General features: G+C 47.3%; 105 protein-coding genes, 1 pseudogene and 2 riboswitches (2 of these 108 only partly in view). Of the genes and pseudogenes, 37 read left to right on the top strand and 69 right to left on the bottom strand.

The features are described from left to right. Positions 1-553, bottom strand: the 5' portion of a protein-coding gene (locus tag BW944_RS04650) for an ABC1 kinase family protein (protein ID WP_076557211.1). The gene continues 1,088 nt to the left of window position 1, outside the view; 553 of the gene's 1,641 nt are visible here — the first part of the coding sequence; the start codon lies at positions 551-553; its stop codon lies off the left edge, out of view. Between the two features lie 304 nt (positions 554-857). Between BW944_RS04650 and BW944_RS04645 the strand changes: the two genes are divergently transcribed. From BW944_RS04645 to BW944_RS04635, 3 genes and pseudogenes are all read left to right on the top strand, one after another. Further along, positions 858-2,969: a M6 family metallopeptidase gene (locus BW944_RS04645; protein WP_076557209.1), complete on the top strand. Its 2,112-nt coding sequence runs from the start codon at positions 858-860 to the stop codon at positions 2,967-2,969. 211 nt (positions 2,970-3,180) lie between these two features. Next, positions 3,181-4,071: a GNAT family N-acetyltransferase gene (locus BW944_RS04640; protein ID WP_076557207.1), complete on the top strand. Its 891-nt coding sequence runs from the start codon at positions 3,181-3,183 to the stop codon at positions 4,069-4,071. 16 nt (positions 4,072-4,087) lie between these two features. Next, a pseudogene (locus BW944_RS04635) lies at positions 4,088-4,964 on the top strand (fructosamine kinase family protein). On the opposite strand, the gene BW944_RS04630 reads toward BW944_RS04635, so the two are convergent. Further along, entirely contained in the window at positions 4,943-5,566 is a 624-nt protein-coding gene (locus tag BW944_RS04630) for a YbgA family protein (protein ID WP_076557205.1), read from the bottom strand. The pseudogene BW944_RS04635 and the gene BW944_RS04630 sit on opposite strands and share 22 nt — an antisense overlap. Before the next feature lie 161 nt (positions 5,567-5,727). Here BW944_RS04630 and BW944_RS04625 point away from each other — a divergent pair, with 161 nt between their 5' ends. From BW944_RS04625 to BW944_RS04615, 4 genes are all read left to right on the top strand, one after another. Beyond that, the gene (locus BW944_RS04625; RefSeq protein WP_076557427.1) at positions 5,728-7,077 is read left to right on the top strand and encodes a YjiH family protein; all 1,350 of its coding nucleotides are present in this window, start codon (positions 5,728-5,730) and stop codon (positions 7,075-7,077) included. Between the two features lie 25 nt (positions 7,078-7,102). After that, the gene (locus tag BW944_RS14750) at positions 7,103-7,711 is read left to right on the top strand and encodes a LysM peptidoglycan-binding domain-containing protein (protein WP_084193622.1); all 609 of its coding nucleotides are present in this window, start codon (positions 7,103-7,105) and stop codon (positions 7,709-7,711) included. Between the two features lie 109 nt (positions 7,712-7,820). Then, entirely contained in the window at positions 7,821-8,261 is a 441-nt protein-coding gene (locus tag BW944_RS14745; RefSeq protein ID WP_234983111.1) for a C40 family peptidase, read from the top strand. Positions 8,262-8,696: 435 nt separating this feature from the next. Then, the gene (locus BW944_RS04615; RefSeq protein ID WP_076557425.1) at positions 8,697-9,686 is read left to right on the top strand and encodes an acyltransferase family protein; all 990 of its coding nucleotides are present in this window, start codon (positions 8,697-8,699) and stop codon (positions 9,684-9,686) included. Between the two features lie 56 nt (positions 9,687-9,742). On the opposite strand, the gene BW944_RS04610 is transcribed toward BW944_RS04615, so the two are convergent. From BW944_RS04610 to ribD, 12 genes are all read right to left on the bottom strand, one after another. Next, entirely contained in the window at positions 9,743-10,987 is a 1,245-nt protein-coding gene (locus tag BW944_RS04610) for an aminopeptidase (protein WP_076557203.1), read from the bottom strand. Between the two features lie 10 nt (positions 10,988-10,997). After that, positions 10,998-11,549, bottom strand: coding sequence for a YpjP family protein (locus tag BW944_RS04605; RefSeq protein ID WP_076557201.1), 552 nt, complete (start codon positions 11,547-11,549; stop codon positions 10,998-11,000). Between the two features lie 351 nt (positions 11,550-11,900). Beyond that, a complete protein-coding gene (locus BW944_RS04600; protein WP_234983119.1) occupies positions 11,901-12,161 on the bottom strand; it encodes a hypothetical protein in 261 nt (86 codons plus the stop codon). Between the two features lie 157 nt (positions 12,162-12,318). After that, positions 12,319-13,047 (bottom strand): GntR family transcriptional regulator, encoded by a 729-nt coding sequence (locus BW944_RS04595; protein WP_076557196.1) that lies wholly within the window; start codon positions 13,045-13,047, stop codon positions 12,319-12,321. Further along, a complete protein-coding gene (nagB, locus tag BW944_RS04590; RefSeq protein ID WP_076557193.1) occupies positions 13,037-13,774 on the bottom strand; it encodes a glucosamine-6-phosphate deaminase in 738 nt (245 codons plus the stop codon). Before nagB ends, BW944_RS04595 begins: the two co-directional genes overlap by 11 nt. Positions 13,775-13,777: 3 nt before the next feature. After that, a complete protein-coding gene (nagA, locus tag BW944_RS04585; protein ID WP_084193621.1) occupies positions 13,778-14,935 on the bottom strand; it encodes an N-acetylglucosamine-6-phosphate deacetylase in 1,158 nt (385 codons plus the stop codon). A gap of 13 nt (positions 14,936-14,948) precedes the next feature. After that, complete coding sequence (nagE, locus tag BW944_RS04580; RefSeq protein WP_076557189.1) at positions 14,949-16,337, bottom strand: N-acetylglucosamine-specific PTS transporter subunit IIBC; 1,389 nt, start codon at positions 16,335-16,337, stop codon at positions 14,949-14,951. 300 nt (positions 16,338-16,637) lie between these two features. Continuing rightward, a complete protein-coding gene (locus BW944_RS04575) occupies positions 16,638-18,056 on the bottom strand; it encodes a cryptochrome/photolyase family protein (protein WP_076557186.1) in 1,419 nt (472 codons plus the stop codon). Between the two features lie 2 nt (positions 18,057-18,058). Next, a complete protein-coding gene (gene ribH, locus BW944_RS04570; RefSeq protein ID WP_076557183.1) occupies positions 18,059-18,523 on the bottom strand; it encodes a 6,7-dimethyl-8-ribityllumazine synthase in 465 nt (154 codons plus the stop codon). A gap of 18 nt (positions 18,524-18,541) precedes the next feature. Next, positions 18,542-19,735: a bifunctional 3,4-dihydroxy-2-butanone-4-phosphate synthase/GTP cyclohydrolase II gene (locus BW944_RS04565; RefSeq protein ID WP_076557181.1), complete on the bottom strand. Its 1,194-nt coding sequence runs from the start codon at positions 19,733-19,735 to the stop codon at positions 18,542-18,544. A gap of 201 nt (positions 19,736-19,936) precedes the next feature. Beyond that, positions 19,937-20,578 (bottom strand): riboflavin synthase, encoded by a 642-nt coding sequence (gene ribE / locus BW944_RS04560; protein ID WP_076557179.1) that lies wholly within the window; start codon positions 20,576-20,578, stop codon positions 19,937-19,939. Between the two features lies 1 nt (position 20,579). Beyond that, complete coding sequence (gene ribD, locus BW944_RS04555) at positions 20,580-21,674, bottom strand: bifunctional diaminohydroxyphosphoribosylaminopyrimidine deaminase/5-amino-6-(5-phosphoribosylamino)uracil reductase RibD (protein WP_076557177.1); 1,095 nt, start codon at positions 21,672-21,674, stop codon at positions 20,580-20,582. A 107-nt stretch (positions 21,675-21,781) separates the two neighbouring features. Next, positions 21,782-21,922, bottom strand: a riboswitch (FMN riboswitch). Positions 21,923-22,141: 219 nt separating this feature from the next. Between ribD and BW944_RS04550 the strand changes: the two genes are divergently transcribed. Continuing rightward, positions 22,142-23,803 carry a glycoside hydrolase family 13 protein gene (locus BW944_RS04550; protein ID WP_076557175.1) on the top strand — a complete coding sequence of 554 codons (1,662 nt, stop codon included), beginning with the start codon at positions 22,142-22,144 and terminating at the stop codon, positions 23,801-23,803. A gap of 226 nt (positions 23,804-24,029) precedes the next feature. On the opposite strand, the gene BW944_RS04545 is transcribed toward BW944_RS04550, so the two are convergent. The 3 genes from BW944_RS04545 to BW944_RS04535 are packed head-to-tail and all read right to left on the bottom strand — an operon-like array spanning position 24,030 to position 25,465. Then, positions 24,030-24,479 carry an OsmC family protein gene (locus BW944_RS04545; RefSeq protein WP_076557173.1) on the bottom strand — a complete coding sequence of 150 codons (450 nt, stop codon included), beginning with the start codon at positions 24,477-24,479 and terminating at the stop codon, positions 24,030-24,032. Continuing rightward, positions 24,479-24,670: an SE1561 family protein gene (locus BW944_RS04540; RefSeq protein WP_076557170.1), complete on the bottom strand. Its 192-nt coding sequence runs from the start codon at positions 24,668-24,670 to the stop codon at positions 24,479-24,481. The genes BW944_RS04545 and BW944_RS04540 overlap by 1 nt, the downstream gene beginning before the upstream one ends. A 15-nt stretch (positions 24,671-24,685) precedes the next feature. Continuing rightward, positions 24,686-25,465 carry a TerC family protein gene (locus tag BW944_RS04535; RefSeq protein ID WP_076557168.1) on the bottom strand — a complete coding sequence of 260 codons (780 nt, stop codon included), beginning with the start codon at positions 25,463-25,465 and terminating at the stop codon, positions 24,686-24,688. Between the two features lie 440 nt (positions 25,466-25,905). Between BW944_RS04535 and BW944_RS04530 the strand changes: the two genes are divergently transcribed. Further along, a complete protein-coding gene (locus BW944_RS04530; RefSeq protein WP_076557166.1) occupies positions 25,906-26,988 on the top strand; it encodes an AI-2E family transporter in 1,083 nt (360 codons plus the stop codon). Between the two features lie 369 nt (positions 26,989-27,357). On the opposite strand, the gene BW944_RS04525 is transcribed toward BW944_RS04530, so the two are convergent. The 3 genes from BW944_RS04525 to BW944_RS04515 all read right to left on the bottom strand — a co-directional run bounded on the left by BW944_RS04525 (position 27,358) and on the right by BW944_RS04515 (position 30,391). Then, entirely contained in the window at positions 27,358-28,461 is a 1,104-nt protein-coding gene (locus tag BW944_RS04525; RefSeq protein WP_076557164.1) for a DctP family TRAP transporter solute-binding subunit, read from the bottom strand. A 76-nt stretch (positions 28,462-28,537) separates the two neighbouring features. After that, positions 28,538-29,803: a TRAP transporter large permease gene (locus BW944_RS04520; protein ID WP_076557162.1), complete on the bottom strand. Its 1,266-nt coding sequence runs from the start codon at positions 29,801-29,803 to the stop codon at positions 28,538-28,540. Between the two features lie 30 nt (positions 29,804-29,833). Further along, complete coding sequence (locus BW944_RS04515; RefSeq protein ID WP_076557160.1) at positions 29,834-30,391, bottom strand: TRAP transporter small permease; 558 nt, start codon at positions 30,389-30,391, stop codon at positions 29,834-29,836. A 317-nt stretch (positions 30,392-30,708) separates the two neighbouring features. Between BW944_RS04515 and BW944_RS15125 the strand changes: the two genes are divergently transcribed. Next, positions 30,709-30,885: an SE1832 family protein gene (locus tag BW944_RS15125; RefSeq protein WP_200806493.1), complete on the top strand. Its 177-nt coding sequence runs from the start codon at positions 30,709-30,711 to the stop codon at positions 30,883-30,885. A gap of 14 nt (positions 30,886-30,899) precedes the next feature. Here BW944_RS15125 and BW944_RS04510 read toward each other — a convergent pair whose 3' ends face one another. Continuing rightward, a complete protein-coding gene (locus BW944_RS04510; protein WP_076557158.1) occupies positions 30,900-32,753 on the bottom strand; it encodes a cation:proton antiporter in 1,854 nt (617 codons plus the stop codon). 374 nt (positions 32,754-33,127) lie between these two features. On the opposite strand from BW944_RS04510, the gene brnQ reads away from it, so the two are divergent. Further along, on the top strand, positions 33,128-34,459 hold the full coding sequence (gene brnQ, locus BW944_RS04505) for a branched-chain amino acid transport system II carrier protein (protein WP_076557156.1): 1,332 nt from the start codon (positions 33,128-33,130) through the stop codon (positions 34,457-34,459). Between the two features lie 241 nt (positions 34,460-34,700). On the opposite strand, the gene BW944_RS15120 is transcribed toward brnQ, so the two are convergent. The 4 genes from BW944_RS15120 to BW944_RS04490 form a co-directional block, all read right to left on the bottom strand. Continuing rightward, complete coding sequence (locus BW944_RS15120; protein WP_200806492.1) at positions 34,701-34,874, bottom strand: hypothetical protein; 174 nt, start codon at positions 34,872-34,874, stop codon at positions 34,701-34,703. A gap of 57 nt (positions 34,875-34,931) precedes the next feature. Continuing rightward, on the bottom strand, positions 34,932-36,173 hold the full coding sequence (locus tag BW944_RS04500; RefSeq protein ID WP_084193620.1) for an aminopeptidase: 1,242 nt from the start codon (positions 36,171-36,173) through the stop codon (positions 34,932-34,934). A 77-nt stretch (positions 36,174-36,250) separates the two neighbouring features. Further along, positions 36,251-38,134: a ribosomal protection-like ABC-F family protein gene (abc-f, locus tag BW944_RS04495; protein ID WP_084193619.1), complete on the bottom strand. Its 1,884-nt coding sequence runs from the start codon at positions 38,132-38,134 to the stop codon at positions 36,251-36,253. A 512-nt stretch (positions 38,135-38,646) separates the two neighbouring features. After that, positions 38,647-40,098 carry an alanine/glycine:cation symporter family protein gene (locus tag BW944_RS04490; protein WP_076557154.1) on the bottom strand — a complete coding sequence of 484 codons (1,452 nt, stop codon included), beginning with the start codon at positions 40,096-40,098 and terminating at the stop codon, positions 38,647-38,649. A 156-nt stretch (positions 40,099-40,254) separates the two neighbouring features. On the opposite strand from BW944_RS04490, the gene BW944_RS15315 reads away from it, so the two are divergent. The 4 genes from BW944_RS15315 (at position 40,255) to BW944_RS04475 (ending at position 44,264) form a co-directional block, all read left to right on the top strand. Further along, complete coding sequence (locus BW944_RS15315; protein ID WP_268794082.1) at positions 40,255-40,386, top strand: hypothetical protein; 132 nt, start codon at positions 40,255-40,257, stop codon at positions 40,384-40,386. Positions 40,387-40,778: 392 nt separating this feature from the next. Continuing rightward, positions 40,779-41,855, top strand: a complete 1,077-nt coding sequence (locus BW944_RS04485) for a Fe(3+) ABC transporter substrate-binding protein (RefSeq protein ID WP_076557152.1) — start codon at positions 40,779-40,781, stop codon at positions 41,853-41,855. A gap of 113 nt (positions 41,856-41,968) precedes the next feature. After that, positions 41,969-43,552, top strand: coding sequence for an ABC transporter permease (locus BW944_RS04480; protein ID WP_234983109.1), 1,584 nt, complete (start codon positions 41,969-41,971; stop codon positions 43,550-43,552). 1 nt (position 43,553) lies between these two features. Further along, positions 43,554-44,264 carry an ABC transporter ATP-binding protein gene (locus BW944_RS04475; protein ID WP_076557150.1) on the top strand — a complete coding sequence of 237 codons (711 nt, stop codon included), beginning with the start codon at positions 43,554-43,556 and terminating at the stop codon, positions 44,262-44,264. 657 nt (positions 44,265-44,921) lie between these two features. On the opposite strand, the gene BW944_RS04470 is transcribed toward BW944_RS04475, so the two are convergent. The 3 genes from BW944_RS04470 to BW944_RS04460 form a co-directional block, all read right to left on the bottom strand. Next, on the bottom strand, positions 44,922-45,431 hold the full coding sequence (locus tag BW944_RS04470; RefSeq protein WP_076557149.1) for an acyl-CoA thioesterase: 510 nt from the start codon (positions 45,429-45,431) through the stop codon (positions 44,922-44,924). A gap of 61 nt (positions 45,432-45,492) precedes the next feature. Then, on the bottom strand, positions 45,493-46,815 hold the full coding sequence (locus tag BW944_RS04465) for a sensor histidine kinase (RefSeq protein WP_076557148.1): 1,323 nt from the start codon (positions 46,813-46,815) through the stop codon (positions 45,493-45,495). Further along, positions 46,812-47,501, bottom strand: a complete 690-nt coding sequence (locus BW944_RS04460; RefSeq protein ID WP_076557147.1) for a response regulator transcription factor — start codon at positions 47,499-47,501, stop codon at positions 46,812-46,814. Before BW944_RS04460 ends, BW944_RS04465 begins: the two co-directional genes overlap by 4 nt. Before the next feature lie 136 nt (positions 47,502-47,637). Between BW944_RS04460 and BW944_RS04455 the strand changes: the two genes are divergently transcribed. Both BW944_RS04455 and BW944_RS04450 read left to right on the top strand, forming a co-directional pair. Then, positions 47,638-48,789 carry a S1C family serine protease gene (locus tag BW944_RS04455; protein WP_076557146.1) on the top strand — a complete coding sequence of 384 codons (1,152 nt, stop codon included), beginning with the start codon at positions 47,638-47,640 and terminating at the stop codon, positions 48,787-48,789. A gap of 534 nt (positions 48,790-49,323) precedes the next feature. Further along, complete coding sequence (locus BW944_RS04450) at positions 49,324-49,557, top strand: TM2 domain-containing protein (protein WP_076557145.1); 234 nt, start codon at positions 49,324-49,326, stop codon at positions 49,555-49,557. Between the two features lie 54 nt (positions 49,558-49,611). Here the strand turns inward: BW944_RS04450 and cls are convergent, their stop codons facing one another. The 5 genes from cls to BW944_RS04425 all read right to left on the bottom strand — a co-directional run bounded on the left by cls (position 49,612) and on the right by BW944_RS04425 (position 55,165). Then, complete coding sequence (gene cls, locus BW944_RS04445; protein WP_076557144.1) at positions 49,612-51,060, bottom strand: cardiolipin synthase; 1,449 nt, start codon at positions 51,058-51,060, stop codon at positions 49,612-49,614. Between the two features lie 160 nt (positions 51,061-51,220). Then, positions 51,221-51,757: a transcription repressor NadR gene (locus tag BW944_RS04440; RefSeq protein WP_076557143.1), complete on the bottom strand. Its 537-nt coding sequence runs from the start codon at positions 51,755-51,757 to the stop codon at positions 51,221-51,223. Positions 51,758-51,848: 91 nt separating this feature from the next. After that, positions 51,849-53,297 (bottom strand): glycoside hydrolase family 32 protein, encoded by a 1,449-nt coding sequence (locus BW944_RS04435; RefSeq protein ID WP_076557142.1) that lies wholly within the window; start codon positions 53,295-53,297, stop codon positions 51,849-51,851. A 121-nt stretch (positions 53,298-53,418) separates the two neighbouring features. Continuing rightward, the gene (locus BW944_RS04430; protein WP_076557421.1) at positions 53,419-53,913 is read right to left on the bottom strand and encodes a PTS sugar transporter subunit IIA; all 495 of its coding nucleotides are present in this window, start codon (positions 53,911-53,913) and stop codon (positions 53,419-53,421) included. A 58-nt stretch (positions 53,914-53,971) separates the two neighbouring features. Further along, positions 53,972-55,165: an MFS transporter gene (locus tag BW944_RS04425; protein ID WP_076557141.1), complete on the bottom strand. Its 1,194-nt coding sequence runs from the start codon at positions 55,163-55,165 to the stop codon at positions 53,972-53,974. A 202-nt stretch (positions 55,166-55,367) separates the two neighbouring features. Here BW944_RS04425 and rarD point away from each other — a divergent pair, with 202 nt between their 5' ends. The 3 genes from rarD to BW944_RS14740 all read left to right on the top strand — a co-directional run bounded on the left by rarD (position 55,368) and on the right by BW944_RS14740 (position 58,686). Then, positions 55,368-56,258 (top strand): EamA family transporter RarD, encoded by an 891-nt coding sequence (gene rarD / locus BW944_RS04420; RefSeq protein ID WP_076557140.1) that lies wholly within the window; start codon positions 55,368-55,370, stop codon positions 56,256-56,258. A 438-nt stretch (positions 56,259-56,696) separates the two neighbouring features. Further along, a complete protein-coding gene (locus BW944_RS04415; protein ID WP_076557139.1) occupies positions 56,697-57,551 on the top strand; it encodes a TetR/AcrR family transcriptional regulator in 855 nt (284 codons plus the stop codon). Further along, a complete protein-coding gene (locus tag BW944_RS14740) occupies positions 57,514-58,686 on the top strand; it encodes an S-layer homology domain-containing protein (RefSeq protein ID WP_084193618.1) in 1,173 nt (390 codons plus the stop codon). Before BW944_RS04415 ends, BW944_RS14740 begins: the two co-directional genes overlap by 38 nt. A gap of 109 nt (positions 58,687-58,795) precedes the next feature. On the opposite strand, the gene BW944_RS04390 is transcribed toward BW944_RS14740, so the two are convergent. From BW944_RS04390 to BW944_RS04340, 11 genes are all read right to left on the bottom strand, one after another. Continuing rightward, positions 58,796-59,965 (bottom strand): NAD(P)/FAD-dependent oxidoreductase, encoded by a 1,170-nt coding sequence (locus tag BW944_RS04390; RefSeq protein WP_076557138.1) that lies wholly within the window; start codon positions 59,963-59,965, stop codon positions 58,796-58,798. Positions 59,966-60,075: 110 nt separating this feature from the next. Next, a complete protein-coding gene (locus tag BW944_RS04385; RefSeq protein ID WP_076557137.1) occupies positions 60,076-60,762 on the bottom strand; it encodes a YesL family protein in 687 nt (228 codons plus the stop codon). A gap of 178 nt (positions 60,763-60,940) precedes the next feature. After that, a complete protein-coding gene (locus BW944_RS04380) occupies positions 60,941-61,909 on the bottom strand; it encodes a sugar phosphate isomerase/epimerase family protein (RefSeq protein WP_076557136.1) in 969 nt (322 codons plus the stop codon). Then, on the bottom strand, positions 61,909-62,970 hold the full coding sequence (locus tag BW944_RS04375) for a Gfo/Idh/MocA family protein (protein ID WP_076557135.1): 1,062 nt from the start codon (positions 62,968-62,970) through the stop codon (positions 61,909-61,911). Before BW944_RS04375 ends, BW944_RS04380 begins: the two co-directional genes overlap by 1 nt. A 7-nt stretch (positions 62,971-62,977) precedes the next feature. Then, on the bottom strand, positions 62,978-64,006 hold the full coding sequence (locus BW944_RS04370) for a Gfo/Idh/MocA family protein (RefSeq protein WP_143525656.1): 1,029 nt from the start codon (positions 64,004-64,006) through the stop codon (positions 62,978-62,980). Positions 64,007-64,029: 23 nt separating this feature from the next. Next, positions 64,030-64,749: a ThuA domain-containing protein gene (locus BW944_RS04365; protein WP_076557133.1), complete on the bottom strand. Its 720-nt coding sequence runs from the start codon at positions 64,747-64,749 to the stop codon at positions 64,030-64,032. A 50-nt stretch (positions 64,750-64,799) separates the two neighbouring features. After that, on the bottom strand, positions 64,800-65,828 hold the full coding sequence (locus BW944_RS04360) for a LacI family DNA-binding transcriptional regulator (RefSeq protein WP_076557132.1): 1,029 nt from the start codon (positions 65,826-65,828) through the stop codon (positions 64,800-64,802). A gap of 15 nt (positions 65,829-65,843) precedes the next feature. After that, positions 65,844-66,668, bottom strand: a complete 825-nt coding sequence (locus BW944_RS04355; protein WP_076557131.1) for a carbohydrate ABC transporter permease — start codon at positions 66,666-66,668, stop codon at positions 65,844-65,846. Then, complete coding sequence (locus BW944_RS04350) at positions 66,668-67,528, bottom strand: carbohydrate ABC transporter permease (RefSeq protein ID WP_076557130.1); 861 nt, start codon at positions 67,526-67,528, stop codon at positions 66,668-66,670. The genes BW944_RS04355 and BW944_RS04350 overlap by 1 nt, the downstream gene beginning before the upstream one ends. Before the next feature lie 534 nt (positions 67,529-68,062). Next, positions 68,063-69,379 carry an ABC transporter substrate-binding protein gene (locus BW944_RS04345; protein ID WP_076557129.1) on the bottom strand — a complete coding sequence of 439 codons (1,317 nt, stop codon included), beginning with the start codon at positions 69,377-69,379 and terminating at the stop codon, positions 68,063-68,065. 310 nt (positions 69,380-69,689) lie between these two features. Further along, on the bottom strand, positions 69,690-69,890 hold the full coding sequence (locus BW944_RS04340) for a DUF2188 domain-containing protein (RefSeq protein WP_076557128.1): 201 nt from the start codon (positions 69,888-69,890) through the stop codon (positions 69,690-69,692). 154 nt (positions 69,891-70,044) lie between these two features. Further along, positions 70,045-70,156: riboswitch (SAM riboswitch) on the top strand. A gap of 222 nt (positions 70,157-70,378) precedes the next feature. Here BW944_RS04340 and metX point away from each other — a divergent pair. Further along, positions 70,379-71,431, top strand: a complete 1,053-nt coding sequence (gene metX, locus BW944_RS04335; RefSeq protein WP_076557127.1) for a homoserine O-acetyltransferase MetX — start codon at positions 70,379-70,381, stop codon at positions 71,429-71,431. A 211-nt stretch (positions 71,432-71,642) separates the two neighbouring features. Here metX and BW944_RS04330 read toward each other — a convergent pair whose 3' ends face one another. The 8 genes from BW944_RS04330 to BW944_RS04295 form a co-directional block, all read right to left on the bottom strand. Next, positions 71,643-72,869: a polysaccharide deacetylase family protein gene (locus BW944_RS04330; protein ID WP_084193617.1), complete on the bottom strand. Its 1,227-nt coding sequence runs from the start codon at positions 72,867-72,869 to the stop codon at positions 71,643-71,645. A gap of 75 nt (positions 72,870-72,944) precedes the next feature. After that, complete coding sequence (gene rpiA, locus BW944_RS04325) at positions 72,945-73,646, bottom strand: ribose 5-phosphate isomerase A (RefSeq protein ID WP_076557125.1); 702 nt, start codon at positions 73,644-73,646, stop codon at positions 72,945-72,947. 53 nt (positions 73,647-73,699) lie between these two features. Further along, positions 73,700-74,323, bottom strand: coding sequence for a response regulator transcription factor (locus BW944_RS04320; RefSeq protein ID WP_076557124.1), 624 nt, complete (start codon positions 74,321-74,323; stop codon positions 73,700-73,702). Further along, positions 74,320-75,330, bottom strand: coding sequence for a sensor histidine kinase (locus BW944_RS04315; protein WP_076557123.1), 1,011 nt, complete (start codon positions 75,328-75,330; stop codon positions 74,320-74,322). Before BW944_RS04315 ends, BW944_RS04320 begins: the two co-directional genes overlap by 4 nt. Further along, complete coding sequence (gene liaF, locus BW944_RS04310; RefSeq protein WP_076557122.1) at positions 75,327-76,031, bottom strand: cell wall-active antibiotics response protein LiaF; 705 nt, start codon at positions 76,029-76,031, stop codon at positions 75,327-75,329. Before liaF ends, BW944_RS04315 begins: the two co-directional genes overlap by 4 nt. Before the next feature lie 66 nt (positions 76,032-76,097). Then, complete coding sequence (locus BW944_RS04305; RefSeq protein ID WP_076557121.1) at positions 76,098-76,715, bottom strand: PspA/IM30 family protein; 618 nt, start codon at positions 76,713-76,715, stop codon at positions 76,098-76,100. Between the two features lie 13 nt (positions 76,716-76,728). Then, positions 76,729-77,061: a lmo0954 family membrane protein gene (locus tag BW944_RS04300; RefSeq protein ID WP_076557120.1), complete on the bottom strand. Its 333-nt coding sequence runs from the start codon at positions 77,059-77,061 to the stop codon at positions 76,729-76,731. A gap of 943 nt (positions 77,062-78,004) precedes the next feature. Next, complete coding sequence (locus BW944_RS04295) at positions 78,005-79,090, bottom strand: M24 family metallopeptidase (protein WP_076557119.1); 1,086 nt, start codon at positions 79,088-79,090, stop codon at positions 78,005-78,007. Between the two features lie 136 nt (positions 79,091-79,226). Here BW944_RS04295 and BW944_RS04290 point away from each other — a divergent pair, with 136 nt between their 5' ends. After that, positions 79,227-79,625, top strand: a complete 399-nt coding sequence (locus BW944_RS04290; RefSeq protein ID WP_076557118.1) for a hypothetical protein — start codon at positions 79,227-79,229, stop codon at positions 79,623-79,625. A gap of 60 nt (positions 79,626-79,685) precedes the next feature. On the opposite strand, the gene BW944_RS04285 is transcribed toward BW944_RS04290, so the two are convergent. Continuing rightward, positions 79,686-81,893, bottom strand: a complete 2,208-nt coding sequence (locus tag BW944_RS04285) for an MMPL family transporter (RefSeq protein ID WP_076557117.1) — start codon at positions 81,891-81,893, stop codon at positions 79,686-79,688. Positions 81,894-82,142: 249 nt separating this feature from the next. Here BW944_RS04285 and BW944_RS04280 point away from each other — a divergent pair, with 249 nt between their 5' ends. Next, complete coding sequence (locus BW944_RS04280; protein ID WP_076557116.1) at positions 82,143-82,766, top strand: TetR/AcrR family transcriptional regulator; 624 nt, start codon at positions 82,143-82,145, stop codon at positions 82,764-82,766. Positions 82,767-82,817: 51 nt separating this feature from the next. On the opposite strand, the gene BW944_RS04275 is transcribed toward BW944_RS04280, so the two are convergent. Together BW944_RS04275 and BW944_RS04270 are read right to left on the bottom strand one after the other, a co-directional pair. Next, the gene (locus BW944_RS04275) at positions 82,818-83,411 is read right to left on the bottom strand and encodes a biotin transporter BioY (RefSeq protein WP_076557115.1); all 594 of its coding nucleotides are present in this window, start codon (positions 83,409-83,411) and stop codon (positions 82,818-82,820) included. Positions 83,412-83,490: 79 nt separating this feature from the next. Continuing rightward, entirely contained in the window at positions 83,491-85,734 is a 2,244-nt protein-coding gene (locus tag BW944_RS04270; RefSeq protein WP_084193616.1) for an ATP-dependent DNA helicase, read from the bottom strand. Positions 85,735-86,141: 407 nt separating this feature from the next. Between BW944_RS04270 and BW944_RS04265 the strand changes: the two genes are divergently transcribed. The 3 genes from BW944_RS04265 to cysK are packed head-to-tail and all read left to right on the top strand — an operon-like array spanning position 86,142 to position 88,676. After that, positions 86,142-87,050, top strand: a complete 909-nt coding sequence (locus tag BW944_RS04265) for an SGNH/GDSL hydrolase family protein (RefSeq protein WP_234983108.1) — start codon at positions 86,142-86,144, stop codon at positions 87,048-87,050. 17 nt (positions 87,051-87,067) lie between these two features. Then, positions 87,068-87,733 carry a YpmS family protein gene (locus BW944_RS04260; RefSeq protein ID WP_084193615.1) on the top strand — a complete coding sequence of 222 codons (666 nt, stop codon included), beginning with the start codon at positions 87,068-87,070 and terminating at the stop codon, positions 87,731-87,733. Between the two features lie 13 nt (positions 87,734-87,746). Then, positions 87,747-88,676, top strand: a complete 930-nt coding sequence (cysK, locus tag BW944_RS04255) for a cysteine synthase A (RefSeq protein ID WP_076557112.1) — start codon at positions 87,747-87,749, stop codon at positions 88,674-88,676. 268 nt (positions 88,677-88,944) lie between these two features. On the opposite strand, the gene BW944_RS04250 is transcribed toward cysK, so the two are convergent. Then, positions 88,945-89,556: a trimeric intracellular cation channel family protein gene (locus BW944_RS04250; protein WP_076557111.1), complete on the bottom strand. Its 612-nt coding sequence runs from the start codon at positions 89,554-89,556 to the stop codon at positions 88,945-88,947. 128 nt (positions 89,557-89,684) lie between these two features. Between BW944_RS04250 and BW944_RS04245 the strand changes: the two genes are divergently transcribed. The 3 genes from BW944_RS04245 to BW944_RS04235 all read left to right on the top strand — a co-directional run bounded on the left by BW944_RS04245 (position 89,685) and on the right by BW944_RS04235 (position 92,333). Further along, on the top strand, positions 89,685-90,641 hold the full coding sequence (locus tag BW944_RS04245) for a ring-cleaving dioxygenase (RefSeq protein WP_076557110.1): 957 nt from the start codon (positions 89,685-89,687) through the stop codon (positions 90,639-90,641). A 67-nt stretch (positions 90,642-90,708) separates the two neighbouring features. Continuing rightward, entirely contained in the window at positions 90,709-91,434 is a 726-nt protein-coding gene (locus BW944_RS04240) for a tryptophan-rich sensory protein (protein WP_084193614.1), read from the top strand. A 50-nt stretch (positions 91,435-91,484) separates the two neighbouring features. After that, complete coding sequence (locus tag BW944_RS04235; RefSeq protein WP_076557109.1) at positions 91,485-92,333, top strand: GAF domain-containing protein; 849 nt, start codon at positions 91,485-91,487, stop codon at positions 92,331-92,333. Between the two features lie 93 nt (positions 92,334-92,426). Here BW944_RS04235 and BW944_RS04230 read toward each other — a convergent pair whose 3' ends face one another. The 5 genes from BW944_RS04230 to treP form a co-directional block, all read right to left on the bottom strand. Further along, on the bottom strand, positions 92,427-94,376 hold the full coding sequence (locus BW944_RS04230; RefSeq protein WP_076557108.1) for an aconitate hydratase: 1,950 nt from the start codon (positions 94,374-94,376) through the stop codon (positions 92,427-92,429). Positions 94,377-94,719: 343 nt separating this feature from the next. After that, positions 94,720-95,232 carry a DUF6933 domain-containing protein gene (locus BW944_RS04225; protein WP_076557107.1) on the bottom strand — a complete coding sequence of 171 codons (513 nt, stop codon included), beginning with the start codon at positions 95,230-95,232 and terminating at the stop codon, positions 94,720-94,722. 68 nt (positions 95,233-95,300) lie between these two features. Next, positions 95,301-96,014, bottom strand: a complete 714-nt coding sequence (gene treR, locus BW944_RS04220; RefSeq protein ID WP_076557106.1) for a trehalose operon repressor — start codon at positions 96,012-96,014, stop codon at positions 95,301-95,303. Positions 96,015-96,037: 23 nt separating this feature from the next. Continuing rightward, the gene (gene treC / locus BW944_RS04215) at positions 96,038-97,705 is read right to left on the bottom strand and encodes an alpha,alpha-phosphotrehalase (protein WP_076557105.1); all 1,668 of its coding nucleotides are present in this window, start codon (positions 97,703-97,705) and stop codon (positions 96,038-96,040) included. A 68-nt stretch (positions 97,706-97,773) separates the two neighbouring features. Beyond that, complete coding sequence (gene treP / locus BW944_RS04210) at positions 97,774-99,183, bottom strand: PTS system trehalose-specific EIIBC component (protein ID WP_076557104.1); 1,410 nt, start codon at positions 99,181-99,183, stop codon at positions 97,774-97,776. A gap of 191 nt (positions 99,184-99,374) precedes the next feature. Here treP and BW944_RS04205 point away from each other — a divergent pair, with 191 nt between their 5' ends. Next, entirely contained in the window at positions 99,375-99,926 is a 552-nt protein-coding gene (locus BW944_RS04205) for a cysteine hydrolase family protein (RefSeq protein ID WP_076557103.1), read from the top strand. 117 nt (positions 99,927-100,043) lie between these two features. After that, a complete protein-coding gene (gene trhO, locus BW944_RS04200) occupies positions 100,044-101,003 on the top strand; it encodes an oxygen-dependent tRNA uridine(34) hydroxylase TrhO (protein ID WP_076557102.1) in 960 nt (319 codons plus the stop codon). 514 nt (positions 101,004-101,517) lie between these two features. Here trhO and thiD read toward each other — a convergent pair. After that, positions 101,518-102,321: a bifunctional hydroxymethylpyrimidine kinase/phosphomethylpyrimidine kinase gene (gene thiD / locus BW944_RS04185; RefSeq protein ID WP_084193613.1), complete on the bottom strand. Its 804-nt coding sequence runs from the start codon at positions 102,319-102,321 to the stop codon at positions 101,518-101,520. Between the two features lie 55 nt (positions 102,322-102,376). Here thiD and BW944_RS04180 point away from each other — a divergent pair, with 55 nt between their 5' ends. Both BW944_RS04180 and BW944_RS04175 read left to right on the top strand, forming a co-directional pair. Next, complete coding sequence (locus tag BW944_RS04180) at positions 102,377-103,309, top strand: PD-(D/E)XK nuclease family protein (protein WP_076557098.1); 933 nt, start codon at positions 102,377-102,379, stop codon at positions 103,307-103,309. A gap of 64 nt (positions 103,310-103,373) precedes the next feature. After that, a complete protein-coding gene (locus BW944_RS04175) occupies positions 103,374-104,009 on the top strand; it encodes an SDR family oxidoreductase (RefSeq protein ID WP_076557097.1) in 636 nt (211 codons plus the stop codon). Between the two features lie 457 nt (positions 104,010-104,466). Here the strand turns inward: BW944_RS04175 and BW944_RS04170 are convergent, their stop codons facing one another. Next, complete coding sequence (locus BW944_RS04170) at positions 104,467-105,330, bottom strand: 5'-3' exonuclease (protein WP_076557096.1); 864 nt, start codon at positions 105,328-105,330, stop codon at positions 104,467-104,469. A gap of 140 nt (positions 105,331-105,470) precedes the next feature. On the opposite strand from BW944_RS04170, the gene exaC reads away from it, so the two are divergent. Further along, the gene (exaC, locus tag BW944_RS04165; RefSeq protein ID WP_076557095.1) at positions 105,471-106,991 is read left to right on the top strand and encodes an acetaldehyde dehydrogenase ExaC; all 1,521 of its coding nucleotides are present in this window, start codon (positions 105,471-105,473) and stop codon (positions 106,989-106,991) included. Between the two features lie 231 nt (positions 106,992-107,222). Then, complete coding sequence (locus BW944_RS04160) at positions 107,223-107,588, top strand: DUF779 domain-containing protein (RefSeq protein WP_076557094.1); 366 nt, start codon at positions 107,223-107,225, stop codon at positions 107,586-107,588. A 206-nt stretch (positions 107,589-107,794) separates the two neighbouring features. Here the strand turns inward: BW944_RS04160 and pabB are convergent, their stop codons facing one another. Beyond that, positions 107,795-109,495 carry an aminodeoxychorismate synthase component I gene (pabB, locus tag BW944_RS04155; RefSeq protein WP_076557093.1) on the bottom strand — a complete coding sequence of 567 codons (1,701 nt, stop codon included), beginning with the start codon at positions 109,493-109,495 and terminating at the stop codon, positions 107,795-107,797. Beyond that, positions 109,473-110,084 (bottom strand): anthranilate synthase component II, encoded by a 612-nt coding sequence (locus BW944_RS04150; protein ID WP_076557092.1) that lies wholly within the window; start codon positions 110,082-110,084, stop codon positions 109,473-109,475. The genes pabB and BW944_RS04150 overlap by 23 nt, the downstream gene beginning before the upstream one ends. Positions 110,085-110,268: 184 nt before the next feature. On the opposite strand from BW944_RS04150, the gene BW944_RS04145 reads away from it, so the two are divergent. Together BW944_RS04145 and BW944_RS04140 are read left to right on the top strand one after the other, a co-directional pair. Continuing rightward, entirely contained in the window at positions 110,269-111,600 is a 1,332-nt protein-coding gene (locus BW944_RS04145) for a sensor histidine kinase (protein WP_076557091.1), read from the top strand. Then, on the top strand, positions 111,581-112,201 hold the full coding sequence (locus BW944_RS04140) for a response regulator (RefSeq protein WP_076557090.1): 621 nt from the start codon (positions 111,581-111,583) through the stop codon (positions 112,199-112,201). The genes BW944_RS04145 and BW944_RS04140 overlap by 20 nt, the downstream gene beginning before the upstream one ends. A gap of 40 nt (positions 112,202-112,241) precedes the next feature. On the opposite strand, the gene BW944_RS04135 is transcribed toward BW944_RS04140, so the two are convergent. From BW944_RS04135 to BW944_RS04120, 4 genes are all read right to left on the bottom strand, one after another. After that, positions 112,242-113,336 (bottom strand): DUF1648 domain-containing protein, encoded by a 1,095-nt coding sequence (locus BW944_RS04135; protein ID WP_076557089.1) that lies wholly within the window; start codon positions 113,334-113,336, stop codon positions 112,242-112,244. After that, entirely contained in the window at positions 113,317-113,727 is a 411-nt protein-coding gene (locus tag BW944_RS04130) for a GntR family transcriptional regulator (protein WP_076557088.1), read from the bottom strand. Before BW944_RS04130 ends, BW944_RS04135 begins: the two co-directional genes overlap by 20 nt. Positions 113,728-113,817: 90 nt before the next feature. Beyond that, a complete protein-coding gene (locus BW944_RS04125; protein ID WP_076557087.1) occupies positions 113,818-115,215 on the bottom strand; it encodes an amidase in 1,398 nt (465 codons plus the stop codon). Between the two features lie 104 nt (positions 115,216-115,319). Beyond that, positions 115,320-115,343: the final stretch of a CAP domain-containing protein gene (locus BW944_RS04120; protein ID WP_076557086.1), read on the bottom strand. The gene runs 732 nt beyond the window's last position; 24 of the gene's 756 nt are visible here — the last part of the coding sequence; its start codon lies beyond the right edge, outside the window; it ends in the stop codon at positions 115,320-115,322.

Raw genomic sequence — 115,343 nt, 5'->3', positions numbered from 1 at the left:
AATCTGCCTTTTTCCCGAAGATGGTGAAACGGTTCAGCATCCAGAAAACGACCCTCATCGCCTTGAAGTCCGTCTGGAATATTTCCCTCACCCGGTACCGCTGCACCTTTACAGCGACCGGTGTTCCGTCATGAAGGTAGGCTTTGTAAACTTCTCCGATGGACGCGGAAGCGACAGGATCTTCATCGATCGAAGCGATTCGCTTTTCAAGCGACTCCTGCCAGTCCTCTTCGATGATTTCCTTCGAAAAGGAGAAGGGGACGGGTTGTACACGATCGACGAGCCCTTCCAGCTCACGTATAAAAGAAGCAGGAAGAAGGTCCCCTCGTGAGCTCAGGAACTGCCCGAACTTAATAAGCAGTCCCCCCAGATAAACAGCGCGCTGCCTATATTCCGTCGCCATTTTTTTAAGGAGTTCTTCCCACTTTCTTTCCGTGTCCTGATCCCAGATACGATTCAATTTCTGGAACCAGAAGATCTTCCATAAAAACTTTATAGACATCCAGATGATGATGTACATCCGGTATATTCCTATGTATTTCTTCGAATTCAACGCCTTCCCCCCTCATCTCTCATCTATATGTATTTTAACTTCTACCCTATTTCCTGTACGTTCAACCCAAAAAAAAGTTCAAATTGATACATTTAGATCAGTTATTACTTTTTTTTTACTTTTGGTGATTATAATGAACTATATGTAAATAACTCCCATATATATCCTTAGAAGGATTCTGTTCACTTATTGAATAGCTGTTCACTCAGCTGTTACTTTTTAACTATTTGAACAATTTTGAAAATTTTAAGAATTTTCTTCATAATGGGCGTTGTACTAAAAATCGTAACAGGGGGTTAAAGAAATGAGGAAACTATCCACCTGGCTGACCGCCGGGGCACTATCACTGGTACTCGCTGCTCCGACAGCAAGTGCCGAAACATCATCAACCGAAGATTACGCCGACTGGAACAAAGAACGTTACAGCGACAAGATCGACATCGACGGAATGCTTCAGAAAAAATCGGAACAGGAAGGTTTTCGACAGAAAGCGATCGAAACGATCAAAGAAAATGCGAAGAATACCAATTTCAATGAAGAAGAGAGCAGCGGGGACAGCGAAGGAGATTCTCACTTTACATACGACGGGGGCTCCAAACAATTTCTCGACCGTGACCTCAGCTTCAAGGAATTCACCCTGCGCAGTGTAGGAGAACATGCAGAAGTATGGGTTGCAAACGATTTGTCTTTCCCGGAAGGAGATGAGCGTGAAGCACACACGATCACTCAGGCGCAGGTCGATAAACTCGCGGAAGAATTCGACACGAACATTTACCCGAAAGCGACCGACTTCTTCGGCAAGCAGGATTCACTCGATGGTACAAATGCGCTGCTTGAGGATATCGGTGCTGTACCGGAAGGATATTACGAAACTGAAGACGACGAAAAGATCACCATCCTGATCAACAATATCAAAGACGACAACTACAACGACCCGGACTACCCGTTCTTCGTCGCCGGATTCTTCTGGCAGACGATTGAACAGTATACGGACCGTAACATTATCACGATCGACTCCCGGGACTGGGACGAGCGGCTGGAGGAAACGTTCTTCTCTACGACGATCCATGAACTCCAGCACCTGATCCATGCCGATTATGACAGCGATGAAACATCCTGGGTCAACGAAGGGATGTCCACTTTCTCCGAGTATCTGGGAGGATACGGCATGAGTACAGGTTCCATCAACTTCCTTCTCGATCATCCCGAAAACTCCCTGACAGCCTGGGATGAGCACGTGAATGCCGAGACAGGACCGGAGACGATCGCCGACTACGGACTCGTCCAGTTATTCACTCTGTATAACTATGAGCAATTCGGCCAGGAACTGATCCGCTCCGTAGCGACAAGCGAACTCAACAGCATCGAAAGCTTCGAACAGGCTTATGACGAATTCGGTATCGATAAATCCTTCGACGAAGTGTACAGAGACTTCACGTCCGCACTCGTCATGGATGACAACAAATTCAAAGGAGGTAAATATGGGTTCGAAAACATCGACCTCCGAGATATCGAGACCGAAGACGGGACCCGAGGAAAAACGGTGAACTTCGAATCCGCTAAAGACTTCGAAAAAGAAGGCGTTCCTGCCTGGGGTACAGATTTCAAAGAGTTCGATTTCGAGCCGGGTGAAAATGTGGAATCCTTCGACTTTAATGGTGTGGACTTCCTGCCGTTCCAGTGGAAATCGACGGAGGATCCTTTAAATGAGAACAACAATGTATTCTACAGTACCAAAGGCGATGAGATGGACAACGCCATGATTTTCGAGGCGGACCTCACTGGTCTTGACGAGGCGACTCTGTCTTTCGATCATTACCTTCAGATTGAAGAGAACTGGGATTTCGGAGTCGTACAGGTATCTACGGATGGCGGCGACACGTGGACCTCCCTTTCCAATGAAAATACGACAGACAGTGTCGTGGAAAACGGCTATCCGAAAATCAAAGACAACGTGCCCGGTTTTACGGGGATGACGGATTCCTTCCGTAACGAAACGTTCGATCTATCCGAATATGCAGGGGAAGAAGTTCTCGTCTCCTTCCGTTACCTTACCGACTGGGGACACATGGAAGAAGGCTGGTATCTCGATAACATCGAAATTCCGGAAGCCGGTGTTTCCTACAGCGGGGAAAGTACGGAAGACTTCACCTCTCAGGCAGAACTGGATGAGAACTACGTGAACTACGGCGTGTCCTTCTTCAAAGAGAAGAAGAATGGTAAATACCAGGTCGTGCACGTCGACCCTTTCAATATCACAGATGAAGATGCATTAGAACTGCAGAAGGTGTTCCGTCCAGGTAAAACGTACATGACGACTCATTACGCTGCACCTCAGGACAGCACGGAATACGTGGACTTCGAATACGAAATCGAATACAAAGAAAACAGGAAAAACAAAGGAAAACGGAACTGATAAAAAAAGCCAGCCCTCTGCGGTTGGCTTTTTTTCGTTTCCAGGGGGGTTCATCACCAATTTCTTCCTTCCCTACTTCCCTATTGAACGTAGGAGTCGGTTCAAGGCGACGTTCCAGAACTTCCAATATAGGTCCCCTCCGCTTTTCATTTCTCTTCATTTTTGACATGATAGAGGTATACTTGTACATAGAGAGGACGGGATTCCCTTGATGATAAAAGAACTGGAAGTAAAAGATTTACGCCCGGTATCGGAATGGCTGCACCGGATGAACGATGATGATAAGCATTTCGTCGCCTGGCTCGCTTCCGATCCGAAAGAAATATTCGAACAGATTTGGGGGCTCACTCAGCTCAATGACCCCTTCGCCTTCGTCGCCTGGGATGATGATGAAATCGTCGGGTTCCTAGGGATCCTTCCGTTTTTTGAACAGAAGGTCTGCCGGCTCCTCGGGCCGTTTGCGACGAAGCAGGAAACGTTGATTTTCGAAAGACTTTGGCAAAAAGCCTCCCTGACGCTTGAGATGTATTTCGATGCGGCGAAACTCGCCTGTTTTGATGTCAATATAGAACTGCTGGCATTCGCCGAGAACTATGAATTCGAATTATATAATATCGAAAAGACGCTTCGTCTTGATAAATCCTCCTTCACACCGTCCTTTTCAGATGAACCGATCCGGCCACTCGATGATGATCGAAAAGCCGAACTCGATTCTCTCCATCCGGACGGGGCTTACTACACGACAGCGCAAATGATGGAACTTTCCCGTGAGGATGGCCATCACCTGCTCGGCTACTTTGATGAAGGCGTCCTTACCGGATATATTTATATGGAGACCATTCTACCGGGAGAAGAAGGGGAAATCTGCTTTGTGAACGTCGCGTCCGGGGATCAGGGAGAAGGTGTCGGAAGCGCTCTGCTTGATTATGCTTTATCGACAGGTTTCCGGGACGAAAGCTTTTCCTATATCACCATTTCCGTACGGGAGGCCAACAGAGCGGCGGAAAGCCTGTATAAGCGCATCGGCTTTTATGAATGGCATACCATCTTCGCTTACAATAAAACGATCGAAACGCAGCCGCCTCCGAGACTGATCCATTAAGAAGGAGAGGATAACCATGAGCTCTTTAGAAGATATCCTTCCCCGGCTCGGGGACCACACACCGATATCAGAACAAAAATCCGTAAGTGGCGGGGACATCAATGAAGCCTATTACGTCAAAACCGAAGAGCAGGAATATTTCGCTAAAAGAAACAGGGACGCCCCCCCCCTATTTCTTTCAGGCGGAAGCCAGAGGCCTTGAGCTCATCAGGGAGACGGAGACCATCCACGTCCCCGCCGTTTACCATTATGATGAAAACGAACAGGGGGACGCCTGGCTTATCCTGGAACATATTCCAGCCGGAACCCCCTCCTCTCTTACGACGAGCCGTCTCGGGGAAAGACTCGCCCGTATGCACTCCCAGGGAGGAGAGAGCTATGGGTTCGATCAGCCTACATTCGTCGGGGAGATCCTCCAGAAAAACAGCATGGGACCATCCTGGGTGGACTATTACCGGGACGAGCGTCTCCTCCCGCAGCTGCGAAGAGCCGAAGCGGACGGAAAGCTTCAGGGGGACAGGAGGAAACGCGCCTTCCACCTTCTGGATAATCTGGATAAATGGATCCCTGAAAATCGCGGGAGCTCGCTTTTACACGGAGACCTGTGGGGCGGGAACTGGATCGCCGGACCGGGTGACACACCTTATCTGATAGACCCATCCGTCTTTTACGGAGACAGGCTAATGGATCTGTCGTTTACGGAACTTTTCGGTGGCTATCCCCGGAATTTCTATGAAGCGTATCAGGAGCATTTCCCTCTGCCTGACTACTATGAAGAAGTGAAGCCTTTGTATCAGTTATTCTATCTGCTCGTTCACCTGAATATTTTCGGTGAATCCTACGGAAGCGCCGTCGATCGTGTCCTCCGTCCTTACACTTCGACGAAAGGGTGAGGCTTCAGATAAGCCTGGGACTGAATATAACTGTCTTCATACTTATCGGCCCATTCTTTCAACGTCCGCCTTACGACGTGCAGGGAAATCTCCCCGCTCCCATACTGTTCCAGCCGATTCTCGAGCAACGTTTTCTCTTCCTGGGATAACTGACGTTTCACATGGCCCGCGATATGCTGACAGGCATTGATGTGACGTTCTCTCGTCGGGGGAGTTTCCAACGCTTTCGTAAGAAGCTGACTGTACTCTTCCTTCAGTTCATAAAAAGGAACTTCCCTCCCACGGGCGAGCAGCCGTCCCAACTGTTTTTGAATGGAGGGGGAATAGGCCATCAGCAGGTATTTATGATCGGATTGAAAATCGAACAACTCCCGTTTCGAGCCCTTTCCCATCACCTCGCGCATCCGGCGCAGGGTGAATACTTTCGTCCAGAAGTGATCCCATTCTTCTTCCCCCGCATATTCAAGGAAAGAAGCGGATAACCTTTCTTCGGCGTAAATATTACCGGTGATTTCCACTTCTTCTTTCAATCGATTCACTCGTTCATCACTTATATCTATGTCTTTGTCTATATAAACAGCTGGTCTTTCTACGTACTTCACGAATCTTCCTCCTTTTTACGAAAAATCTGATTTTGTAGAAGGATTCCCTATCTTCTTCATCGAATAACATAAGGGAGGACGATAATGCTTGGTAATCGAACTTGCATGTATTAAAATTTATCTTGATGTATAATTATACTCGGAAATGAGGGATGATCAACATGAACAACCAGAACCATCCACTATCTGCGCATTTACGTTTCATCATACCATCCATACTCGGTATTCTATTATTCATGATCCCGATTCCATCCGGAGATTCGATGACCATCCTCGTCGCTATCTTTGCCGGCTGGCTCGAAGAAGCACTCAAACCCTATCTGTCACTTATCATGACGTTCATCATCACGCTGACAGCTGTACTCACCTTATGGGTGAAAGCCGGAGGACGAAGGATTGTGAGTTCGTCTCCTTTTTTCACTTCTCTTCTGGATGTAACCCCATTCTGGACGATTATTCGCGTCCTCGGAATGATTTTCGCTCTTATGATTTATTTCCAGATCGGCCCGGAGGCCATCACCTCTGATGTGACCGGTGGATTACTGCTGGATTCCCTATTGCACGTTCTGTTCACAGTCTTTCTGTTTGCAGGTCTTTTCCTGCCGTTACTTTTGAACTATGGTCTTTTGGAACTCTTTGGGATAGTATTAATGAAAATCATGCGTCCGCTTTTCACCCTTCCCGGACGTTCGTCGATCGATTCCCTCGCTTCCTGGCTCGGGGATGGAACCATCGGTGTTCTATTAACGAGTAAGCAGTATGAAGAAGGGTACTATACGAAACGTGAAGCCGCCGTCATCGGGACGACGTTTTCTGTCGTGTCGATCACGTTCACCATAGTCGTCATCGAGGAACTCGGTCTCGGCCATATGTTCGTGCCATTGTACGGGACCATCGTCCTTGCCGGGGTCATCGCTGCTCTTATCATGCCCCGGATTCCTCCGCTTTCGAAAAAGTCGGATACCTTCGTAACAGAAGAGGTGCGGGATAATGGTGACCAGGTACCGGAAGGGGAGACCGTCTTCACCCACGGTTACAAACAGGCCGTTAAACAGGGGAGCAAGTCTCCCGGTCTTACAGGATTTTTCAAAAACGGAGCTCAAAACGTTCTCGATATGTGGATGGGGGTCGCTCCGATCGTCATCGCTCTCGGTACGATAGCCCTGGTGCTGGCGGAGTTCACGCCGCTATTCACGTGGCTCGGTGCTCCATTCATTCCGATTCTTGAGCTGTTGCAGATTCCATCGGCTCAGGCTGCTTCCGAAACGATTCTGATCGGCTTTGCGGATATGTTCCTGCCGGCGATCATCGGAGCTTCCATCGAAAGTGAAATGACCCGTTTCGTCATCGCTGCCCTGTCCGTTACACAGCTGATTTATATGTCGGAAGTCGGTGGAGTCCTGCTCGGGTCGAAAGTCCCTGTAGGTATCACAGATCTATTCATCATCTTCCTGCAACGTACCATCATCAGCTTGCCTATCATTGCTTTAGTTGCTCATTTGATCTTTTAAAACCAATTGAAGAGAGGTCTCTTGTATGAAAAAGAAAATAGTTTCTGCCTTTGTAATGATGGGGATAACCGGTTTCGGCGCTACTGTCGTAGAAGCCGACACTGTAGAAGTCGAGTCAGGAGACTCCCTTTGGAAGATCGCTTCTTCGAACGGAGTCTCTGTGGATCGTCTCATGGCTCTGAATGAACTTTCCACCACGACCATCCATCCGGGACAGAAACTTCGGATAGCGGAAGAAGTGAAGCCACCTTCTTCCCCTCCTCCCTCTTCATCTGTTTATGAAGTACAAGCGGGCGATTATTTGTCGAAAATTGCACGGAACCAAGGCACTACCGTTCAAAAGTTGAAAACGTGGAACAACCTTACCTCCGACACGATTCACATCGGACAGAAACTGAAGCTGGCCGGAACCGGAAGCGTGGCACAGGAAAAGCCGCCCGTCGCTTCTCCCTCCCCCGGCCCTTCTCATACATATATTGTGCGTCGCGGAGATAATCTTTCGAAAATCGCCTCTTCCCTTGGAATGCGGGTGACAAGCTTGAAAGAATGGAACGATCTCGAATCGGACATCATTTATGTCGGTCAGTCCCTCCAGGTGACAAAAAGTAACGAAAACCCCCCCCTCTTCTCCTGAAGAAAAGAAGGTCACTGTCACCTCCTACTTGGTTCAACCCGGGGAGAGTCTTTGGACCATCAGTCAGAAATTCAAAGTACCGGTTCCTAAACTCCGGGAAATGAATAATATGAAAGATACGATCATACGAGCCGGCGAAACGCTTCTTCTCGAGAAAGTTAAGGAAAACCATAAAGAAGCAGAAAGTTCCTTCCCGGCCCGTGCTATCATTTCAACTGCAAAATTGTACATGGGAACCCCTTACGTATGGGGCGGGAACACTCCAGGTCAAGGGTTCGACTGCAGTGGTTTCCTGAAATACGCTTTCGCTAAGCACGGGGTTTCCATCCCGAGAACAGTCGCTTCGATACATAAGGTAGGTACGCCCGTGTCTTCTCCTTCGGTCGGAGATCTTGTATTTTTCGAAACGTACAAAAAAGGCCCTTCTCACGCCGGGATTTACCTTGGCGATGGTATGTTCCTTCATGCCGGCTCCTCTTCCGGGGTTACGGTCAGCTCCATGGATATGAATTACTGGAAACAGAGATACCTTGGTGCTAAAAGTTATTGAACAGCTTACGGAGACGACTCCTTCAGTCGTCTCCGCTTTTTTATTTTTGGATGAAGTTAGTGAGGTGCTCAGAATGCGGTTGTCGCTTAAGGATCTCATTTTTTCTATTGCGGGATTCAAGGAGGCATCAGTAGAAACGGAGGGTGGTAAGTTATAAGGGGTTCAGTGCTGAATCTTAGGCGTGAGCACCTCATTTCTTTTCCTATTCCGTCGTTCAGAATACCTCTTCAAGGCGCGAGCACCCCATAACAGGATAGTATACCGTGCTCAAGACGTCTTCCCCTCACCCGAGCACCTCATAAAAGCGCCTAAGGCCTGTTACATTTTATTTACGTTCCGCTAACATTATTTTGAATATCTACAATAAAGGGTATAAAGGTAGTACAATGTATGAATAGATAAGATTTCATGGAGAAAGAAGGCGAGGGTAAACGAATGAAGCGTGATGCTTTTTTTGATAATGCGAAATTATTTCTGATTGTACTCGTCGTCTTCGGTCATGCGATGCAGCCGATGACGGAAGACTCTGCCTTTATGTACAGTCTCTATACCTTCATTTACACCTTTCATATGCCTGCGTTCATTTTGTTGGCAGGATTTTTTGCGAAGGGTTCAAAAGATAAGAACTATATTATGCAAATGGTCAAAAAGCTGCTGCTTCCCTACCTCCTGTTCCAGGCTGTATACAGCGGCTATTACTATGCGCTCGGAGACAGTGGCTGGTTCAACGGGTTCTTTCACCCTCACTGGTCCCTGTGGTTTCTCGTAAGCCTGTTCTGCTGGCACATCCTGTTGATCGGTTTCAAAAGAATACCGCCGGTTCTCGGGATACTCATTTCTCTCGAGCTCGGACTGATCATCGGTTATTTCAGTGAAATCGGCCATACGTATAGCCTTTCCCGGACGTTCGTCTTCTTCCCTTTCTTCCTCGCAGGCTACTGGCTGACGAAAGAACAGGTGAAAAAATGGCAAAAACCATCCGTCCGCCTGGCCTCTCTAGGAATTATGGGAATTGTGGCCACCTGTATCGCCCTGTTTCCGGAATTCAGTTCGGGGTGGCTGCTCGGGTCCAAGTCTTATGCTACGCTAGGTATTCCGGAGGCCGGGGGTTGGTTGCGCCTCGGTGTATATATACTCGCTGCTGTTATGACGGTTGCAGTATTATCCTGGGTCCCGAGCCGGCATTTTTCCTTTACAAAGCTCGGTCAGCGCACTCTTTACGTTTACTTGTTGCACGGTTTCTTCATCCAGTTTTTCCGTAAAATCGATCTGTTCACCTACACACACTGGCTGGATATAGTAGGAGTCTTCGCTATTGCGGTCGGTATCGTCTATATACTTTCCTCGAAGTTCATAATGACGATCGCCGGCCCACTTATAGAAACCAAACTGCCCCGAAAACGGAAAACGGAACCAAGCGCTTAGTCTACCAATGAAAAAAACCTGCAGGGAGTGTCATCAACTCCCTGCAGGTTTTTCAATTATTTCTTGAAATCTCCGGCCCATGTCCCTTTACGGAACACAGGGTCAAACGTACCATCCTGTCTTTCTCCATCAATATCCAGTTCAGCAGAACCGATCATGAAATCCTCATGCACGAGACTGTCGTTGACGCCGTGCTTGTCGCGTTCCTCTTCACTCATCGAAGAACCATCTTTCACGTTTGTCGGATAAGCTTTACCAAGCGCAATATGGCAGGAAGCGTTCTCGTCGAAAAGGGTATTATAGAAAACGTGTCCCGACTGGGAAATCGGGGATTCGATCGGCACGAGTGCTACTTCCCCGAGGCGTTTCGCTCCTTCATCCGTTTCAAGCAGATACCTCAATGATTCCTCCCCGGATTCCGCCTGATAGTCGACGACTTTTCCTTCTTCGAAAGTAAGGGAGAAGTTTTCGATCAGATTCCCGTCATAGTTGAGCGGCATGGTACTTTGCACCTTGCCATTCACTCCATACTTGTGAGGCATCGTGAATACTTCTTCTGTAGGCATATTCGGGTTGAACGTCACACCATCCGTCGATTCAGCCGAACCGCCGGCCCAAATATGGTTATCTACAAGTTCAATCGTCAAATCCGTGCCCGGTGCTTTATAGTGAAGTTTCTTGAATTGTTTTTCATTGAGAAGTTCCCGGGCCTGGCGCAACCTTTCATTGTGCTCATCCCAAGCTTTGAGCGGGTCTTCCCTGTCGATACGGGTAATGTGGAAAATCTGTTCCCACAGTTTGTCCTGAGCCAATTCCACCGGATCTCCCGGGAACAATTTCTTCGCCCAGTCCGGATGAGGGAAGGCGACGATCGTCCAGGTGATCTTGTCTTCCATAATGTAATCCCGATACGTCGTAAGCGCTTCGGCGCTCGCTTTGTTGGCTTTCGCCACACGCTCCGAATCCACATCTTTCAAGAGATCCGGGTCCGGGCCATATACGTTGACGACAGAATATCCATCCTTCGCCATTTCCTCGAGACCTTGAGCCCGCCAGCGTGGGAAGTTTTCCAAAACCTCGTCCGCAGCATGTTTCATCTTCATGTAAGTGAGGACATTGTCTCCCCACTGGACATACACGTCTTTCGCCCCACGACCATATGCTTTTGCTGTAAGTACGTGAACAAAATCGGAAGCTTCAATCGGGGCATTGATGATGACCCCCTGTCCTTCCTGTATGTTGATTCCTTTTTGCAGCGCTACGTCCGCATAGCGTTCCAGCTGTTCCTGAAATGTATTCATTATTTTCCTCCTAAGACATCCACTTCGGTGGTGTGTTTTTATCCCAGAAAATTTCACCTAACGGGTAATGAGTCTCATACCCGTCTTCTTTCACGTGATAGTGAAAGTTAAACCAATATCCTTCTCCGGGCCTCAAATCACGGCGCACGTGAAAACGTGCCAGCTCTTCTCCTGTATGGCTATGAATCAGATTGAAAATCCGCTCTCCGTATCCTGCAGAAGGATCTTCGGTGATTTCATACATAGGTACGTCCTTGTCTTCCACGAACGACTCGATGACCGCTTCCATTTCAGGGAAGATCTCTTCGATGACCTCTTCTTCCACTTTGGCGCCGATCCTCGGACCGAGCTTATTCATTGTCTGTTCTTTCGCCCTTTCCGTAAGATGCTCCAGCGTCACGGGTGGAAGGAACGGTTCATTCTCTTCCCTTACCGTTTCCATCTCTCCGGAAATCTGTTCCTTCTCCGAAGCTTCCGGGTTGATCTGTGTCGGAGGAACATAAAGACCGAGAGTCATAATCGCCACGAGAGAGACGAACAGTTTCCGCATCCATATTTTCATAGCTACCGCATCCTTTACATTCTTTTCTCATATGTTTTGTCCGTTCCGGTTAGCGCTTACATAAAAAAGCGCTTATAGCTTATAATAAGGGGTTCCGATCAGAGTGGTGCCACTTTTCTTAGGCTAGTTCCAACACCCGGAAACCGGGGCTATTTCGGGAAAACACTCCGAAATGAAGCACAGGCTTCTTATACCCTGAGTTTCCAAGCGGGGTGTTTCCACTTTTCTATACTATCAGAAATTTGGTTTTCGGGCATCTGTCAGGATTCCTCTATCTTTTGACCTATACCCCTCGGTTCCGTCTCTTCTGAAAACACCTCCACGCTTAGCATGGAGGTGTCGGGTCGCTTCTTATTCAGTGAGTACGAACGTTTCGATTTTAATGGTTACATCGACTTTTTTCATTCGTCCCTGCACGATGAAATCATTCGTTTCATGCCGGAAGAATTGTCGAGCCCCGTTGTACGTAGTGAACCATTTGTTTTCGATTATAGAGAATTCGCGCTTTTCTTTATCCGTGATTTCAATAGGGTGGTACGTATTACCGAGGGTCCCGTCCTCCCTCTCCATAATCCCGACACGATGTTTGTCATCCATCCATACCTGAGTCATAATCCTCAACGGAATCACTCCTTCTGCACCTGATTATCTAAAAGAGAATTCATATTTTTCGACACGCAAATTGTATAACAATTTGTGGATTGAAATAATTATCGCAACATTTCGACAAAATTTCAACACTTTACTGATAAAAAGCGCAAAAGGATTATTAGTGCTGTCTGTACATATCGCTGATGAATTTATACCGGTCGCTGCGATAGATGGATATGTTGCGTTCAAACGGGGAGCCTGTGCTCAAGTAACCGACACGCTCAATCTGAAGAATCGCATCCCCTTCCTGGATAGCAAGCGGTTCCGCTTCTTCCGTTCCGGCTATCCCCGCTTCGATCGTCTGTCTGGCCCTTCCGATCGACTGCTCTGTTTCTGTTTCGATATATTCATAGAAGGATAGTTCTTCGAGTCTCCGCGCATCAAGTTCCGGAAACAATCGTACGGGAATGAAGGTTTCTTCGATAGCCATCGGTTCATCATCAGCATAGCGGATCCGCTTCAGGTGATATACCTCTTCCTCATTCAGATCCAAAAGCTCTCTCGTCGTCTCATCGGGCATCCTTGTTTCGAAAGTGAGGAGTTCATTGTGGGAGGAGAGCCCTCGCCGTTTCATATCTTCACTGAAACTGGTCACTCCCTGTAGAGGCTGCTCGAATTTCTGTTCAGCTACGAATGTTCCACGCCCCTTCTCCCGGTAGAGAAGACGATTCCGCACCATATTCGAAACCGCTTGGCGTACCGTCATCCGACTTACGCCGTAAGTTTCGGATAATTCCCGTTCAGAGGGGATCGGCGCCCCGCGCATAAAAATTCCTTGATCTATTTTTCGTCTGATATCTTCTTCGATCTGGTAATACATCGGCATGGGGGATTCTTTATTCAGCAATGTCCTCTACACCCTTCCCGTAAGCTTCTTCGTCCACTATCAGTGTAACATTCTCGTGGTGATAAAGAGCAGAGGCCGGGAAGGATTCATCCATTTCTCCCTTAAGAAGACGTCGGATCGCCTCGTTTTTCCGCAATCCGGAAGCGAGCAGCAAGATTTTTCTGCTTTTCAAAATGGAACCGATTCCCATAGTGATCGCTTCTTTCGGTACGTCCTCCGGAGAAGGGAAAAATCTGGCGTTGGCCTTGCGGGTCGTTTCAGCCAATGTCTCTACGTGCGTCTCCCCCTCGAATGATGCCCCCGGTTCATTGAAACCGATATGACCGTTGCTGCCGATACCAAGCAGCTGAATATCCGGAGGTCCTTCCTTTTCAATAAGTCTTTCGTAAGCGATGCATTCCTCCTCAAGATCGGCTGCTTCTCCATTAGGAATATAGGTTCTCCCAAACGGCACCAAAGAAAAAAGATGTTTTTGCATAAAGGAATGATAACTGTGCTCATGATTTTTCGGAAGGCCGACATATTCATCCAGATTGAACGTCGTCACCCGGGAATAGTCCATCTTCCGCTCTCTATGACCCTGTGCAAGAAAACGGTACGTACCGAGTGGTGTGCCACCGGTAGCGAGTCCGAGCGTCAGTTGCGGGTTCTCCCTTACATTTTTTTCAATGAATAACGCAGCTTCCCGGCTCATTTCTTCGTAATCTTTCACAACCTTGATTTTCATTTTCTATTCCTTCCCTTCGTAAGCGACTACTCCCCGGCACCAAGTCGCTTGGACGTTGAAATCATCATCGACCAGCACGAAGTCGGCATCCTTACCCTTTTCGATGCTTCCTTTCCGGTCATCCACCCCGAGCTCACGCGCAGCATTCAAAGAAGTGATGGATAGAAGTTCCTGGTCGGTCAAAGCAAGATTCTGTTTCATAAGCCGGGCCGCTTTTGCCAAAGTGAGAATACTTCCAGCAAGCGTTCCATCTTCGAGTACGGCTTGCTGGTCCTTCACCGTAACGTCCTGGCCACCGAGGTCGTAGGTCCCTTCCGGCAGACACTTGGCACGCATTGCATCAGTGATGAGCAGCGTCCGTTTATCGGTCAGCTGACGGTATGCTACCTGCACAGCTTCTTTTTTCGAATGGACATAATCGACGATCATCTCCACCATGAGACGTGAATCCGTAAAAGCCGCACCTGTAACACCCGGGTCTCTGTGATGAAACCCGCTCATCTGATTGTACAGATGGGTCACGTGACGCACGCCTTCCTCTACAGCCTTTTCCGCCTGCTCAAACGTTGCACTGGTGTGCCCCATCGAAGCGATGATGCCGTGACTGTTCAAATGGTGGATCAATTCATCTGCGCCTTCCTCCTCAGGTGCGAGCGTGACGAGACGTATCTTATCGCGACTCTTGTTCCGGAAAGATTCGAAGCGGCTGATGGAAGGCTCCCTGATGTAATCGAGTGGTTGCGCTCCCGCTTTTTTTCTGGAAATGAAGGGGCCCTCCAGATGGATCCCCAGTAATTCAGCACCTGTGGCACCTCTCTGATCGAATGTGCCAACGTTGCTCACTGCATTTTCAATAGCTTCAGAGGACTGGGTCATCGTGGTCGCAAGAAAAGAAGTCGTCCCTTCTTCAGGAAGGATGTCCGCTATCCCCTGGAGTGCTTCCGGCGTCGCATCCATCACGTCGTGGCCGTTCGCTCCGTGGATGTGTACGTCTATAAAGCCCGGAAAAAGCGTAAGTCCATGACCGTCTATGATCGTGCCCCCCTGATGAAAAGGGGCATCTGCCACATCTATTATTTTCCCTTCATCGAAAAGAATACTCCCCCGTTCGATGGTGCGGTCTTCCTGAACAATCCGGACGTTCTGATACTCGATGCTCATCCCCATTCCTCCTTTATTTATTTTTCATCTGTTTCTTCATCGCTTCAGCCAGAAATTCAACGCTGGTGCCTACCACCACGTGCAGGTTGCTTGTGCCGATGTTGATGACACCTTTGGAGCCTTCTCGTTTCAGTCTTTTTCCATCCACTTTTTCCCGGTCTTCCATCGTCAGTCTAAGTCTTGTCGTACAATAATCCAGGGTATGGATATTATCCTCTCCGCCTAGAGCTTCAATGTAAGCAGACGCTTTTTCATCGTAGTCCGAGGTCCCTGCGTACGATGTTCCCTCTTCTTCTTCGTCATCATCCTCACGCCCAGGTGTTTTCAGGTCCAGTTTTGTAATCAACAGGTAGAAGATAACGAAATAGAGAGTCGCCATCACCAGACCGAGCACCAGAAGCATGAGCGGATTCTCGGCAATATTGAAGTTCAGCAGATAATCGATCAGTCCCGCCGAGAAGCCGAAACCATGACGCACATCAAGCATATATGCTAATACCATCGACATCCCGGTAAGCGCTGCGTGTACGACGTACAGTACCGGAGCCAGGAACATGAAAGAAAATTCGATCGGTTCCGTCACTCCTGTAAGGAAGGAAGTGAGAGCGATACTTCCTAGCATCCCGCCGACGGCAGCTTTTTTCTCTTTCTTTGCAGCCGCATACATCGCGAGGCACGCAGCCGGTAAACCGAACATCATGATCGGGAAGAATCCGGCAAGGAAATAACCGGCGTCCGGGTCTCCCTGAAGGAAGCGGTTGATTTCTCCGTTTACGGTTTCTCCGGCAGCTGTCGTAAAGCTTCCGAAATCGAACCATATAAGGGTATTCATCACATGGTGCAGTCCGACCGGAATCAAGAGGCGGTTCAGAAATCCATAAGCACCGACTCCGAGTTCTCCGGAAGAGAGAATCCACTGTGCAGTTGCATCAAGCGCATATTGAGGATATACCCACAGATAGCCCATGACGAAAGAAAGTACGACCATGGCAGCGGAAGTAATGATCGGTACGAATCGTTTCCCTCCGAAGAAAGATAAATACTCCGGAAGTTTGATATCATAAAACCGGTTATAAAGCATACCGGCAGAGATACCGGCGATGATTCCGGCGAATACTCCCATCTGTATGTCTTCGTTGATGGCCTCCACCCCGGCTTGTAAGACGAGGACACCTATGGCCCCTGATAAAGCGGCGCCGCCGCCTCCGTCTTTGGCGAAGCCCATCGCAATTCCTATACCGAAAATGAGTGGCAGGTTTTCCAGAATACTTGCCCCCGCTGCTTCAATAAATGCGATATCAAGCATATCATCCATACCGAGGCGCAGAAGAAGCGCAGCAGCAGGAAGGGTCGCAATCGGAAACATGAGTGATTTTCCGATCCGTTGCAAAAATGCTAACACAATAAAAACTCCTTTCTTTTTTGAAAACGCTTTATATGGATTGTACCATCAAGGTATATAGTTGTCTATACCAATTTTCAAAATTGATAAAAGGTCATTCAAAAGTACTGAGGCTTATTTTTATCCCGGGTTCATTGTCCCTTTCTGCGCCTGAACACCTTATAAAAAAAGTTATGAGGCGCTCGCGATGTTTCGTTCCCCCGAGCACCTCATAACTTCTGGGATTACCGTGCTCGTCGGAGGCCAAGTCTTCTGAACCCCTCAAAACGACCACAAACAAAAAAGACCGACCCCGGAAGGTCAGTCTTTCCTCTGTTTATACACTTCTATCGCACGTTCGCGCATCCGTTTATGATCCACCATCGGTTCAGGGTAGTCTTCGCCGATGATACAGCCCGCTTTCTTCTGTTCTTCCCCGGGCATCTTATGCGGCTCATGGATGTATGTCTTCGGCACGTCCGCCAGGGCCGGAATCCATGCTTTAATGTACTCCCCATGCGGGTCGAATCGCTCCGACTGCCGGACGGGATTGAAGACCCGGAAATAAGGGACGGCGTCCGTACCTGTCGAAGCGGCCCACTGCCACCCCCCGATATTCGAAGCCGCTTCGTAATCGGCGAGTTTCTGATGGAAGTACCGCTCCCCTTTTCTCCAGTCGATCAGCAGATCTTTCGTCAGGAACGAAGCGACCGCCATCCTGGCCCGGTTGTGCATCCATCCGGTTTCATTCAGCTGTTTCATTGCGGCATCGATGAACGGAAAGCCCGTCTCACCACGCTTCCACCTTTCAAAAATCTCTTCATCTTCATTCCACGGGATCCCCCGGAATTTCTCCGTCAGTTCCTGGTCTCCAGCTTCCGGATGATTGTAGTAAACCATATGATAAAAATCGCGGAAAGCAAGCTCACGGATAAAGCTTTCCACTCCGTCCTGCCGTTTCCGTCCGTCCGTATCCTGCATGACTCTGTGATAGACGGTGCGCGGAGAAATCGCTCCCGTCCGTAAATACCGGCTCATCAGACTCGTCCCGTCCTTTGATGGAATATCCCGGTCTTCATCATAATAGTAGACAGGTTCATCGAGAAAAGCGGCGAGTCTCTGCAGTGCCGCCTCTTCCCCGACTTCCTGCCAGTCGCGGAGCGGTTTTTTGGTCAGCTGGTTGTACTTTTCGCCTCCCGAAGAAAATTCCTCTGTCCGATCGGTGAGATGACGGGAAAGCTTATCCCGGTCCACCTGCTGCATACCGGGCTTCGGAAGCTTCTGCCACTGTTTGAAATACGGAGAGAAGACCTGGTAAAGACCTCCATCTTTCTTCGTCACTTCTTCCGCTCCGTGCAGAGGGTGGTCTATGTACGTATGAACGCGGATCCCTTTGTCCTCAAGCAAAGCGAGGACACGCTCATCACGTTTTTTACCGAATCCGGTTTCCGCCTTGTTGAAATAAATATCACCGGCATCCGTCACAACTTCAAACAGCGAATGGAACGCTTCCTCTTCTTCCCCGTAAATGAAGTGAAGCGGACCGGATGTTTCGTTGAAAACCTTCACCGTCTGAAAAAAATAATCCTGCTGCAGATCAAAATCGCGGACCAGCTCCGGGTGGATGTGGAAAAGAAGAAGCAACTCATCCTCCTCGCGAAGATGATTCACTGCTTCTTTCAGGGCAATATTATCCCCGAGACGCAAATCGTTACGGATCCATACGATGGAAGTAGTCATCCTTACACCTGCTTCATCAGGTTCGCCATTTCAACAGCAGCAACAGCGGCTTCTGCGCCTTTGTTACCGGCCTTTGTCCCGGCACGCTCAATCGCCTGTTCAATCGTATCAGTGGTTATCACTCCGAAAATGACCGGCAGGCTGTTCTTCACAGATGCCTGGGACACGCCTTTAGCCGCTTCTCCGCAAACGTAATCGAAATGGGGGGTCGAACCGCGTATGACTGCACCAAGAGTGACGACCGCATCGTACTTGCCGGAAGCCGCCATACGATCCGCAGCCAGTGGTATTTCGAAAGCCCCCGGGACCCACGCTGCATCGATATTCGCTTCATCGACGCCGTGCTGTTTCAAAGCGCCCACCGCTCCTTCATAAAGTCGTTCCGTAATGAATTCATTGAATCGCCCGGTCACGATTCCGATTTTAAGATCTGTTCCTACGAGGTTGCCTTCAAGTCTATTTACCATAAGTTTTTAAGCTCTCCTTTATAAGTGAAATAAGTGACCCATTTTGGATCGTTTCGTTTCCATGTAACGCGCGTTCTCTTCCCGGGACGGCATTTCAATCGCCACCCGGTCCGTAACTTCCAGCCCATATCCGCCAAGGCCGGAGATTTTTTTCGGGTTGTTCGTCAACAGCTTCAGTTTCGTAATGCCGAGGTCCTTCAAAATCTGAGCACCTACGCCGTAATCACGCAGATCCGGCGCGAACCCTAGTTTTTCATTGGCTTCGACGGTATCATAGCCTTCTTCCTGAAGTTTATAGGCGTAAAGCTTATTCATCAGACCGATGCCCCGGCCTTCCTGTCGCATATACACCAATACCCCGCTGCCGTTTTCGTCAATCTGACGGAGGGCATTGTGGAGCTGAGGACCACAGTCACAGCGCCACGACCCGAACACATCCCCTGTGAGACATTCCGAATGGACGCGAACCAGTGTCGGTTCATCCGGGTCGATATCACCTTTCACCAGAGCGATATGGTCCTTATAGTCGATGTCGTTCGTGAAGCCGATTGCCCGGAAATCTCCGTATTCCGTCGGAAGATTGATTTCCACTTCGCGCTTCACATGGGCTTCATGATTGTAACGGTACTGAATCAAATCGGCGATCGTGATCATCGGAATATCGAATTCCTCCGACATTTTCTTAAGATCCGGCACACGGGCCATCGTACCGTCATCTTTGATGATTTCACAGATGACCCCGGCCGGTTTCGCCCCCGCAAGCTCGGCAAGGTCGATGGATGCTTCCGTATGACCGGCCCGGCGCAGTACGCCACCTTTTTTTCCGATAAGCGGAAAGATGTGCCCCGGACGGTTGAAATCAGAAGCCGTCGCTTTTTCATTCAGCATTTCACGGATCGTGAGCGCCCGTTCATCTGCAGATATCCCTGTCGTCGTATCCCGGTGGTCGATACTCACAGTGAACGCTGTTTTGTTCGGATCCGTGTTCTCTCCGACCATCGGCATCAATTCAAGGTTCTCCGCCACTTCATCCGTGACCGGCGCACAGACAAGTCCACGTCCGTGTGTAATCATGAAATTGATCATTTCCGTCGTCGCATATTCGGCGACCCCCACTAGATCCCCTTCATTTTCCCTATCCTCATCGTCACAGACGATCACCATTTCTCCTTTTTTCAACCGTTCAATCGCTCGTTCTATCGAATCGAACATAATATCCCCCCTAATTCTTTGGCTCTGTTATCGTTTGTTGTTGATATTCGTCTCTTCAGGTGGAAGCTTGCCGCGGGCATGGTGGAAACTTCCCGAAGCTCCCTCTGGTCGTTCCGGGTGATTTTCATTCCATGCTCATTCCGCAGGCGTCTCCACCTTCCGTTCCTATCATCAACAATAGGCTTTAACAGAGCTAATTCTTTAGACGTACCCGTTCTCTTTCAGAAAACTGGCACTGATTCCTTCCTCAGTCTCCCGGTTCTTCATGAAATGGGCGATATACTTCCCGATCATGTCACATTCGATATTCACATCGTCCCCAGCTTCCTTATTTCCAAGCACGGTATGCTCCATCGTATGAGGAATGAGGGAGATGAGGACGGTATTCCCTTTCACCCCGAACACGGTAAGACTCGTACCGTCGACTGCAATCGAACCTTTGTGAATAAAATACTGCGTCAGCTCCTCCGGGAGTTCAATCTCGTAATAGACCGCATTCGCTTCCGGCGTTTTGCTCACGATTCGTCCGACACCGTCGATATGGCCGGAGACGATATGACCTCCAAAACGACCGCCCGCAGCCAGTGCCCTTTCCAGATTCACTCTGCTTCCTTCTGTAAGGTCCTTGAAGTTCGTAGCACGGAACGTTTCCGGCATGACGTCAAAAGAAGCGGTATTCTCTGTGAACGTCGTCACCGTGAGACAAACGCCATTGATGGAGATACTGTCCCCTTCCTGAACGTCGCTTAAAATGACCGAAGCTTCGATCGTCACATCCATCGTTTCTTCTTTCTTTTCTATCGACTTGATCGTTCCTATTTCCTCAATGATCCCTGTAAACATCTCACTCGCCTTCTTTCCTTGAAACGATTTTGATATCTTCCCCTACGTTGCTTTGATGCACGACAGCAAAGGTCATCGCATCATGCAGATGTTCAATCCCGGTGCCGGAGACCGGGGTAAGTGCTTTCCTTCCTCCGATCAGTTTCGGAGCTATATACGTGATCACTTCATCAACGTTTCTCGAACGGACAAAGCTGTCTGCCACCGTACCTCCTCCTTCAACGAGAAGAGAGGCTATATTTCTTTCCGCGATTGTCAAAAGCAGTGTGTCGATGTCCACTGTTTCCTTTTCCTGTCGTAAAATCTCCACGTGTGGAGGTACCTCGAAATCATGGAGTTGTTTATCCGTAACGGTACTTCCTACTATAATCCACACTGGTGAAGTGTCATCATGAAGAAGTTTAGCTTCATTCGGCATACGCAGGTGATTGTCAAGGACGATACGTACCGGATGACTCCCACCTTCTTCGAGACGCGCCGTCAGCATCGGATCATCCGTCAAGACAGTGTTGATACCGACGAGAATCGCTCCCGAACGGTGGCGATACCAGTGACCGTCTTTCCTCGCATATTCTCCTGTGATCCACTGGCTTTCGCCGGTGGATGTAGCTATTTTTCCGTCCAGACTCATCGCCGATTTCAAACGGACGTACGGCTTCTTTTTCGAAATGAAATGGAAAAAAGACCGGTTGATGGCGTCGGCTTCTTCTCTGCACACGTCGGTCACCACTTCGACCCCGGCCTCCCTCATTCTTTTCGTTCCTTTACCGGCGACTTTCGGGTTCGGATCAAACGAGGCGATCACTGCACGTTTGATACCTGCTTCCGCAATCGCATCCGCACAAGGAGGCGTTCGGCCATGGTGACTGCACGGCTCTAAGGTCACGTAGATTTCCGCACCTTCGCTATGACTACCCGCCATGTTCAGCGCATGCACTTCCGCATGAGGCTCTCCCGCTTTTACATGGAGTCCGGTTCCGACTATCTGATTATTTTTCACTACTACAGCGGCTACGGCCGGGTTCGGTTCCGTCTGACCCATCGTTTTCTGTGCCATTTCCACTGCCAGTTCCATATAATACTGATCTCTGTTCATCATTGTTCCTCCACGTCTGTCTTTATACAAATATAAAAGCCCTGAAGAACAGTTGTCCTTCAGGGCATAAAGATACTTAAAAAAAGGTACACGTGTACCAGGATTAAATCATCTTTCTCCCATCCAGACTTTAACTGTCGGCTTTGGAATTTCACCAAATCAGGGGGAATACGCACTTCCCCGTCGCGGGCTGAGGACTCATGTCCAATACCGCCGGCTAGGAATTTCACCTGACCCCGAAAGATACTATATTGAATTACCTATTACTATATAGGAAAGCACCAGAATCTGCAATCCTTTTGCTTTCCCTTCTGCTTTCAAGGAAAACGGTTGCAATATCCCGCTGTTTTCTGTATGCTAATCGTAGCTTGCGAAAACGATTGCATAAATGATTTCATAATAAATGATTCAATTACTTTGGGATGGAAAGAAAACGGGAGCATAGAATGCAGGGAGGATTGATGGTTATGGAACGTACATGGTGGAAAGAAGCCGTGGGATATCAGGTATATCCTCGCAGCTTTCAGGATTCGAACGGAGACGGCATCGGAGATCTCGAGGGAATGATCAGCCGACTCGATTATTTGAAAGAACTCGGGATCGATTTCATCTGGATCTGCCCGATGTACAAATCCCCACTTGATGACAACGGCTACGATATTTCGGATTACAAAGATATTCTGGAAGACTTCGGTACTATGGCTGACTTCGACAGGTTGCTCGATGAAGTCCACAGACGTGACATGAAACTGATCATCGACCTCGTACTCAATCATACGAGTGACGAACACCCCTGGTTTCTGGAATCGAAATCCTCGAGAGATAACCCGAAACGGGACTGGTATATATGGCGTGACGGAAAAAACGGCGGAGAACCGAACAATTGGGAAAGTATTTTCGACGGCCCCGCCTGGAAATATGATGAAACGACCGGACAATACTATCTTCATATCTTCTCCGAACGTCAACCTGATCTGAATTGGGAAAATGAAGAGGTACGCCGGGAGCTATACGATACCGTCAACTGGTGGCTCGACAAAGGAATCGACGGTTTCCGAATCGATGCTATAAGCCATATCAAGAAACGCCCGGATCTTCCGGATATGCCGAACCCGGAAAATGAACGGTACGTAGCAAGTTTCGATATGCACATGAACCAGGAAGGTATCCACGATTTCCTCCAGGAGTTCAAGGATGAAACGTACGGGAAATATGAGGCGCTCTCTGTCGGAGAAGCGAATGGTGTCAGCGCGGATGAGGCTCATCTCTGGGTGGGAGAAGAAGGTAAGATGGACATGATCTTTCAATTTGAACATCTCGATCTATGGGACCAGGGAGCCGAACAGAAGCTTGATGTACCCGCGCTGAAACAGGCACTTACCAAATGGCAAAAAGGGCTCGAAGGCTACGGTTGGAATGCACTGTTCATTGAAAACCACGACAAAGCACGAGCTGTTTCGACATGGGGCAATGATCGGCACTACTGGAAAGAAAGTGCCACTTCCCTGGCCACTATGTACTTTTTGATGCAAGGGACTCCCTTCATTTATCAAGGTCAGGAAATCGGAATGACGAACATAGAACTGCCTTCGATCGAGGACTATGATGATGTCGCTGCCAAAAACTTTTATGACGTGAAAAAAGAAGAAGGATGGTCCGAAAGGGAGATTTTAGAGAATCTGTGGATGACTTCCCGCGACAACAGCCGCACACCTATGCAATGGAACGGCGATACAAAAGCGGGTTTCACAACCGGAGAGCCCTGGATGAAAATCAACCAGAATCATAAAAAAATCAACGTAGCCGAACAGTGGAACGATGAAACCTCTATACTGAGTTATTACCGTCAACTGATCCGTCTCAAGAAAAAGTATGATTTGTTTACGTACGGCGAATACAATCTGCTGGATGAAAGCAACCCTTCCATCTATGCCTATACGAGAACGCTGGATGATGATCAGGCCATAGTTGTAGCCAACCTGACGGATAAAACGGCGACCTTGCATACGGACTCCCTTGTCAGTACCAAAGAAGCTGTCCTTCATAATTACAGCGACATACTCGCCCTGCACACCTTACGCCCGTATGAAGCCCGCGTTTATATAAAGAAAGTGGAAACTTCCGCTTAGAAGCACTGGACCAAGCAGAAAGTGAAGTCTTTTTGTGCGACATTCATGTCAGATTTTCATGACTGAATGTCGCATTTCTTTTATTACTACGACGTTCAACCACGCCAGGAACGTCTGAACAGACTGCAAATACTTTTTGTGCTCCCTTCAAGTTCACAACACTACTGTGAACGTTCCAGAAAAGAAGCATCACGCCCCGGAATAGATATCCCCTGGCGTGATGCTTTTATTTTCCAATTGCAAGGTCAGGCTCTAATGTGAGCGTTACGTTACCTTCAATAGCACGCGAAATCATGCATACCGCTTCCGCCCTATTCGTGAGCTGCTGAAGCTTGTCAAAATCGTCATCCGTTGCCGTATTCTCCAACACGACTCTGGGACGATGGATAATCTGCTGATACGTAAAGACACCGTTCGATACATCGACAACGCCCTCTGAATCCATATCCATTTCTTTCACGTCGAGTTCCGCCCGCTCCATCATCGCTGCCAACGTAATGATATAACAGGTAGCAGCTGCACCGAGAAGCATTTCATCCGGATTCGTTCCAATGTCCGGTCCGTCCATTTCTTTTGGAATTGAAATCTCCGTGTGCAGTTTGTCTGCCTGAATCGAACCGACGGAATTACGTCCGCCCGGCCATTCGGCTTTCAGATAAAAATGTTGTAATGCCATTAAGCTTCCTCCTCCCGGTCTTCCTGAAATCTGATCACTTTCCGATTAAGACTTTGAATCATATGTTCCACCTGCTCCAGCTCTTCCTGATCGACTGGTGTCTCTACCGATTGGACGACATCATTCAACATGGAAACACGGTTTTTGATATAAGAAAACTGTTCTTCTTTTCCCTGAAGGGCTTGTCCCATCTGTGTCCACTCCTTTTACGCTGTGCTTTTTTCTTTTTTGCCGGATAAAAACCATCCGGCTACAGCAATACCTATGAGCACGGTATAAAACGAAACTTTCCAGATCGTCGAATGAGCGAAATGCTCATCAAGTATCTGGATATTAGGATGTGCAAGTGTTGATACCACTAATTTTACACCAACCCAGCCTACAATCACAAAGGCTGCGATTTCCAGGCCCGGACGCTCATGGAGTATATTCACAAATATATTCGCCGCAAAACGCATGATGATGATACCGATCATACCACCTGCAAGGATTACAGCGAACTGCCCTCCGTCCAGACTGCCAACCGTCGGCAAATCCGTAGCAGGAAGGGTGACGGCCAAAGCTACCGCTGCAAGAATAGAGTCGACGGCGAATGCCAGGTCAGCGAATTCGACTTTAACGACCGTAACCCAGAAACCCTTTCCTTTCGAGTGTTCATCATACGTAATTTCTTCTTCCATTTCATCATCCTGCCCGCGCGATTTCCATTTATCGTACAAATGTTTACCGGCAATGAATAGAAGGTAAGCCGCACCCAGCGCCTGGACCTGCCATACATCCACGAGAAAAGCGATAACGAACAGAGAAGCGAAACGAAGCGCAAAAGCTCCGACAAGTCCGTAAAAAAGAGCTTTCTTACGTTTCTTCGGCGGCAGGTGTTTCACCATGATCGCCAAAACCAGTGCATTATCAGCAGCCAGTATGCCTTCAAGTCCTATGAGTACAATCAGCACCCATCCATATTCGATCAATAATTGTGCTTCCATTTAATACAGGTCCCCTTTTCCCTACAGTTCCTGCACGGTCAGAGCCCACAAAAAAGAGACCTCTGCCCTGACAGGCAAAGGTCTCGCAAACAACGGTCGTTGCCAATAAAGCCGGAGATTTCTCTCGTGATGACGACTTTATTGAACAGCTACTTCCCTTCTATTGTTTATCATAGCACCTTTTTCTATTTAGTCAATGCAGTAAAACGATATACGGAATACCGTGGATGAAAATAAAGTTTCACATAAACATTTCTTTCCGTGACGATTTCCAGTAAAATATAGACACAGTTCCTTTAAAAAAGCAGAAAACAGTTAAATGATAAAGATTTCACCAGGAAACCCTGCTTGCCAGGATTTTCATTTCTAACTGAGATTTTTGGAGCCAGTCTCCAAATAAACGGACACATTACACATATTCATGAAAAGGCGGGGTACGTATGATAAACAAGAAATGGTTTCAACTGATTGTGGCTGCTATTGCCATCTCTCTGTTGATCTTTTTATTACATGAAATCCAGTTTTTCTTCCAGCCGATCCTGACGTACATAAGCGCCATCGCAATTCCACTTGTCGGAGGAGGCGTCCTCTATTATATTTGCAGACCAGTGGTCGAATGGCTTGTGCGTAACAAAGTACCGAAAGTCCCTGCGATTCTTCTCGTATTTATCGGTTTCATTGCTCTCGGTTATTTCATCGTTCAGTTCATTGCTCCGATTGCCCAGCAACAGTACACGAGATTGATAAATAATATACCCGAGATGGCAAGAATGATCGAAGAGTGGGTCAACTACTGGCAGCAAAATCAGAAGATCATCCCTGATAACGTCACCAGTGCCATCCAAAACTTTACGGACAACCTGCAATCTTATGTACAGAATGCGTCCAGCGCTGTAATCAATGTACTTACAAATATTGTCGCTTTTCTTTTCTCTCTTGTGCTCGTGCCTTTCTTTCTTTTCTTCATGCTGAAAGATGGAGAGAGGCTTCTTCCTTTCCTCACTGGGTACATGAAGGAAAAAAGCGTGAAATTCGCGGATAGTTTCGAACGGTGGGCACGCTCTGTAGACCATACATTGTACACTTTCATCCTTGGTCAACTTACAGTAAGTGTGGCAGTAGGAGTGCTTTTGCTCATTGGCTACCTGGCTATCGGTCTTCAATATTCATTGACCCTGTCCCTGTTTGCGATGCTGATGAACGTCATCCCTTTTATCGGACCTTTTCTTGCCGTCATCCCTGCCCTGTTCGTCGCGTTGTTCCAGGATCCGATCATGGTTCTCTGGGTGGCTATCATTACAATCATCGCTCAACAGATCGAAGGGAATCTGATTTCTCCTAATATCATGGGGAAAGCCTTGCACATTCACCCACTTACTATCATTACAGTCATACTCGCGGCAGGAAGCCTTGCCGGATTGCTCGGATTATTATTCGCCATCCCTGCCTATGCCGTAATCAAAGCTACCATCAAACATTTCTATGAAGAATGGAAGAAAGATAATGTGGAAAAGCACGTTTAGAAGTTCTGATATAAGCGGACGGTCCTGGCTTTGGGTGTTCTTTCCCGAAACAGGGCTGGCCGCTTATATTATGGACTTCTGGGCTTTGCAGCTGGAATAGATAAAGTGGAAGCCTTAATCCAGAAGTTCTTAAGATTTTCCAAACTTACTAAAAGTAACGCTCTGTTAAAGCCTGTTGTTGATTTTAGGAACGAAGGGTGGGGACGCCTGCGGCAAGGCATGAACGGAAAATCACCGGAAATGACCGGAGGGAGATTCCGGAAGCCCGCGGCAAGCTTCCACCCGTAGAACGAAAATCAACGAGGAACGATAACAGAGCTAAAAGTAAAAAAGTCGTTCTCCGTGGAGAACGACTTTTTGTATGATGCATTATTCTTCAGAACCGGAATCCCCCTCAGAGGAACCATCTTCAGAGCTTTCTCCAGTATCTTCTCCGGAGATATCACTGATTTCCTGCTCCAGTTTATCAAGGATCGCTCCGTCTACTGTAGAAACTTCATTTCTATAGAAATCACGGACACCCATAGCTTCACTTCTGAACGCTTCACGCTGTTCTTCTGTAAGCTCAATGATTTCTGTCGCATTTTCTTCATCTTCTTTAATGGTCTGTAACCATTCTTCGTTTTGAGACTTCTGCTCTTCAAATACCCATTCCTGCATTTCCTGTACTGTTTCATCGATCGTGGACTGCGTTTCTTCATCCAGACCTTCATACCAGTCAGAGTTCACTGTAGTCATCGCTACATAGTTGTTATGGTTAGAGATCGTCATGTAATCCTGAACTTCGTGGAAGGACGCATCTCCGATAAAGAAGATCGGGTTCTCCTGACCTTCTACCGTACCACGGTCCAAAGCGGTGTACAGCTCACCCCAACTCATAGACTGCGGGTCGGCACCATAGGCTTTATAAGATTCAAGAATCAGAGGAGACGTCTGCGTACGCATTTTCAGACCTTCAAAATCAGCAGGTTCTTCAATCGGCGTATTGGACGTCCACTGCATCGCACCTTCTGTCCAGAAAGATAGCGGAGAAATACCGTGTTCTTCATATTTCTCACGAAGATCGGTGTTCAGTGCTTCACTGTTATTCAAGACTTCCTGAGTCTTTGCTACGTCATCCGGGAAAAGGAAATGAAGGGCGAATAGCTGACCTTCTTTAACCATATTCCCTGTGAAACCGGGAGACATAACTGCCATTTCGACAGCTCCTGTTTCCAACTGTTCCACCTGGTCCGTTTCGTTACCAAGACCACCGAACTCATACGGTTCAATCGTAATTCTTCCGTCCGTCTTTTCATTAATACGGTCGGCGAACTCCTGTGCATATTCGAACTGCACCTGACCATCGACTTCCTCGGTTACCATTCTCCATGTTTCAGAGCTTCCGCCGGCTGAATCCCCGCCGTCTCCGGAACCGCCTTCGTCACCGCCGCCTCCGCAGGCAGCAAGAAATCCTGATAGTGACAATGCCATTACACCAGTTAGTAAACTTTTTTTGTTAAAAATGGTGAAAACCTCCCTAATTTTTTTAAGATATACCTTCACATGCTTATAGAAGCATGAGTGACAACTCTTCAAAATAAATCAATAATATTGCGATCGCCACCATCATGACAATGTACGGGGGCGTACCCTTGATGACTTCCAGATACGGTTTATTGAAGACCGCACTGGCGGTGAATATGTCCACTCCAAACGGTGGCGTAGCAGAACCAAGAGCTGCCTGGAACGTTATAACCACACCGAGGTGGACCGGGTCGATTCCTGCATTCATCGCTGCAGGGTAGAAAATTGGTGTCAGTACGAGAATTACTACAATCGGGTCTACAAACATACACCCGACAAAGAAAAACACAGACACCATAACCAGAACGAATATTGCGGTAGGATCAGGCCCCAGCACTGCATTTGTAATCGTCTGAGGAATTCTCGCGAAAGAGATGACCCATGTGAAAGCCTGCCCTCCGGCTACAAGAACAAACACGGCAGAAGTTACGATACCGGTCGATCTCGCAATACTCGGCAATTGCTTAATATGAATGGCTCTAAAAATAAGTACTTCCAAAATGAACGCATATAATACGGATACACCAGCTGCTTCCGTAGGACTGAACAAACCGGTGTAAATACCTCCGATTACGATGACCGGAAATCCGATTGGAAGGATAGCTCTTTTCGTATAATTCCAGCGTTCTTTCCACGTTGCTTTGTTCGCAAGCGGTATGTCTTTTACAATTGCGTAGATGACACTGTAAATGGTGAAAGCCAAAAACACGATAACACCAGGGATGATACCTGCAATAAACAGGTCGCCTACTGAGGTACCGGATACCAGGCCATACATGATCATCCCGATACTAGGCGGTATCAAAAGGGCTACGTCACTGGAGTTGATGATCAGTGCCATCGCCGTAGGGTCTTTATACCCTATTTTCAACAACCGTTCACGCATCGGAGTACCAATCGCGACAACTGTAGCCTGTGTAGATCCGGAAATCGCTCCGAACAGCGTACAGGCAGCTGCGGTGGTGACTGCATACCCTCCGCGCACATGACCGATAAAGGCTCCGATGAAATCGAGTAGCCTGTTCGATGTTTTACCAGTCGTCATAATATCTGCTGCGAATATGAAAAGCGGCACAGCCAGCAGGACATAGGCTTCTATTCCTGTGGAGAACTGCTGCATCATAATCATCGGATCTAAATTCGGAAAATAGATAAAAAGGACAATTAACGGTGCAACCATCAGAGGAACTAACATCGGGAAGTTCAGCAATAACAGGATGACCATAATTGTTAACATTGTCGCCAGCATATTGTTATCCTTTCTTCTTTGGAATAATTGCTACAGATGCCCTGTTTTTTCAACTTCCTTATTCTCCAAGTCATTGTAATCCTTGGCATCCGTTCCCAGGTAAACATTATCCTTGTCTCGGATGTTAATCCACATGTTTCGTATGAATTGGATCCCACCGAGGAAAAAGCCGATCGGAATGAACATGTAAAGGATATACATAGGCATTTGCAGGGCTGAAGTGACACGTCCCGAATCCTTGATATCGAGAACATATAAAGTGGAGTAATATGCTAACACAAATAGAATGATAGCAGTTAAAAATGGAATGAATATGGCCAAAACCTTCCTTACCTTGAACGGAGCCATATCATAAAAAGCGGACATGCTGATATGTCTCCCTTTTCGAGCGGCATAGCTGATACCCATGAAAGTGGCAATGGTAACGGATATCTGACTGACCTCATCCGCAAAAGGCAACGTATAACCGAGCAGTGTCCGGGTGATCGGCTTACTGATTACCATGAGTGCAATCAAAATGATTGCGTAACTCAGGATGAATTCTTCCAGTTTTAAGATTCCTTTGTCTAAAGCTCGAAGCAATTTCAAGTTATGCTATACCTCCTCATTTTGTACGCAGGTAAATCGGACATACTCCATTGTACATAAGGCTTAAGAATCCCACAAACCTGCTTAGTCAGTAAATACCGGACTCTCATTCCTCTATCCCAGTATTTCCTTTATTATATAAGAAATATCACAAACATAATAGAGGGAATAGTAACTTTTCCTGTACTTTTTTCATAATTCAAAATATTTAGTTTTAAAAAAGAAGAAGGATGTGCCAAAAGTCACCTTTTTGCATCCTTCTTCCGTTTTTTATATAATACATTATAACACAAAATGAGCCGAGGGGGTAATCACATATGTTTAAACATGAAATCGAAGAACGGATCGCTGAACTCAAATCCGACTATATCCAGGTGCAGGGAGACTTGGACAAACTCGAAGCAAATGGGGGGAACGTCGATCGTGCTGAAGCGCACCTCAGTCGTATCGAGAATGAACTATCCGATCTGAAAAAGGAATTACGCTATAAATAAAGCAGTAGGGGCCCCTACTGCTTATTTTTTCGCTTCGTTTCGAGTTTTTCCTGGATTTTTTCGAACTCTTTACTCGGAGGCGTCAGAGATACTACTATATCCCCTTTCTCAGGAGCCAACTGGCTGTATTCTGTGAAAAAGTAAATCATACCTGTCGCCTTCTTCTTAACGAACAGCTTAATCGCCTGTTCATCAAGGTTATCGATATAATCTCTATATTTATACTTTTCAGTGAGAGTCGTTTTTCTCAGAACATAACCATTTTCAACCATATCATTCAAGGGATCCCATGTAATATCTTTCCTGAAAAGAATACGCCCACCAATCGTATGGTCGAGCCCTTCAATATTATCTCCCCGTTGATCACTAAGGTTCAACTGGAATGTATTGTTCCTTCCGAATTCCGGCACGAATGTCGTACATACAAGAGCGTTATAAGAATCAAGCTCGGTTGCTGCGACCATATACTCGTAAGGAGTCATATCCAGAGAGTAATCCGTCTGCTCACTGAGCACTTCCCCGTGGAATGTTTTCACACCTTCCGATCGCGGTTTCGTGAGTTTCCTCCAGGAAGAATCTACTACAACCACTGGTACATCCAAACTTTTAAGTGTTGCTGCCAATTTCGTTGTGAACGGGTTCCCGCCTACAATCATCACACCCGGTGGCCCTTCCTGGGAGAGGTTGAGCTTCTTGGATAACCATCCCATAGAAAATCCGTGAGCCACAACTGTGGTGAACACCAGAGCAAAAGTAAGCGAGATAAGAATATTCGCATCTTCAAACCCTTCTTCGGCCAGCACTTCGGCGAAATAACTCGCAACAGTAAGAGCGACGATGCCTCGCGGAGCGATCCAGCCCACCAGAAGTTTCTCGGATCTATTGAGATCCGTCCCTAACGTAGAGATGAATATGGAAAGAGGACGTACAACAAACAGCATGATCAATACGAAAGCGATGATTCCGGGCTGGAAAATTTCCACCAGTGCTTCTCTGGTCATAGAAGCTGTGAGCATGACGAAAATTGCGGAAATCAACAAGAGGGACATATTCTCTTTAAAGTGCCTCATATCATCTATGGAAGAAATACGCATATTCGCAAGCGTCATCCCCATAGCTGTAACAGATAAAAGCCCCGTTTCATGCGTTATTTCATCTGCAGCAGTGAAGCAGACGATGACAGCGGCAAATACGAACGGGGATTTCAGAAATTCCGGTACGTATCCGTTCTCGAACATGTACCCGACCCCTTTACCAAGACCATAGCCGATGACAACTGCAAACGCTGCTGCAAGGAAGAATGTGATCAAAGCCGAAGGATCCACCGGACTCCCCATAAGAAAAACGATGATTTCAAACGTGAATACGGCCAACAGGGCTCCGATAGGATCGACGATGATCCCTTCCCACTTCAATATCTTCGCAGGCCTCGGCTTCAATTTCGCCTGGCGGAGCAAGGGCAGGATCACTGTCGGACCTGTGACGATAAACAGACCTCCTATGACGAAAGCCACAGCTATACTGAGTCCGGCTATATAATGAGCAGCCAAAGACCCGAGGATCCAGGCCAGGAAGGCACCGAGGGTCACGATTCGAAACACCGGTTTCCCGAGACCTCTCACTTCTTTAACGTCGAGGTTCAGACTTCCCTCAAAAAGGATGACCGCTACCGCCAGACTGATGACAGGGGAATATAAATCTCCGAAACTTTCCGCAGGATTCATCAGACCGAACAAAGGGCCAGCCATCAGGCCGACAATCGACATCACGACGATAGCCGGGAGCCGGAACCGCCACGCGACCCACTGGGAACCAACACCAAGCAGACCGATGAGTGTAATTTGTAAAAGCAAAGAATCGATGAGCATATAAGTAATCTCCTTGTTCAGAGAGGGTGCTTTCTCCATAAGTATAGCCTTATTCTATATGCTACCATCGCCTGTGTAAACTAAATAGACAAGGAATAAAATCCAGTCTGCTACAAGGTTCCCCGAACGGTTTCACCTGGTTTACGAACCTTTTTGTTCAGGAGGGGGTATACCTGATTTTCAAATGAACGTTCTCTTCCAAACCAGGTCCGCTTGCCCTCAGTAAAAAAGAATTGACATAGTTTTTCGACATTGATAGTATGTACGACGGTTTGATTTTATTTTCGAAAAATTATCATTATTCATCACCACAGAATGTTCCATGCAAGGCCCGATTGCCCCGGAACATCTTTATACATTGGAGGCGCATCCTTATGAGGAATTCAAACATCGTTGCTGTCGGTTTTATGTTGTTCGCCATGTTTTTCGGAGCAGGGAATCTCATTTACCCCGCCTCTCTCGGACTGGAGGCCGGAGGTAATTACCTTCCGGCCATTCTCGGTTTCATCATTACAGGGGTCGGCCTCCCTATAATAGCTGTCACCGCCGTCTCTTTATCAAAAGGAGGAGTGATGGAGCTATCCGGAAGGGTTCACCCCACCTTCGCAATAGCATTCATTTCTCTCATCTATTTAGCGGTCGGTCCATTTTTCGGTATTCCAAGAGCAGCTAATGTCGCTTATGAAATGGGAACCGCTCCATGGACAGGAGGTATAAATTCGACAACGCTTCTCATTTTTTCTGTCGTCTTTTTCCTTGTGGTCTTCTTTATAAGTCGTAATCCAAAAAAACTTGTCGATATTGTCGGTCAGTGGCTAACGCCGCTTCTTTTCGTATCCATAGCAGCTCTGGTCGGAGGGAGTCTGTTTCTTCCTTCTCAAGAGATCGGAGCTCCGAACGAAAAGTACAGCGGAACCCCTTTTTTCAGTGGTTTCATTGAAGGGTATCTGACCATGGACGCGATTGCAGGACTCGCTTTTGGAATCATTGTCATTTCTTCTCTGAAGCAGCGTGGTACAGAAAGTCAAAAAGAAGTTACGAAACAGACAATGAAAGCCGGTGCTGTAACTGCTTCAGGTCTCGGTCTCGCCTATGCGGCTATCGGGTGGATCGGTGTGAAAATGGCCCCCCTCGGTGAGTACGCAAGCGGAAGTATGCTTCTCGCTCAAGCTGCAGAAACAATGTTCGGAGCCACTGGCACCATCATCCTCGGGGTGGTCGTCACGCTGGCCTGCTTTACGACATGCGTCGGTCTGACTGTTGCATGTGGACAGTATTTTTCTAAACGTGTCCCTGGAATCACTTATTTTCAGGTAATCACCTTTATCACTATTCTGAGTTTCGGAGTGACAAACCTTGGACTGAATCAGATTGTAACGTATTCCGTACCGGTTCTGACGTTCCTGTATCCAATCGCGATTGTACTGGTTTTCCTTGCTTTTATCGGAGGATCCTTCCGTCATGCCAGTTATGTGTACAGGGGAGCAGTGGCGTTCACCGCTATCGTGAGTCTTTATGATGGTCTTCAGGCTCTTGATATCAGCATCGCTCCTCTTACGTATATCGTGGAAGCTATGCCATTCATGTCAGTAGGTCTTGCCTGGACCGTTCCTGCTCTGACAGGAGGTCTCCTCGGAGGACTGCTTCAGTTTTTCAAACCTGCTCCGTCACGCAGGGAAAAATACGCCTTATCGCGTAATAGATAAAATCAAAAAAAGTTCCAGGCCCTATGCGCCTGGAACTTTTTTTGATTTGGCTACCCTGAAAATAAATATTCAGGCGGACGCTTATCTTAGAGCTTCTAACCGGAAGTTTTCACTTTTCTTGTCCAGTTGCAACTTCCAGAAGCCCGTGTTATAAGCAGTCACCTCTTCTCCGGAAAAAACACCGTAGAGAGAGGTTTCTACTTATCTCAGAGCTTCTAACCGGAAGTTTTCACTTTTCTTCCTACTCCACATCGTCATAGTCGGTTTCGAGATCTTTATGACGTTCCTGGCAGTCTTTACAGAGTTTCACTTCTTTTTCTTCCTTTGTTTTAAGCATGGTGCCGCAATTATTGCATTTATCGAATTCGTTCGGATTCGGTTGAAATCCGGCAAGTTCATGTTCCGGTCCTGGCATAGTAATCACTCCTTTGTGTGTTTCATTTGTAAATACTATACCCGGCAGCCGGGTGTTTCAATCTTTGTTGAAATCAAGCGCCCAGCTTCCGTTTCTCATGACAGGTTCTTCTGTACCGTCTTCAAGTACTCCATCGATATCCAGTTCTGACGAGCCCATCATGAAGTCGACGTGGACGAGACTGTGATTCACCCCACTCTGGTCGAGTTCTTCTTCATTCATCTCAGAACCACCTTTCACATTATTCGGATAAGCTTTTCCGAACGCCAGGTGACAGGATGCATTTTCATCATAGAGCGTGTTGTAGAATATTAAACCGGACTGGGAAATCGGAGATTCATGAGGAACAAGGGCGAGCTCTCCGAGATGAGATGCCCCTTCGTCCGTATCAAGAAGCTGCTCGAGCGTTTCTTCTCCCTGTTCTGCGGAGAAATCGACGACCTCTCCATCTTTGAAGGTGAGGGTGAAGTTATCGATCACGTTCCCGCCGTAGTTGAGCGGCTTTGTGCTGGACACAATGCCATCAACTCCATATTTATGAGGCGCCGTGAATACTTCTTCTGTCGGCATATTCGGATTGAAAGGAACCCCTTTTGTCGTCTCACTGGCCCCCCCTTTCCAAATATGACCTTCCGGAAGCGCTACAGCTAAATTCGTCCCCGGCCCCTGATACAGCAGTTCTTTGTACTGCTTTCTGTTGAGGAACTGACGGGCATTTTCAAGCATGTCATTATGCTCATCCCACGCCTTTACCGGGTCATTTTGGTCTACACGTACGATGGAGAAGATCTGCTCCCACAGTTTTTCCTGAGCCGTCTCAGCATCTTCCTCAGGGAAGATCTTCTGGGCCCAGGAGGTGATTGGAACGCTCACAATCGACCACTGGATTCGGTCGTTCATCGTATAGTTCCGGAATTCCGCCATCGCTTCACTCCGCGCTTTCTGAGCAGCGGCTATCTTTTTCGCGTCTATTCCCTGAAGGAGATCAGGGTCTGTGGCACGTACCGAAAGAAGCGCCATCCCTTCTTCTCCGAAAGACTTATACATGTCCTGCTGCCACTCAGGCACTTCTTTCAACGTTTCCGTATCTGCATGTTCATAGCGTAGACGCGTAATCTCATCGTCCGCCCAGATGATATGTACATCTTTCGCTCCGAGATCGAACGCTTTTTTAACGACGATACGCGTGAAATCAGCTCTTTCCACCGTGGAGTTAATGACCAGTTTCTGGTTTTTTTGCAGATTGACTCCGGTTCTTAGAGCGAGATCAGCATATTTTTCAAGCATCTGTTGTTCCATCTGTGTCATCACCTTTCAAGTTTTTTTCCGATTACCATTATTCCATAATTATCCCGTCAATACAAAAGAGAGCCCCCTTAAGGGCCCTCCGTTTGTTCCATCAGTTCAGACAGTTCTTCCCATCTTTCCATCTTCCGCTCAAGTTCCTCTTCTTTCTCCTGCTGTTCTTTATGAAGTTCTTCCGCCTTGTCGAAATTACTTCCTGTTTCAGTTATTTCTTTTTGAATCGCTTCTATGCGGCTTTCGAGATCAGTGATATCATCTTCGATCGTCTTCCATTCCTGCTGCTCCTGATAAGAGAGCTTCTTTTTCCTTTCTGTGCGCTGTTCTTTCTTCGCGGCAGGAGCCGCTGCCTTTTTCTTTTCTTCTTTTTTCTTCTCCAGGTACTCGCTGTAAGCTCCCTGGAATTTCTCCACATCCCCGGAATTCTCGATAGCAATCAGACGATCCGCAATCCTGTCCAGGAAATAGCGGTCGTGGCTGACGGTAATGACGACACCAGGGAATTTATCAATATAATCCTCCAGTACACTGAGTGTCTCGGTGTCCAGGTCGTTGGTCGGCTCATCGAGGAACAGGACGTTCGGCTCCTCCATGAGTACTTTCAACAAATAGAGACGACGGCGTTCTCCCCCGGATAACCTTCCGATATAGGTCCACTGATGGGAACGCGAGAACAGGAATCGTTCAAGCATCTGCTCAGCGGTCACCTGCTGTTTGTCTTTCGTGGAAATGACTTCCGCCGTTTCCTTGATATAACCGATGACTGTCTGGCTTGCATCCAGCTCTTCGTAATCCTGTTTGTAGTACCCGATCTTCACGGTAGACCCTATGGAGACATGCCCCTCCGAAGGTTCCCTGCGCTTAGCCATAATATCGAGGAGGGTGGTTTTGCCGGTTCCGTTCGGGCCGATGATGCCGATCCGCTCCCCGGGAACGATGAGATCATCTATATGTCGGAACAAATAATCGCCGTCAAATTCATGACCGACGTCTTCAAGTTCCATCACCTGTTTGCCGAGACGGGTCGAAGCAGTAGCGATGTCCGCTTCTTCCTTATCCGTCTCAAACGTCTTCTCCTTCATCGCTTCCACGCGCTGCTTTCTCGCCTTCTGTTTCGTGCCGCGGGCCTTCACACCACGCTTCAGCCATTCGAGTTCCTGTTTCAGAACATTCTGGTGTTTCGCTTCTCTACGCTTTTCGAGTTCTTCCCGTTCCGCTTTCTTCTCGAGGAAGACTTCGTAGTTCCCTGTATACTCGTATAACTGGCCTCTTTCAAGTTCGAATATCTTATTCGTCACCCGGTTCAGGAAATACCGGTCGTGCGTAACGAGCATCAAAGCTCCCTTGTACTGGCTCAGGTATTCCTCAAGCCACTCGATCGTTTCATTGTCCAGGTGGTTCGTCGGTTCGTCGAGAAGTAAAAGATCCGCTGGCTGAAGGAGTGCCTTAGCAATAGCGACACGCTTCCTCTGACCGCCGGAGAGTTCTTCCACTTTCTGGTCATACTCTTCAATACCGAGACGGGAGAGCACTTTCTTCGCTTCGGTGCTCGCTTCCCACGCGCCTGCGTCTTCCATCTGTTCCTGGGCCTTCATCAGTTCTTCCTGCACCCGTTCATCTTCAGGGGTTTTCATCGTCTGCTGCAGAGCTTTCTCATACCTGCGCAACACTCGCATGACCTCTGAATCTCCGTAGTAAATCTGTTCAAAGACCGTGTTATCGTCATCAAGTTCAGGGGACTGGGATAAATACTCTACGTGAAAATCCTTGGCATGCTGGATATTGCCATCATCCGTCGATTCGATGCCGGCCAGAATTTTCATCAAGGAGGACTTACCGGTCCCATTCACTCCGATCAGGCCGATCCGTTCTTTAGCTTCTACTGTAAACGACAACTCATCAAAGAGCGTTTTATCTCCGTAACCTTTAGCAAGGTTTTCTGCAATCAATATACTCACTATCATCCATCCTTTTCGTTCAGACCTCTCCTGTCATTTTAGCACAGGGACCGACAAAAACGAAAAAGGACGCCACATCTCCTGTTTTCCCTTAAACAAAAGGCTTTGTTTCGTTCATTGTTGATTTTTAATTCTACGGGTGGGAACTTGCCGCGGGCATGACGAAAACTCCCGGGATCTCCCTACGTTCGATTCCGGTGATTTTCCGTTCATGCTCTTCCTGCAGGCGTCTCCACCCTTCGTTCTTAAATCAACAGCAGACTTTAACAGAGACGTTCATGCAAAGATATTTGCACCAGGATACATGAAAATTTTCGGGCTCTGTTATGATTCAAGCTTAATAAGGTGGATATAGATAAAGGCGGCGACTCCGACGGGAACTCGGGTAGCTGAAGCATTGCCTCTGGATAAGCGTCCGCCTGAATATTTATTTTCAGGGTAGCCAAACAAAAAGGGTTCTGAAACACCCTTCACCGGATGATCAGAACCCTCTCAGAATTACTGTGAGTCACTCAGGACCCATACTCTTCATAATCTTTCTTGTCATCACCGACTGCATCGGTGCGTTTCCAATATTCCATCCCTTTTACACCTGGCAGGTGATCCTGATAGAACACAGGATCTTCGCCACGTTTGCGCTGAATCATATAATCCTTCAGCGCTGCATAGGCGATCTTCGATAACAGGAAGATAGCATACAGGTTGATGAGAGCCATGATTCCCATCGTCATATCCGCCATCGACCAGACGAGACCGAATTCAGCGACAGCACCGAACATAACCATTGCGAGAACACCGAAACGATAGATTAGCATCCATTTCTTACTGGTATGAATGAATTCTATATTCGTCTCTCCGTAATAGTAGTTACCGACGATGGAACTGAAAGCGAACAGAAAGATAGCGACAGCAATGAAGATGGATGCCCACTGTCCGATTTCATTTTCAAAAGCCATCTGAGTAAGCTGGATCCCTTCTGCTCCTCCCGGGTTTGCGTATTCTCCGGAGAAAAGAATGATCGTAGCTGTGGCACTACAGATGATCAACGTATCGATGAACACTCCGAGTGTCTGGATCAGTCCCTGCTTCACGGGGTGAGTGACCTCGGAAGTAGCCGCAGCGTTCGGCGCACTACCCATCCCGGCCTCGTTCGAGAACAGGCCACGCTGCACACCGATCATAATCATACCACCGACGGTACCTCCCGCAAATTCACGGAATCCGAAAGCACTGGAGAAAATAAGCCCGAACATGTCCGGCACCTGGCCGATATTAAGAAAGAGAACATATAAAGCTAGAGCGATATAGAAAAATGCCATGATAGGGACGATATATTGCGTCACCTGAGCGACACGGCTTAATCCACCGAAAATAATGGAAGCAACGATGACGGTCAAAATTAGACCGAGTACCCATCCATCAAGATTGAAGGAACGTTCAAAAGCGGACGCTATCGTATTCGACTGCACAGAACTGAAAACGAGGCCATATGTAAACGTAATCGTAACCGCAAATACAATTCCGAGTGTACGGTTGTTCAGGCCTTTTTCCATATAATAAGCCGGACCGCCCCGGTACTGATTCTTCTCAGGTGTTTTGAAAATCTGAGCGAGTGTACTTTCGATGAAACTCGAGGCTCCTCCGAGCACAGCAACAAGCCACATCCAGAACACGGCTCCCGGTCCGCCTGTCGCAACAGCTGCGGCTACCCCGGCAAGGTTACCCGTTCCTACCCTTGATGCCGTACTGATAGCGAACGCCTGAAAGGCTGAAGTTCCTTTCTTTCCTTTCGCCGTGATCGAGCGTTTATCAAATAGAACGCGGAACATCTCGGGAATGAGACGGAACTGGGCGAAATTAAGCTTGATGGAAAACCATAGCCCAAGCCCGAGGAGTACTATAATAAGGACGTACCCCCACAATATATTGTTGAATTGACCTATAATACTTTCGAGTAAACCCATGCTTCTTCCTCCTTGAATAGTAGACTGGCACATAATACTCCTTTCATCACTTTACCAAGAACTGCAGAAAAATCAACTACCTATTATGTTTTGATTGACATTTCTTCCCCACCCACTACAATAATGGGCAAGTCATCGAAAAGGAGAAGCCAATTCATGAAAAGATATATACACACACTGATTATTACTATAGGTCTTGGTGCAGCCTTGTTATTAACCTCAGACTATAGCGAGAATGACCAAGCATACCATATCGATAAAGTGGACACGGTGGAAGAAATAGAATGACAGGAGCCCGCTACCGTCAAAGAAACGACTTTCGAAGAATCGGATGAAGGCTTTGTCGTCCGGTTAGGAAGGGAAAGTCAAAGTTCGGAATCGGATGTGCTGCTACCGATGGATTCCGGTCTTCTCGACCAGACAGAAGGGGAAGATTTCATCCAGTCGATCGAAGAACAGGTGGAAGAAGCACGAACTACGGCATTTCTATAATTTCAAGACTATGCTGTTATCCCCCGGCTTCAACAGAGCCAAATTCAAACAAAACGTCAAGACAGAGATCTAAAAGCTTTCTGTTTTTTTTTTGATAAAGTATTGACTATTGTTCAAAATGTTATAGAATTGATTCTGCAAATGATAATCATTTTCATTTAAAAAATTGAAAAAAAGGTGGAATCTTCATGAAGAAACTTCTAGCATCCTCCATATTCTTCGCTCTATTCCTTCTTCTCGCTGCCTGCGGAAGCAGTTCAGAGGAGTCAGGCGGAGAAGAAACAGAGAACACATCCGCATCGGAAGAAAGCGGTGGCGAAGTCAACCTATACACCGGACGCCATTACGAAACAGACCAGGAACTGTACGATCAGTTCACTGAAGAGACGGGAATCGAAGTCAATGTCATCGAAGGAAAAGATGATGAATTGATTGCCCGTCTGGACCGTGAAGGGCAGGCTTCTGAGGCTGATCTTCTAATTACAGCAGACGCCGGACGCCTGGATCGTGCCAAATCCCAGGACCTCTTACAGTCGGTCGAAAGTGAAACGGTTCAGGAAAATGTTCCTGAGAAATTCATAGATTCTGATAAGCAATGGGTTGGCCTTACAAAGCGTGCACGGGTCATCGCCTATCATAAAGACCGGGTGGATCCATCCTCTATCCAGACATACGCAGACCTTACAAACGAAGAATGGCAGGACAAAGTACTTATCCGCTCGTCCTCGAATATTTATAACCAGTCCCTTCTCGCTTCGATGATCGCTCTTGAAGGCGAGGAAAAAGCGAAAGAATGGGCAGAAGGTATTGTCGATAACATGGCCCGGGAGCCGCAGGGCGGAGATCGTGATCAGGCGAAAGCCATCGTTGCCGGAGAAGGCGACGTCGCAGTCATGAACACATATTACCTCGGGAAAATGCTGAATTCTGAAGATGAGGAAGAAGTGGACGTAGCTGAACAGCTCGGTATCATTTTCCCGAACCAGGAATCTGACGGGGCCCATGTGAACATCAGCGGTATCGGAATGACACAAAGCAGCAGTAATTCTGAAAACGCCAAAAAGTTCATCGAGTATCTGACTACAGAAGAAGTACAGTCCCAGTTTGCGGAAGCCAATTACGAATATCCTGTGAATCCTGACGTGGAAGCTGCAGAAACCCTTCAGGAATGGGGAGAATTCAAAGAGCAGGACCTTCCTCTTGAGAAACTGGGTGAACACAACCAGCGTGCCATCGAAATCATGAACGAAGCGGGCTGGAAGTAATGATGAAAATGTCGTATCCTTTACAAGGTACGACATTTTCTGCTATCTGAAAGCGTGGGGTTTCATTGAACTTTTCCTTATTCAAATCACGATACATCAATATATGGAGTCTTTTGACCGTTGGAATTGTGTTGACAGTGCTCGCACCGAACCTTGTCATTCTTCTGCAATTTTTCACAGAGACGGCCGATCAGTGGGCCCACGTCCGACAGTATCTGTTACCGGATCTGCTTAAAAACACGGGTCTGCTGTTATTTTTCACCGGTAGCGCAACCATTCTTATCGGAACCAGTCTCGCATGGCTGGTCACGGCTTACAGCTTTCCCGGAAAGCGTTTCTTCAAATGGGGACTTATACTGCCGCTGGCTATCCCCCCTTATATCGCAGGCTACACCTATCACGGTATGTTCAATTACACAGGGGCGATCCCTCAGCTATTCAGAGATACATTCGGCTGGGACATCACCATCGATATCCTGAATCTTCCGGGAGCCACTTCCATTTTCACGTTGTTCCTGTTTCCTTATGTCTACACGATGACCCAGACCTATCTCGAGACACAGTCGGCATCTTTGATTGAGAATGCCCGTATTCTCGGGAAAAGCGGGAAAGATATCTACATCCAGGTAGTACTCCCTATTTCCCGGGGTGTGATTATCGGAGGGACCAGCCTCGTGTTACTGGAAGTGCTTAATGACTACGGAGTCGTGCAGTATTTCGGCGTTCCTACATTTACGACCGCTATTTTCCAGACATGGTTCGGGATGAACGACTTGGCATCGGCTATTAAATTGTCCGCCACCGTCATGTTCATCATAGCCCTGCTCCTGATCGGAGAGCGACTGCTTCGCGGAAGAAAACAGTACAGTCATACCACTTCACGCGTTCACCCGTTACAGTCCAAGCCATTGACAGGCGTTAAGAAATGGAGCGTATTCACTTACTGTTTCATTGTATTCTCTCTCGGCTTCCTTATACCGGTCGCTCAACTCTTCAGTTGGATGATCCTTACGTACGATAAGGTGATCGATGCTGAGTTCTGGTCTCTCGTCCTCAATTCACTCATAGCCGCCACGTCAGGAGCTGCAATGATCATGATCGGTGCTCTGATCATTGCGAACTTCACCAGAATGAACAAGTCGCTCCCAGCCAAAGCGCTTTCGAAAATGACGATTCTCGGTTATTCTATACCTGGAGCGGTCATCGCTGTTGGAATAAGCTCTGTCTTCATTTACATAGACAATCTTCTCGCTGCTGTCTATGACTATTTTCAGGCAGAATCCACTCTATTTCTTAGCACAAGCCTTCTTATTCTGATTATGGCTTATGCGATCCGTTTTCTAGCCATCGGATTCAACGCAGTCGAAGCTGAATTCGAAAAAACGAACAAAAATTATCATGACGCTTCCCGCCTGCTCGGAAAAGGCTCCAAAGTGACCTTTTTCAAAGTGGATCTGCCCATGGTGAAAGGAGCTGTAATCAGTGGCTTCATTCTCTCATTCATTGAAATATTGAAAGAACTTCCACTGACACTCATTTTACGCCCTTTCAATTTCGACACTTTATCTACAAAGGCCTATCAATATGCCAGTGATGAACAAATACAGGAAGCGGCCCTTCCTTCCCTGCTCATTGTCATCCTTAGCGCACTCGCTATTTATGTCTTCTATTACGTTCTGAAAAAGGAGAGAACCTGATATGTTTGTTTCCGTAGAAAATCTCTGCTTCAGCTATAAGAAAACGCCTGTAATCGATCAGTTGTCCCTGGATATCAGCAAAGGAGAAATCATAGCGATTCTCGGTTCGAGCGGGAGTGGTAAAAGTACGGTTCTTCGTCTCCTGAGTGGCCTTGAAGCTCCCAGTAAAGGTAGTATTTCTGTGAACGAACAGACGTTCTTCGACGACCGCCACTTCCTTCCCCCTGAAAAAAGAAATATTGGTATGGTCTTTCAGGATTACGCGTTGTTTCCGCACATGACGATCCAAAAAAATATAGAATTCGGTCTCGGTTCCTGGTCGAAGAAACAAAGCCGGAATCGTTCTAAAGAGATGCTCAGTCTTGTTCGGATGGAAGACTACAAAAACAGATATCCACATGAACTGAGCGGAGGCCAGCAGCAGCGGATTGCTTTGGCAAGAGCTTTAGCTCCCGCTCCTTCCCTCCTTCTCCTTGATGAGCCTTTCAGTAGTCTCGATGCAGATCTCCAGATCACCATCCGTAATGAGCTGCATGACATTCTTAAACAAACGGAAACCACTACTGTTTTTGTTACTCACGATAGAGAGGATGCAAAGGCTGTTGCGGACCGTATCGTAACTATGCGTGACGGCGCTGCCCACGACTGGGACTCTCTATGTACTTCTCCTCAATCAGAGGAACAAAAGCAAAACCATTTTCAAACAGTCTAAATAGGAACTTATTTGAAATAGGTTCTGACTTCTTAAAATAAGGCTGCCCTAAAAATAAATAATTACGCGGACGCTTATCCAGAGGCAACGCTTCAGCTACCCGAGTTCCCGTCGGAGTCGCCGCCTTTATCTATATCCACCTTATTAAGCTTGAATCATAACAGAGCCCGAAAATTTTCATGTATCCTGGTGCAAATATCTTTGCATGAACGTCTCTGTTATCATTTGTTGTTGATATTCGTCTCTTCAGGTGGAAGCTTGCCGCGGACATGGCGGAAACTTCCCGAAACTCCTTCTGGTCGTTCCGGGGGATTTTCCTTCCATGCCAGTCCCGCAGGCGTCCCCACCTTCCGTTCCTATAATCAACAATAGGCTTGAACAGAGCTCAAAATAAAACAGCGCGCGACCCTATGAGGAGAACATACGTAGGATTGCGCGCTGTTTTTTTGTTTGAAGATACGAATAACCCGAGAGAAATATCTGGTCCGGCTGCTTGTGCCAGTGCTTCTAAACGGAAGTTTCCGCTTTTCTTGGTCCAGCTACAACTTCCAGAAGCTCATGTCACAAGCAGCCAGGATCAGAAAAAAGAAAGAACACTTTTTGTCTGACCGGTCTGCTTGTGCCAGTGCTTCTAAACGGAAGTTTCCGCTTTTCTTTTTACCAAGGTAGTCCTGTTCCATACATTTCAGCTAGTTCTTTCGATTCCTTACGTCTTTCTTTCCGCTGCTCATGACGCGCGGATGCCCCCGTATGGAGACGCTTTTCCTGATCCGATTCCGGATATACCGTCGGGATCGGGGTAGGTCGATTGTTTTCATCTACGGCGACCATAGAAACGAAAGCCGTCGTACATACTTTTCGATCTCCACTAAGCAAATCCTCAGTAATGGCTTTAACAAACACTTCCATAGACGTATTATGCGTCCAGGTTACAAAAGCTTCCAGACAAATCGCATGGCCTTCGAATACAGGGTGAAGAAAGTCGACCGAGTCTATCGAAGCGGTCACTACCGGTTGCCGGCAGTGACGGACAGCCGAAATAGCGGCGATATCATCAATGTAAGCCATCAATTTCCCTCCGAACAAGGTACCGTGACTGTTGGTGTCCGGGGGTAAGACATGAGAATTTTTAACTGCGAAAGAATCCATGCATCGTTTTGCATCCATATCGTATCATTCCTTTCCATACTATGGTCTTGTCTTTATTATAGCACGCTTATTGTATATTTTATTCCTCGACGGGGAGTCTGATTTCAAACACAGCCCCCGTGCCCTCTCCATTATAAGCAGAAATGCTTCCTCCACTTTTTTCGATTATTGCCCGGGAAATAGCGAGCCCCAGACCTGTTTCCCCAGCCTTTCCTTTCTGGAAACGTTCAAACAGGTGAGGCATGACATCTTCATCTATCCCGTCCCCGTCATCCATGATCCGTATGAGAAACTCTCCGTTTCTCTCTACTGTAATATAGAGATGGGAACTTGCGTGACGGACCCCGTTTCTACCGATATTCATGAGGGATTGGAGGAAACGTTCCGGGTCGGCATTAATATACCCATCTTCCTGTACACTGACCTCAACCTTGATTCCTTCTTCCTCGGCAAGAGGGAGAAGACGATCAGCAGCACGTCCGGTCCACTCACTTACTTTGATGCGCTCCGGGTTATAGATATCTTCATTGCTGTCGAGCTTGGCCAGCAAAATCATTTCATTGACGATTTTTTTCAAACGGTCAATCTCTTCTACCATAACCGTGAGACCTCTGTCCCTTTTTTCGCCTTCGAATACGCCGTCCCTTATCCCTTCCGCGTATCCTTGAATCGACATGAGCGGGGTTTTGAGTTCGTGGGAAGCATTTTGGAAAAATTGCTGCTGAGACCGGATATATCTCTCGAGTTCCCCGGCCATCTGCCTGACACTCTGCTCCACTTCTTTTATTTCACCCGTCGCCTTCACAGGACGCACATCCTGGAACTGACGTTTTTCGATTTTCTGGACTTCCTTTTTCAAATGATCCAGCGGAGTGACCAGTTTTCGTGTGAAAAGATAACTGATTGCTGCCGCCAAAAGCAGTCCCATAATGAACACGAGTACCATACGCCAGACGAAGTTCATCTGTATACCGGCGAGATCGCCGATGGGAGTAGCCATGACCAGCACCTGGTCCCCTCTCAATTCGTGATCCGAAATGACGTACTGCCCGTACCCGCTGTCCCACGTATCGCTTCCGGCGAGCTCTTCTTCATAACGATCGACCCAATCGTTCGCCGCTCCCCGTGGAAGCGTATAGAATAATAGTTCTTCAGTGGAACGATCGAACAGAAGCAACGGATAATTCTGATCCTGTATCAAATTCGATACTTCCGGAGATTGAAGCAGTCGATCCGGATCGTTCAAAATATCTACGAGAAGCTCTGCACGCATTTCAAGCTGCCGTTTTTCATCCATAATGAAAATATCCATAATCAATGAATACAGTACAATCGCCGTAACCGTCATTACGACGAGAATCAGTCCGGTGAATGCTGCGTTCAGCTGATGTAGCAGTTTCATTCGTCCTGCGCCCTCAAACGATACCCATATCCCCATACCGTCTCAAGGTCGAGATTCGGGAACTTTTTCCGGAGACGTTTCATCAGATCATCCACCGCACGATCGCTACCGAAATAATCATTGCCCCACACGGACTGAAGCAGCACTTCGCGAGAGAAAGCTTTATTTTCATGTTCCGCCAGTACCCAAAGCATTTCGAACTCCTTCTGGGTCGTTTCCACTTCTTCGCCTTCATAAAAAGCGAGACGTTCCGTTACGTTCAGCTCAAGCGCTCCGGACGTAACGATTTCCTCCCCGTTTCCTTCCTCCGTCTTCATCTGTTTCCATCGCTTTACGTGACGCTTTACTCTCGCCACCAGTTCACGCGGGCTGAAAGGCTTCGTCAAATAATCATCGCCCCCGAGTTCAAGCCCAAGAATCTTGTCTACTTCTTCATCTTTCGCTGAAATGATAATGATCGGCACTTCCGAATGATCACGGATCTTTTTGCAGAATTCATATCCGTCCATACCCGGAAGCATAATATCAAGCACCCACAGATCCGGTTTGACCGCCTCGTTGAATATATCCCACGCCTCTTCCGCCGTAGCGACGTCACGAACCTGATACCCATCCTTTTCCAGGTAACTCTTCACGATGTCCCGGATATTATCGTCGTCCTCTACAAGTCCTATAAAAGCATCCATTAGAATTCCTCCTACATTTACATAATTATGCCGTAAATAGTCCAAATGTTTCCCACACGTCTTTCTTATAATAGGTCATGTAAAGTCATTAGATTGATGTATTCACATTGTACCAGAAAGGAGCGATCATCGAACTATGAAACTATTCAACCGTCAAAAAGACAATGCACAAGGAACAAGAAGAAACGGATTCGCATTCGGCGTATTCGGAGCCATCGTAGCCGTATTCATCGTAACTGCCCTGTTTCAATCGCAGGGGATAAAAATAAATATAGAGACGAACCCGGAAAAAGCACAGGCCAATCCACTAACGGTGGAAGGTACAGAGGAAAATACGATCGATTCCATACAAGCAGCTCAGGAAGCGGTCGTAGGTGTCAGTTCCATCAGGGAAACAGCACGCGGAAGTGAAAATGCCGGTACAGGGTCCGGGGTCATTTATAAAAAAGATGGGAATCAGGCGTATGTGGTAACCAATCATCACGTCATCGAAAACGCCTCTGAACTGGAAGTCACGTTAAGTGACGGCACGACCAAGGATGCCACTCTCCAGGGCAGTGACCCCCTTACAGACCTTGCCGTTTTACAAATAGATGCTGAAAACGTCGAGAAGGTTGCCGATTTTGCGGACAGTAGCGAAGTAGAGGTTGGCCAGACTGCCATCGCAATAGGTAACCCTCTCGGCATGAAGTTTTCAGGTTCCGTGACGAAAGGTATAGTCAGCGGTCTTGACCGAAACATCCCTGTCGATCTGAACGGGGACTCCCAGCCGGATTGGCAGACGACAGTAATGCAGACGGATGCAGCCATCAACCCTGGTAACAGCGGTGGTGCACTCATCAACGAAAACGGAAAAGTAATCGGGATCAACTCGATGAAAATCGCAAAAGCTGAAGTGGAAGGTCTCGGATTCGCCATCCCGGCAGAAACCGTAAAATCTATTACAGCTGAACTGGAATCCACAGGTGAGGTGGAGCGTCCGTATATCGGCGTATCCCTTTATGATCTTTCCAAAATACCGGAACGCGTCGTTCAGGGAGAATTGAACCTTCCTGAATCCGTAGAAGGCGGCGTCGTTGTCGGCAAAACAGCTCCGGACACTCCTGCAGCAGCGGCCGGACTGAAGCAGAATGATATAATTACAGCAATTGATGGAAATGCCATAAGTTCAACCCTTGAACTGCGTCAGTATCTTTACGAAGATGCAAAAGCAGGGGAAGAAGCAACACTTACCGTTTACAGAGATGGACAGAAACAGGAAGTAACACTCACACTCAGTGAGCAATAAAGAAAAGTGGTGACGCCTGTTCAGAAGTTCTAAGATAAGTGGACAGGCCTGGCTTCGGGCGACCTACCCCGAAACAGGGTTGGCCGCTTATATTACGGACTTCTAGGCGTCGGAACTGGACAAAGAAAAGTGGAAACTTCCGGTTAGAAGCTCTGGGATAAGCAGGAAGCTCTCTCTTCGGGGGATTTTCCCGGAGAAGAGATTACTGCTTATAACACGGGCTTCTGGAAGTTGTAGCTGGACAAAGAAAAGTGTAAGCACCCGTTTAGAAGCTAATAATAAAACAGAAAATATATGCGTGGAGGCGGAATTCCCTCCACGTCACCATTCAAAAACGGTGAAGGGCACCCCTCTGCCCTCCATATATTCCGAAGAGACGACGGGATATGATAAAAGAATTTCCTAAGACCGCATTATTGCGGCAACCTGAACCCCTCTTGACAAACGGAGTACCATTCGGTGCTCCGTTTGTTTTTTCCTGATCCAAAACGGGAAGAAACCAACGGTAAAGAAAAGTAAGAAAGGAGTTTCTATATGCAACAAAGAAGTGTCATTCTTGCCTATCTCCTATGGTTATTCCTTGGACAGCTGGGCATTCATCGTTTTTATACAGGACGCACTGGTTCAGGCATCATACAACTGATTCTCGGTGCTAGTGGCTGGGCGACCGCTGGTATTCTTATCGGCTGGTTCCCTCTTGCTCTGCTTTGGATCTGGCTGGTCATAGATATTTTCCTCATACCGGGGATGTGCCGAAATCCAAAATAATAACGTAAAGAAGGAAGCACTTCTCCCGCACGGAGAGGTGCTTCCTTTCTTTTCTTATAAAATCGGAGACAGAAGACGAGCAATCGCTTCTTTGAAACGGATCCACATCGAACGCTGCTGGTACATACGATAGGTGAGTTCCGTCGCTTTCATACTGTCTTCCAGAAAATTCTCCGTCAGTTTCAGCCCGAGTTTTGTATCATAGATAAATGCATTCACCTCAAAATTCAGCCGGAAACTCCGGACATCGATATTCGCTGTACCGACCGAAGATACCACTCCATCAGCTACTATCGTTTTGGCATGAAGAAATCCGTCCTGGTAAATGTACACATTCGCTCCCGCAAACAGAAGATCTCCCACGTTCGAATACGTAGCCCAATAGACGAAAGGGTGATCCGGTTTGTTCGGAATCATTACTCTGACGTCCACTCCGGACAACGAAGCGATCCTCACTGCATCGAGCAGACTGTCATCCGGAATGAAATACGGGGTCTGTATGTAGACGTATTCCTTCGCAGACAAAATAGCCTTGATGTACCCATGCTTGATCTGCTCCCATTCAGAATCCGGACCGCTTGAGACGATTTGCATCGCCGAATCTCCCGGGTCCTCTTCGAACTCCGGGTAGAAACTTTCGTCATAGAGAATGTCGCGTTTAGAAGCCTGGTTCCAGTCCAGGATGAACCTCGTCTGTAAGTTATGCACGGCACTTCCGACGACACGCAAATGTGTATCTCTCCAGTATCCGAATTTTTTGTCCTTGCCGAGGTATTCATCACCAATATTGAAGCCGCCGATATAACCGATCTTTCCATCTATGATCGCCAGCTTCCTGTGGTTCCTGTAATTGATTTTCATATTGAGTTTGGGTATGAGAGGAGGGAAGAACGACTCCACTTCCACCCCTGAACGTTTCAACTTCTTCACATAAGAACGACTCAGTAACCTTGAACCCATATCATCATACAAAAGCTTTACAGACACGCCTTCTTCCGCTTTCCTCTGCAATACTTCCGCTAGCCTCTTGCCAAGCTGGTCGTGACGCAATATATAGTAAAGAAGATGAACGTGATCTTCAGCGTTTTCGATGTCCTGGATGAGAGCATGAAATTTCTTCTCACCATCCGTAAAAAGCTCCAAATAATTATCCTGCGTGAGCACAGCATCATTGTTCTTCAGGTGCATGTAGATTTGATCTTCATAAGGACCGAGTTCCGGATGCTTCAATTCCAGTTCCCCGTTTTCAATGGAACGCAACTGATCCTGCACAGCCGAAAGCAAACCGAGACGTGCTTTTTTGTCCCAGGTGAATATCTCTTTTTTACTTAAGCGACGTCCAAATACCAGGTACAACACGAACCCGGCCACCGGCACGAACATGAGTACCATCAGCCAGGCCCAGGTCGCACTGGCATCTCTACGCTCCAGGAAAATGATTGTAAATCCCAGCAGAACGTTCAATATAATAATCGTCGTTATGATGTAGGGGATGAATTCCACGTCTGCCACTTCCTCTTTTCAGGAGTCTTTCTTACTTACTATATCACATGATTTTCGGGAAATTACAAAGAAAAACCCAGAGACCCACTCCACCTGAAACAACTTCTCTAGCGGCATCTCCTGGTTCCTCAAAAGAACGAGGAAGAGTCTTTGCTGCTTCTCATTCCATAAGAATACCTGCTTCTGCCAGTTCCCGGACTGCTTCCTCGATAGCCTCTTCACGGTCGGCGGCTATCTCATGGGTATGAACGCCATCGGTCAATTCCAGGAGATACGTGGCGTTCGAAGAGTTGACCTGCTCCATGAATCGCTCCACGTCCCGGCGATTTCCGAGATGGAGTTCCGCTTTCAAATCACCGTAAACCGGGTGTTCAATCACAACATTCTGAACATAGACGCCGTGATCGACGAGAATCTCAAGTTCCTCTTTCGTTTCCGAACGATTGTGACAGCACACGATCGTCCTGCGATACGAAAATCTGCGTTTCTCTTCCTTCATATACAGGTAACCCTGACTGGTGGCTATAATCGGTTCTCCTCCCGCTTTTAACAGGGAGACGTCTGCCACAATCACTTGTCTCGTCACTTTCATCTCCTCTGCGAGAGATTTTCCGGTGAGCGGAGATGCTGACTCCCGCAATTGTTTCAGAATAGCTTCCCGGCGTTCGGAGGATTTGAACTTTTTATCGTGCGTCATTTGATGCCACCTCATCTTTCATCATTTGTTCCCTATTTTACCATAATTTACTGATTTACCATTACTATTTAAAGCCTAAGGAGAGCCTCCCCTAAAGGGTAGACTCGATATCAATAGCGGCAAGTTCCCACTTCTTCACGGTGAACTCGGAACGCCCGAGTGAGGTGAATGCTATGTCTGTCAGAGCGGCGTCCGCAAAGATACGGGCCGTGAAGACTTCCTCTCCCTCGTTGACGAAAATTTCGAGCGAGGAATGATCGAGAAATACCTGCAGAGAGCGAAGCGGTGATTCCAACTGTACGTGACGGAACTGGGTTTTTTCTGCGTCTTCCGGATCCGGACGGGTGAGCGTCAGCAGATTATCGGCTTTTTTATAGGAAAAGGAGGCTTCGTGATATAGTTCCATGGCCCACATCTCTCCTATTTCTTCAAAATCGATGGAAAGTTCTGCGACGCGGCCACTGATATCTTCAATTTCCTGCTGATCATTTTCAATCATTTCCTTCTTTTCTACGGGGGATTCACTTGTTCTCCATTGTTTCGCCTCTCTGATAGGAGTCTGAATGATTTTTTTGCCGTTCCACGAAAGTTCTCTCGGGATGGTCCAGCTGTGGATCCACTGATTGTCGACAGTCGGATGTGCCTCTTCATACTGATCAGGCACGCCCATCCACCCGATCATCAGGCGACGTCCCTCAGCTTCAAAGGTTTGCGGGGCGTAAAATTCAAAGCCACGGTCGAGTTCCTGGAATTCTCCACGTTTCCATACGTCTCCTTCTGCACTACCGGTAAGATAGCCGGTCTGATAAACATTTTGAAAATGAATATCTTCCGGTTCCATTCCCTGAGGACTGAAAAGCAGGATTTCCTGACCATCGAGTGTGAAAAAATCCGGACATTCCCACATGTAGCCTTCCTTATCACCCGCTACAGCAAGTCGTTTTACGTATTCCCACTCACTCAGGTCTTTAGAGGAATACAGTAACACGGCCCCTTTCTTATCTTCAGTCTGGGCACCGACAACCATATACCACAAGTCCTCGTGCCACCATACTTTCGGATCGCGAAAATGAGCGGTGATGCCTTCAGGCGATTCAAGCAGCATCCCCTTCTTTTCAAACTGACGACCATCTTCTGAAACCGCGAGAGCCTGATACTCCTGATCGATCTCCCCCTCCTTTTCCGTATGGCCGGTGTAAAACAGATGTAGTACTCCATCTTTCTCGACAGCACTGCCGGAGAAACATCCATCTTTGTCATACCACTCAGAAGGGACCAGGGCCGGTTTTTCGAGTGTATAATGAACGAAATCCTTCGTGTGATAATGGCCCCATACTTTCATACCGTGACCAGCTTGATAAGGGCTCCACTGGAAAAACATATGGTACTTCCCGTCCCATTTAATCAGACCGTTCGGGTCATTGATCAAACCGACAGGAGCCATCAGATGGTAGGCCTGGCGATGAGGGTCCGCTTCCACGGTCTCCTTCTGTTTATGTACTTCTTCTGTAATCGCTTCGATCTGTTTTTTCTCTTCCATTGTAACTCCACTCCTTCTTCCACTATTGAACCAATCCCCACGTACGAGAGGCCTGTTTTTTCTTACCTTTTTAAAAAAGCCCGGAAAGAAAATTCTCCCGGACTTTTTCATCTCCTATTCATCACTTCACTGTAACAGTCGCAATCGCCGTTTCCCCGGCAGTAGCATCTTCTGTGTAATGAGCTTCGAAAGAACTGACAGCATCATCATAATTAGTAATGACGACAGGTGTAATTACCGCTTTCGCTTTTTCTGCGACAAGATCTTTATCAAACGTGACGAGAGGGTCGCCCGTCTTCACTTTATCTCCCTGTTTCACGTGTCCTTCAAATCCTTCCCCTTCCATCGATACCGTTTCCAGACCGATGTGAACAAGGACCTCAAGACCGTTGTCCGTTTTGATGCCTACCGCATGGTTAGTAGGAAAAACCTGTACAATCTCTCCATCTACCGGACTAACCACTTTGCCATCTGTCGGATCCACTGCGAGTCCATCACCCATCATGCGTTGACTGAAGACCGGGTCCGGCACATCATCCAAAGCTACAACCTTCCCGTTCAACGGAGATACAATTGAAACGTTTTTATCTTCTTTTCCAAACAATTTTTTAAACATATAGTCGCCCATCCCTTCTATATCATTTCTTTTCCTTATGTTCCCCTGCTCGGAGGTATTAAACCTCGCGATAGTCGGATGCCCATTTATGCTTCCCGCGCTGAAAGCGCCCGTGAAACAGGATGTAGATACCGACGATGAGCAGGATGAAGACAGAACTGTTCATGTAAAGACTGCGGAAACCTATCGTTTCCGCCGCGATGCCCACGAAGAATGAACCGAGACCGATCCCTATATCGAAAATAGTGAAAAATGTGGCAGTAGCCGCCCCTGCCCGTTTCGGAACCTTTTGCAGGGCAATCGTCTGCATGCTCGGCACCAACGTCCCGTAGCCAAGTCCGATCAACCCTCCAGCTGCAAGCAGGACAAATGCTGTTTGTGCCCAGCCCAGCAGAAACATACCGATGCTGAAAACGAAAATCGCCGGAATCACAATCACGTTCTCCCCGTAACGGTCAAACCAGCGACCGGTGAACGGCCGGGAAATGAGCAGCACGACAGCATAAACGACGAAAAAGTAACTCGAAGCTTCTTCAAGACCTATATTTTTCGCGTGAACCGATACAAACGATAGCACACTGGAATATGCTAAAGCAATGAAAGCCCCTGTAAATGCTATCGGGAGCGCCGCTTTTTCGAGCAAACCGTTCATTTTCGGCATCAGGCTCTCAGGCGTGTGTTTGTCCTCCGGTTTCGGCACCCGTATGAAAACCCCGCTCACAAATGCGAGACCGGCGACCGCAGCACATATGAGAAAAAGAGTCGTATACGTAAAGGATTGGCTGATCGTCAATCCGAGGAATGGACCGGCCACCATAGCCAGATTCATCGACATGGCGAAATACCCCATCCCTTCCCCTTTTCGGGCGTCCGGAATTACGTCGGAGGCGAGAGCCCCCATCACCGTCGTTCCCATACCGAAACCGATGCCCTGAAGAAAACGGATTCCAAGAAGCCATCCGAACGATTCCACAAAAAAGTAGAAGCCGCTGCTTATAAAAAAGATAGCAAGCGCCGTAATAAGCATAGGCATCCGTCCGACAGCGTCCACCCAATGTCCCGATAGTGGTCGTATGAAAATCGCGGAAAGTAAGAAAACGGTAATGACCAGTCCCGCATCACTCTCGCGTACCTGAAGTTCATCTATAGCGAAAATCGGCATCGTGACGAATAATATGTAAAAGACGAGAAATACGAAAAAATTACTAAGACATACGTTCAAAAAACTTTTCGTCCATAAAGGCTGTTTCATACTTTTCCTTCTTCCTGCATTGCTATGCACTTCGAAAATTGAAATTCGAACATCACTTTTATTGTACCAATAAACCTATTACCGGAAAAACAATAATCTTCCATTCTATAATTTGCTTCGCTACAATAGTGGGTGGAAGATAGGGCTATTCAAGAAATTTCATCGCAATACAGCTATTACTGTCAAGGAGGGAGGATGCCGAATGGAAGAGGAAAAAAAAGGAATTCTTATTACCATAGCCGCTTACATACTTTGGGGTATTTTACCGATGTACTGGAAAACGCTTGAACATATAGCTCCTTTCGAAATTCTGGCCCACCGGATTGTTTGGGCTTTGGTATTCATGTTTTTAATCATCCTTTTACTTCGAAAACAACAAGATTTTCTCACGAGTCTCCTGGAATTATGGAGAAATAAAAAAGCATTGGCTGGCATCACTCTAGCCGCTTTTGCTATCAGTATGAACTGGTTTCTTTTCATATGGGCGGTGAACAGTGATCATGTAGTTCAGGCGAGTCTCGGCTATTACATCAACCCGCTCATCAGTATTCTTCTCAGTATGATCGTAATGAAGGAGACATTCACAAAAGCCCAGTGGATCTCCTTCCTGCTTGCAGGTATCGGAGTGGCCTACATGACGATAAACGTAGGAGCGTTTCCCTGGGTCTCCTTTGCGCTCGCCACCAGTTTCGCGATTTACGGTCTGCTAAAAAAACTGGCGGCTATCCCGGCGATTTTCGGACTGACTGTGGAAACAATAATCGTGACACCATTAGCACTCATCTATCTGATCCCGGCATCAGGGTTTCCGGAAGATATTTCATGGATCTCCCTGAATACTCTGCTCGTCTTCAGCACAGGAGCAGTGACAGCCATTCCACTTCTCTTATTCACGAGTGGGACGAAGCGCATTCCCCTATCTATGGTCGGGTTTCTTCAGTATATAGCACCGACGCTCATGCTTCTCATCGGTGTTTTCCTTTATGAGGAGCCCTTCACATCGGTACATATCGTCGCTTTCTCTTTCATCTGGGCCGGACTGTTTTTATACACCCGGGAACGCTTCAAAAAAATCGGGCCACGAAAAGCATAAGCTCCCTGTTCAGAAACACATATCTAAGCAGTTTGGTCAGACAAAAGGCGCTTTTTCCTTTTAACTCTGTTATCGTTCCTAGTTGATTTTTATCTCTACGGGTGGAAGCTTGCCGCGGGCATGGCGCGTCAACTTCCGGAATCTCCCTACGTTCGATTCCGGTGATTTTCCGTCCATGCTACTCCGCAGGCGTCTCAACCCTTCGTTCTAAAAACAACAACCAGCTTTAACAGCTTCTTCCTGAAAAAGAAGCCACTTCATATGTCACAGACTGTTGGGTGGAAGAAACTGGACAAAGAAAAGTTTAGCAACCCCGCTCAGAAATACTGTCATAGCAAGGACTTCCGGTTAGTACCGATATAAGAAAAATACTCTCTCCGAAGTCCCTGGCTCCCATGTTATAATGGAAGATATCAGTGATACCAAGGAGATTTTACTATGGACGAAAAATCAATATCCATCATGCAGTCCGCAATCAAACTGTTTGCGAAAAAAGGGTTCAGTTCAACCTCTGTGCAGGAAATAGCGAAAAATGCAGGCATCTCCAAAGGAGCCTTCTACCTGCACTTTTCTTCCAAGGACGAATTGCTTTTCGCGCTATTCGATTATTATTACAACCAGATGAAATCGAAAATCGATGCGTGTGCCGATGAACCGGACCCGCGCCGGAAATTTGTCGAGCAACTCACCGTCATGTTTGAGGAAATCGCTTCACACCGTGAGTTCATCATCATGCAGATCCGGGAGCAGACCATTCCATTCAACGAAGATATCGAGACGTTCACAATGCGCATGCGTTATGAATCTTATCAGTTCTATCAGAATCACATCATTGCCATATACGGAGAAAAAGCGAAGGAAATCTCTTTTGAAACGAGTATATTGATTGAAGGGATGTACAAAGCGTACCTTGAACTGATCCTCGTGGAAGGAGCGCATATCGATTACCGTGATCTTGCAGAAGCTCTGCTGAAGCGCGTCGATTATCTCGTGGACGGATTTCTTAAAAATGAAGACAGCCCTGTCCTTACGAAATCATTCATGTCGGAGTTGATCCCTGCGGATTTCTTAGCCGAGAGAAGCCCTACAATTCAGGAGATGATCGAAGAACAGGAAACCACCGCTTCCGATGAGGAGAAAGAGACCCTGGCTATCCTGAAGGAAGAATTGGACTCCTCTTCGCCGCGGACAGCTATTATAAGAGGGATGCTTGCCATCCTGAAAGAAAATTCCCAATTCAAGGAGTTGGTCACTCGTGTTGAAGAGAACTATCCCGTTACTCGCGCTCGTTAGTTTGTTTTTCACGCTCCCCTCTATCGTCCAGGCCGGCAGTTTCAAAGACGTCCCCTCTTCCTACTGGGGATATGAAGAAATTGAATACATAGCCGAAAGAGGTGCTATCGAAGGATATCTCGACGGAACGTACCGCTCCGGCAATGACGTCACGAGAGAGCAGGCTTTCGTCATCATCCAGAGAGCATTCAACCTGGAGACCGCGGATCGTCCCGCCCCTTCGTTCACAGACGTCTCTCCAAATCATTGGACGTACCCTGCTATCGCAGCCGTTGTCGATGAAGGATGGTATCCGGACAAACAGAAGCTTGATCCGACTGGAGGGCTGACACGCGAAGAAATGGCTTCGATCATTTCTCACGCTTTCGATTTGTCCCAACCCGAAAAGGAACAGCTATTCATAGATGTTCCTGAAAATGATGCTTATTTTGAAGAGATACAGGCCCTTGCCTCTCACCGCATCAGCCAGGGCTTCGGCAACGCCGAATTCAAACCGGATAAGACGGTGACACGGGCAGAATTCGCAGCTTTTGTAGCCCGGGGTATGAATGAATCGTTCCGGTCCGATTCCACTATCACACCACCGAAACAAAAAATCGTCGTTGAGGAAACTTCCGGTTTCCAGGCTACGCTGACCGCTTACGAAAAGAGGGATGGTTCATGGAGGAAAGCAACCAATACCATGAGTGCAGTCCTCGGAAAAGACGGTGCAGGACAAACATGGGAAGGGGACCCGAAAACGCCGGTCGGCACTTACTCCCTCGGCACCGGGTTCGGTTGGGGGAACGTACCGTCCGGAATGACCTACCCCTATCGTCCGGTAGATTCCAATGATTACTGGATCGACGACACTTCTTCCTCCCAGTATAACCAGTGGGTGGAGTACGACGGCAATCCATATGCACGTTGGAGCTCTTTTGAACGTCTCAATATCGACTTGTATAAACACGCAGTCGCTATCAATTACAACAAGACCCCTATCGTTCCGGGAGCAGGAAGCGCCATCTTCCTTCACGTATGGCGGGGACCAGGGAGCCCGACCCTCGGATGTATCGGTATGTCCGAAACGGATCTGGAAACGATCATGACCTGGCTCGACGATGAAAAACACCCCTATATCGAGATACGTGAATAAAGAGAAACATGAGGAGCCACATTTTGATCTACCATCATCAAATCACCCTGCTGAGAAAAGATCGACTTCTCTGCAGGGTTTTTTCCATGGAAGGGAACAGGAAAAACGGTTACCCGTCTGTTTCTTGCTCTTTCCGCTCCCTGAACATATCCGCGAAAACAGGCACCTGTTTTTTTACGAGAAGTGGATTCGAGGCCCATTTCCGAAAGGCTTCCAGCTCATCCTCTGTCCAGGACCTTAAAGAACGAATATAGTCGAGAGTGAAATCATAGGAAGGCTTCAGAACTTCATCGCGTTCTTTATGATAGGCTTCCATTTCTTCCTCGAACGAGGCGCCATGTGTCGTCTTCTGAATCACTTCTGCGAGAAGGAGCGCCTGCCAAATCGCATCGTTCATCCCGAGCCCTGTACTCGGGTCTTTGGCGTGAGCGGCGTCGCCAATCAGTGCCCATCCCTTTCCGTAAGGCTGACGGAAGAAATTCGGAACCCCGGGCGTCCCTACCACTTTCCCTTCGAGAACAGCGCCTTCCATGCGGGCTTCCATCCCATACATCTGTCTGAAAACCTTCTCAAATGATTCCTGCGGATTTTTCGCAAATGATTTGAATTCATGCGAATGGATCTCGAGACCCAGGCAATCCAACCCCTCCTGCATCGGAAAGACGAAACCGATCCGTCCTTCATCGAGAAAAATCTCGACTGTCGGCTCAGGCAAGGGGGTCATCCCTTTATAATATCCGTAAAAAACCGGCCGTTCCGCAGGCTCGTAGTCATACATCCTGGCGTTGGCTTCTTTAGCGACAGTGGAATGACGTCCATCCGCACCTACGACGAGCCCCGCTGTGTACACAGATAACTTTCCTTTTTTATCTACTGTCTCTACCCCTGTGACCGCATCCCCTTCATAAACGAGACGTCGAACCTGGGCTTCTTCCTGAAAACTGACGCACTCATAGGAAGTTGCTTTTTCCATTAAAAGGGCATCGAACGAAGCACGCCCCGGAATCACTGTCGTCCCTTCCCTTTCTCCATCCGTAAAACTTCTCCCTATATATGTACGCATTCTTGTGATTTCCCGTAAACCGAGTTCTTTCACTTTCTCTTTCACCCCGAGTGCCTCCAGATAATGCTGGTGGGACAGTTGATGGGTCGAAAGCGTATCGCTCGGGAAAGACGCTTTTTCCAAGACCAGTACGCTCCGTCCCATTTGGCCGAGTCTGATCGCGAGACTCGCCCCCGCCACTCTCGCCCCGACAATAATCACTTCAAAGTCTGCCATTCTTCTCCTCCTGACATTTCGTAAAAATCGATATTCTTCTATGTTATCCCAGGGAAGCCTTTAATAGCACATATAATGCTTAAAAAAATCAGCCCGTGTGTCGGACTGATTCATTCTTCCTCATTTTTGACTGCCAATATAAAGCGGAAATATGCGGAAAAGCTCAGGAACGCTACGAGCGATCCGGTGAAAACAGGGATGATGACCGGAAACATGTACACACTGATCATGAGAAGAAAACCGCTTGTGACAGCAATTGTACCGAATAGGAGCGGACTGCCGAGCGTAATGACAAAAGAACGCTTCATCAGCTTCCGGAATGGTAAAGCTACGTGCACAATCGTCGAAAAGAAATTCACAGTGAAAACATACAGTACAATCGCCGTAACAAGAAAAATACCTACCATGAGCGTATTCGTCTCCAAAAAGTAATAAATATCGAGCGCTACGATAGTCCATAGCAAGGTGAATACCAGACCGCCATAAGCACTCTGCCGATAATTTTCCTTATAATAGCGCCAGTATGATTTTGTCTCCCCCATGAAATCTCTTCTGACCCACTCCCGGGCCTTCGCAAAAAGAGCGGTCGTAGCCGGGAAGAAAACGAACGGAGTCAGGAGAATTATCGGTACAAGCAGCACCATCACTTCCCCGCTGTTGCCTGCATCCAGCAGACTCAGCGCTAGAAGAACGATAGGGAGGTTCATGCCGAACCACGCCAGATTCGTTAATGAAAATTTCGCTATCCACTCACTGACAGCGTACATGCCGTCCATAACTCCTGCTCGTTTTCCCATTTTTTTCTCCCCTTTATGCTTCGTTGCGGACCTTCCACTCTTTTCTGAGGACCTTTCGCTTCTTCGTGCGGACCTCACGGATGTTTATGCAGACCTTTAACACTTTTGTACGGACCATAGTCATTTCTGACCAACCTGCTTACGCCAGGACTTCTAAGCGGGGAGCTTCCGCTTTTCTTTATGCCCACCACATGTCTGCCGGTGGTTCTTCGATAATAACATCGTTGAGATTGTTCACCGCACGCTGGAAGCCTTCTTCGATAGACATGATCGGGTCCTCATGTTCGATGCTTACCGCATGATCATATCCGAACGTCCGCAGTGCGCTGATAATATTAGACCATTCCTGCACACTGTGTCCATACCCTACGGAACGGAAGCTCCATCCGCGAGTACGTACTTCCCCGTACGGCTGCATATCGGTGAGACCATACATATTCACGTTTTCCTGATCTATATACGTATCTTTTGCATGGAAATGATGGATTGCATCTTCCCGACCGAGAATTTTGATAGCTGCGACCGGATCGATGCCCTGCCACCATAAATGACTCGGATCCAGGTTCGCTCCAATGGCCGGAGAGGTGGCTTCACGCAGTTTCAGCATCGTGTGAGGAGTATGGACAAGGAAACCGGCATGAAGTTCAAGACCTATTTTAACCCCGTGCTCTTCAGCAAGTGCAGCCTGTTCTTTCCAGTACGGAACAAGCTTCTGTTCCCACTGCCAATTCAGAATCTCGGAGTATTCCTCCGGCCACGGTGTTACCGGCCAGTTCGGAGTTTTGTCCGTCTCGGATCCTCCCGGTGTCCCGGAGAACGTATTGACTACAGGAACCCCCAAAAGCCCCGCCAGGTTCACTGTTTTTACGAAGATTTCATGGGAATTCGCTGCAAATGCCTCATCCGGGGAAAGAGGGTTTCCATGACAGCTCAGAGCACTGATTTCCAGGCCCCGTTTTTCCACTTCTGCAAGATATGCTTTCCGTTTTTCTTCACTCCTGAGCAGTTCGTCTACGTTACAGTGAGCATCTCCGGGATAGCCGCCCGTGCCGATTTCCACTGCCTTCAACCCTGATGCTTTCGCTTTATCGAGCATCTCTTCAAACGAAAGGTCAGAGAACAATACTGTAAATACACCTAATTTCATCACGATTCCTCCTCTTCTTTTTTCAGTGTAACCGCTCTGCCTGTATCGCTGCTTTCATACATGGCATCGATGATTTCCGTTACTCGCAAAGCTTCGGACGCTTCTACAATCAGTTCCTCTTCCCCGCTGCAGCTCGCCAGGAAATTGTCCATCTGTCTTGTGGCTACTACCGATGGCTCTTCTTCCTTCAATACCGGGGAAGCATTCCAGACAGCTCCATACTTCGTCTGGTACATTTCAAACGGATACACACTTAAGCCCCCGTCCACCCCGGAAAGACTAACTGACGTATGATCTTCCTTGATATTCGCTGACCAGGAACATTCGAACTGAAGCGAAAGTCCATTTTTGAATCTTATGTAACTTGTAACGTGATCATCGACTTCGAACGTCTCGTGATCAAACGCCCCCCAGTCATTGACCTGACCGGGTGTTCTGCTCAAATCATTATAGGTTTCGGCGCTTACTTCCACCGGTTCCGGGTTGCCAAGGAGCCAGAGCGACAAGTCCAACAGATGACAACCGAAATCGATCAGGCTTCCCCCGCCCTGGAGTTCCTTGTTCGTAAACACGCCCCACCCCGGGACTTTCCTGCGACGCATCGCCTGGACTCTGGCTACAAGCGGCTTCCCGAGTTCTCCAGCTTCTGTGACCCGCTTCGCCATGATACCTTCTTGAGTGTGCCGATAATGATATGCAATCGCTAAAATTCTGTTGTTGTTTTCAGCCGCCGTTTTCATCGCTTCCGCTTCGTAGCGGTTCATCGCCATCGGCTTCTCACAAAGGACATGAACCCCTCTGTTCAACGCTTCGATACTCAATTCCGCATGAAATTTGTTCGGCGTGCAAATAATGACAGCGTCGACCAGATCGAATAGTTCTGCCGGAGTATCACATACATGGGCAGCGCCGAACGTCTCCGCGACTTCTGCTGCGCGGCTCTTGTTTACATCCTGTACAGCTGAAAGTTCAGCTTTTTGATGGAGAGATTGAAGGGCGGGGATATGACGTTCTGTCGCTATTCCACCCGTTCCGATCACTCCTATTTTCCATTTATTCATAGTACCCCTACTTTAATGACTGGATTTTACGGGTCTGACCGGATTCAAGAGCTCCGAGAATAATTTCCAGAGATTTTTTCCCCTCATGACCGTCGATTAACGGTGTAGTATCATTCATGACGCTTTCAACGAAATGATCGATGACACCTGTATTCGTTTGTCCGCCTTCTTCATTGGATTGAATGTTGCCGAGCTGATAATTCACGACGTCCCCGTTAGTGAAAGTCGCTACGAGTGAATAGTCCGGGTCGTCTTCGATACGGAGCATCCCTTTTTCTGCGTAGATGACAGTGGAATTGTCCTCTGCGGTGTTATACGCCCAGCTCGCTGTGAGGGTGCCGAGAATCCCTGAGTCGGAACGAAGCATACAGACTGCGTTATCATCGACCGTAATGTTTTCTTTCGCATTATTCTCTACGAAACCGGCGACATCAGTGAATTCTTCCCCAAGCATATAGCGGATCAGGTCCGCTTTATGAACACCTAGGTCTCCCATCGCTCCTATGAACGCCTCATCCTTTTTGAAAAACCAGCTGTCCGCTCCGTCGGCACTCCAGCCTTCCGGTCCGCCGTGACCGAACGTCGTGCGAAAACTGTAAATCTTGCCTAACTCTCCAGATTGAATGATTTCTCTGGCCTTTTGGTGGGATTTCACAAAACGCTGGTTATGCGCAATCATCAGTTTCTTTCCGCTTTTTTCCGCTGCTTCGATCATTCGCTTTGCTTCCTCCGAGCTTGTCGCCATCGGTTTTTCACATAAAACATTCGCCCCGGCTTCTAAAGCGGCAATGGAAACAGGTGCATGCAAGTAGTTCGGAAGACAGACACTTACAAGATCCACTTCCTCTTTATTCAATAACTCTTCATAATCCGTATACGTCTTCGCACCATAAATCTGGCCGGCAATGGCTGCGCGATCTTCCGCAATATCGCAGACTGCTGTGATTTCCGTCTCTTCATTGTTCCGGTATTCAACCAGATGACGGTTCTGGGCAATACTGCCGCAGCCGATAATCGCTGTTTTTAAAGTCATTATTCCTTCTCCCCTTTCAGGTATCACTACTTCTCGGAAATATGTTCCAGAGGCTTCGCGTTGCCATACTGGTGCTTCGGTCCATTTGTATTCTGCGCCCAGCGGACGCCGTTCTGGATCACTTTCTGCACATCTTCATGGTAATAGGTCGGATACGTCTCATGACCAGGGCGGAAGTAGAAAATCTTTCCGTTGCCACGTTTGAAGGTAGCACCGCTACGGAATACTTCCCCGCCTTCGAACCAGCTGAGAAAAATCAATTCATCCGGGGCCGGGATGTCGAAGTGTTCCCCGTACATTTCTTCTTTTTCGATATCAAAGTATTGGCTTATCCCTTGTGCAATCGGATGGGTCGGATCTATGTTCCAGATGCGTTCCTTATCATCCGCTTCCCTCCATTTCAGGTCACAGCCTGTCCCCATCAGTTTTTTGAAGATTTTCGAAAAGTGGGCGGAGTGCAGAACCACAAGTCCCATTCCATCCAACACACGCTGCTTCACTCTTTCAGCAATGTCCTCCTCCACTTCATCGTGAGCCTTATGCCCCCACCATACTAGAACGTCCGCATTGTCGAGCGCCTCTTCGGTGAGACCATGTTCTTCTTCATCAAGGGTCGCTGTCGTTACCGTGTGACCATCTTTTTTCAGGAAATCAGCCAGGGCTCCGTGGATGCCTTCCGGGTAAACGTCCGAAACCACCGGATTCTCTTTTTCGTGACGGTATTCGTTCCATACCAATATATTCATAATTCTTCCCCCTTCTGTGCAACGTCAAGCGAAAACGATTGCATCTCCAGCTAAATTTTTTTTCTTTCCATACATGATTCTCTTTCCACAATATTCGTCGGAATAACCAGACTTTTGTTCATCATTTCAGGTTTCCTCAACTTATCGATAAGTGTCTCAGCCGAGTAGTACCCAAGTTGATCGGCGTTCGTATCGACCGTCGTCAGCGCAGGACTCGACAGCCTGGAAACGATCGTATTGTTGAAACTGATCACACTCATGTCTTCCGGTACGGAGAGCCCGGCTTCCCCGAGTGCCGTAATAATGGAAAGCGCATGAAAGTCATCCATGACAACGAGAGCTGTCGGTGGCTCGGGAAGTTCCAGCAGCTCTTTCACGATAACCGTCCCGTCATAGCTTCCATCCCGTCTATACTTGATATATTCTTCACTTTGTCTGCACCCATGGGTAGTCAGAGCCTTTTCGTATCCTTCCACCCTGGCTTTCGTCACTTCAAAATCCGCTTCCCCGCCGACAATCGCGATCCGTTCGTGACCGAGTTGAATCAGATAGTCGGTAGCTTCATTAGAAGCCTGGACGTTATCGTTGTCGACATACATAACGTTTGATGCGTCCAGAAGCGGCTTCCCGATCATCACGAACGGAAAGTCCTGTTGCATCAGATACGGTACGACTTTATCATCCTCCTTGGAATACAGGACAACGATCGCATCTACCCTTTTCCCCTGGACCATTTTCACAACGTCCTGGAAAATAGCTTCTTCCGACTCTCCGGTCGTCAGATTCAGGCTGTAGTCATTCTCCTGGCAAGCCTTACTTATACCACTTAAGAGTTCCGAGAAGAATGGGTTATCGAAAGAATGCGAACTGGAATGTTTCATGACTACACCGATCGTCTGGGTAGACTGTCTCACGAGGACGCGGGCATTATAGTTCATATAATAACCCATCTCGTCCATCACTTTCCGTACCTTTTTCTTCGTTGCAGGGCTGATACGCGGGCTGTCCGCAATCACCCGTGATACCGTGGAAGGGGCTACATTCGCCTCCTTCGCTACATCCTTAATCGTCACAGACATTGATCCTGCTCCTTTCTATTTCACTGCACCTTCGGAGACCCCATCGATGATCTGCTTCTGTGCGAAGAAGTATCCGATGATGACCGGGATGATCGCGATCGTCAGGCCGGCCAGCGCCAGGTGCCACTGTTTCGTGTACTGTCCGAAGAAATAGAACATTTTCAGAGGGATCGTCGCATTCGCTTCGCTCAGCACGAGCGATGGAAGCAGGTAATCGTTCCAGATCCAGATCGTATTCAATATCGCGACCGTCACGGAAATCGGCTTCAAGAGCGGGAAGATGATGTACCAGAACGTCTGGAACCGGTTCGCGCCGTCGATGATCGCCGCTTCATCGAGCGAGTGGGAAATCCCCGTCATCGCACCGTGATACAGGAAGATGGACAGGCTGCACCCGAATCCGAGGTACATGAAAATGAGTCCTGCGGCATTCAGCATATCGACCTGGCCGAAAATGGCCACTAAGGGAATCATAACAGATTGGAACGGAATCAGCATCGCCGCCACGAAGACGAAGAACATCGCTCCCGACAACTTACTCTTGTTTCTCGCCAGCGCATATCCTGCCATCGACGAAAACAGAATGATGATCAGGATACTGAGTCCGGTGATCAGCACCGAGTTGAACAGGGATTTCAGAAATTCCAGTTCGATGAACGCTTTGACGAAGTTTTCGAAGGTGAATTCTTCCGGAATCCCGAGCACCCCTTCGAAGATACCCCGTTTCGTTTTGAAGGCGTTGACGACCATCAGGTAGAACGGAGACAGCCAGAGCAGGGCCAGAAGCAGGCCGAAGACTTCAAGCAGACGTGTGTTTCGCTTCTCGTTGTTCTTCTTCATCAGACATCCACCTCACGTTTCTTGTTGTAATACACCTGCGTCAGAGCGATGACCGCGACGATCAGGAAGAAGATGACCGCTTTCGCTTGCGCATACGCCATTTCCCGGTCACTGAAGGCGGTACGGACGATCTCCATCGCCACCATCTGTGTGGAGTTGAACGGTCCCCCGGCGGTCAGGGATAAGTTCTGGTCATAGATTTTGAAGGACATCGACAGCGTCAGGAACATGCTGACGGTGAACGCCGGAGCCACGAGCGGGAAGATCACGTTTTTGAACCGCTGCAGCGCACTCGCGCCGTCGATCTTCGATGCTTCGATCAGTTCTTTCGGTACGTTCTCCAGATACGCGATGTAGATGATCATGATGTACCCGGCCATCTGCCAGGCGGTCAGAATGACGAGACCCCAGAACCCGGTTCCTGTCGTCGACAGCCAGCCGCTCAACCCTTCGATACCGGTAAGGCCGGCTACATCACCGAAGACGGAGATGAAGATGAACTGCCAGATGAACCCGAGGATCAGGCCGCCGATGAGGTTCGGCATGAAGAAGATGGTACGCATCAGATTGTTCGATTTCATGTTCCTCGTGACGAGCAGCGCAAGACCGAGACCGAACACATTCAAAAGCAGCACGGTGACGACTGCGAATTTGATCGTGAACCAGATCGAGTTCATGAACTCATCTTCCTGGAACAATCGTATGTAGTTTTCAAACCCTAGAAAATTGTTCGCCGTGATTCCGTTCCAATCCGTGAAGGAATAGAAAAGCCCGTAGATGAAAGGAATGACGACGACGATACCAAGTCCGAGGATTACGGGGGTCAAAAAGAGCCAGAATGACAAACTCCTGTTTTTCATAGATAATCTCCTCCCAAGCTGTGTAAAGCTCTCCTGTCGTCCTATTAACCAACAAGAGCGCCTTTATCAGCGCTCTTTGCCGGTTCTTTTAATTGTGACTCTGTTATAGTTCACTGTTAATTTTCGTCCCTACGTGCGGAAGCTTACAGTAAGATTTTCCACTTTTCTTTGTCCAGTTTCAGCGCCTATCCCCTCGAAGATATAAGTCGGGGGCCGGGATGAGGAGAAAACACCTCATCCCGGCCCCCGACTTATACTTTAGGGGATGAACAGGCGCTTTCACTTTTCTTGTCCAGTTACAACTTCCAGAAATTCGTGTCTTAAGTAGTCCCAATCAGCGAAAGGAAAATTCACCTTTCCTCTGATCGGTCTACTTAATCCAGTATTTCTAAACGGAAGTCTCCACTTTTCTTGTCCAGTTTCGCCACCCAGAAGTCCGTGCCCTAAGCAGTGATTTCTTTTTCAGGAAAAAGCAACTGAAAAGAGATACCCCTGCTTACGTCAGAACTTCTAAGCGGGATGACTCCGCTTTTCTTACTGCCTAGCTTGTTCCCAGGCTTGTGTCGCTTGTTGTTCCACTTCTTCCCACGTTATATCACCAGCGAGGTATTCCTGCATCGCTACACCTAAAGCATCTTCTGTCCAGGCTGTAGGCGCTCCGAGGAAGACCCAACCAAGTGTGTTACCTTCGTTTGCATACTTATAGATTTCCTTGGAAATAGGATCTGCAATTTCCTGATCTTCATATCCTTCGTAAGCCGGGATGAATTTGAATTCTTCTGTAACGAATTTCTTACCAGTCTCAGAAGTGTACATCCAATCAAGGAAGTCTTTGGAAGCTTGTACTACTTCGTCTTCAGACTGCTTGTTAACGACCCAGTAGTTCGGAACGCCGACCGGAATGCTTCCTTCATATCCTTCCACCGGAATCGGAAGAAGTCCTACGTTTTCTTCAGCAAATTCAGGATCCATGGATTCAATCGTGTTGTATACCCAGTTCCCCTGTTGAATCATCGCCACGTTCCCGAGGGAGAAGTGTTCTTCCACCTGTTGGGAGTAATCGAGACTAAGTACTGGTTGAACGGAATTCTCGCTCTGCAAATCAGTGAATTCCTTCATCTGATCCCCCATAGCGAATTCGACTGTATCTGCATTGTACGCTTCCATGACATCATGATTGAATTCATCTGCGAGATAAGCGTTTGCCAGGTGGTTACCCATCACCCATTGTTCTTTCCCTGGAAAAGCGAAAGGTGCTTCAATTCCAAGTTCTTCTTTCTGGGAATTCAGTGTTTCTACTGCGCCTTTCAAATCTTCCATCGTTTTGATCGAAGAAGCATCGATTCCAGCCTCTTCAAATACTTTTTTGTTGTAAAGAAGGCCATACCCTTCCTGGTTGAACGGAAGACCAAGTACCTGATCATCCTGAGTAACTCCGTTCAATGTTCCATCCAGTGCCGCATTCGCCGCATCTGTGTCAGATACATCTGCTAAGTATTCTTTATATTCTTCAACATCCGTTGGACCACCGACGTTGAATATATCAGGCTCTTCTCCTGAAGAGAATGATGTTTTAAGGGAAGCGCCGTAATCGTTACCGCCACCAACCGTTTTCACGTTAATATTGACGTCCGGGTTTTCTTCTTCATACATCGAGACAAGTTCTTCGAATTGATCTTTGAATTCAACTTTGAACTGGAAGACATCTACCGTGACCGCATCGCTGCTTCCACCTTCACCTTCGCCGCTGTCTCCGCCCGATGCATCATCGGAACCGAAAGAACACCCTGCAAGAACACTCGAAGCCAACAACGCTGTAGCAATACCCGAATAAAACTTCTTCTTTTTCATCCCATACACTCCTTCAATAGTGTTTAAGTTTGAATCCGCTTACACATCCAGCAAAAAAATAAAATGAAACCAGCAAAAAGTCTGTGCATTCGTTTGCAAAAACTTTTAATAATTAATTCCCTCATTCGCAAGGGAACCTTACTAATTTCGAAAAATATACCGTGAATGCGTTTGCATAGATTCATTGTCTGTATCTTAGCACGATTACAAACACTTTACAATACGAATTCTGAAAATAATGAACAGCTCCATTTGTTTGTGCATTAAAAAAAGCTGAAGGACGCACCTTCAGCTTCTGAAATTTATGAACTTAAAAACTTCTTTCTTCTTCCACGTTTCTCTCCTGATCATGAATACGTACTTTACTTGGAGAGTTTTTCTTAGCGATTTCTTCGGCTTTCGCGACAGCGGAATCACGATCTTCAAATTCTTCTGTCGGAGCGACGTCTTCGATTTTTACAATCCAGCCGCCTCCCTGGGGGTTTTGCATTACATTATATTCTTTTACCATAATTAATCCACTCCTATTCTAATCATTGTCTACATCACTATCTTCCCCGTGTCCTTGTGCTTCAAACATACGAAGAATTGTCAGAAAATTGTTTGACAGTGATCGATACGATGGTTATAATTTGGTTTAAGATTAAATTGAATAGTTCGTTCAACTCTTATCAAGAGCGGCTGAGGGAATAGGCCCTGTGAAGCCCGGCAACCTTCAAACATCGGTTTGAAAAGGTGCTAACTCCTACAGATCTTTTACGATCTGAGAGATAAGAGGAGGCGTATGATACATAATCAGCCCTCTTCTTATCGATAAGAAGGGGGTTTTTCTTGTGCAACATGCCCCTACAGGATAAATGCACCTCTTTTCTTTCAGGTCGATTCGGCTCCGGCTTTCCCCAAAAGAGCAGAAATACCTGATTTCCTCCCTCACCCGTCAGATACAGAGTTCATGTTCTAGCAGGACGACGAAAAGATAAACGTATGGAGGGAAAAAGCATGTCCGTTAATCGTATACAACGCTGCGAAACCAGCTACGAAGAGATATCTATAGGTGCCTTTACATTTGAATCAGGAGAAACGCTCCCCGAGGTCACCCTCGCCTACGAACACTTTGGGAATACCGGAGCTCCTCTTCTCCTTATTTGCCATGCCCTCACCGGAAATCAATTCACAGTAGGTACGGAAGAAGAACCGGGATGGTGGAATGGTCTGTTCGGGACAGAGGGTTTGATTCCGGAAGAGGAATACCAGACGATTACGTTCAACGTTCTTGGCGGATGTCATGGATCTACTGGTCCCGCAAGTGTAAACCCGGAAACAGGGGAGAGCTACCGTCTCGACTTCCCTACCGTCACCATCAGGGATATGGTCCGTGCCCAAAAACAGGCCCTTGATGCTCTCGGAATCAGTCACATTCATGCTGTACTTGGAGGATCCCTCGGGGGGATGCAGGTATATGAATGGGGACTGTTGTATCCGGAGATGATGGATAACCTCTTCATGCTTGCCTCCACCCCTTTCCTAAGTGATTACGGCATTGCCTTCAACCATATCGGTGCGGAAGCCATCAAACGTGATCCTTCCTGGAATGGGGGAGATTATGAGTCGAACGAAGAACTGAATGGTTTCGAAATCGCCAGAATGACAGGAATGGTGACTTATAGAAGCAGTTCTCTTTTTCAGCAGCGATTCAACCGGGGCCAAAATGAAGAGAATTATCACATCCAATCCTACCTCGACTACCAGGGGAAAAAGATTAAGAAACGGTTCGATGCAAACAGTTATCTGTACCTCCTCGAAGCGATGAATCATCATGACATTACGAGAGGGAGAGGTACTCTTGAAGAGGCCGCTGAACAGTACAAAGCGGATATTTATACGATCAGTTTCGAAAAAGATCTCGTCTATCCTAAAGAACTCATGGAAGAATTCAGCCTTCTTCCCCACCATTCCACCCACTATCACGTGGAAACTGAATTCGGCCATGACGGCTTCCTCGTCGAATTCGACAAATGGGGCAACTATATCAAGTATCACCTAAGTGTGTAGTCACCCCGCTTAGAAACCTTGGCCTAAGCAAGGGTTTCTCTTTTCAGGTGCCCTCTCCTGAAAAAGAAATCACTGCTTAGGACATGAGTTTCTGGGTGACGGAACCGGATAAACCTAAGTATGTAGTCATCCGTTCAGAAACCTCGGCCTAAACAGACAAAAAGCTGTCACCCTCGTTTGTGAAATGAGGATGACAGCTTTTTTTCGGAAATTATTCTCTTGCTGCAGCTTCTCCAGGCGTATTACCCATACGTGGCAATATTTCCTCGAGCAACTTCGGTGATTTTACATTAAGCTCACTGATGATAAGCTGCCCACGCGAATCTACAGACTTCTGCATCTGCTTCATGACCCAGGCTTTGGGCTCATCCTTCCAGTTCTCCCGATTTTCGAGCGCCTGACCGGGATTCACATCGCCTGTGGAAACGAACACTTCTTCCTGATCCGTAATAGAACTGATCAGCTCCACAGAACGTTCACGATATTTTTCCTTTTCCTCCACAGAAAGGCGCTTCGGCATGCGGTGATTCCAGGTATGAGCTACGACGACGTGCCCCGCTTCTTCGACCTCTTTCACTACTTCCGGATAGCGCTCCGCCCTCTTACCGATCATGTAAAACATAGCCTTTGCATCATTTTTTTCAAGAATTCGAAGCAGTTCTTCCGTTCTTTCCGGATGAGGCCCTCCCATAACTACGACAGGGTAGTCTTCGGCCATTTCTTTCGTCACCGGGACTTCGATCGACTTGTCTCTTTGCTTATAGTTCTCCGGAGGTTCAGGATCTTCTGCATACTTCGTCCTGAATCTATCCGTAAACCAGCCAGGGTGCTCCTCTTTCTCTACCTTGACTGATTCACCCCCGATAAAAAACGTCAGCGTATCCCCTTCATAGATGAAATTCTCCAGATCCTGTTCTATGATTTTATAATTCAAATCATTCTCTACAAGATTCTGCAATTCATTCCGCTCCTGCTCGCCTTCGAGAAAATGCTGCAGGGAAAGCCGCTTCCCATTCGATTTACCAAAATGGAAAATCGTCTCGTCCGACTTTTCACGCCCTTCTCCCCAGGTTACGGTTTCTTTGAATTTCACGACATACGTCTCCGGGTCTTCATGGATGACATCGTAGCCGATATGGAGTTCCTGCACGGCAGAAACCCCTTCTCCCTGGACGCGTCCATAACTTTCCTTCTTGAAATCCGAACGCTGCTCATTCACGTAATCAAGCAATGTCTGATCGATCTGATCATTAGGTGTCTCCGGGTAATGCATGACAATATACAAATCATCGAACGTTTCTATTTTTGTCTCTACGTTCGCATTATAATCTTCATAGTTTTCCTTACTCACTGTCTTCATGTCTTTTCCGTCTCCGGCGTTAGTCATAAACGAACAACCGCTCAACAATATGAAAAATCCTGATATAAGTAGTCTCATTTTTCCCCTCTATATCTCAAAGTATTACACAGTCAAAAACTATTGTAACACAACTGTAAAGGGTAATTTATGGAATTATACCTTGAGCACTTCAATAGGATAACCGGCGAAAATCCCGGTTTCCACTACACCCGGGATACCTTTGAGAGAAGTCTCGGCGCCCGGGGCTATGTCATGGAACGTTACATCCAGAATGACGTGTCCCCCTTCTGTAATGACAGGACCGTCTTTCTTGTCCGCCATACGCATCTCAATACGTTCAACGGAAGTATAAGTTTCCAATGTGCTTTCAACGAGATGGATCGCTCTGCTGTCCACTTCCACCGGAACAGCGAATTTTTCACCGAGGCGGGTGACTATTTTACTCTGGTCTACAAGAATATATGTTTTATCAGCGCTTGCCATGACCAATTTTTCTCTCAGCATCGCTCCTCCACGACCTTTGATGAGACGTTGTTCATCGTCTACTTCATCCGCTCCGTCGAATCCCCAATCCGGGCGCGAATCAATGAGCGTCGTTGTCGGCAATCCGAGAACAGAACAATTGATTTCCGCTTCTTTGGAAGTCGGAATGCCTTTCACATCAAGCCCTTCTTCTTTTACACGTTCGACGATCGCCTGCAGAGCAAGGAAGGATGTCGACCCGGAACCGATGCCGATCACATCGCCGTCTTTCACTTTTTCAGCCACTTGAAATGCTACCTGCTGTTTCACTTCTTTATTTGAAATATCACCGGACCAGTTCAACTGACTCGCTATTTGATTCGTCCATTTCATCTTCGATCACCCCTATTTGAATTATGTACCGTTATCAGTATACCAAAATTGCATCATTTGATTAAATGATGCTTGAAAGCATAGACTACCGCTTGTGTCCGGTCGTGGACTTCGAGTTTCCCGAGAATATTACTGACATGGACTTTCACCGTCTTCAAAGCGATAAACAGTTGTTCGGCGATTTCCTGATTCGTCCGGCCCTCTGCCATCAGCATAAGTATCTCTTTTTCACGGGCGGTGAGCTGTTCATGCAGCGGTTCATTTCTCATTTTGTTCATCAGTTTCCCGGTCACTTCCGGTTCAAGAATCGACTGTCCTCCATGAGTGGCTCTGATCGCCTCCGCGATCTCATCAGCTTTGGATGTTTTCAACAGATAACTTACCGCCCCCGCTTCTAGAGCGGGATAAACTTTTTCATCATCGATGAAGCTCGTAACGATGATGATCTTCGCTTCCGGCCACTCCGAAATGATGCGCTCGGTCGCTTCGATACCATCCATTTCCTCCATGACGAGATCCATCAGAATAATATCCGGTTTCCATTCGAATGCTTTCTCTACCCCTTCTTTCCCGTCAGCTGCTTCTGCAACCACTTCGATATCCGGTTGAGCGGATAAATAGGCGGAGACTCCGATCCTTACCATCTCATGATCATCCACGAACAGAACTCGAATCATTTCGTTTCCCCTCTTTCCTTATATGGCAATTTGACTTCGATTCTCGTACCATCTTCCTTCACACTGACAATTTTCAGGATACCGCCGATTTCTAACGCCCGTTCATTCATATTCACCAGACCATAAGAGTTGGAGGAGGCTTTATCGACATCAAACCCTTTTCCGTCGTCCAAAATCCTTAAAAGGATGAATTCGTCCCTCAAAAGTAGCTGGACGGTCAAATTCTCCGCTTCCGCATGTCTCAGCGTATTCGAGACTGCCTCCTGGATGATCCGGAACAACTGATCTTCCTCCCCTTTTTCAAGCGGAACTTCTTCGAGCTGTTTTTCAACCTGGAGCGGAACTTTTTGAGTCAATTCCTCCAGGAGTTCCTCCGTGCCTTCTTTAAGTGTCTTCCCTTTCAGAGGTACCGGACGCAAGTGAAGCAGAAGTGCTCTCATTTCAAGTTGGGACTGGTGTATCATTTTTTCCACCATTTGCAGCTGGCGATTCCCTTCTTCCTGTTCATTGATCGCAGACATCATCATCGAAGCTGCGAATAACTGCTGACTGACAGAATCGTGCAGTTCCCGGGCAAGGCGGCTCCTTTCCTGAGCGACGACTTCCTGTAAACTTTTCTCCCTCTCCTCGGCACGTTCTGATGCCTGTTTCCGGGAGAGTTCTGTCTGCCTCTCCATCTTTTCCTCAATCGCAGATAGACGTGAGGTGAATTCTTCTCCGAGACTTTCTGAAAGTCGGTGGTCCACAGGCGTTCCCTGAGCCAGATAATCGAGCTGTCGATATAGAGATTTCCTTTTCTGCTTTCCCTGAAGGCCCTGAGCTACTCCGGCACCGATACCGAGTGTCAATGCAGTAATGATAGGGACGAGGAAGAACGGTACGTCCAGAACGTCTCTCCTATAAAGGAGCGACCACTCTTCGGGCGGGAAAACGAAAAAAATGATGCCGGTGAGCAGGAGGGAAAACAATAGAAACAGTAAGGTGTAAAACAGGATGAACTTCTTCATATACGCTTCACCTCAATGTCCCCCGAAAGGATAGAGGTTACGATCCTGACTCCTGGCGTTTTTGTTCCGTACTGCTCGGTCTGGTAATGGATCGTCTGATTCCACAGGTTGTTGCTATGAAAATCAAAAATAGAAGCCCGTCCGATGAGGGAACTGTGATGCACGACCACTTCCGTTTCGTAGGGAACGTAGATGGTGATGGTCCCCACCAGGTGCCGTATGGAAATCAATGCTTTTTCCGGCAATACGGTCCGGCTCAAATCAATCGTTCTATCTCCGATGCCCCCATGGATGTTTATATCATTCCATGCATAAGCTTCAGGTGTCGACTGATCCCCCCACGCTTTCTGTTCGAGCACAGGTTCAGGAGAAGGAGATGCCATTTGTTCCGGAAAGACGGGCGGGTCCGGTTGCTTGCTGGAATGGAAATAGTTGTAGAGAAAAAGCACGAGGAGAATAAACAGAAGAAAGCGGACAATCGCCATGCTCAAAATGGCCATAATCAAAGAAACAAGGCCCACCCAGAACAATACTTTCCCGAATGTCCGTCCATAAGACCGGTGACCGAAATAAACGAGGAGTCCACTGAATAAAAGAGAAAACAGGTTATCGCCGTCGAAAAAAATGATTTCGGCAGCCAAAAACACGGCTAGAACAAGCAATAATTTGTTGATCGTATCTGTCCCTATTTTCTCAAACATCATGACCCCTCCTCCATACATATCACTCTCCCGTACGAGATACGCACAGGAGAGAAGACTTTGTTATTACTCTTTTTCCTTTTCCAGCTGCTGGATTTTACTATCGAATGTGGAGCGCTGATAGGAACGATTGATCTGCTGTTCGAGCCGTTCCATATGATGATCGAGTTCAGAGAAGCGGCTGTACGGCTTTTCGGCAGCCTCCTCCGCGACGCGATCGATCCGGTGGTGGGCTTTGGCTATATTTTCGCGGCCCATCAGCTCCATTCGTTTTACATGCATATCTTTCAATTTGTGTTTCATTTCTTCATAGTTACGTTCTAGCTCCTGCAATTGCTGATCGGAGTCCTGTTTTGATTGTAGCAGACGTTCTGCCCGATTGGTATAGGCTTCTTTCTCCATCAGAGCGAAGTCCTGCATCTCGCTTTCTCCGGCGTTTTCAGCTACTGTCGCCTGGTGGTCCCGTTTATCCGCCATCGCACGAGCCTCTTCATACTCTTTCACGAACTCTTCCTTCAACTTGTACTGACGCTCAATAAGCTTACGCACGTTCTCGGTTTCCTTCTCACTTTCTCTCAGGTACTGGTTCAAGAGAGCCATCGGGTTCTTTTCTTCTTTTTTGTCCATCACGTCATGCATATCCGCGACAAAAGAGTCCTTCATTCTTGTAAATACATTTGTCATCAGTGATTCCTCCTTATTGTAATTGTTTCCACTGTTTTTCAAAATTCGTAAATGGGTCATCGGAGAGTTCCGGTTCTTCCTTTTTCCAATTCTTATAAATCAGGTACAACCCGTAAAGAGCAGCCACCCCAAGCAATGCAGGTAAGTTCGGTGTCACTATAGCCAGCACGATCAGTCCGACCACGAGCCAGCCGATTTTCCCTCCCGTAGATTCTGTTTTCATGAACTGTTTGAACACGAGATACAGCAGCCACACACCAATAGCGAGCATAATCAGCGGTCCGAGACTTGCCAGGATAATCGCGACAGCGGCCAAAGCCCCGACGAAAAGTAAAAATTGTTTCATTTCATCTCCTCCTTCATCTTCTATATTACAGAGAGGTGAGCTTCACGGTAATGAGCTGGAGACATATCTTTATATAAGCCCAGAGACGTAGAAATATGAAAAGCGTAATCCCCCTGCTTAGAAACCTAAGCTATAAGTAGACGTGTTCTCTTTTGGGGGACTTTTTCCCAAAAAGACATGGCTACTTATAGCTTAGGTTTCTGGGGGATGGAGCTGGACACGAAAAGCGGAGTCGTCCCGCTTAGAAGCACTCCAGCTTACGCCTTCTCGTCCCCGGACGGAGGAGGCCAAGGGCATTTGATGCATGTATGCGGCGCTCAGCAGGCACAATCTCGTCTAAGCACGTTATAACTACTATTTATACTGAACTCGGCTCTCCCCACACCCTGCGAACGCCGCAATTCGAAATGATATGAGGTGCTCACGCCACATCCCCGCGCCCGAACACTTCATAAATGCCTGGCCTCTGCTCCAGCTTACGCCTCCTCGTCCCCGGACGGAGGAGGCCAAGGGCATTTGATGCATGTATGCGGCGCTCAGCAGGCACAATCTCGTCTAAGCACGTTATAACTACTATTTATACTGAACTCGGCTCTCCCCACACCCTGCGAACGCCGCAATTCGAAATGATATGAGGTGCTCACGCCACATTCCCGTGTCCGAACACTTCATAAATGCCTGGCCTCTGCTCCAGCTTACGCCTCCTCGTCCCCGGACGGAGGAGGCCAAGGGCATTTGATGCATGTATGCGGCGCTCAACAGGCTCGATCTCGTCTGAGCACGTTATAACTACTATTTATACTGAACTCGGCTCTCCCCACACCCTGCGAACACCGCAATTCGAAATGATATGAGGTGCTCACGCCACATTCCCGCGCCCGAACACCTCATAAATCTCCACAAAAAAAAGTACAGGCTCCTAAAAGCCTGTACCAAAAACAACTCATTCAATAATCCTTAATTCTTTTGTCGTTTTCGTCAGCGTTTCATACCCGTCTTCTGTGATCAACACATCATCCTCGATACGCACACCACCGATAGCAGGGTTATAGATACCCGGTTCAATCGTAAAGGTCATCCCCGGTTGCAGCGTATCGTCATTCAGATGACTCATCGAAGGAAACTCATGGACATTGATTCCGAGACCGTGCCCGATGCGGTGCGGGAAGTAGTCACCGTACCCCGCTTCTGTAATGATATTTCTAGCCGCCTGATCCAAATCACCAATCCTTCTCCCGGGCCTGCTCAGCTCAAGCGAGGCCGCTTCGGCGCGTTTCACCGTTTCATAGATTTCCCGCTGCTGTTCATCCGGCTCACCGAAGGCCACGGTCCTCGTGATATCCGAAGTATACCCTTTCCAGACGACTCCGAGATCGAACAGAACGAGGTCCCCTTTTTTCAGGCGGCGATCTCCCGGGTTCCCGTGAGGATGCCCGGCCTTTTCCCCGAACAGAACCATGGTGGAAAAGGACATTTCACGAACGCCGCGCTTTTTCATTTCGAACTCGATCGTCGCCAGCACTTCCATTTCTGTAACACCTTCTGATAGTGCGGCTACTCCAGCTTCAACGCCTTCATCAGCCAGTGCCGCAGCCTCCCGCATAATACTGATTTCCTGTTCATCTTTCACTGCGCGCTGACGGTCCAGCATCTCCGTTACGTCCTGGACTTCCGATACTCCGAGAGCCATGAACAGTTGCTTCGCACGTCCGTGAGACAGATGCTCTTCTTCGACACCGATAGTATGTACAGAAGAAGCGAATTTTCTCAGGCTCTCCCAAGGGTCTTCATGATCCTGATAAGCTATGATTTCTCCTTCGAACCCGGCTTCTTCAAGCTGTGCTTTCTCCATCGCAGGAAGTACGGCCACCTCTTTGCCATCCGAAAAAACGAGCAGGCCGAGAAGGCGCTCATGCGGGTCTGTCAAAAAACCTGTCAGGTAAAAAAAGTTCTCCTTCGCATTGATAAATGCTGCGTCTACATTCTCCTCTTGCAATTTTTCACAAAATACGTCCAATCTTCGTTTCATTGTCATCCCTCCTCTCCCTATCGTATCGGACGAAAGATAACTTGCCAACTTAATGAGAATTTTTCAACAATGTCGCTTTTGCTATTTTTCTTTCCCCGCTATTCTGTATAATGAATGGGCAGGAAGGAGTGGAATTATGGATCGCACACGTTTTCTCGTAAAAACTTCAGCCGTTTATGCCTTTATCGGGGCCTTCATCGGCTCTCATATGGCCGGAGGCGGAGGGCTGGAACTTTCGGCTATCCACGCCCATATTCTCGTCGTCGGATGGCTTTCTCTATTCGCCTTCGCGATGTTTTATAAGGTCTTCCCTATCCCGAAAGAATCAAAGCTCGCACTTGTTCATGTATGGGGGTCCTTCATTGGTGTGTTCGGACTCACCCTCGGGATGTGGCTGTACTATACGAACCCGATTCCGGGACTCGAAACGTTCAATACCGTCTTCTTCATCGTAGGAGGCACGATTCTACTGATCGCTTTCGCTGTCTTCCTCGTGATCGCTTTCAAACATGGCAAGTACATCTCGGAAGACTAAAAAAGCTGTCCCTCCATTCCATGCGAATGGTCGGGACAGCTTTTTTTGAATTTGGTTCTATTACCGTTTTTGCGATTTTTCTTTGCCGGCCGGCCAGAAAGCGTACCTGCCGAGAACTTTGGTGATTGCCGGAACCAGGAACGGCCGGACGACGAACGTATCGATCAGGACACCGATAGCCGTGACCGTACCGAACTGAACGAGCACCTGAAGCGGTAGCACAGCCAGAACAGCGAATGTACCGGCGAGGATCAGACCGGCGGAGGTAATGACACCGCTTGTACTGCTGACCCCGTCACTGATCGCATCATCCAGGTTCATACGTTCTCTGTTTTTCCAAATACTCGAAATCATAAAGATGTTGTAATCATTCCCAAGTGCTACCAGGAACACAAAGGAATAGAGCGGGATCAACCCCTGCATGGCAGGCTCTCCCATAATATAATGAATGATGATCCAGCCGAGTCCAAGAGCCGACAGGTATGATAGTCCGACGGTCAGCAGCAGATAGCCCATCGCCACAATCGATTTCAGATAGGTGACGAGAATCAGGGCTATGATGAGGAGGACAACCGGAATGACAAGATTCTGGTCATTGCTCGTCACCTGCTCGGTATCATAGAGGCCGGCCGTTTCCCCGTTGATCCATACCTGATTTTCAGGAGATTCCACTCCGGCTTCCAAGAGCCATCCTTCCACTTCATTTTTCAACTCGGGTACGAAAGCGACAGCTTCCTCCGAGTAAGGATCGATGGACAGCGTGACGCTGTACTGCTGATACTCAGCATTCTCCTCACCTACCTCAGGCTCTCCCGCCGATTCGACGTTTTCAAGAGATGCAATATCCTCCTGAAGGGACACATCTTCATCTGTACGGATGAGCACCTGCATCGGAGCGACTTCCCCGTCCGGATAGTGCTCCCCGATGATGGAAAACCCTTCCCGGGACGGCATATCATCCGGGAACGAATCGAATACTCCATACGTATAGTTGATCCGCGGGACAAACAGCGCCAGCACCCCGAGAACAACGACAGTAACGATGATAATCGTCCAGGGTTTCTGCACTGTCAGCTTTCCTACCCATCCGCTGAACCAGCTTCTCGTTCTCGGACGGCGTACTTTTTTGCCTTTCTTCTCTTCGATTTCCTTGATCATCCCTTCCGTACGAGGAATGAACGGGAAGAATGCCACTCTGCCAAGGAGAGCAAGAATTGCCGGAAGTAAGGTCAAGACGGCAATAGCCATAATGATTATTGCGACACTGAACGGTACGGCAAAGCGGTCATATGAAGCATACTGGGCTATCACGAGAGTGAACAGACCCGCAGCCGTAGTCAGTGCACTGACTATAATAGCACCCCCGGAGTGGGAGATCGCTTTTGTCAGTGCTGCGTATTTGTTCGGTTCCATAAGAAGTTCATCACGGTAGCGTGTAATCAGAAACAGACAGTAGTCCGTCCCTGCCCCGAAGAGGAGAACAGTCATAATCGAAACCGCCTGACTGTCGACCACAATCCATCCCTGGTCTGCCATGAATCCGAGCAGTGGACTGATGATTCCATAGGCGAAACCGACACCGATCAGAGGGACGACCGCCAGAATCGGGGAACGATACAATATTACAAGAAGGGTCAGGACGAGAAGCACGGTAGCAATCAGAAGCGTTACGTCAGCGGTACTGAAAAGCTCCGTGGAGTCGATTTGGATTCCGACAGCACCCGTGTACCGGACGTGCATTCCGTCTTCGGATAAATCCGTGTCAAAATAATTCTCTCCGGTTATTTCTGTAATACGCTCCTGCAAGGTAGAAAGGATGGGCTGTAGATCATCCGTCGTCGCATCTGTACTGAAAAAAATCGGTGTCGTCAATGCTTCTTCATTTTCCGAAGCGGATTCCAGCAGTGCCTGTGGCGGCAACTCGGCGAACGGCGGTATCATGGATTGATACTCGAGAGGTTCTTCTTCCAGATTCTGATAGAGTTCATTTATATTTTGCAGATCTTCTTCTTCAAGCCCTCCATCTCTGTGCCAGACGAGAAGAAGAGGTACACCGGCATCATTCGGAAATTGTTCCTCCGCAATGTTCGATGCTTCCACCGACATCGTATCCTCCGGAAGCAGCTGGCTTCCTCCGGTCGTCTCGTCGTTCACCTGCGGCCATACGACAGAGACGATAGCCACCAGGGCTATCCATATAAGTAAAGTAATCCATCTCGTTTTAGAAGCTGCTACTATCTTTCCCCAATTTTTCAATACACTCCTCATCCCTTCACCTGTTTTTTACATGGCTCTGTTATCGTTCATCGTTGATTTTCGTTCTACGGGTGGAAGCTTGCCGCGAGCATGAACGTAAACTCCCCACCCTTCGTTCCTACAATCAACAACAGGCTTAACAGAGCCTTTTTTATAAGTACATCTTTAATTATAATTATATATACTGGTAAGTTAATTATCTAGTTATTTGTTTCATGGTATAATCAGGAAAACATCGTGTATCAGGAAAGGTGGGGCGTTATGGATAAGGGACAAAGGAAGGCACCGGGTCGTCCCAGGACTTCCGAACAGAAGCAACCGACTTATGAAGCCATTTTGCAATCTGCGGCAACACTATTCATGGAATTCGGTTACCAGCGAGTTTCCATTGATGACGTCGCCCACCAGGCCGGTGTCACCAAAGCCACCGTTTACTACTATTATGAAACGAAAGCGGATCTATTCACAAAAACGATGGAGAAAATGATGGAAAACATCAGTGTACAGATGGAAAAAATGCTGGAAGAGGAAGGCACCTTGTATGAGAAACTCTTACGCATCACGGACGCTCATTTGAAAGCCACCTTTCACATAGACCTGGAGAGCATTCTCCGTGAAACGAAAACCTCGCTCTCCGACAACCAGCTCAAAGCGACTCAGGAAGCGGAAGAAGCGATGAATACGACGCTTGAAAAAGCGTTCACCCGAGCTATGGAAACTGGGGAAGTACCGGATGTCCCTTTGAAATTCGCTGTCCAGACATATGTCACGCTTCTCCGTGTCGGAAACTATCGTGACCAGGAGAACCTCCCCCTCTTTCCGACCACCGAGGAGACGGCACAGGCGATTGTCGACTTCTACTGGAGAGGTATGTTTCCGAACTAATAAAGAATAGTTGATAAGTACCCTTTTCCTTCCCTAATGAAACAGGCACCCTCACGTCGAGGATGCCTGTTTTTTCTGCTGTCTCCATCTTGTATTCTGTAGATAAGATTCTTCGAGACGGGTTGCTGTGACAGCGGCTACAAATGCAAGACCTCCATCCTTCACCAAAAACGGGACCATGCTTGCCCAAGCAGCCAGATAGCTGATGCCAGCTCCCTCTCCTACCCACAGAGATAAAGCCATATAAAACCACGTAACACCAATGGAATAATTGACTACAAGCCCTGCAAAAGCGGCTATCACATAATTCGAAAACTTTTTCCGTTTCTCTGTAAAAGCCCCGGAAACAAAGGCGATTCCCATAAAGGATAGAATGAATCCGAATGTCGGATCGATGAAGCTGCCCATTCCTCCGGCGAAACCTGCGAAAACAGGAACCCCGATCAAGCCGACCACCATGTATACGAACATCGCGAAAGCACCACGTTTTTTCCCCAGAATAAGCCCCGCAAGAATAGCCACGAATGTCTGCAGAGTAAGTGGCACTCCCATCACCGACAGAAACGGTGCAATAGCTGTAATATTCGCTCCGATTGCCATCAGAGCCACGAACATCGCCCCGACCGTAATATCATATGTACGCATGTGTTAACCCTCCAATTCTTTTAAGTTAACAATAATAAACAACACCCTTTGTGTCAACCTATAAAATGAATAGGTTGACTCATTCAGGTTGCCATTCTTCAGGTAATAGCTGCTGGTAGACCGGAGTCAGAAACCGGTCGTCCACGAACTGGATCACACCGTAATCTTCTTCGGAACGAATAAGTCTTCCCCCGGCCTGGAGAACTTTGTTCATACCCGGATACACATAAGCGTAATTGTAGCCGTTCTTCCCCTGACTCTGGAAATATTTCTGGATCAGTTCTTTTTCGATATTCCTTGGTGGGAGAGCAACACCGACAATAGCCACACCGCGAAGCCTGTCGCCTTTCAGATCCACTCCTTCTGAAAACACTCCTCCAAGCACGGCGAACCCGATGATTTCACTATCTTCCGTGAACTGGGAAAGGAACTCCGTTTTCCTCTCCTCGTCCATATTCCGCTCCTGAACGACCACCTGAGCCTCCCACTCTTTGGTATAGGAATGAATGAGATCCAGGTAATGGTAGGAAGGAAAGAAAAAGAGATGGTTTCCGGGGTGGGCTTCCACCTGTCGTTTCAAGCTTTCACTCACTTCCTTCGCCGTACGTTCCCGGTCTTTGAAGCGGGTGGATAACGGCGTGAAAACTGTCCGGATCTGTTCTTTTTTGAAAGGGGAAGGCAACCGCAGAATATAATCCTCCGGCGTTCCCCCGAGCATTTCTTTGTAATAGGCGAACGGAGACAGGGTGGCTGAAAAATAAACGGAGAACCGATATGCTTCCGTAACTCTTCGGACCACCATTCGCGGGTTGAGACAATACAGCTTCAGTTCCTCTTTCATTTTACCGATATAGACGAAGTTTTCATCTTTCTGTTCAACCATATTGAGAAAATGCTGGCTCCCGAAATAAGCGTTCATGACCGCTTCTTCCTGTTCTTCCGGAAGAAGATCGCGTAAATACGATTCGGTCTCTTCCACAAATGCTTCGATTCGCTCTTCCATCACACCCGGGATATCTTCCATCGAGAACTCTTCTTCGTTTCCGGAAAAAAGAGCGTTTATATCCGAAGCGATCGAGGTGGATAGCGCCCCTATCTTCTCAGACGTTACCAGGGACGGGATAGCTTCGAAATCAGTGGAAAGAAGTGATGCGGAATACATATCCCTCGCTCTCTCCACCAGGTTATGCGCCTCATCGACCAGCAGACCCATCTTTTTAGTGCGGTCCCGGGACAGTCGTTTCAGTGCGACCCTCGGATCATATACATAATTATAGTCACCGACGACGATGTCGGCGGCGTACGTCAGATCAAGCGAAAATTCAAACGGACATATATGATGTTTCCTGGCGTAGTCTTCGATGACTTCACGGGTTAACAGCGACTCCCTCGTCAAAATATCGACGAGTGCCCCGTTGATGCGATCGTAGTAACCGTCGGCAAACGAACAGTATTCCGGCTGACAGATCGTCTCTTCCTGAAAACAGATTTTATCCTTCGCAGTGAGGGTCACCGAAGTGAGCGACAACCCTTCCCCCTGCATGAGACGGATCGCTTCTTCCGCCGTTTCCCTTGTCGTCGTTTTAGCCGTGGCATAATAAAGCTGATCGAATTCTCCGCTCTGCATCGCTTTCACGCCGGGAAACAAAGACGAGATCGTTTTGCCGATACCCGTGGGCGCCTGGGCGAACAACGCTCTCCCCTCCGTCGCTGCACGGTAGACACTCCCTGCAAACGTACGCTGTCCTTCCCGGTACGAAGGGAAAGGGAAGCGCAGTTCGGGAATCGTTTTCTGCTTCTGTTCGTGCATACGAAGAAGCACCGAGGCGTATGGGGTATACGCCTCCACCATATATTGAACGGCTGCCTCCAGCTCTTGTACAGAGAGGTAGCGGCGGAACCGTGCCTTCTTTTTCGTCGTCTTCTGTACATAAGTCAATTGGACATTTACACCAGCCAACTCTTCACGTCTGCAGTAAAGGAAAGCATAGCCATATGCTTGCCCCCAATGGACCGGAAATCGGTCTTCCTCCAACTCTTCCAATTCGAGAGAGGTAGATTTTATTTCATCAATGACCGGTCCGTCTTCCTCCTGCAAAATACCATCACAGCGTCCATGGATGTGAAAGCTCATCTGCTTTGTGTCATATATATATTCAAGATACACTTCTTTTTCTTCTGTTTCTTTATATTCCTTCTGAATGGCCTGATGGATGGCCGTCCCTTCTGTCAGCGCTTTAGAAGAACGGAACCTCTCATCAATATCTCCTTTTCTATGTGCATACTCCGCCAGTTCCCGGACAGAAATTTTCATCGATGTCATCATTCATCACCTTTTTCCCTTTCAGACTGTCGTATGTATATTATACACCCCCCGAAAAGTGGTATAATAAAAAAGGAAAGTGGAAGCCCCCTTTTTAGAAACCTAAGTCATAAGTAGCCATGTCCTCTTTTGGGTGTTTTCCCCAAAAAGACATGGCTACTTATGACTTAGGTTTCTGGGGGCTGGAACTGGACCAAAGGAAAGCGGAGCCACCCCGTTTAGAACTACTGGCATAAGCAGAACGGGCAGACGAAATTCAACTTAAAAGAGACTCTGTTATCGTTCCTAATTGATTTTCATTTTTACGGGTAGAAGCTTCCCGCAAGCGTCTCCACCCTTTGTTCTGAAATCAACAACCGTCTTTAACAGAGCCAAAAGAAAAATAATTACTCAGGTGACTATATATGATGAAAAAATGGATAATGGTCAGTATATTTGTGCTGCTGGTAAGTCTTTCCGGCTACTTCTGGCTCTCAGATAACGATCAGGAGGCACAAGACCCCACCACAACCCCGGTGGAAGAATCCACCGAAGACCCCGCATCTTCAGAGGAAGATAACAGCACCCAGGAAGAAGAACAGGAAGAAACGACGGATTTGAGCGAAGACATAAGAGAAGCATTCTCAAGTGTTCTGGAAAATGCAAGGAATATCTTCGTACAAAACGACTTGCACATTACAGCGATGGGGGATTCTCTTACACAAGGAGTCGGGGATAATACGGATAACGGAGGATATGTAGGTATTCTCGAAGACTCTCTCAATCAAAACAGTGATACCACTGCAGAAACAGTGCAGATCGATAATTTCGGTAAAAGAGGAAATCGTACAGAACAGCTGCTTGAACGGATGGAAAAAGAAGAAATACAAGAGTCTATCCGCCAGGCCGATATTGTCCTTATCACCATCGGAGCAAACGACGTCATGAAAATCATAAAGGATAACGTGGCTTCCCTCGACTACCAACAGTTTGTCGAAGCCCAAAACGAGTATGAACAAAACTTGCGCGAGATTTTCATAAAAACGAAAGAACTGAACCCCGATGCCGAGATCCACTTGCTCGGAGTATACAATCCTTTCGACAAGTATTTTAATCATATCCCCGAACTGAACCAGATCGTGAGTGACTGGAATCGGATCAGCAAAGAAGTTCTCTCGGAATTCAATAATACAGAATTCATCCCTATCCGTGACATTTTCGAAACCGCGGAAGAGGATATTCTATGGGAGGATAATTTCCACCCTAACGAAGTCGGGTATAAACGAATGGCAGAACGCGTGTTAGAATATATCAGAGAAGACATTGAACAACAGTAGTATAGGTGGAGTGTAGAGTGAAACGTTTAAAAGACATCATTATGGAAAACAAATGGCGCAGCGCTTTTTTTGGCCTCGTGCTCATCAATCTTGGTATTGTCCTCTGGCTTTTGGCTCTTATTTTTCTTCCGACTGATTATACTCTCGTGAACGTCGATAGAGAACGCACGAACACGGATGCCGAGTTCACTATTATATCGACAAAAGACAACCTGGAGCAACTGACGAACGAATATTTGAATGAAATGTCGTCCGAAACCATATTCAACTATTCCATCTCCCTGGAGGAATACGTAGAACTGCGCGGAAACGTCCGGGCGTTCGATCAGGTCATCCCTATCACCGTGAAATTGGAACCGGTGGTACAGGAAAACGGCGATCTCATATTGGAACAGCAGGATATCTCTCTTGGAAAACTTCCGTTGCCGAGCAACAAAGTACTTGAGTTCGTAGAGAAAAACTACGAGCTTCCTGAATGGGTGCGAGTAAACCCGGACGAAGAAAACATTTACGTAGCCCTGACCCAAATGGAAACAGAAAGTAATTTCCAGTTAGCAGCGGACCGTTTTAATTTGAATTCTGATCAAATCGCCTTTAAAATAGCTGTACCCAAAGACAGTTTCCAACTGGCCCAACAGGTAGTCGCGAATAACGATATGGAATTCAATATCGACTCCCAGTAAAGGATGTGAACACATGGATGTAGTAAACAATATCGCCGACCTTATCGGTAATACTCCTCTCGTGAAACTGAACCGGCTGGCACCGGAGAATGGGGCCACCATTTATATGAAACTCGAACGATTCAACCCGAGCGGAAGTGTCAAAGACCGTGCCGCCTTCGAGATGATGAAACAGGCTGAAGAAGATGGCCGCCTGAAACCAGGCGCTACAATCATTGAACCGACAAGCGGTAACACCGGCATCGGCCTTGCGATGAATGCAGCAGCCCGTGGCTACAAAGCCCTTCTGGTGATGCCGGACACGATGACCCAGGAACGCATCAACCTTCTGAAAGCTTACGGGGCAGAGATTTACCTCACCCCGGGAGAGGAAAAAATGCCGGGTGCCATTGCTAAAGCAAAGGAGCTTACCGAAGAAATCGAAAACAGCTTCATGCCGATGCAATTCGAAAATTTCGCCAACCCGGATGCCCATCGGCACACAACTGCTATAGAAATCAAGGAAGCGATGGAAGAGCTGGGTAAACCTTTGTCCGCCTTCGTTTCCACCGCAGGGACCGGAGGCACAATTACAGGAACCGGGGAAGAACTCAAAAAGTTTTATCCGGACGTTAGTATCCACGTTGCTGAACCGGCCGGCTCCCCAGTCCTCTCAGGTGGAAAACCAGGCAAACACAAACTGGTCGGGACCAGCCCGGGTTTCATTCCGGACATACTGAATCAGGACGTGTACGATGAGATTCTTCAGATAACGGATGAAGATGCCTACGATATTACAAGGAGACTTGCCAGAGAAGAAGGATTGCTTCTCGGGACCTCCTGCGGTGCAAGCTGTTGGGCCGCTATTGAAGTAGCCAAGCGTATGGAACCCGAGGACGTCATCGTGGTCATCGCACCTGACACCGGAGAAAGATATCTTTCCGGAGATTTGTTCCGGTTCTGACCGAAAAATACGAAGAGTCTGGGACAAAAACTGTTTTTACGTTAAAAATCCGAACAATATTGTTCGGATTTTTGTATACCTTCTTTTATGAAATGATACATAAGAAAAAACACGTCGCTTTCCATGGGCCCGTCTTCAGCTGAATGGATCTTCAGCTCGTGCTGTTCCCATAGGAGTCTCCGTGTTTTTCTTCGAATATTCGTTTTTGCACATCTGCTATATGTTCTGTTCCAGCCCCTTTTCTACTGGAATCTTCCACTTTTCTTTGTCACATCCGGTAAAAATCCCGGAAACGCAGATGCCATCCCATATGGAAAGAAAGAAGACGAAGACAGAGCACCGCTGCAAAAAGGCTGTACATCTGCACGACACTGCCAAGGTCCACCCAGCCCATACCCGCCACAAATCCGGCGGCCATCGCCCACACTGCATATATTTCCTGATGCAGTACCATGGGGCGGCGTTGAGCGAGCACATCACGAGTCATTCCTCCCCCGACACCGGTCAACAGGGAGGCGAACATAACTCCCCCGAGCGGAAAGCCCTGGTCTATTGCAAACATTGCTCCCCCCACCGCAAATGCCGACAGCCCGACGGCATCCGTATACACATTCCATTTATCCATAAACATCACCCAGCTTTTCGGAAAGAAGTAAGCGATGGTGATCGTAGCTACTGCTACATAAAAAAATACCCCCTGCTCCCACACATGGACGACCGGCACATCAAGGGCGATGTTACGTATGATCCCCCCTGCGAAAGCCGTAGCGATTCCCAGCATATACGTTCCAAAAATATCATATCGTTCACTCATAGCTACTATCGCTCCACTGAACGCAAAAGCCATGACTGCAATCATGTTCATTATGTCCCAGGCCATACTTCTTCCTCCGTTTCTTCTGTCTGTTTGGAAATATATCACACTTTTCGTTTGAAGAGGAGATGCTTTGACTTTTTTCTTTTTTTCTTATATAATTATCTTGAATTCAAGATAAAGGAGGCGATTTCGTGGATATCAAGGGCATTCACCACGTATCAGCCATTACAAAATACGCACAGGATAACTATGATTTTTATACAGAAGTAATGGGGATGCGTCTCGTCAAAAAAACCGTCAACCAGGACGATCCGTCGATGTATCACCTGTTTTATGCCGATGCAAAGGGCTCCGCAGGTACAGATTTCACATTCTTCGAAATACCGATGCTCGGGAATACCTACGAGGGAACAAACAGCATCTCTACCACTACACTTCGCGTACCGGACGATGAAGCTCTATCATTCTGGAAAGAGCGACTGGAGGCAGAAGAACTTGAAATAGAGCCGATCATCGAACGTTTCGGACGTCGCATGCTTTTCTTCCGCGACCCTGAAGGCCAGCGTCTGGCACTTGTCTCGGACGAAAACAATTCAGGAATCGCTCCCGGCATCCGTTGGAAAACGAGTGACATCCCTGAAAGTTTTGCAGTCCAGGGTCTCGGACCTGTTTATTTCACCGTTCCTCAACTGGAACCTACAGAACAGGTGCTTACAGATATATTGGGATTCACAAACGTGGATCACGAAGACGACATCCATCGATTTTCCACTGGAGAAGGCGGAACAGGAGGAGAAATTCACGTAGTCGTAGATGCTTCTCTTCCAAGAGAACGCCCGGGAAAAGGTAGCGTTCATCACGCCGCCTTTCGTGTCCATGACAGAGAAGAATTGGAGAAATGGGTGGACCGTGTGCAAAATGCGGGACTCATCAACTCAGGACTTGTGGATCGTCACTATTTCCAATCGCTTTATTTCCGTGAACCGAATCATATCCTCATTGAATTGGCTACGGACGGCCCGGGCTTTGACACTGATGAACCTATGGAGAGACTTGGAGAATCCCTGGCGCTGCCGCCGTTTCTCGAAGAACGCCGCGAAGAAATCGAAGCGAACCTGAAACCGATTCATAGCAGTCACTGGAAATGATTTTTTCACCTTTAAGACTACCTTCTTTCCGTAACGGGTACACCGATTACAGAAAGAAGGTGTTTTTTTGACGAAACAACGGTTACTTATAATGTATGCAGCCTTCACTCTGATGATTCTTGTGAACGCATTGGCGAATATTCTTCCTCTGAATGGCTACACTACCGGGGAAGTATCGAATGAATACGATGTCTTTTTCACTCCCGCCGGCTTCACTTTCAGTATCTGGAGCGTCATTTACCTGTCTTTGCTGTACTGGCTGATCAGGTTCACGCTCAAAAAGGAGGAGGGAAACACTTCTCTCTTTTTCCTTTTCCTACTCACCTGTTTGTTCAATATTACATGGATTGTCGTTTGGCATTATCTTCTGGACGGGTTATCACTCGTAGTGATTTTGCTCCACTTCGTCTCGATCTATGTATTATACAGAGCTCAGAAGACGGCAAACCCGAATTGGACATACACCTTCCCTATCTCGTTGTATCTTGGATGGATCATCGTCGCTTCACTCACCAACATGCAGTATTGGCTCGTAGCGAGCATCGAAGTCAGCGATTCTCTACAGTGGACCATAGCCTATACGGCTATTTTTCTGGTTCTGTTGTCAGGAATCTATTTTCTTAAAATAGAGAAGGACAAAGTGGTGCCCCTAGTATTTCTCTGGTCGTTATTTGGCGTTGCAGCAAAGAATTTCAGTGACCATCCTCTATTTGCAGGTGTTGTCCTGAGTACTATAGTGCTTCTTTTCGCCGTATGGTTCAGACATTTGATTAAGGCCATAAAGAAGGAGTAAACTGAAGACTACGTATTTCATTTATAAAAGGAAGGAACCAATTTTTTTCTATGAAAAAACAGCCATCATCAGAAACATTTCAATCCTTGAAAAAAGCTTCGGAAAAAGTATTCGACCTGATTACGACTCACCTGGGTGTACAGACCGCTTACGTCGCGAAACGTGATTCTCATGCTATGACCGTCCTCAGCTCCATCAACAACAAAGAAGAGCTGGTACCTGAAGGGTTAGAGGTCGAATATAGCGGTGCGGTATGCCGGGTGGTCATTTCCGGTGAAAACAATACGCTGAACTCATCGAATCTCGAGAAGGATGAGCTTACAAGAGAACTAGAAATTGCGAACGATTTGAAGATGAAAGGCTTCCTCGGCGTCACACTCCGTGATGATAAAGGAGAAGTATTCGGTACCCTTTGCGTGTTGGACCAAGAGGAAAAGAACTTCTCAGAAGAAGACGTGGAATTCCTACAGTCCATAGCAAATGTACTTTCTTACTTGATTGAACTCGACCATACCCAGTTCAACATGGCTCTGCTCAACGTTCCGATTCTTCCGATCACTGAGGGAGTATCCGTTTTGACATTACAAGGAATCGTTGATGAGGATCGTGCAGCAAAACTGACAGCGGATGTACTAAATTACGCCTCTCAGAACTCTATCGACTATTTTGTCATTGAAATGTCAGGTCTCGTCGTCATCAATAATGAATTCCCTTATGTAGTCGTCGAAATCATCCAGGCTCTTAAAGTAATGGGGATTGAGCCTATCATGACAGGTATAACCCCTTCCATAGCCATGCAGGAAACAGGCACGGACGCTTTGCAGAAATTGGATGTGAAAACAGTATCCAGCATTGAACAAGCGCTTGTTCATATCGGATTCAAGCTTATCGAATCTTGAAAAAGTCCAGATAAGTGAAACAGTTCTACAAAATATTAGTTAAATAGAAAAACCGCCGGATTTCCGGCGGTTTTTCTAATGAAAAGCACTATATTATTGATTCAGGCGATCTTTCACCCAGTTGATCAGACCACCAGTTTCCATAATTTCAATCTGACGTTCGGATAGCGCATGTTCCACTTTTATTTTCTTATCTTTGCCTTTCACTTCGACTTCCAGCTGGTTTCCTTCATGTATTTTATCACGAAGGCCGGTGAAAATAAGCGTATCACCCTGACTGATTTCATCCCAGTCGCTTTCATTGACAAAAGTGAGTGGGAGGACACCGAAGTTGGCAAGGTTCTGCCAGTGGATACGGGCAAAGTCCTGTACGATAGCGACTTTCATACCGAGGAAGCGCGGAGCAAGGGCTGCGTGTTCACGACTGGACCCTTGGCCATAGTTCGTTCCTCCGACTACTGCATGGCCTCCATCATCCCGGGAATCCATAGCTCTGTCATAGTACGTTTCATCCACGATTTCAAACGTGAACTTACTTATCTCCGGAAGGTTACTGCGGTATGGAAGCACCCGTGCACCACCTGCAAGTATCTCATCCGTGGAAATATCATTACCCATCTTAAGAAGCACAGGAAGTTCCATATCGTTCGGAAGTTCATCCATCTTCGGAATAGAAGCGATATTAGGACCTTTCACAAGTTCATAATTTTTCGCTTCTTCTTCAGAGACAGGGAGATCCAGCAATTGCGCATCTACCGTCGGTTCTTCCGGCATTTCCACTTTCGGATAGTCGAACCCTGCATTTCTCGGGTCGGTGATTTTACCGAATAATGCAGATACAGCCGCTGTTTCCGGGCTACATAGGAATACGCTGTCTTCTTTCGTACCAGAACGTCCCGGGAAGTTTCTAGGTGTGGTACGCAAACTATTCCGACCTGTTGCCGGCGCCTGACCCATACCGATACATCCATTACAGCCAGCCTGGTGAAGACGTGCGCCGGCTTGAAGGAAGTTTGCGATATGACCATGTTTCGACAAATCAATCAGCATCTGACGGGATGTAGGGTTCAAATCAAGGGAAATACCCTCAGCAATATGACGCCCCTCCACGATTTTTGAGGCTATCGCAAAATCGCGGAAACCAGGGTTCGCTGAAGAACCGATATAAGACTGATAAATAGATTCGCCTTCCACTTCGCTGACAGGTACGACGTTCCCGGGACTGGACGGTTTCGCGATCATAGGAACGAGCTCGGATAAGTTGATTTCATCATGACGGTCATATTCCGCCCCTTCATCCGGTTTCAATTCGATCCATTCATCTCCGCGTCCTTCTTCTGTCATGTAACGCTTCGTTTCTTCGTCGGACGGAAAGACCGTACCGGTAGCACCGAGTTCTGCACCCATGTTTGCGATAACGTGACGATCCATCGCGGTCAGGTTTTCAAGTCCGGGACCATAGTATTCAAATACATGGTTCACGCCGCCTTTTACGCCGTGGCGGCGAAGCATTTCCAAGATAGCATCCTTAGCGCTGACCCATTCCGGCAGCTCTCCTGTAACTTTCACGCCCCAGACCTTCGGCATTTTGACGTGGAACGGCTCTCCTGCTATTGCCATCGCAACGTCGATACCACCGGCACCGATAGCAAGCATTCCCATACAGCCGTTGGCACACGTATGACTGTCCGAACCGAGAAGAGTTTTCCCTGGACGTGCCAGACGCTGCATGTGTACAGGGTGACTTACTCCGTTACCGGGACGACTATAGTATAATCCGAATTTTTTTGCCGCACTTTCAAGAAACAGGTGATCATCCGGGTTCTTACTATCCTCTTGGATCAGGTTGTGGTCCACATACTGAGCGGAAGCTTCCGTTTTAGCACGGTCTATCCCCATAGCTTCCAATTCAAGCATCACCATTGTACCTGTTGCATCCTGAGTCAGTGTCTGATCGATAGTCAGACCTATTTCAGCCCCAGGTTTCATTTCACCTTCCACTAAATGATCTTTGATTAATTTTTGTGTAACATTATAACTCACCCAAGACCCTCCTCATTAAATAAAGTCTCCTATGTTTATATTTCCTCCTCTACCTTTACCCGATTAATAGGAAAATTATTCATTTGATTAATGAAAAGCGGAAGCTCCCGTTTAGAAATACTGGCATAAGCAGATCGGTCAGGAAAAAAGCGCCTTTTCTTTTTTCTGATCCGGACTGCTTATGACACGAATTTCTGGGAGCTGCAGCTAGACATGAAAAGCGTAGCCACCCTGTTCAGAAGTTTTAAGATAAGTGGGCGGACCCCGGTTCGGGTGGCCTGCCCCCAAAAAAGGAAGAGTCTCTTATCCGTTCACTGATTTCCTATCAAAAAGAACACGCAACTTATGCGTGCTCCTTCTCATAATAATGATTCAATTCTTTTACTGGATAAGTATTCTCAAGTGTCGAGAATATCATCTCTTCGTTCATCCATCGATTCATTTCTACGGCATCAATCTCATCGTAGGATTTATCTTCCGTAAACGCTTCGAGGAATTTCAGAGATTCCTTCATTCTGCCGAGAGTGCGGCGATTATCCGTTTTTGTGAGGATTACTTTTTTCGAATGATCGAGCAGATCTTTTTTATATTCCTCTTTCACATCAAGCATCTGCAGCAATTGTTTCAATGAACCGCGAAGAACGTTGTCGATGTTTTCGTACTGTTGTTCTTCCAGGCCGAAAAGTATCAGAGTCAGCGCTGTCCGATCATTCATCAGAATAAGACCGTCTCTGTCCCCGAACGTGAAGTGGTTCATCTGCCAACGGTAAATCTCAGGCAGTTCCCTTTTATCGAATTCCTCCCTTTTCATCGGAAGGGATGCAGCTAATTTTTCTGTAACTCCAATTGTAAACATTCATCTCACCTCTTCTTTTCCCAGTGTAGCACGCAAAAAGTAATCCTGCAGTTCAAAAACTGCAGGATTTATTTCACGCGCCTTGCGAAGTCGACGAATTGGAATTTATCCGGTCTGTGCCTGGATTCTGTGTACTGGAACAAGGTAGCATCCGAAAGATAAACGTAACTCCGGATCACGACGACCTGATTATGCTCTTGCAGATCCAGGTATCGTTCATCCTCTTCTGTAGTCCGTTCTACAACAATCTGCTTTTTCGCGAAACTTATCTCGAGACCTAGTTCTTCTTCGATGTACTCATAGATCGATTGTTCCGCAATTTCCTTCGTCAATCCCTTGATGTAGTCCTGACGAAGGTAATCTTTGTCGAGTATGATCCGCTCTCCGTTGATTTCACGGCTCCTGATCACATTCCATACCCGGATATCATCTTCGCAACCAAGTGCTTTTTGAAGCTCCTCCCCAGGCACTGAAAGGAAAAGTTGCTCCACCGTCGTACGGATATCCCCTCCGAACTGTTCGGAAAGCTCTTTGAAGCTGGTAAGCCCGGATACCGGAAATTCGAATTTGCTATGATCGAGTACGACCGATCCCTTTCCACGGACCTTATGGATATACCCATTCTGGACCAACAGATTCAACGCCTTGCGGATCGTCTCCCGTGACGTGTCATACGCCTCTTTCAGTTCATGTTCCGACGGGAGCACTTCCCCAGCATAGTATTCCCCCCGCTGGATCCGCCGGACGAGTTCATTATAAATCGTAAGAAATTTGTTCTGCATATTTTTCACCATTCACTAGTATATCAGTATTTGTTCATATGATAAACGACAGATTCGTACGGCCTGAGCACCATATCAGTAGCAAGGGACGGCGCATCCTCGTGGTTAGAAATCAACACGTCCGCTCTTTCGACGAGATGTTCCGGCAACTGTACTTCTGTTTTCTTCCCGTAAAAGTTACTAAGGATAATCAGACGTTCTTCCTCCGTTTCCCTTTTGAAAGCGAAGAGAGAGTCGTCCTCTTCAAGCAACAGTTCATAATCTCCGTAAGTGATGATCTCATGTTGTTTTCTTAGACGAATCAGTTTCTGATAAAACTGAAAAACGGAATCCTCCGCTCGCAACTCATTTTCCACATTGATGGTTTTATAGTTATCCGGAACGTCGATCCACGGCGTCCCCGTCGTAAATCCGGCGTTCAGCTCACTGTTCCACTGCATAGGCGTCCGGCTATTATCCCGGGATTTCTGTTTCAAGATTCCGATGATTTCTTCTTCCGATTTACCGGCCTCTTTCATCATTTCATAACTGTTGAGAGATTCTACATCTCTGTACTCCTCGATGGAATCAAAACCAGGGTTCGGCATCCCTATTTCTTCGCCCTGGTAAATATAAGGCGTCCCTTTCATCATGTGCATCGTCGTGGCAAGCATTTTTGCAGAAGTGACCCGATATTTGAAATCATCCCCGAAGCGTGAAACGACACGCGGCTGATCATGGTTGCACCAGAACAGGGCGTTCCATCCCCCTCCTTCGTGCATGCCTTTCTGCCATTCGCTCAAAATACGCTTCAGTTCCTGCAGGTCAAAAGGGGCTTTTGTCCATTTCTCCCCGTTCGGATAGTCGACTTTCAGATGGTGGAAGCTGAAGGTCATGCTCAACTCCTGACGCTCGGGACGAGTGTATTTCACGCAGTGATCGATCGTCGTCGAAGACATTTCCCCGACGGTCATCAAATCATAAGGCGCGAAAACGTTCCGATTCATTTCATGCATGAATTCATGAACGCGAGGCCCGTCTGTGTAAAACTTACGACCATCTCCCGTATCGTCGTTCGGAAAACGCTGGTCTTTTGAAACGAGATTGATGACATCCAGCCGGAAACCGTCGATCCCTTTTTCCGCCCAATGCTTCATCATCTCATAAACATCTTTTCGTACATCTTCATTCTCCCAATTCAAATCCGCCTGGGTCACGTCGAACAGATGCAGATAGTACTGGCCTGTATCTTCATCGTATTTCCACGCATTCCCTCCGAACTTCGACTGCCAGTTCGTCGGCCCTTCTCCGTCTACAGGATCTTTCCAAATATAATAATCCCGATACGGATTGTCTTTCGACTTCATGGACTCCTGGAACCATTTGTGCTCGGTCGAAGTATGATTCACGACGATATCCATAATCACTTTCAATCCACGTGCGTGTGCTTCTTCAAGAAGACGATCGAAGTCCTCCATCGTTCCGTATTCTTCATGAATATCAAAATAATCACTGATGTCATATCCATTATCATTCTGCGGCGATTTATAAACCGGCGTCAGCCAGATGACGTCTACGCCGAGATCACTGATGTAATCAAGTTTTTCTATGATTCCCTGGATATCTCCGGTCCCGCTTCCTGTCGTGTCATTGAAGCTTTTTGGATAAATCTGATAAACCACCGCTTTTTGCCACCAAGGTGCTGTCGTCATGTAAACGCCTCCTTTTTCTTTTCCTAATCAAGCAGCCGTGCTAGGAAGAACCCACACGGCTGACTTAGTTATACATCACGTTTTCGTTTGGCATAGAGATAGGTTGCTGTAAGAGGAAGAACGATGACAATCGCCATTCCGATCAGGAAATCTCCCCAGTACTGATTCATGATGGAGAAGATTCCCGGCACTCCGCCGACACCGATCGATGTGGCGAGCACGCCTTGAGAAGCGATATACATCCCGGCAATACCGGAAGATATAAGGGATATGACGAACGGATACTTGAACCGTAAGTTCACCCCGAACAATGCCGGTTCTGTAATACCGAGCCATGCGGATAACCCGGAAGAACCACTCAACCCTTTCAATTTCTCATCTTTCGTAGCAAGGAAAATTGCGAAAGCCGCGGAACCTTGAGCGATGTTGGATAAAGCGAGCATCGGCCAAAGGAACGTACTTCCTGTACTTCCAACGAGCTGAATATCGACTGCAAGGAACGTATGGTGCATCCCCGTGATAACGAGCGCCCCGTAAAGACCACCGTACACAAGACCACCGAACCATGCTGCTACATCAAATAAAGCTACGAAACCGTCACTGATGCCGTTACCGACAGCGAACGTGACCGGACCGATCAGAATGAATGTAAGGAACCCTGTCACAAGGAGAGAAACCGGTGCCACAATAAGTAATTGGATGCTTTCCGGTATCCGTTTACGCAGGAACAATTCAATTTTCGTAAGTACCCAAGCAGCTACCAGCACCGGCAGGACCTGCCCCTGGTAACCGATCTTATCGACTTCAAGTCCGAACAGATTCCATACCGGAACTGTTCCCTCTTCCACAGCCTGACCGTAGCCATAAGCACTCAATAACTCCGGATTGACGAGCACCAGCCCGATCAGCATACCAAGGAGCGGTGTCCCTCCGAACCGTTTGGACGCCGACCAGCCGATCAGAGCCGGTAAGAACACGAAGGCCGTGTTCGCGATTACGATGATCATATTGGCAAGACCCGACCACTGCGGATACACATCAATGACCGACTGATCATCGAAGAATATCCCCGGCCCTGTAAGCAGGTTATTCAGACCGAGTAGAAGACCCGCTGTAATGATTGCAGGAAGTATCGGTATAAAAATATCTGCCAGCGTCTTCACTCCGCGCTGAAGCGGATTCATTTTCTCTTCTGTCTTTTCCTTCACTTCCTCTTTGGAAGCTTCTTCGATTCCAGCCAGTTCAACGAATTCCTTATAGACTTTATCCACTGTTCCTTGACCGATAACGACCTGAAACTGATTGTTCGCAGAAAACGAGCCCTTCACCGCATCAAGATTGTCCAGACGCTCCTGATCCACAATACCTTCATCGTTCAGCGCCAGACGTAGACGTGTGACACAGTGGGTCGCCGCGTTCACGTTTTCTTTACCGCCGAGAGCTTCTAATATCTGCTCCGCTTCTTTACGATAGTCCATATCTTCCCCTCCTCTATATATTCCTATAAGCAAAATTCAACCGCTTACAACCAAAACCCTTTTCTTGTATATACATCTTATAGTCTATATTATAATTTGTATATACAAGAATGACAACCCTTACATTTTTGAAATAAAGAAAAAGTCTGCTATCATGTGTATATACACATGTAAATAAAGAGAGGATGATTATGATGAAAAAGGCATTGCTTGTTGTAGATTACACAAATGATTTCGTACGGGATGATGGAGCTTTGACTTGCGGGGAACCCGGGCAAGTAATCGAAAAGAACATAGCCGGACACATACGTGACTTTGTCGAAAACAAGGAGGACGTTTTCTTTCTGATAGATGGGCACTACAAGGACGACCCCTGGCATCCGGAAACAGAATTGTTCCCACCTCACAATATAATAGGGACAGAGGGAAGAGAACTGTATGGAGAAGTGAAAACCGTTTATGAACAATACCGGCACGAATCCTTCGTCCATTACCTGGACAAAACGAGATACAGCGCCTTTGCGGGCACAGGGCTCGACCTTCTCTTACGGGAAAGGAAAATTGAAGAAGTGCATATCATAGGTGTCTGTACAGACATATGTGTGCTCCATTCCGCTATAGATGCTTACAACCTAGGTTACCCGATCACCGTCTATCAAAACGCAGTGGCCACTTTCAACCCTCAAGGCCATGAGTGGGCACTCGAGCATTTCAAATCCTCTCTCGGTGCAGTCGTAACATGATGGAAGTTCACAAATTTTCTATTTGAATTAAAAGTGAAAATCGCATATGATGAATGATGGACAATTATGATTATACGGATTTTCACTTATATAAAATAGAAAATAGGAGGAATCATCATGAGCTCAGATTACCGAGTTCTTCTTTACTACAAATATGTTGATTTACCTGATTATGAAGAGTACTGCGCTGATCATCTTCAGTTCTGTAAGGACCTTGGACTTCGCGGCCGCATCATTGTAGCGCCGGAAGGTATCAATGGCACGGTTTCCGGAACTGTGGAACAGGTCGAGGAGTACATGGAATATGTCCGCTCCGATGAGCGTTTTGCAGATATCCATTTCAAAATTGACGAACACGAAGGACATGCCTTCAAAAAAATGCACTGCCGCGTAAAACCGGAGCTGGTCAAATGGGACCTTGAAGAAGACGACATCGATCCGAAAACGTTCGGTGGACAGCACCTGAAGCCGAAAGAATTCCGTGAAATGCTTGAGGATGAAGATACAATCGTGATTGATGGACGTAATGAATATGAATATCGAATCGGTCATTTCCGCAACGCCATCCGCCCGGAAGTGAACTTCTCCCGTGAATTCCCGGAATGGGTGGCCGAGAAAGCGGACGAATGGAAAGATAAGAAAGTCATCACGTATTGTACCGGCGGGATCCGCTGTGAGAAGCTGACCGGTATTCTCAAGAAAAACGGCGTGGAAGACGTCTATCAGCTCGAAGGCGGCATTACGACCTACAGCAAAGACCCGGAAGTCCAGGGAGAATTGTTCGATGGAAAGATGTATGTTTTCGATGAACGCATTTCCGTCCCGGTCAACCAGAAAGAAGAAGTGGTCGTAGCGGAATGTGAACACTGCGGTAAAAAAGAAGACCGGATGATCAACTGCTCCAACCCTGGCTGTAACCGTCAGTTCGTTTGTTGTGAAGACTGTGAGAGAGAGTATCACGCAGCCTGCACTACAGAGTGCAAAGAACACCCAGAAAACCGCTGGGACCCGGAACTCGGCACCCAAATCGACAAATATACACGTATGGAAAAAGAAAAGCAGAGCCATTCCGTTTAGAAACTCTAAGATAAGCGGACGCTCCTGGCTTCGGGCGACCTTACCCGAAACAGGGGTGGCCGCTTATATTATTGGTTTCTGAATGGCGCAGCTGGACAAGAAAAGCGGAATCACCCCGTTTAGAAGCGCTGGCATAAGCAGGAAGCTTACTTTTTGGGTGACCTTGCCCGAAAATAAGATTTCTGCTTATGACATGAGCTTCTGGGTGATGCAGCTAGAAAAGAAAAGCAGAGCCATTCCGTTTAGAACACTCACTATATTTAAAGGAGCTTGGGACAAAACTAAATAGTACAAAACAAAAACCGAACGATAGTGTTCGGTTTTTGTTTTGTACGCTGTTTATAAAAGGATAAATAGAACAACCCATCACTTTCCGCGGGCACGGCCTCAGCTAAATGGATCAAGCAATCCACTTTCCATTGGATCTTCAGCTCGTGCTGTTCCCACAGAAGTCTCCTTATTTTTCTTCTATTAAACATAGGCATCCATTCGAAGATTCCAGTTCAAATCTCTGCTATTTTTCGCCAAAAAGACGTGCAGCTGCGTGATTTGTCGAGCCGATTCCTCTATCAAAGGAAAGAGCGTGACGAATCGCTGCTGTAACAAACCGTTTCGCCTCTCCCACTGCGTTCTCAAGATCCATCCCTTTGGCAAGTCCGGCTGTAATCGCAGCCGAATACGTACAACCGGCTCCACTTGTATGAATCGTGTCGATCCGCTCAGAACGATACTCCGTCATCATTTCACCATCAAAAAGCAGATCCACAGCCGGATAGTCCTTCAGTGCCCCTCCTTTGATAAGCACGTTATCTGCCCCAAGTTCATATAACTTCTTTACGGCGTTTTCCATCTCCTCTAAAGTTTCCGGCGCTTTTTCATCAAGAAGCTTACCCGTCTCCTGCAAATTCGGGGTGATTATCGTCGCCAGTGGAATCAATTCGTTTTTCATACTTTCAATGGCCTCGTCCTTCAATAGCTGTGTTCCCATCTTTCCGATCATAACCGGATCGAGTACATAAGGAATATTACTGTATTGATTCAGCAATTCCGCCGTCACTTTAATAATCGAATCCGTAAACAGCATCCCTGTTTTCAATGCATCTGCACCGACATGTTCCATTGAAGAACGTACTTGGGCCTCGACAGCTTCTGTAGATTGAGTGAATACGCCCTTCTCTGTCACTTCGTTATTGGCGACCAGGGCGGTCACAGCACTTATCCCGTAGACATCCAACTCTTCGAATGTTTTAAGATCCGCCTGAATACCGGCACTTCCCTGACTTGCAGATCCCGCAATACTCAATGCGCGTGGTATCATTATCGTTCCACCTTTCTCTCATTTTTACTATAATAAAGTAATAGGAGGATTCCTAATGGCCAAATACCCTGAATTATCCTGGTCCATCGCCAGACATAAAACACTAATGACCTGCGCCCGTAAATATGCTTATCATTACTATACTTCCCACAACGGGTGGCTCAGTGATATAGACAGTTTACCGCAACAGACGTACAGGCTCAAAAAAATAACCAATCTTGAGATGCACTTTGGAAGCATGGTTCACGATGCAATCGAAAAAGCCGTCGATCACTACCGGAAGACGGCAGAACTCCCGGATGAGGAAAAGATGAAAGATTTCATCCGGCACGGACTAAACCTGGCCTACCGGGACTCTTACAAAAGAGAATTCGCCTGGTGGCGCAGACCGAAAGATTATACAATGCTGCATGAAGTCTATTACGGAGACACGGTACCCGAAGAGAAAATCGATAAAATAAAGTTTCGTCTCGACACCGTATTGAAGAACTTCTTCGCGAGCCCGACGTTCCGGGATATGCTGAACATGGATAAAACCGATTTCATCGAATCCGAAAAATTCCGTTACCTGCGTATCGACGGCGTGAAAGTATGGGTGGTCATGGACCTTCTGTATTATCACTTCGACACGGGGAAATGGATCATCGTCGACTGGAAAACAGGAAAACAGGCGGATGAAGACAGGAATCAGCTTGCTCTTTACGCTCTTTATGTGAAACATACCTTTCCGGTCGAATCTCTTGATGATATCGTCATCCGGAACGAATACCTCCTCGACGGAGAGACACAGGAATACCAGCTTTCCGAACAAGATCTTTCTCAGGTACAGAACATTTTCGAACGGAGTCTGCAGGAAATGGAGCAATACATGGAGGATACTGAGGAAAATGCCCCGAAACCCCTCGCCTCTTTTCCTATGCAGCAAAACTTAAGGATTTGTGCCTCCTGTAACTTTCAAGAGTTATGTTTTTCAGATGGAAATGTTTAAACCTTCATCCAACCGGATATGTAAGATAAGTAAGCAACTTACGGAAAGGAGCTTTGATTTATTTATGAAAGTACTAGTAGCTGGTGCAAACGGCCATACAGGACGTTTGCTCGTACAATATCTAAAAGAAGACGGACACGAACCTTATGGAATGGTCCGTAAAGAAGAGCAGAAAGCAACCATCGAATCACTCGGGGGCATTCCTGTCCTCGCAGATGTCACGAAAGATGTAGGTCATGCGGTAAAAGGCATGGACGCTGTCATCTTCGCAGCAGGATCAGGTTCAAGTACAGGCCCTGACCAGACGGTAGCTGTCGATCAGGAAGGCGCAATCAATCTCGTCAAACACACCGAAGAATTCGGTATGACGAAATTCGTCATGCTCAGCTCCATTGCAGCCGGAGATCCGAGTCGTGTAGACGAAAATATGCGTCATTATATGGAGGCAAAAGGAAAAGCGGATGAATATCTGCAAAGTACCGAGCTTGATTATACGATCGTACGTCCCGGTGGTCTTACCCACGGAGAATCTACTTCTAAAATCCAAGTCGGCGACACGGTCGAATTCGGCGAAATCCCGCGTGCGGATGTAGCGAAAACAATCATCGCCGCACTTCAGGAACCGAACGCTTTCCATAAGACGTTCGAAGTGATCAGCGGCGACACTCAAATCGAAGAAGCCCTGAAAACATTGAGGTAATGAAGAAAAGCGGAGCCTCCCTGCTTAGAAGTTCTGGCGTAAGCAGGGGTTTCTCTTTTCAGGTGTTTTTTCCTGAAAAAGAAATCACTGCTTAGGACACGGACTTCCGGGGGCGAAGCTAGACAAGAAAAGCGAAAGCGACCGCTTAGAAATACTGGCATAAGTAGATTGGTCAGACGAAAGTTGTACTTCCCTTTCTCTGATCCGAGCTACTTGTGACACGAATTTCTGGGAGCTGCAGCTGGACATGAAAAGCGGAACCATTCGTTTAGAAGCTTAAAAATAAGCGGATGCTCTTGGATTCGGATGATTTTCCCGAAACAGGAGTAGCCGCTTATTTTACGTGCTTCTGAATGGTGTAGCTAGACATGAAAAAGCGAAAGCTATAAAAACAATACAAAACCTCCGAATTCACATGAAAGAGTTCGGAGGTTTTTTTCAGTTCAGGCAAAAGAAGTCACAACAGGTTCTTTCTCCAGTTCCTGAATTCCAGCTCATTGAATTTTTCCGCCATACGCTCTTCATTCACGTCAAACACTGCCCTCTCCAAAGAATGGTACACTTCTGCATTACAACGAATTTCAGCAATATCCCTCGACAAATGAAGCATATCCAAATCCGATTCGATTTTGCCTCTTTGACCTTTTGTCAGATGCTCTATGTTTTCAAGAATCCCTTCGATGGACTCATACTGATGAAGTAACTTCAACGCAGTCTTCTCTCCAATGCCTTTCACGCCGGCATAATTGTCACTGCTATCTCCCATGAAGGCTTTCAAATCAATAAGCTGCTTCGGTGTTATTCCTTTTTCTTCATGCAAGCGTTCTACTGTATATTCGGCATAGTTTCCATACCCTTTCTTCAACAGAACAACAGACACATTCGGTTCCAGTAGCTGAAGCATGTCCTGGTCTCCGGTAAGGATAAGTACTTCGGCTTCTTCACGGTAATGGTGGCTGAGTGTTCCAATACAATCGTCCGCTTCATACCCTGCCATGCCAACGTTTGGTATGTTGAGCGCTTCCGTCACTTCTTTAGCAAGATCGAATTGCGGAACCATTTCTTCCGGAGGGGCACTTCGATTAGCTTTGTAACTTTCGAGAAGATCATTTCTGAATGTTTTGCTTCCCATATCCCAGCACGCCACCACGTGTGTCGGTTCATATTCTCTCACTGCCGTGAAGAGATGCTTAACCATCCCATACACCGCATTGGTCGGTACCCCTTTTGAATTGATCATATAATAATTGCTCATAGCCGTAGCATAAAAAGCACGAAATAATAGAGCCATGCCATCGACGAGCAATACTTTTTTCGTCATCACTCCCACTCCTTTCAATCTTCTGACATTATATCAGAAAAGCATCACACACGAACTTGTCAGATAATTGACAACATTTCATCTTCATGCTAAATTTTACATGTAACCGTTTTCAAATAGTACACAGGAGGATTGATTGCATGGTATACCAAAACCCGAACACCGAAGGATCACCTGTCCAATTCAAAGAGCAATACGAAAACTATATTGGAGGAAAATGGACGGCCCCTGAAAAGGGTCAGTATTTTGACAACGTTTCTCCAGTCACCGGCAAAAACTTCACCAGAGTGGCCAGGTCCACAGAAGAAGACATAAATAAAGCTGTCGAAGCAGGACATAAGGCAAAAGCTTCCTGGGGAGCCACTTCTGCTGCTGAGAGAGCGAATATTCTAAATAAAATTGCAGATCGTATTGAAGAGAACCTTGAAAATCTAGCTATCGCAGAAACATGGGAAAATGGAAAAGCTGTCCGCGAAACTCTCAACGCAGATATCCCACTCGCTATCGACCATTTCCGCTACTTCGCAGGAGCGATTCGTGCTCAGGAAGGATCGATTGGACAAATCGACGAAGACACAGTCGCTTACCACTTCAATGAACCTCTCGGCGTCGTAGGACAGATCATTCCCTGGAACTTCCCTATACTTATGGCCACCTGGAAACTGGCTCCTGCACTTGCTGCCGGAAACTGTGTCGTACTGAAACCTGCAGAACAGACACCTGTTTCCATCCTCTATTTCCTGGAAATGATTGAGGATCTGCTTCCAGGAGGCGTACTGAATATCGTGAACGGCTTCGGTCTGGAAACAGGTAAACCTCTTGCCCAGCACCCTGATATCCAGAAAGTCGCCTTCACAGGAGAAACGACGACTGGCAGAATGATTATGCAGTATGCATCCCAAAACATAATCCCCGTCACCCTCGAACTTGGCGGTAAATCACCGAACATATTCTTCCCTGACATTATGCAGGAAGATGATGATTTCCTAGATAAAGCGATCGAAGGCTTCGTCATGTTCGCGCTTAACCAGGGTGAAGTATGTACGTGTCCATCGCGTGCACTTGTACATGAATCCATCTATGATGAGTTCATCGAAAGAGCAATCAAACGTGTAGAAGCAATTAAAATGGGCAACCCGCTTGACCCTAATGTGGCCATGGGTGCTCAAGCTTCATCGGAACAGCTCGAAAAGGTCCTCTCTTATCTTGAAATCGGTAAAGATGAAGGAGCTGAACTGTTGACGGGAGGAGAACAGAAAAAGCTCGATGGAGATCTTTCCGAAGGATATTATGTAACACCGACGGTATTCAAAGGAACGAACGATATGCGTATCTTCCAGGAAGAAATCTTCGGTCCGGTTCTTTCCGTTACGACGTTCAAAGATGAAGAGGAAGCGATGGAAATCGCCAACGATACCCTTTACGGACTTGGCGCAGGAATCTGGACACGAAATGTCAATACAGCCTACCGTTTTGGACGCGGCATACAGGCAGGTCGTGTATGGACGAACTGTTTCCACGCCTATCCGGCTCACGCTGCATTCGGCGGCTACAAGATGTCCGGTATCGGGCGCGAGAACCACAAGATGATGCTCGGTCATTATCAACAGACCAAAAATATGCTGGTCAGCTACAGCCCTCAGAAACTAGGATTCTTTTAGAAGAAAAAGCACCCCTTTTTCTCTGACCCGGGCTAATCGGGACACGGATTTTGGGATGTTGAAGCTCGATAACAAATGGACAGCTACGGTGAGAATTACTTACATAAGTGGTCGCTTCCGTCTTCGCAGGACTTTTCCCGCAACAGAGCGGACCACTTATGTTACAGAGTTTTCAACTTTAAAGCTAGACATCAAAAGCGGAAAACCTCCGCTTAGAAAGGATGAATATCAATGGCTGAACGAGTTACAGCTACAGAAGAAGCAATCGCGCTTATTGACAGCCTGAAAGAGAAACATGGAAACCTCATGTTCCATCAATCCGGCGGCTGCTGTGACGGAAGCTCTCCAATGTGTTATCCGGAAGGCGACCTTATGGTTGGAGCCCAGGATCTTAAAATCGGTGAAATCGCAGGTGTTCCGTTCTATATTCACAAAAAACAGTTTGAATACTGGAAGCACACCCAGCTGATCATCGATGTCGTAGAAGGACGCGGAGGTATGTTTTCTCTCGAAGGGGTCGAAGGCAAACGCTTCCTGACTCGTTCCCGCGCCTTCACTAAAGAAGAAAACGACGAATTGAATACGCGGAAAGTGTAGCCATCCCGCTTAGAAATACTGGCATAAGTAGACCGGTCAGATGAAAGGCGCTCTTCCCTTTCTCTGATCCAGGCTACTTATGACATGAATTTCTGGATGGTGAAACTAGACAAAGAAATGCGGAAAAGTCCGTTCTAAACCCACTCCCACTCAAAACGAACCTTACTATTCAACCTTACAAAAAGCCGGGATCCCCCCGGCTTTTTTCAATTTTCATCGTTCTCTTCCAATATTTCGACTCTTATCCATCCACGCAGACCGTTCACCATCCATATCTCTTCGAATTGAGGAAGCTCATCCACATAAAGCGTCTGTTCCTGTACTGACCCCTTCTCTACCAGTTCCTGTCTTTTCACCCCTGCGAGCAAGCCGCTTTCTACCGGAGGAGTAAAGTAGTTTCCGGCTTTTTTCACGACCAGATTCGCAAAAGTGAACTCCGTAAGTTCCCGATTTTCGTTCCATAGCAGGACCGTGTCCGCTCCTTCTTTTGCTCGCCTATCATAAATGGCGCGATTCGTCGTCTTATGATAATAGAAGAGATCTTTTTTATCTATCGGGGTAGCAGCAAGAAAAGCCCGGTATGTTTTTTCAATATCCTCATATGCTTCAGCTTCTGCATGGACCTCCCCTTCTTCCGAAAGAAGAAGGCGTACCTTCTCTATTTCAGAACCTCCAGTCACACGCTTAAGCTCACAGTGGATCTTCGTTTCATCAAAAGGATAGGAAAAGTAAGCGGCTGATTGTTCAAGTCGCTTCATATGTCTGTCTAATTGCGGGATACTTCCATTTTCCGCTTTCATCGTCTCCAGAAGATGAAAGACCGGCCACTCTGTATCCAGCAGTTTCGCTTTAATTTTCATTTCCTCGTATTCCGAATAAGAGCCGGAATCCCAGGTAATACCTCCCCCAGAACCATACACAGCTTCCCCGTCTTCAATTTTCACCGTTCTGATCGGAACATTGAATACCATATCCCTTTCCGGCGTGATATATCCGATGGCTCCGCAGTATACATCCCTCGGTGTTTCTTCGAGCGATTTAATGTATTCCATCGTCTTCACTTTAGGAGCACCGGTGATTGATCCGCATGGGAACAAGGCTCTGAATAACTCCCACAATGAAGTATTTACATCTATATCTCCCTCCACAGTCGAAGTCAACTGATGAACAGTGGGATACGTTTCAATAGAAAAAAGATGAGGGACACGTACTTTTTCAGCAACTCGACCGATATCATTTCTTAATAAATCCACAATCATAACATTCTCTGCCCGTTCTTTTTCCGAGGAGAAAAGCTCCGCCTTGTTCCTTTCATCTTCTTCAAATGTTCTCCCTCTCGCAGCTGTTCCTTTCATCGGACGTGTGGTAAGTAATGACTTTTCTTTTTTGAAAAAAAGCTCGGGAGAAGCCGACAAAATAGCACTTGTTCCGGTTTCCAGATAGGCGCTGTACTGCCCTTGCTGACCACGGGCCAGTTTTTCGAAGAACGCATAGGGGTCTCCTTTAAAATCCGCTTTCCATCTGGCTGTATAGTTGACCTGGTAGGTATCACCTCTTCCGATGGCTTCTTTGATTTTTCCTATACCATCCCGGTAGGTTTGGTACCCTGCATCAAGCTCCCATTCGGAAATCTCGTAACGCCCCGTGTTCTTATCTGCATCATGCTCAGGGTGCCGAAACACACCGAACCATAGAAGCGGCCCCCTCGGATCACGGACCTGAAATGCCGGGTCAAAAGCCGGAGCGGCTTCATATGCTACATAACCCGCGAGGTAATACCCCGAGTCTAACCATCGTTCGATCTCAGTGAAAGCGTTGTTCACTTCTTTTATCGTATCGGCTTCAATGATAGCTTCCGGATCGCGGAATACCAGTGATTTCCCTTCAAAACGAAAATGGAGATGCATAAACTTTCCCACCTTTCCAGTTCAGCGCCTGTATGTAAGACTGACGAAGCACTTCTTTTCCATGTTCCGTCAAAATAGCTTCCGGGTGGAATTGCACGGCCTCCAACGGATCTTTTATGTGACGCACTCCCATGACGACACCATCTTCACTTATTGCGCTCACTTCGAATTCCTGAGACAGATGCCGGGCAGGGGTGCAGAGTGAATGATAACGTGTGACCGAAAACTCAGGAGGTAGTGTCGAGAAAACAGTACGTTGGTCCGTTTTAATTATGGACTGCTTCCCATGCATTGGTCGCGGCGACCGTTCCACTCTTCCTCCGAGAGCTTCCACAATCACCTCTTGCCCCAGGCAGACACCGAATATCGGTATGACTCCTTTCCACATTTCCACTACATCAAGACAGACCCCCGCCGCCTTAGGGGTCCCGGGCCCAGGAGAAATTACGATAAGTGAAGGTGCGAGTTCAGCGATATCCTTAGCTGTTATTTTATCATTACGAATTACCGACACTTCCTCCTCCAGCTCGCGGAAAGCCTGATACAGATTGAAAGTGAAAGAATCATAATTATCAATAATTAATATCATATGGCAACCCCTCTCCATCAAAGTTATAATTAAAAGAAAAGCGTAAGCGTCCGTTTAGAAATACTGGTATAAGCAGACCGGGCAGACGAAAGGCGTCCTTTTCTTTCTCTGATCGGTGCTGCTTGTGACATGAATTTCTGGACGCTGCAAGTTTAAGTACCCTTACAGGGAAAGGAGCCTGTGCATGAAAAAACGTTTCTGGATTCCCATATCACTCATTATTATAGGCATCTTTTTCCCGCTGTGGTTCGACCTTGAACATGTAGGACTGGAAAGGATGCTCGAGCAACTCGAGAATGAACCGGACGGAAGTACGCTCATGCTGACAGCACTCGTCCTTGTTTTTCTTAACACATTACGAGCACTTCCACATTACCTTGGAGCACTCCTGCTTGGTGATGCTCTTGGGAGAAAATATAATAAACCGGTCTTGAAAATAGCGGTCCCGATCATCATCATCCCCATGGTCTACCTGTTGATCAACACCTATCACTCCATGAATTATCATTTCGGCGGACCCGCCATTCTTTTACTGTTGTCTATTGTGTTCCTGCAACTTTTCGGAAGACAGAACATGCGTCCATTGTTCATGTCCTTCGTCTTTACCCAGTTGCTGTTCGGGTATCAGTGGCTGGATACGGTCCCTGCTTTGACTCCATTCGGTTTCGGCGGAGGGGAAGTTTCCTCCTTCGTCAAAAATACGGCAGTCACCATCGGATTCGATCAGACCCTTTCCATCTACAGTCTGCTGTTTTCGGCTGTTTTCATTGTACACGCCCTCGTGTTTGCCGTCTATTTAACAGTCGTCGAACAGAAGTGGAAAATGCGCAAAGACCTGGAATCCGCCCGCCTTCAGATGGTAGAAGCGAGAAGCGGCCGGGAAGCTTTACATCTCGTCCATGACCTTAAAACTCCCTTATCCCTGATGGAGGGATTGAATTCACTTATCCAGATGAAAACGAAAGACCCTGATATAAAGACGTATACAGAAAAAATATCTGATTCTATACGCGCAACGAGTGACATGGTCTCCGAAATTCTATATGATGAAAAGAAAAATTGGTGTTCCTTACACACGCTGATTGAATACGTACGACAGAATAAGTTATCGGAATCCTCTACCATTTATCAATTCGATCTCCAGGCTCCAAGTGATATTGAAATTTATATTAATAAAATACGCATGACCCGGGCTATCGTCAATCTGATCGATAACGCCGGAGATGCGGTAGAAGGTCAGGAGGATGCCCAAGTGCTCATACGAACGGAAGCAGATTCTGGTATATGGATCGGGATTGAAGACAATGGTCCCGGTATCAGCAATAGAGATATCCAAAAAATCTGGACTGCCGGTTTCAGCACGAAAGACCACCCCGGCGTCGGCCTGTCTTTTGTGAAAAACGTAATCGAAGAGCACGGGGCCTCCCTCGATATCGAAAGTGAGCCAGGAAGCGGCACGACATTCTGGATACATTTCCCGAAGGAGAGAACACGCTATGAACATACTGATTATTGATAATGATGAATCTTTGCGTTATATGCTTACCGAATTCTGCAACCACGCCGGCTGGGAATCGGACACAGCAATCAACGGTCGGGAGGGTGTGGAGAAGTTCCGGCACGGAGAATTCGATGTGATCCTCGTTGATTATCATATGCCTGAAATGGATGGTCTTCAGACAGTGAAGGAAATCCGCAAACAAAACCAGCAAATCCCTATCCTTGTTCTCACTGTAGATGAACGTCAGGAAGTGGCAGACCGTTTTCTCGAAGAAGGGGCTACAGATTTCGCTCTGAAACCGGTCAAAGCACCTGACCTGATTTCACGCGTCCAACTGCACGTGCAGCTTGCAAATATGCGTTCGGCTCATGAAGAAAGTGAAGAAGTCTATACAGCCAAAGGCATCAGTAAGAACACTCTTCAAATCATCGCCGACCATTTGAAGAAAGAGGAGGAGCCGGTATCTGTAGATATCATTTCCAAAAATATCGGACTCGCTTATCCTACTGTCTATCGCTACCTGATGCATCTGCTTGAAGAGGGGCAGGTAAAGCAGGTGATCAGCCACCAAAAAATAGGCAGACCGAAAAAATTGTATAAATGGTACACGAAATAGCCGAAAAGGGATACCTTTCCGGCTATTTTTGAGAGTTCGTTTATCCCAACAGTACAGGAAGTAAAATCGCTATTCCGATGATACCCAGTAAAAACACCCAGGACATAGGCCTCGCAAAGTTTACCGTCCATCCGACACCGAAGCGTTTTTCAAGAAAAATGGAAGGATCGTTCGGGTTAAAATAAATCTGGCCGAGCTTCCAGTACTGATCGTCGTCCCTGTCGAGGATTTCTTCATTTTTTCCGGAGACGTTGGTAACACGACTTCCTCCCTGACCTGTGGTTGCGCTGAGGACGATAGCGCCGACAACGATGATGAGGGCCGCTAGGAAAGGAACGATCATCATGAAAGTCACAGGCAGATCATACACGAATGACACTTGAGGAACTACGAAGACAAGAGTGAGAATTACGGAAGATACGATCGTGAATAGCGACCAACGCCGGCGAAAGATTACTTGCTGCTGAAGAGATTTCTCCGGATTTTCAGCACTCGTCTGCTGTTTCGCCCGGCCAATCACCATATGGACGAAGAAGAAAATGCCCGTCATATATAACTGTACAATAGGTAGCATAAGGGCCGAACGGTAGGATTTCTCCGCCCACTGCGTCACCTCTCTGTCCAACCCATATTGCATCGGCAGCTCCGCAGGCATGGAAGAATACATCCGGATGGTGAATAGAACCGTCGCTGCTGATATGAGGAAAGGGACAAGAAACCACCACGAGGAATACGTAAGTTTGCGATCTCGGAAGGAAAGATCCGCTGTTACTGTCTGGGTATCCTTCATCCAATTTTCTTGTGTTTTCAGTTCCTTCATCCGTCTGTGGAACATATAGTATAAGAAAAACGCCACGATCAGAAAGCCGAAAAGCAGTACGGTGAACCAGATACTCCACGCCTCCTCGGATACTTCCATCCTCCCCATGAGAAAAACGACGAACACCCAGTGCAGAATACTCAGAATCCCCGTCCTTATCGCATATGCTTTTCTCATGTTCAACAACCGTTCATCTTTATATACACGTTCCGGAATCGAGACTCCGAAACTCTCTGTTCTGCGTGTCCAATAAGGGATGAAAATAAGGGATACGTAAACAGGGATCAAGACCATACTAATGACTGCTGTTTCCATCGGTGTCCCCTCCTTTTTCGAACGTTTGGTATGTCTCCTTGATCAATCGAGTCACTTCCTCTTCCGAAACTCCACGGCAAATGGCTTCCGCTACTACCATTTTCACCTGGTGACCCGAATCTTCCCGGTAGAAATCGTCCGCTTTTCTATGTTCTTCCGGAGCGACGATGACACCTCTTTGCCTATGGATCTGAAGAAACCCCTCTTTTTCAAGTTGTTTATATCCTTTGTTCACGGTGTGGAGATTGATTCCGAGATCAGAGGCCATACCCCGGACCGAAGGCAAGCGTTCTCCGGATTTGAGCTCTCCGAGAGCGATGCCTTCGATAATCTGGTTTCTTACTTGAGTGTAAATAGGGTATTTCGATTCCAGATTGATATGAATGATCATCTCCTTCACCTCCCTTTTTCTTGTTATATATATAATATAACAGTTATATGAAAAAGACAAGAAAAAGCACCGTAGCGAGCTACAGTGCTTTTACATACGTATTTCTCTATATTTTTGTCGCCACGGGTATGCCTTTTCCAGCTGTCGAGCGAGTTGAAAAAGCACGTTGTCCCTGCCGTATCGTGCTGTGAAATGGGAGCCGATAGGCAAATTCCCTTCCGTCCAGTACGTCGGTACACTCATCGCCGGCTGACCGGTCATATTTGCGATCGGCGTAAGGTATGCGTATATTTCGGATACAGCCAATATTTCATCGATGGTCTTCTCCTCCCCATTATAACAACCGAGCGGGAGAGACTTCGTGTGGTTGACCGGGTGGAGAAGAATATCATACGTCTCAAAAAAACGATCGAGCTTCTGCGTTTCCAGAAATACCTTCTCGCGTGCTCGTTCGTAGTCAAGAGCGCTGTACCCTGCGGCTTTTTCCTTCAGGGTATAGAGCATCGTTTCTATGTCAGGAGCCTGGGCTGTTTTTTCATTAGCGGCGGCAGCTTTGTCCACGCTCAATGCTCCACCGATCACCCATAAATAGATATAGGCTTCCATCATCCCGTCATGGTCGAACTCGGGATACACTTCCTCCACGTCATGTCCGAGTGCCTCACATTTTTCGGCTGCATCACGAACGACTTGCTGAACGTCATCTTCTATAGCGATCGTTCCGTTCACACGCGGAGCGTAAGCGATTCTGAGCTTTCCCGGATTTTCAGCGGATTTCTCAAGAAACGGGCTGGATTTAGAGGGGAAGCCGTACCCTGTCCCCGGCACCGGGCCTTCGATCGCATCCAGCAATGCAGCACTGTCACGAACGGAAGTCGTAACCGCATGATGAACAGACAGACTGTTCAGATACATCGTCAAAGGGGAGCGACCCCGCGTCGGTTTGAACCCGAAAGTTCCGGTATTCGATGCTGGAATCCGGATCGAACCGCCTCCGTCACTTCCATGTGCGAACGGAGCCATGCCCGTCGCGACGGCAACTGCCGCCCCACCACTGGACCCACCAGGCGAGCGTTCTCTATCCCACGGATTCAAAGTCTCTCCAAGAAACTGAGACTCCGTAGCTGGAGTGAAGCCGAATTCCGGAGTATTCGTTTTTCCTGTGATACGAAGGCCTGCCTGTTTGTACCGGCGTACGATTTCTTCGTCCACAGGTGCGATGAAACCCTCCATCACTTTTGAGCCATATGTCAAAGGAGCCCCTTTGACCGCATTCAGATCTTTGATTAGAAAAGGCAGACCTGAAAAGAAACCGGCATCGTTATAATCGGCATGTTCCACTTCATGCACAATAGCGTTCAACGCAGGATTCTTCCATCTTTGCACAGCTTTGTAGTGGTTCAACACTTCTTCCTTGGAGAGTTCTCCTTCTTTGATCATTCGCACCTGATCCAGCCCATCTTTTTCCGTCAATTCTTTTATGTACATTTAGACGCACTCCTTTCCTCACGAAAAAGAACAGGACAACGCCTTCCCGCTCCCTCAAAAGAGGAGGCAGCAGTTCGGCTGTGCCCTTTTCATCGTCTGTGTGACTACTTCGCTGTATAGAACATCTG

The organism is Salimicrobium flavidum, from assembly GCF_900156645.1.
Classification (GTDB): Bacteria; Bacillota; Bacilli; order Bacillales; family Halobacillaceae; genus Salimicrobium; species Salimicrobium flavidum.
The sequence above is the reverse complement of the archived record's forward strand: the minus strand, read 5'-3'. Positions and strand labels throughout refer to the sequence as shown.

Excerpts from the sequence above, each read along its gene's own strand:
- rarD (WP_076557140.1), top strand. The coding sequence starts at position 55,368 with ATGGAAGAGGAAAAAAAAGGAATTCTTATTACCATAGCCGCTTACATA.
- BW944_RS04340 (WP_076557128.1), bottom strand. The coding sequence starts at position 69,890 with ATGGTAAAAGAATATAATGTAATGCAAAACCCCCAGGGAGGCGGCTGG.
- BW944_RS04180 (WP_076557098.1), top strand. The coding sequence starts at position 102,377 with ATGGCCAAATACCCTGAATTATCCTGGTCCATCGCCAGACATAAAACA.
- BW944_RS04150 (WP_076557092.1), bottom strand. The coding sequence starts at position 110,084 with ATGATATTAATTATTGATAATTATGATTCTTTCACTTTCAATCTGTAT.
- BW944_RS04645 (WP_076557209.1), top strand. The coding sequence starts at position 858 with ATGAGGAAACTATCCACCTGGCTGACCGCCGGGGCACTATCACTGGTA.
- BW944_RS04535 (WP_076557168.1), bottom strand. The coding sequence starts at position 25,465 with ATGGAAGCACAATTATTGATCGAATATGGATGGGTGCTGATTGTACTC.
- BW944_RS04305 (WP_076557121.1), bottom strand. The coding sequence starts at position 76,715 with ATGACAAATGTATTTACAAGAATGAAGGACTCTTTTGTCGCGGATATG.
- BW944_RS04510 (WP_076557158.1), bottom strand. The coding sequence starts at position 32,753 with ATGCTCATCGATTCTTTGCTTTTACAAATTACACTCATCGGTCTGCTT.
- BW944_RS04175 (WP_076557097.1), top strand. The coding sequence starts at position 103,374 with ATGAAAGTACTAGTAGCTGGTGCAAACGGCCATACAGGACGTTTGCTC.
- ribH (WP_076557183.1), bottom strand. The coding sequence starts at position 18,523 with ATGGTAAATAGACTTGAAGGCAACCTCGTAGGAACAGATCTTAAAATC.
- BW944_RS04615 (WP_076557425.1), top strand. The coding sequence starts at position 8,697 with ATGAAGCGTGATGCTTTTTTTGATAATGCGAAATTATTTCTGATTGTA.
- BW944_RS04205 (WP_076557103.1), top strand. The coding sequence starts at position 99,375 with ATGATGAAAAAGGCATTGCTTGTTGTAGATTACACAAATGATTTCGTA.
- BW944_RS04575 (WP_076557186.1), bottom strand. The coding sequence starts at position 18,056 with ATGACTACTTCCATCGTATGGATCCGTAACGATTTGCGTCTCGGGGAT.
- exaC (WP_076557095.1), top strand. The coding sequence starts at position 105,471 with ATGGTATACCAAAACCCGAACACCGAAGGATCACCTGTCCAATTCAAA.
- BW944_RS04605 (WP_076557201.1), bottom strand. The coding sequence starts at position 11,549 with ATGAAAATATGGATGCGGAAACTGTTCGTCTCTCTCGTGGCGATTATG.
- BW944_RS04600 (WP_234983119.1), bottom strand. The coding sequence starts at position 12,161 with ATGACTCAGGTATGGATGGATGACAAACATCGTGTCGGGATTATGGAG.
- thiD (WP_084193613.1), bottom strand. The coding sequence starts at position 102,321 with ATGATACCACGCGCATTGAGTATTGCGGGATCTGCAAGTCAGGGAAGT.
- BW944_RS04225 (WP_076557107.1), bottom strand. The coding sequence starts at position 95,232 with ATGTTTACAATTGGAGTTACAGAAAAATTAGCTGCATCCCTTCCGATG.
- BW944_RS04450 (WP_076557145.1), top strand. The coding sequence starts at position 49,324 with ATGCAACAAAGAAGTGTCATTCTTGCCTATCTCCTATGGTTATTCCTT.
- BW944_RS04140 (WP_076557090.1), top strand. The coding sequence starts at position 111,581 with ATGAACATACTGATTATTGATAATGATGAATCTTTGCGTTATATGCTT.
- BW944_RS04290 (WP_076557118.1), top strand. The coding sequence starts at position 79,227 with ATGGATCGCACACGTTTTCTCGTAAAAACTTCAGCCGTTTATGCCTTT.
- BW944_RS04500 (WP_084193620.1), bottom strand. The coding sequence starts at position 36,173 with ATGGAACAACAGATGCTTGAAAAATATGCTGATCTCGCTCTAAGAACC.
- BW944_RS04365 (WP_076557133.1), bottom strand. The coding sequence starts at position 64,749 with ATGAATATATTGGTATGGAACGAATACCGTCACGAAAAAGAGAATCCG.
- treR (WP_076557106.1), bottom strand. The coding sequence starts at position 96,014 with ATGCAGAACAAATTTCTTACGATTTATAATGAACTCGTCCGGCGGATC.
- rpiA (WP_076557125.1), bottom strand. The coding sequence starts at position 73,646 with ATGAAATGGACGAATCAAATAGCGAGTCAGTTGAACTGGTCCGGTGAT.
- BW944_RS04430 (WP_076557421.1), bottom strand. The coding sequence starts at position 53,913 with ATGTTTAAAAAATTGTTTGGAAAAGAAGATAAAAACGTTTCAATTGTA.
- BW944_RS15315 (WP_268794082.1), top strand. The coding sequence starts at position 40,255 with ATGAAAAGATATATACACACACTGATTATTACTATAGGTCTTGGTGCA.
- BW944_RS04550 (WP_076557175.1), top strand. The coding sequence starts at position 22,142 with ATGGAACGTACATGGTGGAAAGAAGCCGTGGGATATCAGGTATATCCT.
- BW944_RS04375 (WP_076557135.1), bottom strand. The coding sequence starts at position 62,970 with ATGAATAAATGGAAAATAGGAGTGATCGGAACGGGTGGAATAGCGACA.
- BW944_RS04380 (WP_076557136.1), bottom strand. The coding sequence starts at position 61,909 with ATGAAATTAGGTGTATTTACAGTATTGTTCTCTGACCTTTCGTTTGAA.
- BW944_RS04235 (WP_076557109.1), top strand. The coding sequence starts at position 91,485 with ATGAAAAAACAGCCATCATCAGAAACATTTCAATCCTTGAAAAAAGCT.
- BW944_RS04265 (WP_234983108.1), top strand. The coding sequence starts at position 86,142 with ATGAAAAAATGGATAATGGTCAGTATATTTGTGCTGCTGGTAAGTCTT.
- BW944_RS04390 (WP_076557138.1), bottom strand. The coding sequence starts at position 59,965 with ATGGCAGACTTTGAAGTGATTATTGTCGGGGCGAGAGTGGCGGGGGCG.
- BW944_RS04320 (WP_076557124.1), bottom strand. The coding sequence starts at position 74,323 with ATGATTCGAGTTCTGTTCGTGGATGATCATGAGATGGTAAGGATCGGA.
- BW944_RS04490 (WP_076557154.1), bottom strand. The coding sequence starts at position 40,098 with ATGGGTTTACTCGAAAGTATTATAGGTCAATTCAACAATATATTGTGG.
- BW944_RS04640 (WP_076557207.1), top strand. The coding sequence starts at position 3,181 with ATGATAAAAGAACTGGAAGTAAAAGATTTACGCCCGGTATCGGAATGG.
- BW944_RS04300 (WP_076557120.1), bottom strand. The coding sequence starts at position 77,061 with ATGAAACAATTTTTACTTTTCGTCGGGGCTTTGGCCGCTGTCGCGATT.
- liaF (WP_076557122.1), bottom strand. The coding sequence starts at position 76,031 with ATGTTTGAGAAAATAGGGACAGATACGATCAACAAATTATTGCTTGTT.
- BW944_RS04565 (WP_076557181.1), bottom strand. The coding sequence starts at position 19,735 with ATGTTCGATTCGATAGAACGAGCGATTGAACGGTTGAAAAAAGGAGAA.
- BW944_RS04540 (WP_076557170.1), bottom strand. The coding sequence starts at position 24,670 with ATGGGACAAGCCCTTCAGGGAAAAGAAGAACAGTTTTCTTATATCAAA.
- BW944_RS04475 (WP_076557150.1), top strand. The coding sequence starts at position 43,554 with ATGTTTGTTTCCGTAGAAAATCTCTGCTTCAGCTATAAGAAAACGCCT.
- nagB (WP_076557193.1), bottom strand. The coding sequence starts at position 13,774 with ATGAAAATCAAGGTTGTGAAAGATTACGAAGAAATGAGCCGGGAAGCT.
- pabB (WP_076557093.1), bottom strand. The coding sequence starts at position 109,495 with ATGCATCTCCATTTTCGTTTTGAAGGGAAATCACTGGTATTCCGCGAT.
- BW944_RS04530 (WP_076557166.1), top strand. The coding sequence starts at position 25,906 with ATGATAAACAAGAAATGGTTTCAACTGATTGTGGCTGCTATTGCCATC.
- BW944_RS04160 (WP_076557094.1), top strand. The coding sequence starts at position 107,223 with ATGGCTGAACGAGTTACAGCTACAGAAGAAGCAATCGCGCTTATTGAC.
- BW944_RS04520 (WP_076557162.1), bottom strand. The coding sequence starts at position 29,803 with ATGCTGGCGACAATGTTAACAATTATGGTCATCCTGTTATTGCTGAAC.
- BW944_RS14745 (WP_234983111.1), top strand. The coding sequence starts at position 7,821 with ATGAAAGATACGATCATACGAGCCGGCGAAACGCTTCTTCTCGAGAAA.
- BW944_RS04440 (WP_076557143.1), bottom strand. The coding sequence starts at position 51,757 with ATGACGCACGATAAAAAGTTCAAATCCTCCGAACGCCGGGAAGCTATT.
- BW944_RS04610 (WP_076557203.1), bottom strand. The coding sequence starts at position 10,987 with ATGAATACATTTCAGGAACAGCTGGAACGCTATGCGGACGTAGCGCTG.
- BW944_RS04315 (WP_076557123.1), bottom strand. The coding sequence starts at position 75,330 with ATGAAGAAGTTCATCCTGTTTTACACCTTACTGTTTCTATTGTTTTCC.
- BW944_RS15125 (WP_200806493.1), top strand. The coding sequence starts at position 30,709 with ATGTTTAAACATGAAATCGAAGAACGGATCGCTGAACTCAAATCCGAC.
- cysK (WP_076557112.1), top strand. The coding sequence starts at position 87,747 with ATGGATGTAGTAAACAATATCGCCGACCTTATCGGTAATACTCCTCTC.
- treP (WP_076557104.1), bottom strand. The coding sequence starts at position 99,183 with ATGGACTATCGTAAAGAAGCGGAGCAGATATTAGAAGCTCTCGGCGGT.
- BW944_RS04125 (WP_076557087.1), bottom strand. The coding sequence starts at position 115,215 with ATGTACATAAAAGAATTGACGGAAAAAGATGGGCTGGATCAGGTGCGA.
- BW944_RS04425 (WP_076557141.1), bottom strand. The coding sequence starts at position 55,165 with ATGAAACAGCCTTTATGGACGAAAAGTTTTTTGAACGTATGTCTTAGT.
- trhO (WP_076557102.1), top strand. The coding sequence starts at position 100,044 with ATGAGCTCAGATTACCGAGTTCTTCTTTACTACAAATATGTTGATTTA.
- BW944_RS04485 (WP_076557152.1), top strand. The coding sequence starts at position 40,779 with ATGAAGAAACTTCTAGCATCCTCCATATTCTTCGCTCTATTCCTTCTT.
- BW944_RS04285 (WP_076557117.1), bottom strand. The coding sequence starts at position 81,893 with ATGAGGAGTGTATTGAAAAATTGGGGAAAGATAGTAGCAGCTTCTAAA.
- nagA (WP_084193621.1), bottom strand. The coding sequence starts at position 14,935 with ATGAGCATCGAGTATCAGAACGTCCGGATTGTTCAGGAAGACCGCACC.
- BW944_RS04145 (WP_076557091.1), top strand. The coding sequence starts at position 110,269 with ATGAAAAAACGTTTCTGGATTCCCATATCACTCATTATTATAGGCATC.
- BW944_RS14750 (WP_084193622.1), top strand. The coding sequence starts at position 7,103 with ATGAAAAAGAAAATAGTTTCTGCCTTTGTAATGATGGGGATAACCGGT.
- BW944_RS04170 (WP_076557096.1), bottom strand. The coding sequence starts at position 105,330 with ATGACGAAAAAAGTATTGCTCGTCGATGGCATGGCTCTATTATTTCGT.
- BW944_RS04435 (WP_076557142.1), bottom strand. The coding sequence starts at position 53,297 with ATGGAAGAGAAAAAACAGATCGAAGCGATTACAGAAGAAGTACATAAA.
- brnQ (WP_076557156.1), top strand. The coding sequence starts at position 33,128 with ATGAGGAATTCAAACATCGTTGCTGTCGGTTTTATGTTGTTCGCCATG.
- BW944_RS04250 (WP_076557111.1), bottom strand. The coding sequence starts at position 89,556 with ATGGCCTGGGACATAATGAACATGATTGCAGTCATGGCTTTTGCGTTC.
- BW944_RS04470 (WP_076557149.1), bottom strand. The coding sequence starts at position 45,431 with ATGGATGCAAAACGATGCATGGATTCTTTCGCAGTTAAAAATTCTCAT.
- BW944_RS04415 (WP_076557139.1), top strand. The coding sequence starts at position 56,697 with ATGGACGAAAAATCAATATCCATCATGCAGTCCGCAATCAAACTGTTT.
- BW944_RS04525 (WP_076557164.1), bottom strand. The coding sequence starts at position 28,461 with ATGGCATTGTCACTATCAGGATTTCTTGCTGCCTGCGGAGGCGGCGGT.
- BW944_RS15120 (WP_200806492.1), bottom strand. The coding sequence starts at position 34,874 with ATGCCAGGACCGGAACATGAACTTGCCGGATTTCAACCGAATCCGAAC.
- BW944_RS04455 (WP_076557146.1), top strand. The coding sequence starts at position 47,638 with ATGAAACTATTCAACCGTCAAAAAGACAATGCACAAGGAACAAGAAGA.
- metX (WP_076557127.1), top strand. The coding sequence starts at position 70,379 with ATGTCCGTTAATCGTATACAACGCTGCGAAACCAGCTACGAAGAGATA.
- BW944_RS04135 (WP_076557089.1), bottom strand. The coding sequence starts at position 113,336 with ATGGAAACAGCAGTCATTAGTATGGTCTTGATCCCTGTTTACGTATCC.
- BW944_RS04295 (WP_076557119.1), bottom strand. The coding sequence starts at position 79,090 with ATGAAACGAAGATTGGACGTATTTTGTGAAAAATTGCAAGAGGAGAAT.
- ribE (WP_076557179.1), bottom strand. The coding sequence starts at position 20,578 with ATGTTTACAGGGATCATTGAGGAAATAGGAACGATCAAGTCGATAGAA.
- BW944_RS04460 (WP_076557147.1), bottom strand. The coding sequence starts at position 47,501 with ATGGATGCTTTTATAGGACTTGTAGAGGACGACGATAATATCCGGGAC.
- BW944_RS04625 (WP_076557427.1), top strand. The coding sequence starts at position 5,728 with ATGAACAACCAGAACCATCCACTATCTGCGCATTTACGTTTCATCATA.
- BW944_RS04345 (WP_076557129.1), bottom strand. The coding sequence starts at position 69,379 with ATGAAAAAGAAGAAGTTTTATTCGGGTATTGCTACAGCGTTGTTGGCT.
- treC (WP_076557105.1), bottom strand. The coding sequence starts at position 97,705 with ATGACGACAGCACCTTGGTGGCAAAAAGCGGTGGTTTATCAGATTTAT.
- BW944_RS04385 (WP_076557137.1), bottom strand. The coding sequence starts at position 60,762 with ATGGGAAAACGAGCAGGAGTTATGGACGGCATGTACGCTGTCAGTGAG.
- BW944_RS04280 (WP_076557116.1), top strand. The coding sequence starts at position 82,143 with ATGGATAAGGGACAAAGGAAGGCACCGGGTCGTCCCAGGACTTCCGAA.
- BW944_RS04350 (WP_076557130.1), bottom strand. The coding sequence starts at position 67,528 with ATGAAAAACAGGAGTTTGTCATTCTGGCTCTTTTTGACCCCCGTAATC.
- BW944_RS04355 (WP_076557131.1), bottom strand. The coding sequence starts at position 66,668 with ATGAAGAAGAACAACGAGAAGCGAAACACACGTCTGCTTGAAGTCTTC.
- BW944_RS04360 (WP_076557132.1), bottom strand. The coding sequence starts at position 65,828 with ATGTCTGTGACGATTAAGGATGTAGCGAAGGAGGCGAATGTAGCCCCT.
- BW944_RS04465 (WP_076557148.1), bottom strand. The coding sequence starts at position 46,815 with ATGAAACTGCTACATCAGCTGAACGCAGCATTCACCGGACTGATTCTC.
- BW944_RS04130 (WP_076557088.1), bottom strand. The coding sequence starts at position 113,727 with ATGATCATTCATATCAATCTGGAATCGAAATACCCTATTTACACTCAA.
- BW944_RS04330 (WP_084193617.1), bottom strand. The coding sequence starts at position 72,869 with ATGAGACTACTTATATCAGGATTTTTCATATTGTTGAGCGGTTGTTCG.
- BW944_RS04545 (WP_076557173.1), bottom strand. The coding sequence starts at position 24,479 with ATGGCATTACAACATTTTTATCTGAAAGCCGAATGGCCGGGCGGACGT.
- BW944_RS04270 (WP_084193616.1), bottom strand. The coding sequence starts at position 85,734 with ATGACATCGATGAAAATTTCTGTCCGGGAACTGGCGGAGTATGCACAT.
- BW944_RS04275 (WP_076557115.1), bottom strand. The coding sequence starts at position 83,411 with ATGCGTACATATGATATTACGGTCGGGGCGATGTTCGTGGCTCTGATG.
- ribD (WP_076557177.1), bottom strand. The coding sequence starts at position 21,674 with ATGAACAGAGATCAGTATTATATGGAACTGGCAGTGGAAATGGCACAG.